Genomic DNA, 115,343 nt, shown 5'->3' on the forward strand with positions numbered 1-115,343 from the left:
AGTAAAATTGATGCAGAAAATTTATTTCGTGTGCTTGACGGTCAAAGTCATATAGGTTATTTATATGTAGATCAAGCTCCAAGTAAAACAGCAAACTTTGATTATATGGTCTTACTTGATGCTAATTTTAAAATTCTACACACTAAGGTTTTGATTTATCGCGAAGAATATGGTGGTGAAATAGGAAGCAAACGCTGGTTGAAACAATTTATCGGCAAGAAACCTGGTGATCGAATAAATCATGAAACTAATATTGATGGTATTGCAGGTGCAACAATTTCTGTTCGCTCAATGACCAATGCAATTGATGACCTTTTGCAAACACTTACTATATTGCAAGAAAATAAAATGTTATAATGGAATTTAATGGTCTTTTACCCAAGCTGCCAAAACCAGTTCGCTTATTTTTAGTGGCTTTTGTAATTGTACTTTCTGTTGGTTATTTTACAGGTTTATTATTTGTCTCAGAGACCAGTACTGCTTCTGTAGATGGTATAGAAGAGAATTACTTGGGTAATGAATCAGATGAAAATGCTGATGTCATGAAGTTTAAAAAGAGCAAACGGCAAATGCTGACTATTATACATACTCATATTCTATCAATGTCTTTTATCTTTTTCTTGTTAGGTATTTTAGTGTGGCTAACTAAACTACCTACAAAACTCAAGGTGTTTTTGACGGTAGAGCCATTCTTATCAGTATTGCTCACCTTTGGCGGAATCTACTTTATTTGGTCTGGTGTAACCTGGTTTAAATATTTAGTAATAGTATCGGGTATTTTAATGACGGCGACATACACGGCATCCGCTATGATTGTGTTGTATCAATTAACATTTTCCAAACAATACGGTAATACTTTTAACCAATAATATTCACTATATTTGCACGCAATTAAATCCTTAATTGCTATGCAAGCCCACCAAAACAAAATTCTAGGAGAAGGTCTAACGTACGACGACGTATTATTAGTACCTGCATATTCTGAAGTGCTTCCAAGAGAAGTCAGTATTCAGACAAAATTCACAAGAAATATTACAATCAATGTACCTATCATATCGGCAGCGATGGATACGGTTACGGAGTCTAGAATGGCAATTGCCATGGCTCAAGAAGGTGGTATTGGCGTGTTGCACAAGAATATGAGTATTGAGCAGCAGGCAATGAAAGTGAGAAAGGTGAAAAGGGCTGAAAGCGGAATGATTTTGGATCCGGTAACACAGCCACTTGATTCGAAAGTGAAAGATGCCAAAGCTAATATGAAAGAGTATAGTATTGGTGGTATTCCTATCGTTGATGCAGATGGTAAACTTTTAGGTATCGTAACCAATAGAGATTTACGTTTCGAAAAAAATAATGAAAGACCAATTTCTGAGGTAATGACTTCTAAGAATTTGGTAACAGCTGCAGAAGGTACTTCACTTTCAGAAGCAGAAGATATTTTACAACAACACAAAATTGAAAAACTTCCTGTAGTAGATAAAAATTACAAGTTGGTGGGTTTAATTACATTTCGTGATATTACAAAACTAACCCAAAAGCCTAGCGCCAATAAAGATCAGTTCGGTAGACTTCGTGTTGCAGCAGCTTTAGGTGTTACAGCCGATGCAGTTGAAAGAGCAGAGGCATTGGTTAATGCAGGCGTAGATGCAGTAGTGATTGATACAGCTCATGGTCATACCAAAGGTGTAGTAGAGGTGTTAAAAGCAGTAAAGAAGAAATTTCCGAGCCTAGATGTTATTGTCGGTAATATTGCTACGGGTGCGGCAGCAAAATATTTGGTAGATGCAGGTGCAGATGCCGTTAAAGTAGGTATTGGTCCGGGTTCAATTTGTACAACTAGAGTTGTTGCAGGTGTTGGTTTTCCTCAGTTCTCTGCGGTATTAGAAGTAGCGGCCGCTATAAAAGGTTCAGGTGTTCCGGTAATTGCAGATGGCGGAATTCGTTATACGGGTGATATCCCTAAAGCGATTGCAGCAGGTGCAGATACAGTAATGTTAGGGTCACTTTTAGCAGGAACAAAAGAATCTCCGGGAGAAACGATTATCTATGAAGGTAGAAAGTTTAAATCTTACCGAGGTATGGGTTCTGTTGAAGCTATGAAGCAAGGTAGCAAGGATCGTTATTTTCAAGATGTTGAAGATGATATTAAAAAATTGGTGCCTGAAGGTATTGTAGGTCGTGTACCTTACAAAGGAGAATTATACGAAAGTATTCATCAGTTTATTGGCGGATTAAAAGCTGGTATGGGATATTGTGGAGCGAAAGATATTGCAACACTACAAGATACTGGTAGGTTCGTTAAAATTACAGCTAGTGGTATTAACGAAAGTCACCCACATGATGTTACTATTACCAAAGAGAGTCCTAATTATAGTAGATAGAAATATAGAAGTATATAAAAAAAGAGGTCTTTTAGACCTCTTTTTTTATGTCTCAATATTATTCTAGTGAAGTGTCCAGTTGTTTTTGCAAAATTTGGACTCTTCTTAAATCGTCTGATGCTTGTAACACTTTTGATTTTAAGGAGGAATTTAAATCAGGATTTTCCTCAAGAAAATGCTGTAAAATTTCATAAGCTTCCGGTGAAGTGTAATTGCCAATAGTACTACTCAGCCATCTTTTTGGGAAAAAGATATCACCTGTTTTTTGTATTTCATCAACTAAGCCTAGACTTGCTCTTAGATACTGAATGGATTCTTTTTGATGTAAAGGGTGATTTAAATTATTCATTGCATTAGCAACCCATGACTCCTTAGCCCTGTTTTCTTCTTGTTTTAATGACTCGAAAAAATCATTTCTAGTCTGCTGATCTTTTGATAAAGATGGAAGTAAGAACTTAAAGCGATTTAATTTATCATTATTGCTAATAGCTTGTTCTGCTGTTTTTAGAATACTTTCACTTTCTTGGTGTCCGTACAGAGCCAAATCCATTGCTAGCTCCGTATAATTGTCGTCGTTAAGCTTTAGATTGTTGATTAGTAATTCTTTGTTCCAAATCTTATATAAATGGTCTAATGAAATATCAGTATATCCAATTGATGTATAGGCGGAGTATAAGGTCTTTTTAATATTAGCAGGTAATTCTTCTTGTAATTTAGACCATACTTGATCGCTAATTTCTTTCTGATAAAATAGGCGTTGTTCTGCGGTAAGGTATTTCCAAAAAATAGAAGTGGAGTATCTAGAAATGAGGTTAATTAATAATTCATTCTTTTCATTAACTAGTCCTTTTGAGTATAGCTTTATGGCTGTAGCGGGAGTAATGCTTCCATTTAGCATATTCTCATACACATTTATGTAGGCGTAACCACGAGCCACTTGGTTATTTATAGTCGGTATATTATCTAGATCTTTTTCTTGAATAGGAAACACTCCGTAACCTTCAGCGTTTGAATTATAAAGTATTGAAGTTGGTCTAGGTAGACCAATAGCGTCTTCCATGTCAAACTCGCTACCAATCATATTAACGGTTAACGTTTTTGCTTTATCAGGATAAACAAACAGCACTTCAAATGTCTGTGGCCACGAATGATTTGACGAATCTTCTGCTTTTTGATATAGTTTAAACGATGTAATTTTATTTTCACCATCATATTCTATAGCATCACTGAAGATGGGTCTACTAGAATTATTAACCCAAACATCGCTCCATGCAACCATATCGGTAGATGTTTTCTTATCTAGAATGGCAATTAGCTCACCCCATACGGCATTCTTGAAAGCGAAGGTTTTTATATATTCTTGAATACCTGTTTGAAATGCCTCTTTTCCTAAAACGGCTTCTAATTGTCGCATCATTATAGGTGCCTTATTGTAAATTATACTACCATAAAGTGAACCTGCATTGTTGAGGTTTTCTAAATCTTGACGAATAGGGTTTGTTCCTAATGTTCTGTCTTCCCCGTATGCATTAGGGTAGTGGGTAATCATAAAAGCTAACTGGTGGTCAATATCTGGGAATGCGGGGTTCATTATTTTATCTGCCAAGAAATTTGCAAATACCTCTTTCATCCAAACATCATTAAACCAATTCATAGTAACTAAATCGCCAAACCACATGTGAGATGTTTCGTGGGCAATAAGTTTTGCACGGCTCAATTTATTATTTGCGGTTGCGCTTTCATCTAAAAAGAGAGAACTCTCTCGGTACTGAATTGCTCCTACATGTTCCATTCCGCCATATTGAAATCCAGGTATTGCAGCGAAATCCATTTTTTGAAAAGGAAAAGGATACGCGGTATACTTCTCTAAAAATGATAGGGATTGCTGATGTAAATCAAAAAATAGAGTCTAAGCTATATTTAATTTTTGTGCTATCTGTTTCTCGGTATAATAGGGTCATATCCATATTAACCGGTTTTTGAGATACAGATTCAAATTTACCTGCTACGAATGAAAATAGATAGGTGCTCATTTGATCAGAAGCTCTAAAATTATGTTGTGTGTATTCCCCTTTCTGAGTTTGCTTTACTTCTTTAGAACCACATAAAACTTTCCAGTCGTTAGGTGCTGTGATATTCAGCGTATAGACTCCTTTTATATTAGGTTGGTCAAAACAAGGGAAAAGTGTTCTTGCTCTGTCTGGGACTAATAAAGTGTATAAATAATCTTCATTTCTATTTAAAGAAAGTTCACCGGCATCGAACTCAATTACAATATTGTTTTTCCCTTTTACCAGAAATTCTTTAGATAAAATAATGTGTTCATTATTATGAAGAATAGTAACGTCAGTTCCATTTATACTTATAGATTTTATTTTTGAGGTATCTTCTTTGAAATCTAGGTAAACAGGCTTTTGAAGTTTTTCTAAATCAAAATCTAATACTAGTTTAGAGGATATAGGAGCTTTCTGTTCATTTGGGATTTCAAAACTTAGATTGTAATGAACATTTGAGATTTGTAAAGCTCTTTGGGTTGCCAGAGTTTCTGATACTCCAGATTCAAGTGGCTTTTCAGTGTCTTTTTCGTTAGTGCACGAAATAAAAAATACAACTAAAAAACTAGCGTAAAATAGGTATTTCATAAGTTAGAATTATACGTTGTTGTGAAAGTACTTTAATGGAAATTGCTTTCCAATTTTTCAACAACGTATAACTCTAAATGAGAATAAATTTATAGATGAGTCATTGCATACCTGTAATGACTTTAGTAGACTGGTGTAAAGTCTGATAATTATTTACCAGCTTCTCCAGTATAGGCTTTCCAGTCTTTTTCTTTGTATATGTCACTACCAAAATAACGCGCTATTTCTAAGAACGGCTCTGGTTTTTGATAACCAGGTATTGGTGAAAGCATATTTAATTCTTCGTCTAAGAAAATAGTAGTTGGGTAACTTAAGCGACCTTGCATTAATGCTGCTGCAAATTCATGATATCCTTTTCTGCCAGATGGAACAAATTTGTAAGTCTTCCCTTTATATTCGATAGGGTCTTTGCCTTCGCCATCAAACTTTACCATATAGTAGTTCTCTGCCATATAAGCAGCTACTTCAGGATTTTGAAAAGTGTCCTTATCCATTTTCTTGCACCATCCACACCAATCTGTGTACACATCAATAAAGACTTTCTTTGGGTTTGTGTCGGTTGCCGTTAATTCGGCAGCCTCTTCCCAAGAAATCCAATTTACCTCTTGTGCATAATTTGCAGCCGAAACCAAGAGTACGGCTAAGAATAAAAATGATTTGGAAAAAGATAAAGAATACGTCTTCATGAGTTTTATTTGAGTGTTTAGTCCAACTATTATACCAAAACTAACGTATATTTAAATGCTTTATTTCACTTTTGCTGTTTCTTTAACAGCGAATAAATCTTTTACATCTACTTGGTTACGAATTAAATCTTCAAAAGTTTCTCTTTCGCGTATAAGAATTGCTTTCCCTTTATGCCAAAGAACTTCTGCTGGTCTAAATCTTGAATTGTAGTTACTTGCCATTGTAAAGCAATACGCACCTGCATTTTTAAAGCAAAGAATATCGCCTTCAGTGATCTCGTTTATTCTTTTATTACTAGCAAAAGTATCGGTCTCACAGATATACCCTACAACAGAATAATAACGCTCTCTGCCTTTTGGGTTAGAAATATTATTGATGGTATGTGTAGCGCCGTAAAGCATTGGTCTAATTAAATGGTTAAAACCTGAATCTACACTTGCAAATACTGTTGATGTCGTCTGTTTAACCACATTTACTTTTGCAAGAAAAACACCTGCTTCACTCACTAAAAACTTACCAGGCTCAAAAGCCAATGTCAAATCTTTACCATATTCTTTACAGAACTCATTGAAACGAGTACTTAATTTTTTACCTAGTTCTTCAACATTGGTTTCAATATCACCTTCTTTATAAGGTACTTTGAAGCCGCTACCGAAATCTATAAAATCAAGATTTTTAAAATTACGAGCAGTGTCAAACAAAATTTCAGAAGCATATAAGAATACGTCGATATCTAAAATGTCACTACCGGTATGCATATGAATACCGTTGATATTCATTTTAGTCAATTCTACAATACGAAGTAAATGTGGAATTTGATGAATACTGATACCGAATTTAGAGTCTATATGACCTACAGAAATATTAGAGTTACCACCCGCCATAACATGCGGATTAATTCTAATACATACAGGTATGTTAGGGTGTTTGCTACCAAACTGTTCTAGAATAGATAGGTTATCTATATTGATACGAACTCCCAATTTGGCAGCTTGTTCAATTTCTTCTAAAGAGACTCCGTTTGGGGTAAATATGATTGATTCTGGTTCAAAACCAGCTAGTAAACCTAATTGAACTTCTTGTATAGAAACGGTATCAAGACCACTACCAAGACTATTCATTAATCTTAAAATAGTAATATTAGAAAGTGCCTTGGCTGCATAATTAAGTTTCAATTTCTTGACAGAGCCAAAAGCTTTTGTTAATCTATTGAACTGTGAAACTATTTTTTCCGAGTCATAAACATACACCGGATCACCATAGGTTTTTGCGATTTGCAATAAATCCTCATTTCTCATACTATCTAATTTTAAGGCGAATTTACTTTTCTAATTTATTAAGAACAAAAATAATAACATAAAATCGCTAAAAATAACAAATTGTGATATTTGTAACATTGTAAGGTTCTATTTATTTTGGCGCTATATAATCTGCTTTGTATTTTTAGCAAATGAAATTACCTTTATTTCCATTACAGTCTATATTCTTTCCTGGGGAGACTGTTCCCCTTCATGTTTTTGAAGATCGCTACAAACAATTAATTCAAGATTGTAGGGAAGAAGCCATCACTTTTGGTATACCTGTTTTCATAAACAATAAGATGGAATACGGTGTTGAGGTACAGTTGGTAGAAGTGGTGACAACGTATGAAACCGGAGAGATGGATGTGGTCTGTGTAGCAAGGCAAGTATTTAAATTACTCGCTTTTGATAATATCATGGAGAATAAACTATATGCCGGCGGTATTGTAAAGTTGTTGGAGTATGACTATGAAGCATCCGAAGAAAAAAAACAAACTATTATTAATGGTATAAAACAATTATATGCTATTATGGATGTGCCATATACCAAACTCAATGTAAAAGAGTTCAATAGTTTTACCCTAGCGCACAAGATTGGATTGTCTTTTGAGCAAGAGTATCAACTATTACAAATACCTAAGGAAAATGACCGACTTAATTTTATAAGTCTGTATTTAACTTCTACAATTACTGTTTTGTCAGAAGTAAATAGAACTAAGAAAACAATCGAACTAAACGGACATTTCAAAAATTTTGATCCGTTAGATTTTAAAGATTTAGAGATTTAGGTGGTTTTTTAGTTACAAAATACAATCACATTCGAAGGAATTTGTGTTTTTATCAGATTAATTATACTAGTTATTCTAATTAATCACCAGTATTTTTAGATTATTACTTCCTGTTTCCTATTTTTGCTTAACAATTAAATTCACCATATATATGAACCTTCACGAATATCAAGGAAAAGAGATATTAGCAAGTTTTGGGGTGCGCATCCAAAGAGGAATAGTTGCCCAAAATGCAAAAGAGGCTGTTGAGGCTGCAAAGCAATTAACTGCTGAAACCGGAACTGGATGGCACGTTATTAAAGCGCAAGTACACGCAGGTGGTCGTGGTAAAGGTGGTGGTGTAAAATTAGCCAAAAACCTTAAAGAAGTAGAAGAGATAGCAAACCAGATTATTGGTATGAACTTAATTACACCGCAAACTTCTGCGGAAGGTAAAAAAGTACACCAGGTATTGGTTGCCGAGGATGTTTACTACCCAGGCGAAAGCGAAACTAGTGAATTCTATATGTCTGTTGTATTAAACAGAGCTACTGGTAAGAATATGATTATGTATTCTACAGAAGGTGGTATGGACATAGAAGAGGTTGCTGAAAGTACTCCGCACTTAATTTTTACAGAGGAAATTGACCCAGCTACAGGATTGTTAGGTTTTCAAGCAAGAAAAATTGCTTTTAACTTAGGTCTTTCAGGTACTGCGTTCAAAGAGATGACAAAATTTGTTGCATCATTATATAAGGCATATGTAGAAAGTGATTCTAATATGTTCGAAATTAACCCAGTATTAAAAACATCTGATGATTTGATCATGGCTGTTGATGCTAAGGTTTCTATTGATGATAATGCACTATACCGTAGAAAGAAGTATGCTGATATGCGTGATCTTAGAGAAGAGAATGCTATTGAAGTTGAAGCAAGAGAGGTTGGTCTTAACTATGTAGATCTTGACGGTAACGTTGGGTGTATGGTTAACGGCGCAGGTCTTGCAATGGCAACTATGGATTTAATTAAAATGGCAGGCGGTGAGCCAGCTAACTTCTTAGATGTTGGTGGTACTGCAGATGCTAAAAGAGTTGAAGAGGCATTTAGAATTATATTAAAAGATCCTAATGTTAAAGCAATTTTGGTTAATATATTCGGTGGTATTGTTCGTTGTGATCGTGTAGCACAAGGTATTGTTGATGCTTACAAGAATATGGGCGATTCAATTAAAGTGCCAATTATTGTAAGATTGCAAGGTACTAATGCTGAAATAGCAAAAGAGATTATTGACAATTCTGGACTTGCAGTACAATCTGCTGTACAGTTTCAAGAGGCTGCAGATAAAGTAAAAGCTGTATTGGCTTAAACAAGTTTGCTTATCATATTATATAAAGACCATTCTTATTGAATGGTCTTTTTTTGTTTAAAAATGTAATGTAATTATTGAAAATGTATTTTAAAGGGTTAAAAATTGCATATTTTATTAATTTAATATTAAATAGATGTTAAAATTATCATATTAATATTTTAAATGCGTTATTTTGTAGTATATGTAATATATACGTATAATTTCAAACCATTAAAATATATAGTATGAAAAAAGTCAAAATTATTTTAATCGCAATGTTAACATTCGGGATTGGAACTGTTACGGCTCATAATACGGAGTCTAATGAGGACAAAGGAACAAAGTGGATAACTGCTCAAATTCATGAGATGTTAGCTGATGAGGATATACCTGATCAAATAAGAGGAGCCAAAGCCGAAATTAAAATTGCCGTTGCAGAAGATGGTATGTACAGATTGTTATCAATTGAATCTACCAATAGTAAATTAAAAGAGTTTTTAAAAAACGGTATTGATTTTAAAAATCTTGAACCGGGCAATTCAGATATAGTTTACGTTATTCCAATAGAAATAGCAGACTAGTAGAATTACCACTTACCATTTTATAAAGAACGCTTATTGAGCGTTCTTTTTTTTGTCAATTAATATAGAAATATCAGTTATTAAGTAGTTATTGTGTTTTCTGTTTTAAGTAATCGTAGTCATAAAAGGAGGAAATCTATATTTTATGTTACCGAAATGAAATAATGGTTAAGACTCTATTATCATGTTTTTTGCATGACTTGTATTTCTAAATTTGGGGTGTATAATTGAGGAATTAGTATTAAAGAGATGTTAAAATGAGATTTAATTGTAACATTCTTATTTTACAATCGTCTTTTTAGTAATTCATCATCAATCAATTATTAATCAAACTTCAGAACAACTGGAGTAAAAAACAAAAAGTCATGAGAAAATTAAGTTTAGTAGTCGTAGCTGCAATGCTACTTGCAACAGGTAATGTAATAGCTAACGATGTAAAAGGTGAAAACCCTACAAGAAATCTTTCAATTCAGATATCAGAAATGTTATCAGAAAATAACTTTTCTGAAGAGCATAACGATCTAACTGCACAGGTACGTTTTACCTTAAATGCAGATGGCGAAATTGTGGTATTATCTGTAAGTACAAAATTTGATAAAATGGAAAGTTTTGTCAAAAGCAAATTAAACTATCAAAAGGTTAATTTGGCAGATGTAGAGGAAGGTAAAGTATATACCATTCCTGTACGAATAGAGGCATAACTCAATATATTATGCCAGTAAAAAATCTTAATACACAGAGGTGTATTAAGATTTTTTCTTGTTTTTATACTTCACAGCGCTAACGGCAGTATCTACCTTATTCATCTGTTTTGTTTTAAAATCTCTTCTTTCACTATTTTTTTGGGCAGTCTTTTGAACCGGTTTTTTGGTACTGGTTGCCATAGCCAAAAGAACTTCTCCGGGTATTTTAGGCTCTTCTTTTGTTCCACGTAGATGAAGAACTAATCCGTTTAAGAAATTACGTAGCACTTGATCTCCGCATTCCATGTAATTAGGGTGGTCCTCGTTTCTAAAGAACGCACCTAATTCACTTTTAGAGATTTTAAAATCTACAAGCTGTAATATCTCTACGATTTCATCATCCCTGAATTTTAATGCAACTCTAAGTTTTTTAAATATATCATTATTAGTCATACAGCAAATTTAAGGACTGCAAGTTATTATAAAAATATGACCTGTTGGTTGGTGTGCCTTAATAATAGGTTGGTTTTATGTGAATGAAGGTTATTTAATTTTATTTTTTAGGCAGATTATCTACATCCTATAATATAGTTCGTTGTTTACATATCTTAAAATTTTTGCAATATGACCATAGGGATTACTCTTGTAAAAGCGAAACTATAGATTAATAAGTGGCTATTTAAATTATTTTTTTTGTTTGGACCAATCTTTAGGAAATCAAAATCCCCTTAAATGAAATAAAACAGCTGACTTTTACGTTAAAAACATGTAGCAGCTGAATATCAATTTGTTACATAAGAATATGCCTACTACTAAAGAAAAGTTGAGTATTTTATCAGAAATGATTTCGTTTGCGAAAGTTAATAACGAGGTGAAAGAATCAGAGTATGATTTTCTTTTTTCGGTTGCCCAGCAATTAGAGGTAAGTAAAAAGACTTTTGATAGCCTCTTTACTTCTAACGTTGAACATGTAATTCCTAAATCACAATCAGAACGGTTATTGCAATTTCATAGGTTGATTTTGCTAATGAATGTCGATGATGATCAAGATGTCAATGAGGTTAAAAGAATTTATGATATCGGTTTAAACATGGGTTTGCCACCGGGTGCAATTCAGCAAGTACTTTCTATAATGCATAAGTACCCGAATAAAATAGTTCCACCAGAGGTATTAATTTCTATTTTCAAAGCACATTATAATTAAGACCAAGATATAAAGTCAGCATCCAATTTACCAAGATCTCTTTTGTTTTCTATATTACTGTTGGCGTCTGCTCTTAGTTCATCTATTTCTTTTTCAATAACTTCTAATTGCTCAGAATTAACCACGTGCGTGGTGAGTGTTTTTAACATGTGCATCAATTTTCTCATTACCGTAATATCATGCTTACAGTAAAGTCTGTACGTAGCCATGACATTAAATAAAACTTCAGAAAATTTTACACATTTAATTCGTGTCCAATTTTCTTTTTCTTCATCGGTAATGTATTCAAAATCTGCCTTTCGCATTAAATTTAAAAAGAGTGACGTTAAATAGTCAATTGTGTTTAAAGCTGTTCCTGGGTCATTAATACCTGGCGACATTGCCTTTACCCCAATTTCAGAAATTTGTCTAAAACCATAGATGTAGTTTTCTCCAATTAGCTCTTCGTTACTAAAAAGTAGTGTGCTGGTTATCTTTTTCTTCAATTCATCATTTAAAGGCTTTTCAGATTTAAAACCAATGGTGCCGTCTAAAATGAATTGTCCTTTATGTAATTGAATGATAACTTTTATTGAGTTCTCTTTGCATAACTCTAGTAAATCATCGTTCAGTACTCCGTAAAAATAACCAGTTTCGGTAATTTCATATGCTTCCCAATGTTCATGATTTGGAAACTCGAAAGTGTTCACCTCTTGTTCTTCTATAATTGATGTTATTTCAGATTTTGTTCTAGAGTGAATTGCTGTTAGAATATTACCAACCTGTATCGCTTGTGAGATATGGTGAATGAAATATATGAAAGCCGCCAAACATACGACTACTAGAATAATGCCCAATAATACCGAAAATCCGGGAGTTTGATAGGTATTTTCAGTAGGCTCAATTGAGATAAGAATGAAGATGTTATAAAGTATAGTAGCAATGTATAGACCTAAAACAATTTGATGCTTCTGGTCAGATATGATGCCTGGTAATACTCTTGGTGAGAAGTTACTAGAAGCTTGATTTAATAACACCATAACCATAGAGAAACTAAATACAGTTAATGAAATTAAACCACCTATAAGGGTGCTTAAAATGGTTTTAGCTGTGTCAGTATTGTCAATTACCAATGCTGGTGCTACCTCATTGAGGTATGCAGAAATATTCTTTTGCTCCAGATAAATCATTAAAAACGCCAAAAGAAATCCTGCTAAAGATATAATAGTAGGGTAAAAAGCAATTCTGGTTCGTATCTGGTGAAAAAAGTTGATTAATCTATCCATGCTATAAATTCTCTTTATAAAATTAGTGAATGAGAGCTCAGATAACTGTCTGATATGCTAAAATTACAGACTCGTATAATTAAAACAGGACAAAATGGCACTATATTAAGTGGTAAACATGTCATTATGGCGTTTTTATTTGGTTGGTATATGATTTGTTCTATTCATATCAACTATTAAATTAATTTATTTAAAATATAATATTATGAGTTTAACAAAGAAAAATGACGTTTTGTTCCCAGCATTAATGAATGAGATTTTTAGACCAGATTGGTTTGGTGGAACTGAGAATTCACGTTCATCTCTGCCTGCAGTAAATATAAAGGAAAATGAAAAAGATTTTGAATTAGAGCTTTTTGTTCCTGGTAGGGTGAAGGATGATTTTAAAATTGAAATTGACGATACCGTATTATCAATTTCAGCAGAAATTAAAGAAGAGAGTACAGAGGTGAAAGAAAATTTTACTCGTAAAGAGTTTAGTATTTCATCTTTTAAAAGAGCATTTACATTACCTGAGACTGTTGCAACAGATAAAATCGAAGCAACTTATGAAGGGGGAATTTTAAAATTTAATATTCCAAAAAAAGAAGAGGCTTTACCAAAGCCAAAAAGATTGATTGAGTTAAAGTAAGTTTTGGTTAGTAAGTTTTTTTAGGTTGGTTTGAGTTGTTTAGTTGGAGTGCTTTGAGAAATCAAAGCACTTTTTTTTGAGCCTATTTTAAGGCTTCTTTCCATTTTTATTATATGTCATATTCTGAATTGAAAATGAACATGAATAATCATTTTAGTAATTATGTAATTAACTCATTTGAGATTATTTCAGCGTAATTTTTTGTGACTTTATTTTTCTCATAATTAGAAATAATTATGTTGAAATTTAGAATATGTTTTTGTAAAATAGAGTAGGAGGTTTGTTGCTTTTTTATGTATTAAAAAGGCGTTCTTGAAGTGTTGTAACTAGATTTTTTGTTTCAGAAATTAACTGTTTTTTGGAGTGTAAAATCGGCAGTTTTATTGTTCGGAAAATTAGCGTAAATTCGTAATAGCTGTTTTCTTGATTCTCTGATATTCAAGAATTGATTCTTGCTTGCGAATTTTATAAAATGATAAACTTAAGATGTTTTGAAATTGAAATGAAATTAGCTTAAAAATATCTTCAAACTCATTTTTTGTAAGAAAGTTATCTTTTTAGTCTTGTCTAAAAATATTATTTAAGTGATTATTATCCAGTATTTTATGTGATTTCATGTAAAGTTTAAATATATCTAACCTCTGTTTTAGTTTAATTTGCCTAAACTTGAGTTATTCTTGCTCTTGTAATGACTTTATTTCATCTCTTAACTTCGCTGCTTGCATAAAATCTAATTCTTTTGCAGCTTTTTCCATAGCCTTTCTTTTGTCTTTTATGAGCTTTTCTATTTGCTCTTTTGTAAGATAATCCATGTCTGGTTCGGCAGCTCTTAACTCCTCTTTTATGAAGTGATATGTAGAGACTGAATTCTTAGAAAGGACACTGTCTAAACTTTTATTCAAAGCCTTAGGTGTTAGGTTGTGATCTGTGTTATATTGTATCTGTTTTTGTCTTCTGTAATTTGTTTCGTCAATGGTTTTTTGCATACTCGCAGTTATCTTATCTGCGTACATAATTGCACGACCATTTAGGTTTCTTGCAGCTCTACCAACCGTCTGTGTTAACGATCTATTGCTACGTAAAAATCCCTCTTTGTCAGCATCTAATATTACCACTAAAGAAACCTCTGGTAAGTCTAATCCTTCACGTAATAAATTGACTCCGATAAGGACATCAAAAATTCCTTTTCGGAGATCTTGCATGATTTCTACGCGCTCTAAAGTGTCAACATCACTATGAATATATCTACATCTAATATTGATTCTGTCCATGTATTTTGCCAACTCTTCTGCCATTCTTTTTGTCAAAGTAGTGACTAAAGTCCGCTCATCTTTTTCAACACGAATTTGAATTTCTTCTACCAAATCATCAATTTGGTTAAGGCTTGGTCTTACTTCAATTATAGGGTCAAGAAGTCCTGTTGGTCTGATCACTTGTTCCACATAAACACCTTGACTCAATTGTAATTCGTAATCTGCGGGTGTTGCACTTACATATAAAACCTGATTTTGTAACGCTTCAAATTCTTCAAATTTTAGAGGTCTATTGTCCATTGCAGCAGGTAAACGAAAACCGTAATCAACCAAGTTTACTTTTCTAGAACGGTCACCGCCATACATGGCATGTACTTGGGGTATGGTAACGTGACTCTCATCTATTACCATTAAATAGTCATCGGGAAAATAATCTAACAAACAGAAAGGTCTGGTACCTGGCTCACGACCGTCTAAATATCTGGAATAGTTTTCAATACCTGAGCAATACCCAAGTTCACGTATCATTTCTAAGTCAAAATTGGTACGTTCTTCTAATCTTTTTGCTTCAAGTGGCTTTCCAATTTCTTTGAAGTAGTCTATCTGTTTAACTAAATCATCTTGTATGTTATGGATTGCATTCTGTAAAACATCTTTAGAGGTCACAAACATATTTGCTGGGTAAATAGTAAGTGTTTCGTAAACTTCTATAATATTATTATTAAATGGGTCAAAAGCTTCTATTTCTTCTATTTCATCGCCAAAAAAGTGAATTCTATATGCATGGTCGGCATAACTAGGAAAAACGTCTACAACGTCACCTTTTACCCTAAAATTACCGTTTTTAAACTCCGCCATAGTTCTAGAATATAGCGATTGTACCAATAGATGCATTAGCTTGGTTCTAGCAATAACTTGATCCTTTTTTATGGAGATGACATTTTTCTGAAATTCAACGGGGTTACCAATACCATATAAACAAGAAACCGAAGCAATAACGATTACATCTCTTCTACCTGACAATAAAGAAGAAGTGGTACTAAGACGTAATTTCTCAATATCTTCATTAATTGAAAGATCCTTTTCAATGTAAACACCACTTGTTGGTATAAATGCTTCTGGCTGGTAATAGTCGTAATACGATACAAAATACTCCACCGCATTATCAGGAAAAAACTGCTTGAATTCTGAATATAACTGGGCTGCCAAGGTTTTGTTATGCGCTAATAATAATGTTGGTTTTTGAACTTCTTCAATTACATTAGCTACCGTAAATGTTTTACCTGAACCTGTTACACCTAATAATGTCTGGTATTTTTCCTTGTCATTTATACCTTTTACCAATTCTTTGATGGCATTTGGTTGATCACCAGTGGGTTTGAAGTCTGATACTACTTTAAATTTCATGCTATAAAATTACGAAAGAAGTGCCATTTAAAAGAGTTCAATAAAAAGAATAGTGACTGCTATCGCTTTAAAGAAAAATGACCGGTAATTACTTCATTATTTTCTGCATTTTCAAATCGATACCAGTAATCTGATGATGGTAAAGGTTTTCCGTTAAATTTGCCGTCCCAAGTGTTATCTAAAGATTTTGTCTGAAATAATAATTGGCCATATCGGTTATGAATACTTAATGTACCAGCAGGAGAACAGACATCAGTAATGGGTACATACCTATCATGTACACCATCATTATTTGGAGTGAAGAAATTAGGGAAATCAATTGTACAAGATATTTCTGGTTCAGGCTCTGGCACAGGTGTTTCTTCACATGATAAAGGATCTATGGTAATAGTAAAACTGTTTTCGTTAGAGCAAGATGCAGAATCATCAAAAATATAAATGGTCTGCGTCGTGTTTATGATATCACCTGCGTAAAGTTCGGTACCTGTGCCGTTTGGTTGAGTAAAGTAGTTACCGCTGTTCAGTACTGGTAATATATGGTTTTCACAAACTTCCATATCTAAAATACTGTCAACAAGTGTAGGGTTTTCTATTTGAATATTAAATTCGTTTTCATCAGAACAACCAGTGGTACCGGCATACATATATAGTGTTTGCGAAGTGGTTATCACATCTCCAGCGTTTAGTTGCGTACCTCCGGCATTGGTCTGTGTATAGTAGAAATTATCTGCAGAAAGTGTAGGTAAGGTGTAACTCAAGCAAGCATTGACATCTGCAGGATCATCAGCGGTCAGAGCTGTTCCTATTTGAATGTCAAATTCGTTTTCATCAGAACAACCATTGGTACCGGCATACACAAAAAGTGTTTGTGAAGTGGTTATCACATCTCCAGCGTTTAGTTGGGTACCTCCAGCATTGATCTGTGTATAGTAGAAATTATCTGCAGAAAGGGCAGGTAGGGTGTAACTCAAGCAAGCATTGACATCTATTGGGGCGTCTGCGGTTGGAGCTGTTCCTATTTGAATGTCAAATTCGTTTTCATCAGAACAACCAGTGGTACCAGCATACACAAAAAGTGTTTGCGAAGTGGTTATCACATCTCCAGCGTTTAGTTGCGTACCACCTGCATTGGTCTGTGTATAGTAGAAATTATCTGCAGAAAGGGCAGGTAAGGTGTAACTCAAGCAAGCATTGACATCTGCTCGGTCATCAGCGGTCGGAGTTGTTTCTATTTGAATGTCAAATTCGTTTTCATCAGAACAACCAGTAGTACCGGCATACACAAAAAGTGTTTGTGAAGTGGTTATCACATCTCCAGCGTTTAGTTGCGTACCTCCAGCATTGGTCTGTGTATAGTAGAAATTATCTGCAGAAAGTGTAGGTAAGGTGTAACTCAAGCAAGCATTGACATCTGTTGGGTCATCAGCGGTTGGAGCTGTTCCTATTAAAATGTCAAATTCGTTTTCATCAGAACAACCTGTAGTACCGGCATACACAAAAAGTGTTTGCGAAGTGGTTATCACATCTCCAGCGTTTAGTTGGGTACCTCCAGCATTGGTCTGTGTATAGTAGAAATTATCTGCGGAAAGTGCAGGTAAGGTGTAACTCAAGCAAGCATTGACATCTACTGGGTCGTCTACGGTTGGTATTACGCAATTAATAATTATAGTTATATCGTTTCTAATCAAAGTAAGATCAGTAACAATATCACTTGTTATTTCTGCATAATAGACTCCTGCATCAGTAGCTTCTATATTGTTTAAAACTAGTGTAGGGCTATCTGGTGCACCTGTAATTGGCATACCATCTTTAAACCATTGATAATGATTTTGCGATCCACTAACCGTTGTAGTTAGGGTAACGTTATCACCAATATTTTCATTTAAAGTTAAAATATCATTAACCTTGGCTTGTGGATTATCACGAAAACCAGAAAAATTTGCGTCGTAAAAAGGGAATTCATTTTCGAAATCACCGAATTGAAAACGATTGTCTGATATAGTAAGATTTTGAGTAAAAGTAGGTATTACAGTAAAATCAGGTACAGTACCTTCCAGTTGGTTATTGTTAACATTAAAATTGGAGAGATTGTTCCACTGGTTATAGGTAGCCGGAATGGTTCCTGAAAAAGAATTATTAAATGCATTAAAGACCTCGAGGTTGGTCCATTGGTTATATGATTGAGGGAAATTCCCGCTTAAATCGTTTCTAGAAACATTGAATGTTTCAAGATTTACCCATTGTGAAAAGTTTGGAGATAATGAACCTGTAAGATTGTTCGTGTCTGCTGAAAAGTTTTCTATTTGCGTGAAACTTGAATAACTATCAGGAATAGTACCTTCTAAATCATTATTATACACTTCAAATCTTATAATGTTGGTCCAACTAGAATAACTTGCCGGTAGCGTCCCTGATATTTGGTTGTTTGCAACACTGAAATATTCCATATTTACCAAGTTGGATAGTGATACTGGTAATGTGCCGGAAAGTGCATTGCCCCAAAGATCTAAAGTTCTTAAGTTTACTAAGTTTCCATAAGAATTTGGAATAGAGCCGGTAAGGCCACCTATAAAGGCATTGGTGTATGACTTTAAACGAAGGATTTGTAGATTTGTTAATTCAGAATACTCCTCAGGTAAATTTCCATCTATTCGTGTGGATTGAATGGATAGTTCTATCAAATTTGTTAAGTTTCTCAATGAGACTGGCAGATTTCCTGTTAGCTGTTGTTGCCCTAAAATAAGACTCCTTAGCTCCACTAAATTTCCTAAGCTTACTGGTATTGTTCCGGTAAGGTCATTATCAGAGAGATTTAGATATGTCAGGTTCACCAAATCACCATATTCAGGATAGATAGTTCCCGTAAAATTATTATCACCTAAATGTAATACCGATAATTGTGTCATATCTGTGACCTCTATAGGAATATTACCAGTTAAATCATTATACCAAACATTTAAGGAAACTAAATTAGGTAGTGTTGTAATACTAACAGGAAGAGTACCGGTAAGGCCACTTGCCGATATATCTATTGTTGTTAAAAATTCTAAATCTGCTAATTCATCTGGAATAAAGCCTGACTGAATATTGCTGGTATTGGCATAGTTAATAGGATTCATATCCATGGCAACTACATGACCTCCAGCAATGGTTAAGCCATACCAAGCGTTTGTGACAGGTCCTGAAAAATCCCAATCGTTACCTGGTATTGCGTCGTTTTCACTAGTCCAAGTTGCACCATTTGTTGCTGTATAAAATGCTTGAAGTGCATTTCTCTCAGCAAGTGTCACTTGGGCAGAAAGCATTCCGAATATTCCAAAAAAACAGATGAAACTTAATACTCTTGTCATTGATTGGTATTTACTTGATCTTAAAAATCTTAAGTTTATTTTTAAGGTAAGCTATGAATATAAAGACTTTACTTGTGAATGTAATATTTTTAGTAAGTTTTTAGATTAACGGGATAACGTAGCTGTTTCCTTACTAGCGGGTGATTATAAATTGACATAATTAATGTCATCTTTAAGACACTTTTGAAATTATTGTGGATGATATAGTTAGAAGTACCTTATATAAAATTGAGATTTCTTATAACATTGAAAAAAGAGGTAAATACTATCTTTTCAAAGTAAAATGACCCATTATGGGTTTCTGATTAAGAAAACTAGCTTTGTACCAATAGTCAGATTGCGGCATTTGTCTATTATTAAAAGTCCCATCCCATCCCATTCTATTTGGGTTAATTTGTTGAATTAAGCTTCCATATTGGTTGAATATATGTATCACCTCTATGACAGCTTCAAAATTTTCTATTGGAGGTATATACTGCCAATGATCATTTATGCCATCGCCATTAGGAGTGAAAAAGGAAGGGAAATCTTTCTGAGAAATGTCTCTGTCAACAGTTCTTTGGGTGATGCCGCATCCATTTTTGTCTCGTACAAAAGCAATATGGTCACCACTTAATATTTCAGTAAATATGGGGGAATCTTGGTAAGGACCGTCACGATTATCTAAAGAATATTCATATTGACCACCACCTGTAGCATTAATATTTATTGTTTTACCCATTGCCGTATTGGTTATGTTTATTGACGTAATCGTAGCTTCTTCCGATGCTACTACATCTATAAGTTTAGAACTTACGCATTCAATATCTCCGGCATCAGTAGTGATTTTGTTATACGCTTCAAACCGATATTTACCTGGTGTAGAAATAGCTACACTTTGTGTTTCTGATAGCAACGTTTCTTCGCTACCGCTATTTGTTAAAAACCATCGAAAACCATCAGCATTATCGTTTGATGAAATGGTATAGGGAAGTTCGTCACTACATATACCTACAATGTTGGGTAAATTAATTATTGGAGCTCTATATATTAACTCGCCAGTAGCTTCAGAAATATAGGGGTCACAAACATAAACCGCAAAACTGGTTGTGAATATTTCTTCTATACAAGATGTTGCAATGCCGATATCATTATAGGGTTCTATTTTTACATAAATATTTGAGTTTTGTGGTAGATCTTCTGGTGGGTCGTAACTTAATTCATTTTTAATGTCAAGGTTATTTACTATTTCATTACCATTTGGCGTAGTACCAATAGATAAATAATATCCAGTCGCTGTCGGTACATATTCCCATTCTATATCTGTGATAATTGTTACGCTACCTGCATTATTATCTGGTGTAATTAAAATGGAGCAAGTAGGGGGTGTGGTAATTTCTACCGTTGTAAATACAAGCTCATCACAGCTAATTGGCGGACCATCATATGGAACTAAACTTAATGTTGCGTACATAGTGATGTTGTCTGGTAAACCTAACGGCGGCGTGTAGAAAGGGTTGGTGCCAATAGGTTTTCTGTCTAAAATGTCTGTGCCTTGTGGTGTGGTGCCAATAGAAAGTATATAGCCGTTGTAGCCCAATACATTTGTCCAAGTTAGTGTAGTGTTTACTTCAATGTTATCTGCACCGTTGTTCGGAAAAGTAAATTCTGTACACTCTTGGCCATAAAAAAATGCACTTGTCAAAAAGAGGCATATCAACCTCAAGAAGAAAGACATTTTTTTAATATTCATTTTGTATAAATTAATTCCCTTATCGTTTCAAACTAAAATGACCTTTGATAATTTTATTATTGGTGGCAATAGCTTTGAACCAGTAATTTGATTCTGGAAGCGCCCTACCATTCAAATTTCCGTTCCATCCATCTGTATTTGGTGCTACTTGGGCTAGTAATGCACCGAATTTATCAAATATATAAATTACCGATACATTGTTTTTATCTGTTCCAACCGGTGGTATAAACTGCCAATAATCATTGATGCCATCTCCATTTGGGGTAAAGAAATTTGGAAAACCGTTTACTGTTAAATCTAATTCAACCAAACGTTCAACTATTCCACACCCGTCCTTATCACGAACATATATTGTATGGTTTTGTAACGAGATATTAGTAAAACGATTAGAGTCTTGGTAGGGTCCGTCTTCATTGTCTATGGCATAGTCATAATTACCATTTATCGCTGTTATTACATCATAATTGACGGAATTGGCTCCAATTTGAACCTTTACATCATCTATATCTGGTTTTTGAGATATTTCTACCCTAAATATTTTTGAAGAAGAACATTCGAATGTTCTGCCCGAATCTTCGATGTTTATATAAGCTTCATAAAGATATTCACCTTCTTCATCTATAGAAACTTCTGCAGTAGTAGATAATAAAGTTTCATTGCCATTATCATCTAATTTATACCATCTATAGCCATCTGCTTCATCGGTCGCGGTTATAACATCTAAATCATTGCCGATGCAGATGGAAACGGAATCCGGAAAGTTTAATTCCGGATTTAAAACTAATAATTCTCCACTTTCCGGGTCAAAATATGGTCCGCAACCTAATAACGTGGAAAAAGTTTCTTGTGTGCAGCCTATAGCTTCACCTGCTTCGTTGAAAGGGTATATGGTAATAAAGAAAGTGCGGTTGGGTTCAAAATTGATAATAAGTGTTGAGGTCTTATAAAATATAGCATCTTCTAAAATATCTTTATTGAAGGGTGATGTGCCTATTGATACTCTATAACCTATGGCATTTGGCACTGCGTTCCATTCTAGAGTCGGACTTAAGGGAACATTCGTTTCTCCATCAAAAGGGGAAATCATACTGGTACAAAGTGGTAATACCGCTGCGGCGGCAGTTGTAAAGACTGAAGAGCTGCAACTATCTGCCAAGCCAATTCTATTGTAGGGTATTACCGTTACGTAAATATCCGTTTCGGCGGGTAGATCTGCAGGCGGATTATAACTTAAAGTATTTTCCACGTCTGTACTTGCAAGAATTTCATCGCCATTTTCTGTGGTGCCAAGTGATATGAAATAACCTGTTGCACTGGGCGCAGCATTCCATGATATGTTGGTGGAGCTATTTATATCTATAGCGTTGTTCGACGGACTAATAGATGAGCTGCAATTTGGTGCTTCGCTTAAAGCTGCCGTTACAAAACTTTGGCTATCACAAATAATATTTGGTTGATTAAAAAAGAATAATGTAATGGTGATAAATATTTCGGTATTCTCTGGTAGCCCTGTAGGTGGAGTGTAACTTTTTGCCGACCCAACATTTTTCTCATTTAAAATATCGTTGCCACCTTCGGTCGTACCCAATGAGATAATATAGCCAGGTACACCTACAACAGCTTCCCAACTAATAGTCGCATCTACCGGTACCAATGTAGTGCCATTTGCAGGATTTATAAGGGCGGGGCATTCTTGTGCAGTTGACTTAAAAATGCCCAATAGCATTGCCATGAAAAACATTGGTGCGACCAATATTTTGGGTATTCTCAAGTCCCATTTATTTTTCATAGCATTTTCGTAAACAATACAATATACTACAAAATGAAAATCTACACTTTTATAGCACTGATAATCAAGATAAATTACTTGTTAGAATAGCTAAATTAAAGGTCTCGTCTTTTCAAAATTGCATAAGACCCATAAATGAAAATGGCTATCCATGCCATTACAATTAAAATTTCATACCAATGTATGTAATAATCTAATGCGAGTTTTTCTCCCATTTGGTTGGCCACAGATTGTACAGCTCCTAATCTTGAGAACGGTTCTTTGATAAGGTTGAACATTGCTTGTAGCGGAAAAAAGCCCATAACGATATCAGTAGTTTCCCCGTCAAAAAATTTCCATCGAATAATACCTCTAAAAATACCTTCAAAAACTTGCCATAAAATTAAAAAGCCAAGTGCAAAAGCTGACCTTTTTACTAAAACACCTAAGAAGAGACAAAAAGAAAAGAAACCTGTTAGTTTAATGAAAAATGCCAAAAGGAACTCTAAATCGCTTAAAATGATAGAAATTTCGGTAAAATCAGAGTAAATAAGCCCTAAAACTAAAGAAACTATAAATACAAAAATAGTAGATACTAACGCGAAAGTTATAACCGTCAAGAATTTTGAAAGTATAAATTCCTTTTTTGAGAGTCCGTCAATTAGATTCTGTTTTATCGTCTTATTACTGTATTCATTAGACATCATTGAAACAATAACGATGGCTAAGAATAGTTTGAAGAACGCTGTGATAAATGTGTTGAAATGCCAGATATAAGGAAAGTTAAAAATACCCTGATCTGCTAAGTGAAACTTTATAGGACCTATATCAAATTTGATGGCTGCTACCAATGCGATAGAGGTCAAAAGCGCGAAATATGAAATAATGAGCACTTTGCTAGCCCTATTGTTCCAAAGTTTTATAAATTCTATTTGAAGTAATCGTATCATGATGGTAGGTTGTTAGGCGTTAGCATTTTTAGTTAAGGCTAGAAATTGCTCTTCTAAACTTTCTTTTCGTTTTACTAAATGAGATACGATAATACCTTTGTCAAAAAGTAATTTATTTAATGACTGTGCATCTAGTTCTGAAGTTAAAATTGCAGTAACCAAACCATTATCTTGTTTTATACTTCCAAAATGCTCGTTGGTATTCAAGTACGATGTTAATTTTTCTAAGTCATCAGATTTTAATTCGAAAAAACCGAAACTTGCTTGTAAGCTGTCTACCCTGCCAGCGTACAGTTTTTCGCCTTTTCTTAAAATGACTACATGTGAACATACTTTTTCTACCTCATCTAATAAATGTGATGCCAATAGAATTGTTGTTCCTTTTGCAGCAATTGTCTTTATGATTTCCCTGATCTGATGAATTCCTTGTGGATCTAGACCATTGGTAGGTTCATCTAAAATTAATATTTCTGGATCGTTCAATAGGGCAGAGGCAATAGCTAAACGCTGTTTCATCCCAAGAGAAAAAGTCCTGAATTTGCTATTTTTTCGATCCAAAAGACCCACTAAATCTAGTTTTTCCTCAATTTTATTTACTGATACATCTTTGATTTTACAAACTAATTTTAAGTTTTGCAAAGCGGTCATGTACGGGTAGAAGTTTGGGCGTTCTATGATTGCGCCCACTTTCTTTAATGCTTCATGGGTTGAGGTATCGCCACCAAACCAAGCGAAGTCTCCGCTGGTTTTATTGACTACGTTTAATACAATGCCCAGGGTAGTTGATTTGCCGCTACCGTTAGGTCCAAGAATACCATAAACATTGCCCTTTTCTATAGTAAACGATAAATCTTTTACTGCAGTTAGGTGCCCGAATTTTTTGGTAAGATGATTGACTGTTAGAATAGTACTCACGTCAAGTTTTTTGATTGGTTACAACTACTTGACGATAAACTTGAAGGTTTGTTACAATAAATATTTAATTTGCTGTTGCCCTGAAGGTGATTCTTCTATTAGTGATTACTGTTTTTGGTGTGTTAAAATTGACAGTTACCGTTTCTGAAGGGTCATCAGTAGTAATATTAGTATCTGTTTGATCTTGAGAATTACTAATGTTATTGGTATATGTTGCAGTTGATGTATTCACATCTGGTAAAGAAACACGCGTTACTAAAGTCAAAGTTTCCAATTCGCCACTATTCATACTACCAACAGACCAGTTGGGGTAAGTAAAACTACCTTTTGAAACTGAAGATGATAATAATGAAATGCCGTCCGGTAAAATATCTGTAATTACAAGATTAGAAATGGAGTTTATACCAAAACTTTCTACGGTAATGGTAAAGGTTACAGTTTCGCCATCGCTAACTGTATTCTGGTCAGCCACTTTTTTTATGACCACATCTGGGTCGCAATAATAGGCCGTTAAAGGTTGAGAATCATAAGTACAACCGCCTTTTGTAACTCTTACATAGTAATCACCAGCTTGTGTTGGTTTATATGTAGCACTATCTGCACCTGCAATTAATACTCCGTTTTCAAACCATTGGTAATCATCAAAATTAGGGTCCACAACTTCTACTTCAGCTGTTGGTAGACAACCACCTCCAGTAACTTGAAGGTCTACTTCTGGTACGGTATCAAAACCTGAAAAGTAACCGGCAATACCTCTTGCGCCACTAAAACCTATAAAACCTACTGCTATAGGACCTGTAGAATTTACAGTAACATCACCTGTTAAATTTGGAACATAGTATGTTTTCCATAAGGTTGTTCCTGCCACTGCAGAAGGCGCTGGTAGGGCTACTGGGCCGCTGCCATCCTCTACTGTTATATTGGCATCGGGTGTTGTAGTAGAAGCTATAAGCGTTACGCCACCGGTCATGGTAACTCCGGCTGCATCTTCTATGTGTGTAATATTATCTACCGTATCTGGTAACAAACAGTTTACGGGAGCAATAAAGTTTAAGCCTTGCGTGTAAATTGCACTTGCACCTGCCATTAATTGATACGCATAGGCATCTTTTGAAGTGGTTACAAACATATTTCCACCTGCTGAAGAAACGGAATAATTACTTTCTGGTATTTCAAAATAATCACCATCGTTTATGGTAGCTATAGCTGTTGTGCTACCATTTACATAAATATTGGTGCCATTTTGTGTTCCGATTATAATAGGTATTTCGGTTTCACTTGTACCATTACCTCTAATAAAAACATACTCTTTTCCTAATTTATTTTGAGGCACTGGCTGATCAATAGCAGCATCTCTACCAGAATATCCTACCCTTACACTAGTGTTAAGACCACCGTTACTTATAACAATGGGGTTGTTGGAAATAACATCTGCACCTAACCAACCATCTGCATTTGCAGGAGTTTCTGCAACATAAGCTTCAAAAACAAAAGATTCATTGGCATCTAAATTTATGGTATAAGAATCGGCTATTATACCATCTCTATCATTACCTAATCTAAACTCACAATCTGGATCATATCCTGAAACCGTTACTGTAGTGCCATCTTCAGTAGCCATTATGCCTAGTGAATTTGTTAAACTAGCTTGAGTACCTTTATTTGGAGTTCCTCCCCACTTAAAATGATTTCCCATCGCCTGCCTTCCTTTACTTGTAAGGGAAGTTGCTTGTGAGCCGGATCTACCTCTATAATTCGCATAGAATTTTTCTCCACCAGGAGCTTCTAAACGTAAACCACCAATGGTTAGAATAATACCAGTATTACCATTACTCATCATTGTAATATCATTGTCGCCATTGGGTAGCGCTATTTCTTGAGGTATAGTTTTAGATAATGTAGTTGTGCTATAAATAGTTGTAGATGTGCCTCGATAAATGTTTACAGTAAACGCTGTGGTTTCTGGAGTTGATAAGTATATACTCTGTTGGGTAACAGCTTGGTTGTTACCACCTTGTTTTAATGGTGGTAAATAGTGAAGGTCGCTCAACTGGGAAAAACCAGCTGTGGTAACCATTATGAATATTATAAATAAAATTAACTTTTGCTTCATTATAAGCTTTTAGGGGGCATTGAGGTAAAGAAACTTAAATCACCTTAAAACCACAATTATTAGTTGTATAATACTAGTATTAAGTGGTTAATATGTAAAAAGGAGAGGTAGCTGAATTAGCTACCTCTATTAATTTACTTATCTATACAATGTGAAGTTTCCTACAAACTCTCTAGTATCTTCAGCACCATTTAATTTAATGACGTACCAGTAATCTCCAGTTGGCAGCTCATTTTCCTGATAGAATCCGTCCCAACCATCTTCATTATCCTTGAAGGTGAAGACAGAACGACCATATCGATCGTAGATGCTGATGAAAATCTCCGGATAAACCTCTATGTTTTCTGGCATCCAAAAATCGTTTTGACCATCGCCATTAGGAGTAAAGAAATTTGGAATTTCTATATCAATGAATTCAATGAAAATACTTTGTGTAACCTCACATCCATTTTCATCAATTACAGTAATGTCATAGGTGTCTGTTTCGGTTATATAGAATATATTTTCTGAACCTTGTTCAACACCATCAATATAGAACGCATAGTTTTCTTTTCCTCCTACAGCAGTTGCGGTAATTTGGTTAATATTACTTTCTACAACCGTAAGCTCTAACGGGTCAAAAGCTTCTATAACGACATCATAAGTAGCAATACATCCATTTGCATGAGAAATACTGATATAATGATTGCCAGGAGTTAAATTACTGAAACTACCATTTAATTGCATTTCTAATGGATCTACGGTGTCCAAACCAAATAGAATATCATTTTCAATACTTGGGTCGTTCAAAGTTATACTTACATAATTACTAGGACTGTTACCATCACATTCATAAACTGGTTCAACAACGGCACTTAAATCAACACCGGCATCTATAGTAACGATTATTGTTTCTTCACAACCTTGTGCATCTTCAATAAATATGATATAATCACCAGCAGCCAAGTTTGTAAAACTTAACCTGTCTTGTATAAAATCAGTTTCGGATTCTAAACGGGTGCTGTATGGAGCAGTACCACCTATTATGGTTAAATCAATTGTGCCATCTTCTTCACCTACACAAATTTCAGGAGTGGTTGCAGTTGTAATTTCTAATACATCTGGCTCTTCAATAGTAGCTTCAACTAGTTCAAAGCAACCGTTAGAATCTTGTGCAATAATAATATAATCACCAGGTGCCAATTCATCGAACGTATTGTCATCACTAAAACGATCTAAGTTTGGTGAAATAGCATATTGATATACACCAGAACCACCAAGCATATTTACCGTAATAACACCATCTTCTTGTCCATGACAAGTGACATCATTAAAAGTAGTATTTGCAGTATCTATTAGCAGTTCATCTGGTTCGGTAATTGAAATCAATAAAGAGGATACTTCACAATCATCGCTCTGAACCCTTACATAATATGGTCCCGCCAATAAATCTGTAAATAGACCTGTTGGTTGATTTGCACGTACTTCATTTGTTAATCCTGCATCAGAGAATAGGGCATATTGATAGTTGCCTAACCCGCCTTGCGCTTCTGCATTTATGACTCCGCTATTATCACCATTACAGCTAATAGTTGGGTTGTCATTATCTAGCGTAATAGTTAACGGTATAATCGGATTAATAGTAACGCTGTTACTTAGTACCGACACACAACCAAAACTATCTTGAATATAGTACTGATATGTATTTGGCAACACACCTGTGAAAAGATGGGTGTTAGGTCCGTTGGTTTCGTTCATAGCATTGAATGCAGATGTACCATCGGTGTTCCACATATATGGACCAGTACCACCAGAAGCAGTTAATAACAGTTGCGCATCATCTAAACATGTTGCTCTTTGCTCAGTTATTAATTGACCTCTAACTTCAACTGGTTCGGCAATTTCAACGATACTGGTTTCATCAGAACAGTTTAAGTCATCTAGAATAGTAACACTGTAATATCCTGATCTTAAATTCATGAATGTTGCTGTGGTCTGAGAACTAGATGTTTGTAAAAGGTTAGCTCCAGGTCCATCACCATCATATGTTTTAAGAATGTATCTGTAATTTGTAGATACTACTCTTGGCGTAAACGCTGCAGTAATAATACCGTCTGTATCACCTTCACATTCTAAACCTACAACAGATTGAATATTAGCAACAATCGGTTCTGGCGGAGTTAAGGTAAACGCATTGGTAAAAGTTTCTGTACAACCTAAATTATCGGTTACTTCTACTGTATATTGACCATCACTTAAACCGGTAAATAAATTACTGTTTACTTGATTTGCTGTATAAGTTGTTGTTGAACTAACATTTGTTAACATTATATTGAATGGAGCTTCACCACCATTAGGAGTGATGTTTGCACTACCCATGTCATTACTACAACCAACATCTTTTGTTTCTATCGTTGCTAAAGTTATTGCAGCACTTGGAGATGTGATCGTAAATGATTTTTCTTGAATACATTCAGGAGTTCCAACTTGTGAAGCTCTTAAAATATAACTACCTGCTGCAACAGGAATAGATGCTGTTGTACCTGTTCCTGTAAAAGTATCTGCATCATCTGTACGTGTAGTAGCTGTTCCATCGGCATTTAAAACTTCCCAATTGAAATCACCTGTGTAGGTAGCGTCGGTAAACGTTACTTCAATAGCCCCATCTGTTCCAAAACATACTACATCTGCAAGTTTATTCACTTCAATACTAAATGTATTTGGGTCTTCTACAATATGGGTTCTTGTTATTTCACAACCTGTAGTTACATTTTTAATACCAATAGTATAAGTGCCAATAGCTAAGTTTGTAAAAGTATTGTCACCAGTCTGGTACGTGGCAGATGGTAATATTCTAAACTCATAATTAGCAAGATTTGCCGTAGTGTTGGTTACAGTACTATTTACATTTATAGTAATATTTTCTCCACTGTTTACACAGTCTAAATCTCTATCTACATTTACTGTTGCGTCAATAAAAGTGTCATAAGGGTCTATGGTAACAATATGTTCTGTAGAACAACCTTCGTCATCGTATACACGAACAATAATATCACCACCGGCCGCATCTGTGTGCGTATAGGTTAAACTACTGCTGTTTTGAAGTACATTCGAAGTTGCATCATCTATAAATTCATAACGATTGTATGTTCCACTACCACCATTAATTGAACTTGCGTCTATTGTTATTGTGGCATTGTCACCATCATTACCTGTGGCACAACCAAATTGGTCAGGAACGGGAGCAGTAAATGTTACAGCTGCATTTTCATCTATAACCACTGTTTTTACTGTGGTACAGTTATTAGGGCCTCTTGCGGTTACATCATATGAGCCACCAGGTAAACCTGTGAAAGATTGGGTGGTTGCATCCCAAATAGCCGTTGCAGGCATAGGGTTTATCGTATATGTTAACGGATTATTTCCATTATTTACTTGAACCAGTTCTATGCTTCCATCTTCCGCACCTGAACAACTAACTTCAATAGGAGTTGCCATGAAATCTGGACGCGTAGCCGCAGGAATAGTTACTGCAAAAGTTCTACTACAATTTGGTGAAGCCGTGCCTATATCATAAACATTGACCGTATAAATTGTATCTACCGTATTATCTGGAACGGTTACTGGAACATTCATAGCACCACCGGGTAACGCCTGTCTTGTTTCAACATCATTAGATGAGCTGTCAAGAATTTCAAATTCATAATTTCCAGAACCTGAAATACCTTCAATAGCTATTTCAGCCTCAAAACCAGCATCACAACCAGGTGCCTTATCTAAATTAGCAGAAGCCTGTAGGGTAGGGTGTACCACTATATTAGTGTCTTCTGTACAACCTGTAGCATCTTTTATGAATATAGTATAACTTCCTGCTGCTACGGTGTTATAAGTTCCACCATTATTTTGGTATGTACTACCGCCATCAATAGAATAAAGAATAGTTCCTGTACCTGTAGCATCTATAGTTACAGATGCATTTGTACCACAATTTGAAATTACTACGTCATCTATTGTTGGTGCAGCCGTAAAGTTCATAGTTACATCGCCTAGGTTATATGAGCAACCATATTGATCTTCTACTGTTACGTTGTAAGTACCTGCAGGTGAGTTTGCCGCAATTGCTATAGGGTTATCGCCAGTTGTTGTAATAGTAGCAAAAGGAGCAGGACCTGTAATGGTATAGAAATAAGTACCTCCACCGCCTTGAACATTGTCTATCTTGATTAGACCAGGATTTTCACACGAAATATCTTGAATAGAATCTGGTGAACCTGTAATTATCTCTAATTCATTTAGAATAGCATTTTCACTGGCACTGATACATTGTTGAGCACCAGCATCGTCTATTTGTGTTACCTGAATATAGTATTCATTAGCGGAAAGGCCACTTACTGTAATAGTATTACTATAGGCCACAAAACCTGCACTTTGATCGATAATGTTATTATCGGTATCAAATAAGGTCCATTCCATTCTATTTTCTGTCAATCCATCTTCATCAACTATTGTGTATGTAATTTCACCGTTGTTTGCTAAATTACAAGAAGGATTAATTTCTGGTGTAATGGTCATTGGTAGACCACCAGCAATTTCATTTACATTAACAGTACTTTGTCTTATACAAGTACTTGGTGTGTTGTTATCCCTAACATAGAATACATAAGTTCTACCTGGTATTAAGTTCGTGAATTGATAGCTACCGTGACCTGCAGTTACTGCGCTGCCATCTAAATGAAGACTACCGCCAGGAAACCATGTAGCAATGCTTTCATCAAAGTTTGATGGGTCGTTAGAGAAAGCATACTCGTAGCCAGGTACACCTTCGCCACCTTGTACCGTTACTTTTAATTCATCACAGTTTTCAACTACTGATGTGGTTGTAATATCTAAATCATCTAATGGATATGGTATTATTTCTCTTGGTAAATCTGTTTGACAAATTAAATTGTTACTGCCATCTTTTGTACGTATTGAAGGAAAAACTTCATCTCCTGAAGTATACCCTCTAAATATTGGTGATGGCTGCCAAGTTGTACCTCCATCAGCACTAAATTCAAGCGTACCCGCAAGACCTGTAGTTACATTGGTAAAGTCAAAACCAAATTCTGTAGCTCCACCTGAACAATCACTAGCATATGCTAAAAGGATATCAGATGTAAGCTCAGCTGGCGCTATAATGGTTACCGTTTCTGTTTCTGAACAACCGGCTTCGTCTGTAATTACAACGTCATATTCACCAGGTGCCAGGTTATAGTATGTTTTTGTAGTACCTACAACATTTGTTTGTATTTGATCAGGTGTACCATTAGTAACATCTACCAATCTGTAATCAAAAGGAGATAGTCCGTCGTTAATAGTAACTTCAATAGTACCAGTGCCATCATGACAATCTGGGTCTGTTGCTACTGCTGATATGTCTAATACTGGGTTGGCCGCAATAGTTTCGGTTACCATTGTTTGGCAAGCATCTGTAGCATTTGCCTTATCTCTTACATAAATTTCATAATTCCCAATATTTGCCAGCGCAATTGTTGTTGAATTACTTGCTGAGAAATCAGCATCAGTAACTGTATTTCCAGAAGGGATAAAAGCATACACGAAATTATTGTCTCCGCCTGAAGCTGTTGCAGTTAAACTACCATCTGCACATAAACTTGCATTTACAGCGACAACACTAAGTGAAATTGTCGGCGCTATTGTTATTGATTGAATAGCTGAAGCACAACCATATTGGTCATTTACTTCAATATCATAGGTTCCTTCAGATAAGTTGCTAAATGTATATGTTACCTCTGTAATAGGAGAAGGTGTTAGCCATGCTCCGCCGTTAATTCTAAATGAATAATTACCATTACCATCAGTTACAGTAGCTGTTACTGTACCGTTGTTTTGACCGTCATAACATTGTGTGGCTGTTAAACCAAAAGCTATGGTATCTGGTTGAATTACGTTTACTGTAGTAGTTGAAATAACTTCACAGTTATTCTGATCTCTAACCCTAACATGATACTCGCCAGCAGGTACGTTCAAGAATTGTGGTGAGGTACTAAAAGTTCTTTCAATAGTATTATCGGTTAATTCTAATTGATACTCATAACCAGGTGTGCCTTCAGTTGCAGATGCTTGTAAAGTAGCACCTGTATTAAAACATGTAAATTCTGCTTTTTGTTGAAGATCAGCGGTTAATGTATTTGGTGATGTCAACGTTGCCGATGTCGCTGAGGTTGCCGTACACGTATTATCGTCTATTTTCTCGACCATAACTGTATACGTACCATCGGCAAGCGCTAAGGGTGTCGTGATTGGAGATGTTGTTTCCGTAGTCCATGTTGTACCACCGTCTAGAGAATATTGATATCCAAAAGTAGGATCGAAATTAGAAACCTCAAAACGAATGCTACCATTGTCACTACCGTTACAAGTAGGATCGGTACTACCTAAAATAGCTACTTCAAAAGTTTTTCCAGTTTCTACTATAACTGATATATCTTGTGTTTTTTCACATATCTCAGGAGTCTGTGAAGCCTGAATATCATCTAATACCAAGAAGTTACCATTATCACTATTTAGATTGGTACGTAATACAACCCCAACTGCAGTATTTGCACCAGGATTAAACGTTACCGTTCTTAAATGCCAGTCGTCTGCATTGTTATTTTGTGGAACAGCTGCCGTTGCTTGGCTACTGATTATAGTACCAGAACCATCAACCAATTCTACCAATATTTCTGGGTCATTACCAGAAGCGTTATCAACTAATATATTGTAAGCGTAGAATGATATGGTGATATCTTGATTGGCAAGTGCTTCTAATCCTGTTCTTGACCATAAAATATTATTGTCACCTGCTGAGGTACTTACCCCAATTGCCATAAATCTACCATCGGTTACACCTGTATGGTCATTAGGACTTCTCCAAGAAGCATTAGGGTTGGTTATTCTGTTTGTAACTGCATATTCAGCATTGACAAGAATTCCTGCAGGACCTAAATTACAGTCCGTATCCGTACCATCTTGTGGTTCGTAGCAATATCCTGCCCCAATTTCCGCAATCTGTGTAGTTACACCAGACCCAAAATCTTCAAGGAATAAAGTACTTTGGTCGGCAGCTATTGAACTTGTATAGCCAACAGTAATTGTTTGTGTGCCTGGAGCAACATTATTGAAAACATTGCTATCTAATGGTGTGTTATCTGTACCGTTTAATTTATAAGTATAGGTAAAGTCTGTTGTGTTAGAAGGGGTGATCGTTACTACGCCGTCCCCATTACATTCATAAGTAATAGCATTCGTGAAAGTAGGGTCTATAGCGGCTGTAGGCACGGTAATTTCTAAAGGAGTTTCACAACCCAAAGCATCTTTTATAGCTAATTGATATGTACCTGGTGTTAAACGTTGCTCGTCAACTACTGTAAACGTACTTCCTCCGTCAAAACTATATTGATACGGAGCTTGACCGCCACTTGCATTTAAAATCTTTACTAAAGCAGTAGGCGTTGCAGCACCAGAAGTATCGCAAGACGCATCTTCTATAATAGAAGGTGATGCCGTTAACGTAAATGGTTGGGTAACTTCATATTCATAAGTCTCTATACAACCATTACCTGCAGTACCACTAGAATCCATAACTGTAATGGTATAATTACCTGCTGAAATATTGTTGAAGAAATTTTCTGTTTGATAAGTAATACCACCATCCAGACTATATTGATATGGAGCATTACCACCCGAAGCAGTAATTGTCAATACAGCTGTAGAAGAATCTGCACACGTAATATCTGTACTTGATGCACCTATTGTTATAGTGCCTAAATCTTCCATTTGTACGATATTCGAAAGTCCATAACATCCGTTATCATCTCTAATTACAAACACATATTCTCCATCTTCATTAGGTACATATGTTGAAGGAGAACCTTCATATCCGAATAAAAATGATGGATTAGATGTGAAATCTGAATCGGGAATAGTAGTTTCGTCAGCGTAAGGAGCAATGCCATCTTTACTATAGATAGCATATTCGTACCCTGTTGTACCACCAGTAGCTGTTAGATTTATTACACCATAAGTACACGTAATATTTTCTTGATTTGTTGCTGTTAACCTAAGTTCAGGAATTTCGTCTACCGTAATAGTACTTTCAATACTACAACCATCTACGGTAGTAGTTACAATAACATAATCATCTGCTGCAAGACCTGTAAATGTATGGGTGTTGTCAGACGATACTAAGTTGTTGGCTACTAAAGCTCCTTTACCACCACTACCGTTATCAAAGTAAAGCTCATAGCTATATTCTGGTGAAACGTTCAATGCTTGTATAGAAATTGTACCAGCATCGTTACAATCGAACGGAGTAGTGCTAGGGGTTACTTCAAAAATTCTTTCAGCAATACCAATTTCTTCGGTTTCGAATACACAACTGTTCTCAATTGGAGCACCTGTTGATGGATTAAGCTGTGTAATCTGTACTATATATGTACCGCTAGTTGCGATGTCGAAATTAGGACCTTGACCAGCACTAAATGGTACTGCGATTGAATTATTCTCAACATCATATAACTGATAACCGTAACCGCTACCTAAATCTATTACTCTAATAGAACCTTCTGTATCACAAATGATATCAGATGAATCTGGCTCAGGAATATCTAAAGTATTTTGGTATGCGTTGAAATAGAATCTACTGAAACATCCACCTTCATATCCTATAACTACTCTGTATTTTCCACTTTCGGTTACCGTAAAGTTGTCTGCAGCTGTTTCTTCGTTCCATGTCCAACCACTAGTTGTATTTGCACAGTTATCACTAACATCTCCACAAGTAGCAACGTTACAACTGGTCTCATCAAGTTTTTCCCATTTAATGCTCAATGCATCGGTTATACCTAATTGAATAAATGCACTATCGGTTTCACCACAAAGAAAAATATGTGGCATATCACTATTATCATTGGAACAAGTAACGGTTTCACCCTGAATATCATTATCAGGATTACTGTCGGTATTTACTTGATTTAAGTAACTAATAATTGGGTTGGTCTGTGTTTGCCCATATCGTTCAACAGTAATCAATTCTGTATGGTTTGCACAACCAGATGTTGATGTTTTTTCAACTATATAGTTACCTACGGTAGTTACTGACAACGTGTTTGAAGTACCGTCATTTAAAATAGTATCTCCAGAATCTATAGATCCATTATTATTAGTATCTATAGCCCAAGTGTAGGTATCAAAACCTAAACCTGCAGAAAGTGTTCCGCTAGCACCACAAAGTTCTACTGAACGTGCAACATTACAATTTAATAATGCATCAGAAACATTGTTAGCCGCAACCTCTAAAGTAGTGGTACAGGCACCTGCTGGGTTACTGCCATCTTCGTCAGAAAAGGTATTGGTATTTAAAGTGCCAGAATATGTTGCATAGGCATGGTTTTCGAGTTGAGAAGCGCAAGCCGCTACGAACTCAGAACAGTCACCGGAAAGAGAAACCGTTATTTTTATTTTATACTCGGGATCATCAATTTGAACTAATGCATCAGGTATCGTAAAAGTTATAGTTCTGGTGCTTTCCTCGTAACTACTAGTTACTCCTGGTGCATCATCAATATTTATATTATCTAAGCTTACATTATCTGGTAATACATTTTTGATCGTAAAACCAGTTGCATGATCATCTCCTGTATTCTGAAATCTTAATACATAGTTGTAAGTATCGCCTAAATCTACATTCTCTCCGTTAATATCTGTACCACCCAATAATTCAGAAGTGTTGCCTAAAACAACTACCGGTGCAAATACTTGAGTGTAAGATGCTGCATTTACGGTACCATCTGTTGGGTCAACTGCAGGAACTCCCGTTCCATATTCACCACCATCACCACCATCAGTTGCATCATCTTTATAAAATTCATTGGCATCACTACACCCATCATCATCACTGTCTAAGTCCAAATGATCAGGATAGCCATCCATATCAGTATCTAGATTGGCACAAAAACCAGAAAATGAAGCTGTATTGTAAGATAAAAAGGCAACATCTGCATTTGAACTAAGTTGTAATCGAAGGTATGCCACGTCAGCTAAATTAGCCGCAGGTATACCAAATTCTGACAATTCTACTGTTGCTAAACGGTAATCTCTAGTGGTATTGTTATAGAAAACACTTCCGTTTGCGTGGTAAATATCTAACCTGTACCTACCGACAACATCAGCAAGTGCTCCTCCGCTGTAAGCCTCTACACGCACTGCATTACCAAGAGGAGCACCTGTTGCATCATAAAGACTTACAACGTGACCGACACCACTTGGGTCTGCTACTTGAGTTAATAATATATCTGGTATACCATCGCCAACGTTAGTTGCTACAATAGGATCTATTTCATAAGTCCATGTATCGCCGATGTTAACAATACCGGTACCAAGATCCAATCCATTTTGCCCGTGGGTCAATAAAGGATTTAATGGGTCAGTGGTAGGGTCATTTATAACGGTTAATCCTAAAGCATTATCATTATTCCCATCATTTAAATTTGCTTCAAAGGTAGCCTCGCTATAAATATTATTTGAAGGGGTCAATGCCATCCAGCTAGATTCTGTGGCCGAAATATCCGAAATTCCATCATTATTGGAGTCTATACCGTCTGATAAACCATTCCCGTTGGAGTCATAAAGATTATCGTCTGCAACCCCAGTGGTAAAAGTGGTTCCTCCGGAGGTAAATGCTAATAATTCGTGTGATAAGTTTGGTAATACTGGATTTATTGAAGTTGTAGAACTTCTCCAAAAACCAGAGAAATTGGAGAAAATTTCTGTTACGGCAGTACCACCTTGTGCAGTGCTTGATGGTGAAGTGAAATTTACATCACTAGAAATGATACACATTTGTTCAACGGAATCATAAATACCATCATTATCGTCATCTAAATCAACGCTATCTACAACACCGTCATTATCAAAATCGTTATGCACTATAATTCGGGCAGAGGGCTCATCTCTTGTAATGTTTGCGTCCGTTTGGTCTTGAGTATTGGTAGCTATATTGACGAGGTTAAGTAAAGGCAAGATGTCTATTTCGTCTGCAGTTACTTCTAATGTTAAGAATGCAACTTCGCCCGGTGCCAATGTGCCTATATTCCAAACATTTCCATTCCATGATCCTGTTATGGTAGAAGCCCCTTTCAAGGTTAACCCTGCAGGAATATTATCGGTTACCTGAAGATTAGTGATTGGTAAATACCATAAGTTCTCTGCTCTGATAGTAAATGTGGCAGTTTCCCCCTCTGTTATCTCAGGTTTGTCAACGGTTTTTATAATTTGAACATCTGGCTCACAGTAGAAAATTTTAATGGTTTGTGAATCGTAGGTACATGGTCCTTTTGTCCCTCTTACATAGTAATCACCAGCAATAGTTGCGGCATAATCATAGGCATTCGCTCCAGGGATGGCAACACCATCAAAAAACCACTGGTAAGCATCGAAATTATCATCAGAAGCTTCAAAAATACTTGAACCAGAAAAACAATCACCTTCAACACCTCCGTTAATTTGTAAAACAACTTCTGGTACGGTATCAAATCCTGAAAAATAACCGGCAACACCACGAGCGCCATGAAAACCAAAAAAACCAATAGCCATTGGTCCAGTAGAGGTCACGTTAATATCTCCGTCAAGATTGGGTATAAAAAATGTTTTCCAATCATCAGAGCCAGCTACCGGGTCTGAAGCTGGTTTGGAAACCTCTACACCATTTTCAAATACCTTAACATTGGCATCTGGAGTGTTTACAGAAGCAATAATCGTTAATCCACCGGTAACATCAGTACCAGCCATGTTTCTAATGTCTGGAATATTGTCCATTACATCTGGTAATAAACAATTTACCGGTGCTACAAAGTTTAGGCCTTGAGTGTAATTTGCAGCTGCTCCAGCTAAACTTTGATACGCATAAACATCTTTAGAGGTTTGTACGAACATATTTGCACCTGCTGAATTATTGGAATAATAAGAACTTGGTATTTTGAAATATTCACCATTGTTAATAGTTGCAATAGCCGTAGTGCCTCCATTTACGAATACTTGTGTGTTGTCTGCCGTAGCTATTACTAAAGGAAACTCCGTAAGTCCGCTAGTAGAACCATTACCTCTAATAAATACATAATCTTTACCTAGTTTATTAATAGGTACTGGTTGATCTATACCGGCATCTCTATGGCTTTGTCCATCTTCACTACCAAAGTTCATGGATCCATTACTTATTACAATATCTTTTGTAGCTACAATAGAAGCCCCGATCCACCCATCTTCATGAGCCTGTGTTGGCGAAGTACCTATATAAGTTTCATACACAAAAGATTCATTTGCATTTAATGTTATGGTGTGGGAATTAGCTGTTATACCGGCTCTGTCATTACCTACTCTAAATTCGCAACCAGGGTCGTAACCAGATAAGACAACTGTTGTGTTGTCTTCTGTTGCCATAATACCTAGGGTATTAGATTTAGATACTTGAGCACCTTTGTTGGGTACACCTCCCCATTTAAAATTGGTACCCATTGCTTGTCTACCCTTTGCTGTCAGTGACGCAGCTTGTGCACCAGAGTTACCTCTGTAGTTAACATAAAATTTTTCTCCACCCGCAGATATAAAACGTAAACCACTATTGGTAAGTACTGTACCAGTGTTAGCATTAGTAACTAGGGTAATATTGTTATCACCATCAGCCAAAGTCCATACACCAGGGTTAAGTCTGTCAATGGTAAATGTACTTACGATAGTATTGGAAGTACCTCGATAGGCGTAAACATTGAAAGGTGTCGTTTCTGGAGTTGATAAATATATCGCTTGGTCTTCTATAGCTTGTTTATTTTGACCTTGTTTCATTGGTGGTAAATAATGAAGGTCGCTCAATTGTGCAAAACCCAAGAATGAGTTAAATGCAATTAGTAAGAACAGAAGAAATTTAATGTTAGTTTTAATGTGCGTATTCATCGGTATGGTTTCAAGTAGTACTAAAACAAATAAAGCAACCTTTTTCCTCTTGGCTAAAAAAATGTTGTATAAGTGCGATTTATGTAACTGTAGGAGTAAATTCTATATGCTTGGTAAAATTTATTTAATTGAATTGATTATTTTGTAAGTAAATTTGAAGCATGTCAGAAGAAAGATTGATGTCAAAAAAGAAACCAGCTTACCCTGTAAGTGAGGCCTTGGATGGCTATTTGGAACACTATAGCAGAAAGATTGAAATACCCATTTTTTACGACGATTTGCTTCGGTTTTCTGGGTCGGTTGTGGTGTATGATAAAAATGATGAAGATACCCTTTGGGTACGTGCGTATTATTCAGAATTTGATAGAAAAGAAATAGATGATAGTTTAAAGAAAGTATATTCTATTTTACATTCTGATGGAAGCGATAATATTCATCAATATTTAAATGTTGATGCTGTTGATTTCTGTACGTTCGGTAACTCTAAACCTTTTAGAATTAAAGTTAGAAATATATTGAATGATAATTTCACCTATTTCTATGTAAAAAAGACGGATGCATCTCGTATTTATGGGTTAGAATTAGAGCATATGCTTTCACCATACAACCTAAACTTTTTGGTGTATAAAGACACCTTAATTGAAGAACATATTGCAGGTATACCCGGGGATGAATTTATCAAACATAATTTGCCCAAATGTACCCCTAGAGAAAAAGCGCAACTGGCAAAAGAATTCGTAAAATTCAATGAACGTTGCATGATTAGATTACTAGGAGATATGAGGTCATATAACTATGTAATAGTGCCTACACATGATTTTGACCATGTAGTGTATAAAATACGTGCCATTGATTTTGATCAACAGTGTTTTGAAGGCAAGTTGAAAGTATATAGACCGCAGTTTTTTAAGGAAAATTACCAAATGGTTGAATTGGTTCGTAAAAAGTTAACCCATGATTCTGTGGATCAATACAAATTAGAAGAGCGTTCTATGGTGGCTAAAAGAATTTTAAGTTCTGGAAACAGAATTAAAAAATTACGAGCTATCTGTAAAACTGATGAAATTTCTACCCCAGAAAATATAGCTATGTTAAGAGAACAGATTGAAGTTCTTACTATGGATATGGACTTTCAGACTTGTAAAACTATGGGTGAGGTACTAGATTTAGCGCTTAATTTTGTTCGTAGAAATTATGAAGACGTAAGTGTAAAACAGATTATAGAACACAATATTAAAATTAATAACTAAAATATTTAAGCAGTTATAATATTTAAAAAGCCGATTATTTTCTTATGAAAATAATCGGCTTTTTGCTTGTTAAAAGCTCAGTAATTTTAAGAACAACTAGCTCTTTTGTTCTTTGTTAAAGTACACTAAGTAATAATACATTTGTCTTTCTTCATCCCAACCTTTTTCAACAAATTTTTCTGCAGATTCTGGGTTAATGAAATCCATTTTAATCTGAATATTGGTATCCAAATTAATAACATTCTTTATCTTTTTACGAGCATCTGAAACTGCCTTGTTGGCAATGTCAAACGTGGAAACATCTTCAATGCTAAACTTAGGGCCTTTCTCTGCTTTGTAATGTTTAAATTCTGGAATCAATTCAGGATTTTCCATCACCTCGTTTAAGAAAGTAGTCTCTTCAAAAGCATCATTTTTTGCAAAGTGGTTTACAGCACGGTTCATGAATAAAACCTCTTGTTGCTTGTCTTCTGCTGGTAAAACAACCTCTTTAGCAAAATCTTGACAAAATTTCAAATAGTTTTTTGTCTTAAAGTTGTCATCTGAAAGTGGTTCAACACCTAAAAAATTTTCTATCCAATACTTTGTGTCGTACTTATTACTATCTACTGAAAGTACCTTGTAACCCTCTTCTTTTTCAACGTTGAAAATTAAACACCCTTTATCTAGTTTATTTATATTGATACCTTGTTGAATTACGATATCTAAATTGCTGTTCTTTTCTTCGAACTGAATAAAATCGTGTTTTAACTCACTTTTAAAGATACCTATGGCATCTACTTTTTTATTGTCTAAAAGCAACCCAGAAAGAAAAGCAACATATACTTCACCACTTTTAATATGTGGGTGGTTAGATTGCTCAAATAATAAAGAGGCTACTTTTTTTGAATTTAAATGTGCTTTTGAAGGGTCTTCAAAAACTTCACTTACTATTTTGTATAATTCGTTGAATTCAACATCAACTTCATTAGCTAGTTTAAAATAGTTCTCTTCTTTTTCTCTAAAAGGCTTAAAAAAATATTCTTTTAACAGCCCTGTAGTTTCGTCATTAAGTCTAAATGGTTCTTCTGAAAGAAAAACACCTTCATTCTTATTTTTGTTACCAACTCTATGTATAGAAATACTTTCAATTTGGGTAGCATATAGGTTAATCATAAAATGTTCTAAATTAAATGGTTAGTAAGCGAAAATATATTTTAACTCGAAATTTAATTCCAATTTTCATCGAAATCTAAATCGTCGTAATTTTCAAAAGTATCATCGAAATCGAAAGCGCTGTTCTCAGCTTCAAAGTTCTTTTCTGGCGGAGTTTCTGGTAGCTCACCAAATGTAAAAAGTACATTAGGGTAAGAGCGACCATCTTCATTTTCTTGAATATCTGCAAGCTCAACGAAAAACGTCCACATGTTCATGAAGTCATAAACATAAATCAGTTTAGGGTTGTTCTCGGTCATAATATCCTCTAAAAAGGTTTCATTCATTAACCGTACATCAGTACCAGATTCACTCATATCAAAAAGTGCAATCTCTTCGTCTTGTTTCCACTCTTCATCACAGGTGTAAAAAGAAGCCATTTCATTACCTAAAAAGCCAAATGCCTGAGTAATGGCATTATGAAATTCTTCTAATGAATTATGGGACTCAATCTCTAAATCTCTGAAAATATCTTCTTCAGCGTCTAGAATTACACGAATTTTATAAATCATACCTTAATTTTTGTGGGAGGGCAAAGTTACGAAGTTTTCGAATCTTTTCTAGGCATTAATGCATCTAAAAGTATGTAGAATTGAACTCCGAATAGAATAGAGGCCAACACAAGATGTAACGGCTGACTAGCAAATGGAAAATCTAAATAGTTCATGGCAATACCCGTAAATATTTCTACCACCAGTAAAAACAAGACCCAGTAAATTTTAAAGTGGCCTAAATCTAACTTTGTAATTCTATATGCTAAGAAAGCGTTTACTAAAATGACAAGGATAGAAAATGAACGGTGTATATAAAATAATAATTCAGGGTTTCTCAACCAATGATCTCTTGCATTATAACCGAAAATGTCTATTTGCTCGTCTATAAATTGTCGAACTTGGGTACCCATGGCAATTTGAATAAGTGTCAATACTATTGCTACAATACTGATATTCAATACTAATTTATCATATTTAATACGTTTATTCTCTTCATTTGCTAAATAGATAACGTAAAGTAATATGGCTACGATTACTAATGCCATAAGCATGTGAACGGTGATTTTTGCGGGCTCTAAAACGGAGTATACAACCGTTGCTCCTAACCAAGCTTGAAAAACCATGCCTGCAACCACTAACCATGATAGTATGGGTATACGCTTTTTCTTCTTCCAAAATTTAATAGACATTATGGCTAACAGAAGGGTGGCAAGACCGGCTAAGGCACCAAAAAGCCTATTTATATATTCTATCCAGGTATGCCAAGGGTTAAATTCTGCATAATCATGTTTAGTGTATAATTCCCAGTTTTCAGAATTGAACGAATTGCTAGTTGTGAAATCTTTTTTAGAAACCTGTAAGGATTCACGATAAATAATCACTTGACCTTTTTCAAACAATCTATCTGGCTGCCATTGTATTTCGGTTACCTCTGTTGGGGGTATATAGTAGCCAAAACATTTGGGCCAATCTGGGCAACCCATGCCACTACCTGTCATTCTAACAACGGCACCTGCGACAATCACTAAATAAACTAATACCAAAGATATTTTGGCAATTTTTCTAAATGTAATATCCATAAATAATATCCATTCTATTTTATACTCTGTAGACCTAATTCAGCACCCTTAAGATACATGAAATCTTGTGCAGCTTTATATTCATTTGGTATTTCTCCTTCTAAAATCGCTTCTTTAATCGCTTCTTTTATAATTCCGATTTCTTTCGATGGTTTTAATGAAAAAGTTTCCATTATTTCTTCTCCACTAATAGGTGGTTGAAAGTTTCTAACATGGTCACGCGCTTCTACTTCTTCAATTTTTTGTCGAACAATCTTAAAATTCTGATGGTATTTACGCTGCTTCTTCGGGTTTTTAGTAGTGATATCTGCTTCGCATAAAGTCATTAAATCTTCTACATTATCACCGGCATCAAAAACCAATCTACGTACAGCTGAATCGGTTACATAATCTTCAGATAGTATAATAGGTCTTGAACTCATTAAAACCATCTTCTGAACGAATTTCATTTTCTCGTTCAATGGCATCCGTAAACGTTTGAATAATTTAAAGACCATCTTGGATCCTACGAATTCATGCCCGTGAAATGTCCATCCAATTTTTTTATGGAATCTTTTGGTCGGTGCTTTACCTATATCATGTAATAAAGCAGCCCAGCGTAACCAAAGGTCATCTGTAGCTTCAGATATATTATCAACTACCTCTAAAGTATGCCAAAAATTGTCCTTATGTTTTTGACCTTCAATTTCTTCTATGCCTTGTAATGCAGTTAGTTCCGGTAGAATTAGCTCTAGTAGTTCTGTTTTATGAAGTAATGAAAAGCCTAAAGAAGGCTTTTTACACAACATTATTTTATGAAGTTCATCTAATATTCGCTCATTAGAAACAATTTTTAGACGGTCTTTATTTTCGGTAATAGCTTGTAAAGAGGGTAGTGCTATCTGAAAATCTAATTGAGTAGCAAAACGAATGGCCCGCATCATACGTAAAGGGTCATCGGAATAGGTAATGCCAGGTTCTAAAGGAGTTTTTATAATCTTGTTCTCTAAATCTGCAATACCACCAAAAGGGTCAAGAAGCTCTCCGTAGTTTGATTTGTTCAATGAAAGGGCCAAAGCGTTTATAGTGAAATCGCGTCTTTTTTGATCATCTTCTAAAGTGCCATCTTCAACGATGGGTTTACGACTATCGCGTTGATAACTTTCTTTACGTGCACCAACAAATTCAAGTTCAATACCATCACTTTTGATCATGGCAGTACCAAAATTCTTAAAAACCGATACTTGAGGTTTACCTTCTAATTTAGAGGCAACTTTTTCGGCAAGTTTAATACCGCTGCCAATGGCAACAACATCTATATCTTTAGGTATGTTACGTTTTAAAAAATAATCTCTTACAAAACCTCCAATTACATAACAGTCTACAGAAAGTTCTTCTGCAGCTTCTGATATAATCTTGAAAATTGGGTTGTTTAAAGCGTCTGTATAGCTCTCTTGCATGTTCTTAATCTCGAATAATCTTCACCGTACCATCATTAGCTAATCTAATAATTGACGAGGCGGAGCTATTCTGTTTCTCACGATGCAAATTTACCACATAGTCTACACCTTTTAAAATGGCTGAATCTATATTTTGGAAAGATTTTGGAGTAGGTTGTCCAGATACGTTGGCAGATGTGGATACAATTGGCTTTTTAAACTTACCTATCAGGTATTGGCAGAATTTATCTGATGCTACTCTTACAGCTAAAGTATTGTCTTTTGCTATTAAGTTTTTAGCCACCCCACGGGGTTTGTCGAATATTATAGTCGTGGGCTTGGTAGCTAGGTCAATAATATCATAAGCAAGATCAGATACCTTTTCAACATGTTTTTCGAGCATGGCATCGTTGGCAACTAAACAGATCAATGCTTTGCTGTCTTCGCGCTGTTTTAGCTTATATACCTTTTCTACCGCTTTTTCATTTGTAGCATCACAACCAATACCCCAAATTGTATCTGTGGGGTAGAGTATGAGTCCGCCATTTTCTAAAACTTCTATGCATTTGTTGATTTCCTCTGTCATTTGTTTTTAGCTTGGATTATAGAAAATTATTGGGCTTAATGTTGAAGTAATTGGTTATTGCTAACCATTGAGTCTTATTCTTATTGCCTCCAATGTTCGATTTTTTAAGAGATTGTTTTTGAGATCCAATTATAGGTATAGGTGTTTTAGCTTTATTTTTTGCATGCATTGACTCGGTTCCTCTTAAAAAAGCCATTGCTTTAAACCATAAATCATCTGCTTTTGGCGCCAATTCTAAAAATAATGCGGTGTCCGTTACTTTTTCTGAAAGAGATTTTGGCGGATATAAAACGCCCTCAGCGCCAATTGGTATTACGGCAGATTCTCTAAATTTTAAGTTTTTATCAAAGACCCAACTCTTATACGATTGTAATTCTCCAAGTTTGTTATATGTAATATATCTGGTCTGATTCGCGATAATTTTGTTAGGATGTGCTTGGTGTTCTTTATGTAATAATCCAAGCCAATTTGGTCTATACATCATATCATCATCACAAGTAACAATTATATCATTAGGGAATAATTCTAGACTATGAATAAGCTTTCTATGTGAACATGTTAAATCTGAATACATGATTTCAAATAAATCATTTTCTAAAGTGGCTAGTTTTTTGGGAATTTCATTTTTTAAAGAATGGTGTAACCATAGAATTATTTTCTTGGGTCGCGCATTTTGGTTTAAGAGGCTTCTTATAGTTAAATGAAGTATACCTAGCCTTGATGGAATGGAGGTTAAAGAAACAATTACTGGTATTTCTTTCTTATCTTCAGTTATCATACTTTTAGACGAAAGGGCTAAAAGTTTAACCGAATTGTAAATTGATACAGGAATTTCTTTTAACTTCATTTTACAATGCTGTAATTTGTCTCTTTATTGAGAGACCTTCTTTTCTAGCTCAAAGATAGATAAGAGTTTTATATTTTTGCAGTAATTTGAAACGTAGCATGGAGATTCCTAAAATAAGTATCATTGTTAGTACATATAATGCCGAAGAGTGGTTGAAGAAGGTACTTTGGGGCTTTGAGCAACAAATATTCAAAGATTTTGAAGTTGTAATTGCTGATGATGGATCAAAGGCACCTACGAAAGAGTTACTTGTAGAAATGGCTGAAAAGGTGCATTACCCAATTGTGCATGTTTGGCAAGAAGATGATGGCTTTCAGAAATCTAGAATATTAAATAAAGCTGTAACCGCCTGTTCTGCAGATTACATTATCATGACTGATGGTGATTGTATACCTCGTGAAGATTTTGTTCAGGTGCACTATATTAATAAAGAACCTGGTTATTTTATTTCTGGTGGGTATTACATGCTTCCCATGAATATTTCTAAACTAATTACTCTAGACGATATAGAAAATCAACGATGCTTTAATATTCAATGGTTGAAGGATAAAGGAATACCACAGACTTTCAAAAATAATAAGCTTACCGCTAAAGGATTTATTTCTAAAATTTTAAATTGGGTAACTCCTACCAATGCAAGTTGGAACGGACATAACTCTTCTGGGTGGAAAAAAGATATTGAAAATGTAAACGGATTTGATGAACGCATGCAATATGGTGGTCAAGATAGAGAGCTAGGTGAGCGTTTGTTCAACTTTGGCTTAAAGTCTAAGCAACTACGTTATAGTGCTGTTTGTGTGCACTTAGATCATAAAAGAGGGTATAAGACACCAGAATCTATTGCAAAGAATGTGGGAATAAGAAATACTACAAAAAAGGAAAAAAGCGTGTGGACGTTCTATGGCATTACTAAGTAATACGCTAATTCATTTTTTTGCTCCAATCTTTTAAGTTCATTATAACGTTCTAAAACACCCAATGAATTTAAGTAGCAAATTGTAAAACCTTTTTTACCATCTAGTATACCTAGACGTAAAAAGTAATGGTTAAAAAACTTCCAACTGGTTTTTAAAAGCATCATTACATAACTAAACTTCTTTTCTTTGTAAAATGATTCAATAGCCTTTAAACGGCCGTATTTCAGCATTTTACCTTTGTAGTCTTCGTAATTTTTATAACAGTAGTGAGTTAGTTTTTCTTCGAGAATACCAGAAGTACCATCAACATCTAATGTTTCATGAACAATTTTGCAGTCTGAAAATACAGCTTTACTTTTTCTAAAAAGTCTGTAGTTTTTATCAGTTTGCCATCCGCTGAAATTCAATTTTTCATTATTAAACATGAACTGACGATAGAACCAAAATGCTGCTATCTCAGTATCACTAGCTACTGTCTCTGAAATTTCATTTTGTAAAGCATCAGAAACAATTTCGTCAGCATCTAAAAATAAAACCCAATCATTTGTGGCTTGTTTTAAGGTAAATGATTTTTGAGCGGTAAAGTTCTCAAACGGATTTTGAATGACTTTTACTTTCGGATGCTCTTTTAAATATTCGTAAGTTCCGTCAGTACTAAAAGAATCAACTACAATAATTTCATCAGCAAAAGAAACTGATTCAATACACTTTTCAATGTACCCAATTTCGTTATACGTAATTACTAATGCGGTAAGTTGCTCTTTTTTGGTAATCATACTTTCCAATTTGATTGGTTTGCTCTAATCGGAGCGAACAAAGTTATAACAAAAAAAGAATTAAAAAATTGTGTTAAGCAGTAAAATTCTTACACAATTGAAATTCAACGTTATAGCTTGGTTCAGTTTATAAGAGGATGTTTTTTTAAATGGTTGCGTTCAATTATCAAAAAACTCCCGTCTTTTATGATAACCATATTAATGGAAGTGTAGATTGCTAAATACTTAGAAATTGTTAAGGTTGGTTGATATATTGATAATCAGTGTGCTCTAAAATATTTGAGATTCCATATATGATATCACCTTATCTTTAAAGAGATCAGAAGTAAATTCTTTGTATAATGATATAACATTTTCTTTTTTTTCTTTCTTAGATTTATTGTTTATTAGTTCAGGTTTAAAATCTTTAAGATGAACAGCCCAATTTTTTGGGTCGCTATGATAGGTAAACCAAGCTTCTTTAGAAATCCAAGGTGAGAAAATTGCAAAATTTGGAACGCCCAAAGCTTTTGACATATTTGATGCTCCACCTTCATTTCCAAAATACCCGTTGCACTGTTTTAATAATGCTAAGAAATCTCTTAATGAATTACAGAAAATATCCTCATGTATGCAATTTTTAGAATTTTCAGAACAATAACTTAATAGCTCTTGAACACTTGATTTTTGATCTGGGGTATAATTCAGAAGTATATTGATACTTTTAAGATTGGTAATTTCATTGATTAATTCAGCGAGATATTTTAAAGGATAGGTTTTGTCATCACTACTACCTTTAATTCCAATCATAAGTATTGGTTCGGATAAATCAATACCTGACTTTATTAAAAGGTCTTTAGCCTTTATTAATTCTTCTTCTCTTAAAAAGATTTTTGGAGCTAAATTTTCTTCCTTTAATTTGTCGATTAAAGGTTTTAATAATAGCAATCTATTTTCAACAGCTAAACCTAATTCAGTATCCGTAGATTTAGAATAGGTAAATAGGTCTGTATATATGAATTTTGAATACCATTTTTCGTATGAAATTTTAGTTTTTGCTTTAGAAAAATAGCTTATTAAATTGCTTTCAGTTTTACAATATACATCAATTACAGCTGTATATTCTTCCTGTTTAAATTCCTTGAGAAACTTATAGAATTTGCTTTTACTTTTTTTATACTCTTTTTTAAAAAGTATAATTTTATCAATAAAAGGATTGCCTTCAACTACAGGCAATGTATGTTCGTAGATTACATAGTGTATAGTGGCATATGGGAAATGAATTTTTAGATGTTCACAGATTAGCGTACTATTTAGTACATCGCCAATCATTTTCTGCTGAATAACTAAGAATTTATTTCCCACCACAATTTTAATTTTAATTAAAAATGGAAATTAAATATAATTATCCATTAAACCGCAACATCATACTCTCTAAGTGCATCGTTCAATGACGTCTTTTTGTTAGTACTTTCCTTTCTTTTTCCTATAATTAAGGCGCATGGCACTTGAAATTCACCAGCAGGGAATTTCTTGGTATAACTACCAGGTATCACTACTGAACGTGCTGGAACAACACCTTTTGTTTCTACGGGAGTTTCACCTGTAACATCAATAATTTTGGTGCTCATTGTTAAAACAACATTCGCTCCAAGTACTGCTTCTTTTTCAACTCTAACACCTTCAACTACAATACAACGCGATCCAATAAATGCACCGTCTTCTATAATAACTGGTGAAGCTTGTAATGGTTCAAGAACCCCGCCAATACCAACACCACCACTTAAGTGTACGTTTTTACCGATCTGTGCACAGCTACCAACAGTAGCCCAAGTATCTACCATGGTACCTTCGTCTACATATGCACCAATATTTACATAACTAGGCATTAAAATAGTACCTGGGGCAATATATGCGCCATGTCTTGCAACGGCATTTGGTACAACACGAATCCCTTTTTCTTTATAGCCTCTTTTCAATGGCATTTTATCGTGGTACTCAAAAATACCAGCTTCTAAGGTTTCCATTTTCTGAATAGGGAAATACATAACTACCGCTTTCTTTACCCATTCATTAATTTGCCATCCGTCTGCAGTTGGCTCGGCGCATCTTAATTTTCCTATATCTAAAAGGTTGATCACCTCTCTTATGCTGTCTTGGGTTGCAGATTCCTTTAAAAGGTCTCTATTGTCCCATGCTTTTTCTATTTGTGCTCTTAACTCTGTCATTTTCATAAAATTTTCTCAAATATAAGTTGAAGTACAGTAATTAGCCATGCGCATGGGCACATATAACAAATTATCCTTTATTTTTGCCAAAAATTAAGTTTGGGAAAAATTCTTGCAATTGATTACGGAGAAAAACGTATTGGCTTAGCTGTTACCGATGATATGAAAATGATAGCATTCGGTTTAACGACTGTTGCCACTGCTGAAATCTTTGAATATTTAGCTGATTATATTTCCAAAGAAAAGGTAGAGACTATTGTGGTAGGCGAGCCAAAACAAATGGATAATACCGCATCTGAATCTGAAGTGCATATTGCTCCGTTTTTGGTAAAGTTGGCAGAGAAATTTCCTTCCATGCCTATTAAAAGACATGATGAGCGTTTTACATCTAAAATGGCTTTTCAGACCATGATAGATAGCGGATTAAAGAAGAAACAAAGAAAAAACAAAGCACTAATCGATGAGATTAGTGCAACTATTATATTACAAGATTTTTTAAAGACATTATAAATGATTTTACCCATTATTGCATACGGTGATCCCGTATTAAGAAAAGTAGCGGATGATATTGATAAAGATTATCCAAAACTGAATGATTTGTTGGCTAACATGTGGGAGACCATGTATAACGCTAGTGGTGTAGGTCTTGCGGCACCGCAAATAGGATTGCCAATTCGTATATTTTTGGTTGATACAACTCCCTTTTCAGGTGATGAAGATTTAACTGAAGAAGAACAAAAACAGTTAGACGGTTTTAAACAAGTATTTATTAATGCTACTATAGAAGAAGAATCTGGTGATGAATGGGCTTTTAATGAAGGTTGCCTTAGTATACCAGATGTTCGTGAAGATGTAAGCAGAAAGGGTACCATTAAAATTACCTATTTAGATGAGAACTTTAAAGAGCATGAAAAAACTTTTGATGGTTTATTGGCTCGTGTAATTCAACATGAATATGACCATATAGAAGGGGTGTTGTTTACAGATAAATTATCGGCTCTAAAAAAGAGAATGTTGAAAGGGAGATTAACCAATATTTCTAAAGGAAAGATTAGTGTAGACTATCGCATGAAATTTCCGGCAATGAAAAAAGGACGTTAAAATGCCTTTATTATTAATAGAAAAGTGTAATATTTGTCCACTTGAAATTTTAAAATAGTTTATGGGGTTAGAGAAAATTTTATCAGTTGCAGGAAAACCAGGTTTATATAAATTGATTACACAAACCAGAACAGGTTTTGTGGCTGAGTCTTTGTTAGATGGAAAAAGAATAACAGTAAGCTTACGTAGTAGCGTTAGTGTATTGTCTGAAATAGCTATTTATACGCTTGAGGAAGAAGTGCCTTTGAGAGATGTATTCAAGAAAATACAAGAGAAGGAAAATGGAGGTAAAACATCTATTGGGCATAAAGAGGAGAAAATAAAGTTAGAAGAATACTTTTTTGAAGTACTACCTGACTATGATGAAGATCGTGTTTATGTAAGTGACATTAAAAAGGTTATTCAATGGTATAATATTTTAACTGAAAATAAGATTACTGACTTTTCTAGTGAAGAGGTAGAAAGTGAAGAAGCTTCTGAGGAAGAATAGTCTTTATGATATAATATGAATAAAAAAAGCCCTTATGGGGCTTTTTTTATGTTTAATACTTAAGGCAATGAGTGTTATTAAACTGTTCATCTATAGTATTTTACCATTCATCTATACCTTTCTTTTATCCATCATATATCAATTGAGATAAGATATTAAATACTGCAAATTTGCGGTATAGCTTAATAGTTGAAACAAAATTTGATTGATATGATAAAAGGTGATTTTGAAATTAATTGTGAATTGAAAAGTGCTTTTTTCAAAAATGCATATTCGCCATTTGTGATTCTAGACAGAGATATGAATTTTGTTGATGTAAATCAGGCTAGTGTTGATACTATTGGAATTGAAAAAGAAAATTTTATAGGTAAAAACATTCTAGATATATTCCCTTATTTAGAGGGAACAGAGCGGTATGATGCCTATAAGAATGTTATAGATACAGGCGTGCCAATAGGTTTTGATGAGTTATTGTTTAAAGGTGAATTTACTGAGGTTACTTTTATGTCTAGGGCATTTAAAATTGGAGATTACTTAGGTATCACAACCCTAGACGTTACTAATGTTATTGATACCGTTCAAAAATTAAAAAGTACTAAGACTTCATTAATAGAAGTCAATGAAAATTTGAAAAAGAAAAATCAAGAGTTAGAAGATTTTTCTTATGTAGCTGCACATGATCTAAGAGCTCCGCTTACCAATTTAAAGAGCCTATTGCGAATGGCTTTAGAATCTAATATTAGCTCTAATGAAGTTATGCCTATCGTTGAAAAAATGAATGTGGTCACCAAAGTAATGTGCGATAAAATTACCGCTTTAAATATGGTGATTGCCATTAAATCTAATTTTGGTGCGCCTAAAATAGAATTAGGTTTTTCTGAAGTTGTAAGTAAATTAAAAGCTAGTTATTCTAAAGAAATAATAGAAGGTAGAACAATAATAAAAGAAGACTACTCTGGCTGTTCTTCAATTAATTATAATAAAGTACAATTAGAGAGTGTACTTCAAGCCCTTATGTCAAATGCTCTTAAGTATAGGCATCCTAAAAGAAAATTAAGCATCAAAATTGAAACAAAACAAGTCGATGGTAAAGTTCAATTGTCGTTCAAAGATAATGGACTAGGCTTTGATCAAGAGTTTTCAGATAAAATTTTCGTCTTATTTAAACGTCTACATACGCATGTAGATGGTTTGGGTGTTGCTTTGTATATAATGAAAACTATCATTAGCGAAAACGGAGGTTCCATTGATGTAAAAAGTCAAGTAAATAAGGGCACAGAGTTTACAGTAATTTTTTAAAATAAATAATCACAAGCATAATTAAAACCACAAAAAAATGATACGAATATTAGTAATTGAAGACGATGATGTAACGAATTTTATAACTAAAACAAATCTTGAAAAATTTGGATATAAAAATATTACTATAGCTTTAAACGGTCAACTAGGACTTGATTATTTAAAAACAAATGCCTGTCCTGATATAATTTTACTGGACATTAATATGCCTGTTTTAGACGGATGGGATTTTCTTGATAAGGTAAACGAATTGAACCTATGCTCAGATATACCAGTTATAATAACAACATCTTCATTTAGAAATGATGATAAATTAAAGGCAGATGGTTATCAAAATATTGTAGAGTATTTAGAAAAACCTATTAATTTTCAGCATTTAAACACTGTAATATCCCAATTGAAATCGAAGAAAATTGAGCTGTAAATAAAAAGCCTTAATTTTTTAATCAAGGCTTTTTATAAAGTAGCGTATTTCGTTAGTCCTTTTTTATGGTTTCGTAAGTGTAGTCGCTTTTCTTCCAATCTATTAATTTAGAAGGGTAGTACTTCACATCCATTCTGTCAAGAAATGGTGCTTGGTCTGCTAATCGTACTTTGTAGTTTTCCCAATCTCTATTTTCTTTAGTGCTCCAGCTTAATTCAGAATAACCAATAATTCTTGGGAAGGCTAAGTATTCAAGCTCATCAATATTGCTTATGGTTTCTGACCAAAGTGGCGCTTCAACACCTAAAATGTTTTCCATTGGTATGCCATATTCTTCGGGGGTCCAAATGTATGCGGTATTTACAGGTATATAAGCAGCCCAGTGTAAGCCAAATTTAGATAGGGTGTCATATTCCATATCTAAATATGCCTTCTTAGCAGGAGAAACAATTATTTGCATTCCCTTATCTACTGCTTTTTTAGCATTCTCTTCGCTTGCCCACCATTGAGAAATTGAAGTGGAATCTACATTTGCAATGGCAACTTCATCCCAGCCGATCATACGCTTACCGTGTTTCTGTACTATTTTCTCAACCTTATTAATGAAGTAGATGTAATCTTTCTTTTTTGTTACATGACTCTCATCTCCACCTACATGAAAATATGGACCTGGAGTGATAGCAGAGATTTCTCTAACCACATCGTCTATAAAAGCATACACAGTATCTTTATGAGTGTCAAAAGTGCTAAAACCAACGCGCATACCTTCATATAGTTTAGGCGTTTTTCCATTTCCATTCAAAAAAGGATAAGATACAGATGCTGCATTGGTATGACCAGGCATATCAATTTCAGGTATAATGGTCATGTATCTTTCGGCAGCGTAGCGTACAATTTCTTTGTAATCTTCTTGTGTATAGAATCCGCCAGATTCACCACCTACTTCTGTACTACCGCCAACCTCTGTAAGTTTGGGCCACGATTTTATTTCAATTCTCCAGCCTTGGTCGTCACTAAGGTGTAAGTGAAGAACATTTATTTTGTAGTAGGATAAAAGGTCAATATATTTTTTAACATCTTCTACACTAAAAAAGTGTCTTGCAACATCTAACATAGAACCTCTATATGCAAAATTAGGGTTGTCAGTAATCTTACCCGATGGTACTGGCCATATTTTCTGCAACGCTAAAGTATCATTGCTTTCTAAAGGTACTAACTGTCTTAAGGTTTGTATGCCTCTAAAAGCACCTTCTGCTGTGTTAGCGTTTATGATGATAGAATCTTGATTTATATATAACTGATAAGCTTCTGGCGCTGCTAAATCTGTACTATCGCTCTGATTAATATAAATTACTCTCTCTACAGTATTAGCACCTTCTGTATTAACTGGTATGTTCAGGTTAATTTTATCTTTTATTTTGTCTGCTAAAAAAGTACCAACTTCTTCAAAACCTGTAGCATCTTTAGAGGTGTAAATTGCTGTAAACTGATCTAATGCAAAAGCAGAGTTTGTAGGTATGGTCTTTAAAGGCTTAGGTATTAAGCTAGCTTTAGATAAATCTGTAGTTGGCATTGTAATACGCTCTTTTTTCTCTTCGCCACAAGCGATTAATAAGAGTGTTAGGCTTGCAAAAAATAGACTTCGAATACAAAAGGTCTTCATTATGTAGTGTAATTAGGGTTGGTTTACTAAATCTTTCATGGCTTCATACCAAATATCGTAACCTTTTTGGTTCATGTGTAGGCCATCTTCAATAAATATATCGGTTTTTAGCTTTCGTTTGTTCAACATAGGTTTCCAAACATCTACGTAATACAATTGTGGGTCGTTTTTAGTAAAACGTTCCATTTTTTTATTCAACCGCTTATACTTTCCTCGAATCTTCCATCTGCTAATACTTGGTTTTGCCGCAATTAAGATAACCTCAGTGGCAGGATTTTTAGATTTTATTCGACGGATGATCTCTGCAGTCGTATCAAGAACATCAGCAGGACTTTTATCTGCCCATAAGTCATTATCACCTTCGTAAATAAATACTTTTTTAGGATTATAGGATAAAATCAATTCGTCCATAAATAACAACAAGTCTGATGCTTGTGAGCCCCCAAAACCACTATTTACAATTTGATGGTTTGGAAATTCTTGTTCTAACTTTCTCCACAATCGTACACTAGAACTGCCAGTGAAAACAATGGTCTCCTTGCTTGAGTCCCAAATGCTGTCGTATTTAACGGTGATATCTTTTACTTCCCTTGTAAATACATTTTCTGTTTGAGCGAAACTCGCAGTTGATAATAAAAAGGTGCAAAATGTAAGAATTGCGATAGAGTTTAAGTTTTTCATTTGTGGTAGTTGATGATGTGTTATTTATTCGCCGCTACTGTAAAATCTTCTGTTAATGCCCATTGGTAAAATTGAGATATCCAATCATCTGAAGCTAAATTTTGAGTTTTCATGCCAAAACCGTGTCCGCCTTTAGAGTACATATGCATCCCGGTTATCTTTCCATTTTTCAACCAAGCCGAATATAAATCTGTACTTGGTTTTGCTAAACCTAATGGGTCATCCGAAGCACATATAACTAACATTGGCGGTGCATCTTCTGGAACGGTATAATCACTTATCACGGTCATCCAAGGGTAAACAGGTACTATGAAATTTGGTTTGTTTGCTGCTGTATAGTTAAACGTTACGCCCATGGTTACTGCGCCACCCGCAGAAAAGCCCATAAATCCAATTTTGTTAGGGTCTAATTTCATTTCAGCTGCATTTTTTCTAACATATGATATAGCTGCAAGACCATCTGCAATAGAAAGTGGTAAAACGGGAGTAACCCTTTCTCCGATTTTCGCTGGGTTATTGACGCTTTCGTTAGATATTTCTTGTATACCGTCAATGCCAGTGGGTACCAATCTATATTTTAAAACAAATGCGGTAATTCCTTTTTTATTCAACCATTTTGCAACATCTCGACCTTCACTATCGATGCTTAATCCGTAAAGTCCGCCGCCAGGGGCAACTATTACACTAGTACCATTTGGTTGGTCTGCTTCAAAAACTTCTAACCTAGGTATAGCTACGTTGGTTATTACATTTGTTTCCCAAATATCTGAGTAGTATTCTTTTTCAGCTGTCGCCCAATTTACATTTGGGTCAGATTCAAACGGTAAGTCTACTTCTTTTTGGGCAAGTATATTCATAGTGGTAAAAATACAAGTAAGTAGAAAAAGATGCTTCATAGTAGTTAATTTTATTAAAGGGTTTCAATGAGCATAAACACTAAGGCAGCTAAAACTCCGCCAATTATTGGTCCCACAATTGGTACCCATGCGTAACCCCAATTACTATTTCCTTTATTTTTGATAGGAAGAATAGAATGAAGTAAACGCGGACCGAAATCACGTGCAGGGTTAATGGCATAACCCGTTGGTCCACCTAATCCAAAGCCAATACCCATTACCAATAATGCAACGGGTAGCGCGTCTAATGATCCTAGTGAAATTGAACTGTCACCCATAGTGCCGCTTGCTATATAAAATACGCCGAATACAAGGGCGAAGGCTCCAATAATTTCAGTCATTAGATTCCAAAATGGACTTTTAATAGCTGGTGAAGTGGAGAAGGTGGCTAAAATTGCATCAGTATCTTCGGTGGCTTCGTATTGTTTTTTATAATTGAGCCATACTAATAGGTTGCCCATCATAGCGCCTAAAATTTGTGCTACTATATACCCAGGTACTGTTGCCCAAGAAAATTTTCCAGCAACAGCTAAAGCAATAGTTACTGCAGGATTTAGGTGAGCACCACTGGCATCGGCAGAAATAAATACTCCGATAAATACGGCAATACCCCATGCAAGAGAAATTCCCGTCCAACCGGCATCGGCTCCTTTTGTTCCTTTTAATACAATGTTGGCAACAATTCCATTTCCTATAAGAATTAACATTGCAGTGCCAATAAATTCAAAAATATACGTAATCATAGTTTGGTTGGATTTTAAGTCGTTTAAGATAATTAAAATCAAGGAATTAATAAGAAATAAAACCTTTTGTTAGGTAATTGATAATTATAACTATGTAATTATATGAATTTCAATATAATGTCTATTGAGCCTATATTCGAGAACTTTAATAAAAATCGAGATTTGAAGATATTTTTCATAATCCAATGTGTTGAGCTAATGACATATAATAGATTGTTTTGCCTACCTTCAATGAAGGATTAATCGATTTTATTATGCTTATGAAAAAATATACCTATTCTCTTTTTACCTGTCTGGTTTTTCTTTTTGTTAGTTGCTTATTTGATGATAGTGATACCAAAACTGACGATAGTGCCTTGGTAATAGGTACATATAGCTTGACCGAAATAAATGTGAATGTAGCTCAAGATGTTAATGAAGATGGTACTGCTTCTAATAATATGTTAGATGAGCTTGACTGTTTAGACGGCACTTTAAAAATTAATGCAGACGGTACATGGGATTTCAATTTGGTAGAGCTTGATATTACCAGTGTAACTGGTGATTTTTATGCAATACGTTGTGGTAGAACCAATAACTTCACTGGTAAGTGGACTTTTCAAAGTAGTGTGCTTGATTTAAACACAACTAATTTTAGTACTATGGTTTTAAATTCATCTGTTTTAACCGAAGGTGTAAATGAAGATTTACCGGGTGTTTTGAATAGAAGATTTACCAAGCAATAAATCTAATATCTAACACCATGTACATTCATTTGCAAAGTATACACCGAGCCCATTGCGGTAATGAATAATACATCTTGATTTTTACCACCAAACGTTACGTTGGCTGTCCAGTTTTCATTGATAGGTATATTCTTTAACCGTTCACCTTTTGAATTGAAAATGGTAACACCTTCACCTGTTAAATAAATATTACCTAGGTTGTCAATTGTCATACCATCTGAACCTATGTCTGTAAAAAGTTTACGGTCACTTAAAGTGCCATCTTTTTGAATGGAGTAGGAGTATGTTTTTTTGTCACCTATATCTGCAACGTAAAGAATTTTTCCGTCTGGAGTGCCAATTATTCCGTTAGGTTGTGTTAGCCCTTTCGCTACTATTGAGATGTTTTTTAAATCTGGTGAAATATAATAGACATTTTTTTCTTTAATGTCAGCTTCGGTCCTTGTCCAATATTCTCTTTGGTAGTAAGGATCTGTAAAATAGATTCCTCCTTTTAAATCAACCCAAAGGTCATTAGGGCCATTCAATTTTCTGCCTTCAAAATCAGCAATCAAGGTATCAATTTCACCTGATTTATGAATTCTCCATAATTCATTTTTATCATCGGCAGCTGCCAATAAATTTTCATTATTGTCAAAATACAATCCATTTGCCCTACCTGATGATTCCATAAAAGTGTTTATAGAATTGTCGGCTTGGTTCCATTTTAGAATCTTATTATTCGGCTGATCGGTAAAATAAACATTACCATTTTTGTCTGATGCCGGCCCTTCCGTGAAGCTGAAATTATTAGCAACCTGTACAAGTTTAGAGCCATCGGTAATCAGTGCCTTCTGTTGAGATTTACAAGAAACTATGGCTGTCAATAGTAGAGAAGTGAAAATTAATCGGTTATAAAATTTCATATATGTGGCTATAAGTTCTTTAAGTAGTTCATGTTATGCATCATGCTATCAAAAGGTGAACTTGCATATTCTTCTTGTTCTATATAAATATATTGAACACCAGATTGTTCTTTCATTTCAAGCATTAATGGAACATCAAGTATACCCTTACCGAATTCTGTACTTACTTTTTCATGCATATCCATATCTTTTAAATGCCAAAGCGGGAATCTGCCTGGGTATTTTTTAAAGTAATGCAACGGGTCCTTTCCAGCAATTACTACCCAGCCCAAGTCCAGTTCCATATGCACTAACTCTTTTTGGGTATTATCCATAAGCACATCATAAAGTACTTCTCCGTTTTCAGACTCAAATTCATACTCATGGTTGTGGTAACCAAATTTTAAACCATGCTTTCTACAAGCATCGCCAGCTATATTAAACTGCTCTGCTACTTTTTTGTAATTATCTACCGTTTGCCCGTCAGATGGCATTGAAGAACATATTAAATATTCTTGATCAGAAGCAACGGCATCTGCCATGGTTTGCTCAAATTTATCATCTAAATGTACATGACCACTGGTGAGTGACATTCCTAGTGCTTTACAGGTTTCACCCATTTGAGCGGGAGTCAACCCATAGTAATACCCTTTAGACGATCCGGCACTTTCAATTTCTTTAAAACCTAGGCTTGCAATTTTCTCTAAAGTTTTAATTGGATCGGCAAGCATGTCATCTCTAAAAGAATATAACTGAACGCCATAACTTGAATTTCTAGTAGTCGCCATTGTTATTTGCGGTAATAATAGTGTGGCTGCACTTAATAGACTAGCATTTTTTATGAATTTTCGTCTTGTGTTCATTGGTGTAGTGTGTAATGTTGTTGTTAGTTGTTTGGATTTTTAAAGCTATCTGAAATCTGCTTGAGTAATGCTGATAGTCTTAAATAATATTGTGATTTTAAATGTACGAAAACTAAACAGCATTTTTAGTGCAGCAATTAGTGGTTGTGTATTTTTGTAAAAAAAATTGGGCATGAATAGTAGGAAAGAACAATTGGAGGCATTAGATAGGCTATTAACCATCATGGACGAGTTGCGTGAGCAATGCCCGTGGGATAAAAAGCAGACCATGCAATCGTTACGACACCTTACCATTGAGGAAACGTATGAGTTAGGCGATGCTATTTTAGATAATGACCTTAATGAAGTTAAGATGGAATTGGGTGATGTGCTTCTGCATATTATTTTCTATTCTAAAATAGGATCAGAAACTAATGATTTTGATATTGCAGATGTAGCAAATGCTATTTGTGACAAGCTAGTAAATAGGCACCCGCATATTTATGGTGATGTTAAAGTAATTGATGCCGAAGATGTAAAAAGAAATTGGGAACAGATAAAGTTAAAAGAAGGTAAGAAGAGTGTTCTTGAGGGCGTTCCAAAAAGTTTACCTGCATTGGTGAAAGCTAATCGTATTCAAGATAAAGTTTCTGGTGTTGGTTTTGATTGGGAAGAACCACAACAAGTTTTTGAAAAGGTACAAGAAGAGCTTGGTGAACTTCAAGTAGAAGTAAAGGCTGGAGATATAGAGAAAATTGAGGCTGAATTTGGAGATGTACTTTTTTCTATGATTAATTATGCTAGATTTTTAGGTGTAAACCCTGAAAATGCACTAGAGCGAACCAATAAAAAATTTATAAAACGTTTTCAATACCTTGAAGCAAAGGCAAAAGAAATTGGTAAAGAAATGAATGATATGTCTTTAGAAGAAATGGATGTATATTGGAATGAAGCAAAAACTAAAGAGTAATTCTATTTCTTTAATTCAACATTCATAATTCTCGCCAAATCTCTATGCTTAATTGGTTTTATAAAATAATCTGTTATTTCTGGATAGGTTTTGGCATGATCAACATCTTCACCATTTATTGAAGATGTTAACATGATAATCTTAATTTTCTTATCAATTTTTGTTGCTACCGTTTGAAAATCCTTAACAAAATCAAAGCCATTTAAAATTGGCATATGTAAATCAAGGAAAATGATATCTGGTAGTTCGTCTAAAGATGCATACTTATCTTGAATCAGTTTTAATGGTTGTACTGAATCTGGAAAATCTACAATTCTAGTAATTGACAATTGATTAAGATATCGTTTCATTACATATTTGGAGATATCGTCATCGTCGATAACCCAAACCAATGGTTCTTGGTTCATAATAATTGTAATTAATGGTACTAGGTGTGTTTGCATTAATAACGGCCGGTTATGGTATAATAGTATTTGTAAAATGTATAGATGATCAATTTACAAGTGTAAATAGGTTACATTTATGTGTATTTCTGTGTTATTTTAATTTATATAGTGTTGATTTTTAATGTTTTAATTTATTATTGTCCTCGTTTTTTATTCAATTTTTTTTCTACAACCTTTTGATTAAATAGGTATACTTTGCTCAAATTACTTTAGTTAAGTTCGTATTTTTTGTATCATATTATTGATTATTTAACCTCTATTTAGCGAATGTAAATTGTTCAATTAACGGTACCTTTGCCAAAAATTTAGTTTAGGTTTTGCTACAGAATTACACCAAAGAATTTCGTTATAATATTAAGCTTTCTGTTCCTGTTATTTTAGGAATGTTGGGGCACACCTTTGTGCAATTGGCAGATAATATTATGGTAGGTCAATTGGGAACGGCAGAACTGGCAGCAGTATCTTTAGGTAACAGTTTTGTTTTCATTGCCATGTCTTTAGGTATTGGTTTTTCTACAGCAATTACGCCTTTGGTTGCCGAGGCTGATGGAGCGGGACTTAAAGAAAATGCTAAAAGTGCTTTAAAGCATGGATTACTATTATGTACCGTTTTAGGGTTATCATTATTCGCACTCATTTTATTGGCGAAACCTATCATGTATGCAATGAAGCAGCCTATTGAGGTAGTTGACTTGGCATTGCCATATTTAGATTTGGTGGCTTTCTCATTAGTACCTTTAATAATTTTTCAAGCATTTAAGCAGTTTTCAGAAGGTTTGTCCCAGACCAAATACCCCATGTATGCAACTATCGTTGCTAACGTCATTAATATTGTTTTAAACTATCTGTTGATTTTTGGTAATTTCGGATTTCCAGAAATGGGTATTGTAGGTGCTGCAGTTGGTACTTTGATCTCTAGAGTTTTTATGGTATTTTATCTTTGGTTTATTTTAAAAACGAAAGAAAAATTTAAGTTTTATGTAACCGGATTCAATTTTGCAAAAATTGAAAAAACGGTGATAAAAAAGATTATAGAATTAGGATTTCCTTCTTCTTTACAGATGTTTTTTGAGGTTGGTATTTTTACATCTGCAGTTTGGTTAAGTGGCGTTCTTGGTAAAAATGCACAAGCAGCCAACCAAATAGCACTTAACTTAAGTAGTATGGCCTTTATGTTTGGTATGGGGCTTGGTATTACTGCAATGATTAGGGTTGGCAATCAAAAAGGATTATCAAACTTTAAAGAATTACGACGAATTGCACAGTCTATATTTCTATTGACTTTCTTACTCGAAATTGTATTTGCCGCGCTTTTCTTAATCGGTAGGCATTGGTTTCCGTCGTTATATTTAGATATTGATGACATGACTAATTTTGCCGATAACACAGAGGTATTAATCATTGCTGCAGAACTATTATTGATTGCAGCTTTCTTTCAAATATCAGACGGTATTCAAGTAGTTGTTTTGGGTGCTTTACGTGGGTTGCAAGATGTAAAAATACCTACCGTAATAACGTTTATTTCATATTGGTTAATTGGCTTTCCTGTTAGTTATTATTTATGTCTTCATACAGATTTAAAGAGCACCGGAATTTGGATTGGTTTACTGACGGGGTTAACGGCATCGGCTATTATGTTGTATCTTCGATTTAATTATTTAACTAAAAAATTAATTGCCGCGTAACAGTCTATTTATGATTGTTGTCAACAAATACATTTCAACTTATAGATTACAATTTTTATGGAATTTCCAAAATTTTTATTGGGTGATAATACAGATTACCCTACAGCAATATTTGTAGTACATACCGAGTTTCCAAGGTTCATAATCAACTTAGAAGATGATGAGGTCGAATGGCTTGAAGAATTCTCAAAGGAAGATGAAAAGGAATTGGAAGAAGAGGCAGAAAACTTGATTAAAGATGCAACTGCATTTTATGATCGAGAAGTATCTAGATACGAAGATTAACGATTATGCTTCAAGAGCTTTTACAGTTAGATAAAGACCTTTTTTTATACCTCAACGGTTTGGGTACGCCCCAATGGGATACTTTTTTTCAGTTCATTACTAATAAACTTAGTGCGGTACCTCTTTATATATTTTTACTGATACTTTCGTTTCAGAAATATGGAGGTAAGAAAACCATGGTACTTTTGGTATCTATAGCTCTTTTAATAACGGTTACAGATCAACTAGGTAATTTTTTTAAGTACGGTGTTGCTAGATTACGACCGTGCCATGATCCAGAAGTTGAACCTTATATGCGTTTGGTGAAAAGTTATTGCGGTGGTAAATTTGGTTATTTTTCGGCCCATGCATCAAACTCATTTGCAATAGCTGTATTTTTTGGTATTATTTTAAAGTCTAGTATTAAATATTTAGGGGTGTTTTTAGTACTGTGGGCAGCCTTGGTAGCATTTAGCCGAGTGTATATTGGAGTGCATTTTCCACTTGATATTATTACTGGTGCTGTAATAGGCTCGCTATTCGGCTGGTTGTTTGTAAAGTTATTTATATTTGCACTTCGCAAATTCTCCCTATGATATCTAATCTAAGGTACTGGTTTTTAATTCTTTTAATTTTCTTGGTATACGTTGCAGGTATGTTTGTAACGTTGTTTGAAAATGATTCTGCACAGTTTTCTGTTATGGCCATGAGAATGGTACAAGAGAATGATTTTTTTAGTCTCTTTAAAGGTCCTGAAGAATATTTAGATAAGCCGCACATGCATTACTGGCTAGCAGCCTTATCGTATAAAATATTCGGTATTCATGATTGGTCTTATCGTATTCCAGGCATATTAGCCACTTTATTAGCAGCTTATAGTTGTTATGGCTTAGGTAGTCTACTTTATAATAAACATGTTGGTAAACTTGCAGCGTTAGTTTTTATGACTGCACAGACTATTGTTTTGGGTGCTATAGATGTTCGTACAGATGCCGTTTTAACAGGCTTCAGTATTTTAGCAATTTGGCAATTGGCAAAATATATTGAGAATGGTAGTGTGTCGGCAATTGCAATTGGTGCTTTTGCAGCAGGTATTGCATTTTCAACCAAAGGGCAAATCGCTCTATTAGTAATAGGATTGCCCATACTCTGTCATTTGTTTTATATAGGTAAATGGAAAGTGTTTTTAAGCTGGAAAGTGCTATTGGCGTTATTGGTATTTGCAGTGACGATTACACCAATGTTATATGCTTATTATTTGCAGTTTGATTTACATCCTGAAAAAGTGATACGTGGTAAAGACCATCGTAGCGGTATATTTTTTATTTTTTGGGAACAAAGCTTTGAACGTTTAAGCGGTGAAGGTATTGGTAAGAATAGTAGTGATTACTTTTTCTTCTTTCATACATTCTTATGGGTTTTTCTTCCTTGGACAATTTTAGGTATTACGGCATTCTATCATAAGATAAAGGTCTTTATCAATCAAAAGTTTAAGTATGTACAGGGGTCTGAATTTTTAACTGTTGGCGGTATTACTTTAATATTTATTATTATCAGTTTTGCCCAGTTCAAATTACCTCATTATTTGAACATTACTATTCCATTATTTGCAGTTATAACCGCTGCCTATATTTATAATTTATATACGGCAAACAAAGAAAAAACGGTGAAGTATTTAATGATAGGGCAATACTTTGTGCTTAGCATAGTATTCATCGCTTCTGCTTTAATATGTTTTTACGTCTTTAAATTAAGAAGTGTAGTGGCATATGTGTTTTTAATTGGAGCGGCAATACTAATCATCTATTATGCTTTAAAAAGGGAAGGAGTATATATGAAATTGGTTACGATTTCAGTTTGTGCATCACTACTTTTAAATGCTGTTTTAAACTTACATTTTTATCCTAATTTATTAGACTACCAAGGTGGGTCTTCAATGTCTAAAGTCATTGCAGAAAAAAATATTCCGGTAGATCGAGTTTATAAAGTAGGTAAAGACTATACGTGGTCTTTAGATTTTTACAATCAATTTCCTGTTCAAATTACAACTGCAGAGGATTTAAAAGACAAAAAAGATATTTGGGTATATGTCAATGATGATGAGATGGCTATGCTTGAAGAAAAAGGCTTTGATTGGGATTCTCAGCTCTCGGTAGATCAATTTAGAATAACACGTTTACAAGCCAAATTCTTAAACCCGAATACACGTAAGAAAGTAACTCGTAAAATGCACTTGTTACATATTTATTAAACCCTACTCGTTGGCTGAATGCTTTGAAGTATGTGCCAATTCTAATTTAATTTTCTTAAAGTGATACCATACACCTATAAACGAAACTATAGCTGTTATTAAGAAGAATAGCACACTTACGCCAACAGATATATTTTGGTCTAGTCCCAATAGTTTTGCGCCGTAGAAGAAGGTTACTTCGCGGCTTCCTATGCCTCCTAAAGTTAACGGTACTACCGCTACAATAGATGAAATCAAGAAAATGATGAGATATGAAATTTGATTCATTTCAATATTCAGGGCAATTAGAATAAACCAAATACAAATTAATTGTGCCAATTGTACCAAAGCAGATAATGCAGTTGTTTTCCAGAATATAGGTAATACATAATTGAAAAATCTTTTATTCAATAGCCAAAATACGATAACTGATATTGGTATAGCTGAAAGGAAGATCCAACGATATCCATCTAAAATTTCAGCAGTATGGAAAGCCAATAGTCCACAGGCATATATAAATAGTAATAATAGACCGCCCAGACGATCTAAGACTAGCACACTCACCATTCTTTTGGTTTTGACATCAAAGGTTTTCTTCAGAATATAGCCTTTGTATGCATCGCCGCCAATACCACCAGGCAAGAATAAGTTGTAGAACATACCTAACAGATACAACTTAAAATTGCTTGTATTTGTTAGCATGATGTTAAGCCTATGAAAATATAGGTTTAAACGTATTGCCCCAATGAATTTAGAAAGTATAAAGAATATGGCTGCTAAGATTAAGTAAAGCGGATTACTCTTCATCAGTATGTCTTTTATCTCACTTACATTTATTTTAGTAAAAATGAAATAAATTAAAACGGCACTGATCAGTACTTTTAATCCGGTGGTTACTTTCTTATTTAACTTCGCCACCTACACTAACTTTTTTAATGCGATATGGTCTTTTGTTCTGAGATTCATAATAAGTACGTATTAATAATTCCATTACAATACCTATTGTAAATAATTGAATACCGGCAAAAATGAACATCATACCCACAGTAAGTAAAGGCCTTGTACCAATATCTTCACCAAAACCGAACTTAACGATCAATAGGTAAATATTGATAAAAATACCTACAAGAATCATTAATGAGCCCGAGATACCGAACAGGTGAATTGGTCGTTGAAAGTATTTACGGATAAAAAGTAAAAGCATCATATCTGCAACTACTTTAAATACACGCTCTAATCCGTATTTAGAAACCCCAGCATGACGAGCATGGTGTTTTACAGGAACTTGCTTTATTTGTCCGCCTTCAAGAAATGCGAGAAGGGTAATAAACCTGTGCATTTCACCATATAGATTTAAGTCTTTGGCTATATCTTTTGTAAAAACTTTTAAGGCACAACCATTATCTTTAATATCTAATTTTGTGACTCGGCGTACCAGAAAATTAGCAATTTTAGAGGGTATTTTTTTAACAAGAGAATCTTTTCGTTTTTGACGAATACCAGTAACTACATCATATTCTCCACTAACGGCATAGGTCAGCATTTGTGGAATATCAGACGGGTCATTTTGTAAATCGCCGTCCATGGTAATAATATACTCTCCTTCGGCATAGTCAAGACCTGCCGCCAAGGCTAAACTCTGACCGTAATTTTTCTTCAACTCAATTAAATGAACCTTATCATCTTTAAGACCTTTGACTACTTTTTTGGTATTGTCCGTAGAGAAATCGTCTATGTAAATAATTTGATAATCGTAGCCAACCAAGCTTTCGTGGATTTTCTGTGTAAGAAGAGCCGCATTGTCTTGTTCGTTATATAAAGGAACAACTACCGAAAGTAGGGAAGTGGTAACAGGTTGCATTGAGTTGTTTTTTGAATAGGTGCAAAGTTATGTTTTTTATCCTTAAGATAATGTACATGAATGTGAGTAACATTCTAAGAGCTTTAGTGCTGTTTTAAAGCCTTTAAGAGCTTTTCTGCAGCTAAAAAAGGAGAGATATTACCGCTAATAACTTCTTTTTTTAATTGCGGTAGCATTTCTTTAGTCTTCGGATGATGGTAGAATTCAGTTAATAGTTCTTGTTCTAGATATTGAATTAACCAATTTTCATTTTGCTGTTGTCTGTTGGCGTTAAAATATCCGGATGCCTTCATGCTTGTGCAATAGGTATCTATTAACTGCCAAATTTCATCTAGACCTCTATTTTCAATTGCAGAACAGGTTAGCACTTCAGGAGTCCAGCCATTTTCCTTAGGCGGAAACATATGTAATGCGCGGGTGAATTCCATCCTTGCAAAATCTGTTCGTTTTATATTATCTCCGTCTGCTTTGGTAATTACAATAGCATCTGCCATTTCAATAATGCCTCTTTTTATACCCTGTAACTCATCACCAGCACCAGCCAATTTTAATAGTAAAAAGAAATCTACCATATCATGAACAGCAGTTTCGCTTTGCCCAACACCAATAGTTTCTATTAGAATACAATTAAAACCTGCCGCTTCTAAAATAAGAATGCTTTCTCTTGTTTTACGGGTTACACCACCTAATGAAGAACCCGAAGCTGAAGGTCTTATATATGCATTGGGGTTTTTAACCAACTCTTCCATACGAGTTTTGTCGCCAAGTATGCTACCTTTTGTTCTACTACTAGAAGGGTCTACGGTAAGTACGGCTACCTTTTTGCCTAAACTGGTTAGTATGCCACCAAATTGTTCTATAAAAGTGCTTTTTCCGGCACCTGGTACTCCAGTAATACCAATTCTTATAGAATCATGCTTTTTTGAAATACAACCGGCAATAATTTCATTAGCGATTATGCGGTGCTCTGGCTTAGTACTTTCTACCATGGTTATAGCCTTGCTTACTATGGCAACATTATTGGCATAGATACCTTCAAGAAATTCTGATGTGGTAAGATGGGCTAAATTCATTGTAACAACTTATATAATTGTAAGTGGCATAAAGGTACTATTTGTAAATAGGAACCATAATTTTGGTAGCGTCCCACTCTAGACTTAAAAAATCTTGAGATGTTTGATTCTCTTCAATATGTTCAAAATTTATAGATAAATCTTCTACGGGTTCCACTAATGTTTTTACTGGCACTTCTACCGTTATATAGTCAAACTTGTCTTCATGGGTGGTTTGGTTGCCATCAACACTGGTAACGCCCCAATCGGGTATTTTTGAATTAAAAATCACTTTCCAACTATCTTTATTAGGTATGGTCCATAAAGAATACTTGCCAGCTGGTAATGTTTTATCTATAATATGAATAGGTTGGGTGGTTGTAAAAGTTGTGGGCTCATTTGCTCCTGTTCGCCAAATTTTGCCATACGGCACTAATGTTCCAAAAACATCCCGTCCTTTTTTTGACGGACTAGAGTAATCTACCTCTAGCTTACTACCTTCTAAATCTAAGAGCGTTGTTTTAGCGGGACTGAATTTCTTGGCTTCGCTGTGTATGTAAGGTATAACTACCAAATAGCCAAGGGCTACCAATACTATTATACCTATAATTATTTTTTTTAATAGCTTCATTCAAGAATAAGATATACCTAAACTATGGTTAGCTAGGAGTGACAATATCAAATTTAAAGATAGATATGTTATTGTAGATATCGCCAGGCCTTAAGAGGCTTTTAGGAAAATCTGGTTGATTTGGTGCATCTGGGTAGTTCTGTGCTTCAAAACAAATTCCTGGAAAATCTGGAGGAGTATATACTACTAAAGCTGGTTGGTTGGTATATACTTTCATGTTAATGCCAGAGGTCTTTGATTGTATTTCTGCAACTTTCTCATTACCAATATCCTTAACAAAAATAGTATCTAGCCTTTGTACGCCTATCTTTCTTGGTAAAAGAAAATCATATTCTGTTTTACGAACTGGTATGATATTGCCTGTAGGTAATAAATTTTCTTTGGTTTCTAATTTGTAAGGGCAATTCAATTGTAATTCGTAATCATCAATGTACGGATTGTTATCTAGTTTAAAATAAGAATGATTGGTAAGGTTAATAACCGTACTTCTATCCGTTATTCCTTCATAAATAATTTGTAATGCGTTATCCATTAATTTATAGGTAACGCTAACAGATAAATTTCCTGGGTAGCCTTCCTCTAAATGTTTACTTATATAGCTCAGTTTTACGAAAGGTTTATCACTTTGGTCTACCTCATCTATAATCCAATATTTTTGATGAAAACCTTCTTTGCCGCCATGTAGGTGAACGCCATCTTCTTGAAACACATCGTACCGAGCTCTATCGATTACAAATCCGCCATTAGAAATTCTTCCTGCATATCGACCAACACTGGCTCCTAAAACATTATCATCTAAACGATATCTACTTGGGTGGTTGTAACCAACTACTACATTGTTGTACTCGCCATCTGCACCTTTTACAAGTAATTTTTGAATGGTAGCGCCATAATCAAGCACCATGAGTGTTAAATAGGCATTGGAAATTGTAACTTGTTTCAAAGGGAATATTTAATAGTGTGGTGTAAAAATAAAAATTTTTGCAACATTCTATTTTTTATATCGTCCTTATTATAGCAACAAACCAAAACCAATTCAATTAATTCATGTTTCAAAGCAGTATTGTAGAGAAATGTAAGGCAAACGACCGTGCGGCACAAATGCAGCTGTATAGTAAGTATTGTGACGGAATGTACATTGTAGCAATGCGTTTTGTGAAAAATGGAGATGATGCAGAAGATGTTTTACAAGAGTCGTTTATTAAGGCTTTTCAAAAAATACATCAGTTTAGTGGCGATGTAACTTTTGGTGCATGGTTAAAACGCATTGTGGTGAATAAGAGTATCGATTTTCTGAAATCAAAAAAGGAAAAAGAGGTTTCGCTAGATGAAGGTTATATGCAGGTTGTTGCAGAAGATGATAATTGGAATGTACCAGCAGCGATTAGTATTGAACAGGTTAAATGTGCAATTGATGAATTACAAGATAAATATAAATACGTAGTGCTTATGTTCTTGGTTGAAGGATATGATCATCAAGAAATAGCAGAGGTATTAGATATTTCAGAATCTGCCTGTAGAACAAGATTATCGCGTGGTAAAGGTCATTTAAAAGAACTATTAAAAGGAGAAAAATATGGAGCAGGATCTTAGGGAAATGTTCAATAAGGATAGAAAAGAGCAGAAACATACTATTAAACATGGTCATGAAGAGCGTTTTTTAAAGAGGTTAGAAGAATCTACACCAGCACAAAAGAAAACTGATAAAGCTTGGTTGAAAATTGCGGCATCTGTTGTGGTAATCATAAGTCTAGGTTTAGGGTTTTTGTATTTCAATGAAAATGCTGATAACACGTCAATTCTGGTTGATAATACTACTACAGAAGAACAAAAATCTGAATTCACTTTTGGGGATCTTTCTCCGGATTTGAAGAAGGTAGAAAGCTATTATGTTGCCAATATCAATATGGAACTAGCAAAATTAGAAGTATCACCAGATACTAAAGAGTTGATTGATAGTTTTATGGAACAGCTCAATAATTTAAACTTAGAATATAAAACCTTAAATAATGAACTGAAAGAACTGGGACCTAATGACCAAACGATAATAGCACTGATAGAGAATTTACAATTACGATTACAATTATTACAAAAATTAAAAAGAAAGTTAACCGAATTAAAATTATCAAAAAATGAACAGATCATTGACAACAGTATCTAAGCAACTCATCATTGCATTTGCACTTTTAACTTCAAACGCTTTTTTGGCGCAAGAAGAACGTAAAACATTTCAAGAAAGATTTATTGTGGCAGAAGATGCTGTAGTAAACATCAATACCAGTTATGCCGATATTGAATTTGAAACTTGGGATAAGGATGAGGTGGCTATTACAGCCACCATCACCCTTGAGGGAGCTACAAAAGAAGAAGCTGAGAACTATTTTAAGAATAGCCCTATTGAAATATTAGGTAATAGTAAAGAGATTAAAATATCTTCAAAATCTAAGAACAATGACTTTTTCACAAGTTTTGATTCTGAAAATATCTTTAACCATGGTGGTATGCGTATAGCCGTTCCAGAGATTGCATCGTTCGTAGTAAGTGTACCTCAGATAGCTCCTTTTCCAGAAATGCCGCCATTACCATTAACCGAAGCCTATACATTTGATTATGAGGAATATCAAAAGGATGGTGACAAGTACATGAAAAAATGGCAAAAGAATTTTGAAAAGAGTTTTGATAAAAAACATCAAAAACGATTGGAAGAATGGGCTGAGCGTATGGAAGAACAAGCAGAGGAGATGGAAATAAGAATGGAAGAGCACAATGCAAAAAGAGCTGAGTTAATGGAAGAACGTCATGAAGCTTTGCAGCAAAGACTTGAAGAACGAGAGGAAAAACGTGCCCATTTACAATCAGATAAAGATGAGCATAGAGCGTTTATCCATACTTCTAGAAACAGCTCTGGTGAAGCCCCAAATATTTTCTATTATTCTTCTGAAGGGGAACAAAAGAATTTTAAAATTAAAAAAACTATAAAAATAAGCTTACCAAAGTCAACTAGAATTAAAATGGATGTACGCCATGGTGAGGTTAAATTAGCTGAAAATACCAAAAACTTGAATGCGAAACTTTCGCATTCAAGCCTTTGGGCAGTTACTATCGATGGCGAAGAAACTTCTGTTTCTGCCTCATATTCTCCAGTTACCGTGCAGAAATGGAATTACGGACAATTAAGTACATCATATTCAGAAGATATATCATTGTCAGAGGTAGTTCAATTGCAATTACAGGCTACCTCGTCTGAGGTTACTATAGATAAGTTATTCAAAAATGCCTTTGTAAAGAATGATTTTGGCGCGGTGCACATTCTTGAAATGGGTAATGACTTTGAAGAATTGGATATTAGCGTAAGAAATGGAGAGTTAACGGTAACAATGCCAAAGGTGGCTACCAACGTTTATGTTAAAGGCAATTCATCGACATTGAAATTACCAACAGATTTACAGATTGTAGAAACTAAAAACGGAACAACCACTATTCATAAAGGGTATCACTTAAAAAATAATAGTAATCGATCTATTGTAATTACATCAGATTATAGTGAAGTAGTGCTGCACTAGTTATTTTACCAATTGTAATGTGCCAAACACATTGGCATCTATCCATCCTTTATTTTTATTCTCACCTGCTACAAATACAGAGCCTATTAAGTTCTCGCGCTCTTCGCTATTATCATTATCTGCATAAGCTAGAGCAAAACCAATTTTCTTATTTTCGGTAAGTACAACAGGCTTTATATTGGGGTCATCATTATATATACCAGGGTACACTTTTACAAACATTTCCCAATATGTTGTATTGCCTTCTGTTTGATGTTTAGATGTAATATGATCATTGTATAATGTCGGCTTTTTATCAACACCTAAGTCAACAACATTACCATCTAAGGCTACATGATAGGTAAAAGCATTATGGTTAAATCGGTGTTGCCCTCCAGAATTATCTTCATCTACATAAACGATTACACAATCATCGTTCCACCAAAGTTTTAAGGGGTCTTCAGTTTTATCTAAAATAGTATTATCAACAATCTCTAGTAGAAGGTAGAGTCCGTCTTCGTTCCAAGCAATTTTATATCTACCATTATAATCATCATGATCGAAAGGACCACCGATCCAATTTTGATCAATAGGTTTCCAATCTAATAAATTCCAATAGTTTTCTATAGCTCTGCCATCTAGGGTAGGGGCATCTTTAATATAAGAAACTGGGGATGCTTGAGAATTTTTCTTGTTCTTAACTTCTGCACATGAAAATACGCCTAAAAGAAGTAAAAGGTAAATAGTCCATTTCATAATACTGGTTTGGAATCTATGGTTCAAAAATACCATTTTCTTAAGTTATGTAAGATTAATAGTACTTAATTAAGTGGCGACAAGATATAATAAAATAAAAAGAACCTACTTATTCTTAGGTTAACTGATGTGCTTTGTAATTATTGTACAGTCTGTTGCACAAAAAAAGCATCCCGAATGGAATGCTTTCATATGAAAATTTTTGGGAGATCTTTTAATGGGCACTCTTCTTCAGATAATCTCCAAAGTTCTCTTTAAATCTATTCAATCTTGGTATAGAAACGTTTCTTATATATGAGTTGTTAGGATTGTTCTTTTCATAATCTTGATGATATGACTCTGCCTTGTAAAATATAGTATAAGGTACGACTTCTGTGGTAATTGGATCATTATCATACACTTTATTATCTGTAAGTGCTTGAATATAACTTTCAATAATATTCTTTTGCTCATCGTTCTTATAAAAAGCGATTGAGCGATATTGTCTACCACGATCCGGACCTTGTCTATTTAATTGAGTGGGGTCATGAGAACCAAAGAATACTTGTACCAATTGGGTAAATGAAATTTCATTTGGGTCGTAATATACTTCTACAGCCTCTGCATGGTCGGTTTTACCGTAACCTACTTCTTCGTATGTAGGGTTTTTTTGTTCGCCGCCTGCATAGCCAGAGACAACTTCTTTTACACCTTTAACACTTTCAAAAATAGCCTCTACACACCAAAAGCATCCGCTGGCAAAATAAGCGGTTTCGTATTTACTTAATTGTTGCGGACTCAATTTTACCTCTTCCTCTATTTCTTCGTGTTCGGTTTCTGCAATTTCAGTGTTTTCAGAAATGGTATTTTTCTTGACTTTAGATTGGCAACTGGTGGCAATTAAGGTTGCGCAGGCCAATAAAGTAATTTGTAATAATTTCATAACAATTTTCTTTTAGCAATTTGTAGGTAATTTACAAAGACCTTACGAGGAAAAGGGTTAAAAAATGTTAAGGAGAGTAAAGGATATTATATTTTTGAGAAATGAATACTTTACTTCAAGCCCTTGAAACTTACACTATAAAAACCATCTGTATTTTAGATGCCACTATTTCCCCTGACGTTTATGTGCCATTAGATCTTTCTAAAAGCAATGAAGATTTGATTGATATAGATATTACGGATCATGCTGTTTGTCAAGATTATATAGATGATGTGCTTAAAAGTAAACAAGGTATTATCGCCTATGGCGGATATTTAGAACAAAGAAACTTATATAATGATAAGGAAGGATTTACCTCTACCAGTAAACCTGTTCGAAATATTCATTTAGGAATTGACTTTTGGTGTGATGCCTGTACTAAAGTCATTGTGCCGTTAAATGGAAAGGTTCATAGCTTTAAAAACAATAATACTATTGGTGATTACGGACCAACCATAATCCTTGAACACGTTTTAAATGATATTACCTTCTATACTTTATATGGTCATCTAGCTATAAATTCATTATCAGGTCTTTATGTTGGTAAGATCTTTAAAGCAGGAGATGTACTCGCAACTTTAGGTACACCCGATATTAATGTAAACTACGCACCACACCTTCATTTTCAAATTATACACGATTTAGAAAGTAATGAAGGAGATTACCCAGGTGTATGTGCTGAAGGACAACTATCCTTTTATAAAGAGAACTGCCCTGATCCGAATGTGCTATTAAAGTTAGGAGTTGTTTGATGAGATGAGGTAATGTACTGAGTAAAGAGTATTAAGTAAAAAGTACGAAGTATTAAGTATTTACTCTGAAATTGAAATTAGAAAATAGAGTATAGATTTTTATCGGTACCGTTGTTGAGTTTTAATTTAGCGAAGCTAAATTTATGTTTCCAACAACCAACAACTGAAATTTATATTCCTTTCAATCTTTTCTGTTTTTTGAACTAGAACTTGAATTTGAACTTGAACTTGATTTTTCATTTGTCGTTTAACGACACCAATTAACGGTAAGGTGTTTTTAGGGGTGTTGTCGTTTATCGATACCATTTTACACTTAATCTGAAGTTGTGTCAAGTAACGAGAATTAGGGGTTTTTCAGCGATTCATCACCTAGTAAAACAAGGCCTGCGGCGTTCTATTATTGTAACAAACGCAAGTCATGAAAACAATAATAGCAACAATCTTCATCATCTTTTTAAGCTTCACCGCTCAAGCACAGAACTCTACTGAAGAAGTAAAAGTTGAAACTATTGAGATGAGCATCGTTACTGAAACAACATATGAAGTAGAAGCTAATACTACTTTAGAAGTAGCTAGATTATACAAATTCAAAAACTCTAGAATCAAAAGAGACTTAAACTTCTTAACTAAAGCAAACAAGCCTAAGATGGCTTAGTTTTTTAGTATTATGTAAAGAGCATTAAGTACATAGTGTATATCGATTGTTAGAAAATAGACTTCATAATAAATTTTAAGAGTGGATTTAGTAAAGCTATACTGATTTTGTGTTTAACAACGAACAACGAACAACGAACAACGAACAACCAAAATCTAATTTCTCAATTCTTTTCTCTCACCTCTAACTTCTCAATTCTCATTTTTAAACTTCCCTCTTGTAGTCCTTCTATCTTGCATAAAGAATATTTTGTAAGAAAAAACATATTAAATCGATGAACTACATAAATACGGGGTCTAGTGGAAGATTTTTTTGTAGGAAAAAGGACTACAAAAAGAAGTAATACATCGAAAAGCAAACTTTTCATCGTAAAAACCGTACCTCTTGTCGAATTCGAAATACGTTTACTTACAAATAGATGGTTATCTATAAACCAAATTTACCTACTTTATTATGCGTACAATTATTTTTTTATTCCTTGTTATCTGTTTGGGAACCCAGTCCCAAGCACAATCGAAGTCACCAGACATCAAAGTACAGACTATTGTTATGCCCATGGCAGATGTAACAATAAAATCTGACGTAAACGCTCAGGGTTTTCAAACAGCTGCAAGGTTTTACAAAGTCAAAAATGCAAGAGTTAAACGAGCCTTACTTTTTAGAACAAGAATACGAACAGTATCTCTCGCCTAGTTTAATTCTTCTACAAATTCCTCGGTTACCTCTGTTCCCCCTTGAGGTAATACAATAGTTTTTAAAATTTCCCAAACATTTTCGGTTACTATTCGCTGCCCTTCTGCAGTTGGGTGAATTCCATCTTCTAAATTCAATTTCGGAATACCGGCAACACCTTCCAATAAAAACGGAATCAACATTATATCATTAGATTTGGCCAAGGCAGGATACATCATCTTAAATTGAGATGCATAATCTGCACCCATATTTGGTGGTATTTGCATACCTGCCAATATTATTTGAGTTTCAGAATTTTTATCCTTTACCATATCTATCATCTGTTGCAAATTATTCATAGACTCAGTAATGGGTATTCCTCGCAATCCGTCATTGGCACCCAATTCCAAAACAAAAATATCTACCGGCTGATTTAGCACCCAGTCTAATCTATTTAATCCGCCAGAGGTAGTTTCTCCGCTCAATCCAGAGTTAATTACTTTATAATCCAAACCTAAAGAATCTAAGCGTTGTTGAATTCTATTAGGGAAACCTTCTTTCGTATCTAAGCCATACGCAGCGGTAAGGCTGTTTCCATAGAATAATATCACGTTTTCATTCGCAGAAATATCTTCCTTTTCAACACTACTTACAGCTTCTGTTTGGGTGTCAGATGGTTTCTTTTCTGTAGTTTCTCCACATCCAACGAATAACAACGCCAACAAAAAATAACGAAACTTTAATACTTTCAACATAGTCTTACCTTATTAGATTCCAAATCATTTGTTTATTTTGTTGTCTTGTATCAAAATGATTTATGACAAAGATATTAAACGTACGTAATCTAAAGAAAACGTATTCAAGCGGATCTAAAAATTTGACAGTAATTGATGATATTACTTTTTCTATTGAAGAAGGCGACACTTTTGCTATTGTTGGTCCGTCAGGTAGCGGTAAAACCACATTATTAGGACTCTGTGCCGGATTAGATGAAATCAGTGAGGGAGTAATAGAACTTTGTGGGGAAGATTTAAGCGCATTGAACGAAGATCAACGTGCATTGCTTAGAAATGAAAAAGTAGGATTTATTTTTCAAGATTTTCAATTACTGCCCACATTAACGGCTTTAGAGAATGTAAGTGTACCTTTAGAATTACAGGGTGCTGCCAATGCATCTAAAGATGCTATGGAACTTTTAAACAAAGTTGGTTTGGGGGATCGTCATGATCATTATCCATCTCAATTATCTGGTGGTGAACAACAACGGGTTGCTTTGGCAAGAGCATTTTCTAATAAGCCTTCTATACTTTTTGCTGATGAACCTACGGGTAATTTAGACGAGGAAACTGGCGAAAAGGTCATTAAATTATTATTTGACCTTAATAAAGAAATGGGTACTACATTGGTAATTGTTACCCATGATCTAGAATTGGCTAACCTGAATAAACATGTATTACGACTTAAGGGTGGTAAAATAGTAATCAATGAAACCACTTCTATATCTTGAATCAAACACAAAGAACACCAAAAGCCAGATTTAATTGGTTGTTGAAAATGGCTTGGCGAGATGGCAAAGCTAGCGGTAAACGACTGTTATTGTTCATGGCATCTATTATTTTAGGTATCGCAGCAGTGGTGTCAATTCAATCTTTTAGTGATAATCTTAAAGATAATATTGGTTTACAGTCAAAAGCCCTCATGGGTGCTGATTTTCTTATTGATAGCAATCAGCCGGCCAATGAAAGGGTAACAGAATTGATGGATTCTTTAGGTGGTTATGATGCTAGAGAGGTCAATTTTGCATCGATGGCAGCGTTCCCTAAAAGTCTAGCTACAAAATTGGTACAGGTACGCGCTATTGAAGGTAATTTTCCCTTTTATGGCGAGTTGGAAACTGAACCTGCCTCAGCTGCAAAAGAATATTTAGAAAAAGGTGGTGCATTGGTTGATGCCACTGCAATGCTTCAATATAATTTAAAACCAGGCGATAGTGTTAAGTTGGGTACAACCACTTTTGCTATTGTTGGGTCTTTGATTACGGCACCTGGTAGTACAGGTATTGGTGCGACAGCTGCACCACCCATTATTGTGCCATTTCGTTTTATGGAAGAAAGCGGACTCTTGCAACGTGGTAGCCGTTTGGGGTACAATTACTATTTTAATAATGATAAGGCAGATTTAGAAGCACTGAGTAAAAAAGTAGATCCATTATTAGATGCTGAAAATGCAGACATGGATACTCATACAGATACTAGCGAACGATTAGGTCGCAGATATGAAAATGTAGGTCGGTTCTTGAATTTGGTAGCCTTTATTGCACTTCTTTTGGGGTGTGTAGGTATTGCCAGCTCTGTGCATATCTATATAAAAGAGAAACTAAAAGCAGTAGCGGTTCTTAAATGTTTAGGGGCTACACGAAAGCAAACGTTTTTAATTTATCTGATCCAAATTGCAGGAATGGGTTTGTTAGGCGGACTCATAGGTACGGTAATAGGTTTGTTGTTACAACAGACATTTCCACTTATACTGCAAGAGTTTTTACCCTTTCAGGTAGAAATATCCACTTCTTTTCAAGCAATATTCGTTGGCTTATTGTTGGGTGTATGCATGTCGGTTTTATTTGCCTTGTCGCCATTAATAAATACATGGTTTGTTTCGCCCTTACAGGTGTTACGTGTGCAAGAAAATACGAGTAAAAAGGCTAGACCTTATCAAGTTTGGGTTGTCGTTGCCATCGTTCTTTTTGTACTATTATTCGCTTATTATTTATTGGGTAGGTGGACCTTCGCGTTAAGTTTCGTAGCAGGAATTATGGTGACATTTTCTATTTTAGCGGGAGTGTCAATTCTTTTTATGCGATTGATTAAACGTTATTTTCCAAAGTCATGGAGCTTTGCAGCCAGACAAAGCTTATTGAATTTATTCCGTCCAAATAATCAAACTGTAGTATTGGTTTTGGCTATTGGGATTGGTACATTTTTAATTAGCACATTATATTTTACAAAGGATTTTCTACTTGCCAAAACCTCCTTCGAAGCTAGTGCAGAGAGTCCAAATTTAATATTATTTGATGTCCAGACGGATCAAAGGGATGCTGTAGCGAACACCATTACTCCGAAAGGATTGCCTGTCATAGATAACATACCGATTGTTACCATGCGTTTAGAGCGTATAAAAGATCGAGACGTTAAAGATATTCGATTAGATACTACCACCCGAGTAAATAAGTGGATTCTTAACCATGAGTTTAGAACCACGTATAGAGACTCTATGATTGGTTCTGAAAAGTTGCTGGAAGGGGATTGGATACCTTCTGTAGACCCAAATGCCAAAGTGATTCCTATTTCATTGGCAGATAATGTAGCTAAGGATGCTTTAGTAACTGTTGGTGATACCCTATTATTTAATGTTCAGGGAAAATTAATGACCACTGTTGTGGGTAATATTCGCCAAGTAGATTGGGCACGTATGCAACTTAACTTCTCTATAGTATTTCCAAAGGGAGTGTTAGAGAATGCACCACAGTTTCATGTGGTAACTACCAATGCACCAGATAAAGCCTCATCTGCAGGTTTACAACGAGAGTTGGTAAAAAAATTTCCCAACGTATCCATCATCGATTTAAGACAAGTAGTAACCTTGGTTGAAGATATTTTAGATAAGATTTCATGGGTCATATCTTTTATGGCTTTCTTTAGTATTCTTACCGGTATCATTGTGTTGATAGGATCTGTTAGAAATAGTAAATACCAACGAATTCGTGAAAGTGTTTTACTAAGAACACTTGGTGCTCAGAGTATACAAATATTAAAGATAAATGCTTTAGAGTATTTTTTTCTTGGTGTTTTGGGCAGCGGAGTAGGAGTATTACTTTCTTTACTAAGTAGCTTTTTACTGGCGTATTTTATTTTTGACACACCATTTGTTCCTTCATGGATACCATTTTTAGTGGTGTTGCCGGGTATTACACTATTGGTTCTTGCCATCGGTTTAATGAATAGTAGAGGAGTATTAAATAGTCCGCCATTACAGGTATTGAGAAAAGAAGGTAATTAAGAAGGTATTTTTAACGTAAATTCTAACAATTACATTCTTACTTTTCTACCTTTAATAGCATGAAAAAGCAACTATTCTTTTTATTGGTAACTACGTTATTTGTATGCTCTTGTAGTACTGATAGTGTAAAAGCAGATTTGATAATAACCAATGCCAATATTTGGACAGGTAATACTGATTCTCCAAAAGCCGAGGCTATGGCTGTAAAGGCAGATACTATTTTGGCTATTGGCTCTTTAGATGATATTCATAAGTTGAAAGGCTCAGATACTGAGATAAAGGATGTAGGAGGAAAATTCATCACACCAGGATTTATAGATACTCATGTGCATTTATTAATGGGAGGTAATAGCCTTTTAAGTGTGCAATTAAGAGATGCTAACACAAAGCAGGAATTTATCGATAGAATTTCTGGGTTTACTAATATGATAAAACCTGGTCAGTGGATTGTTGAAGGTAATTGGGATCATACCCTCTGGGGAGGAGAACTACCTAATAAAGATTGGATTGATGAATTTACGGGTGATAATCCGGTTGCTATTTATAGAATGGATGGTCACATGATTTTAGCTAATTCTGCAGCACTCAAAATTGCAGGCATAGATAAAAATAGTGCCGATGTAGAAAATGGAGAAATTGTTAAAAATGCTGATGGAACGCCAACCGGTATTCTTAAGAGTGAAGCTATGTATTTAGTTTTGAATAAAATACCAAAGCTTACAGATTCTGAAAAGGAAGAAGCATTAAATGCGGCGCAAGATTATTTAGTGTCTCAGGGCGTAACCACCGTACATGATGTAGATAGTTTAGGTGGTTACAAGATTTTAGATAAGATGAATTCTAATAAACAACTGAAGGTGAGAGTTTATGCTGCTGATCCTCTGAAGTATTGGAAAACAGTATCTAAGGATACAAAAGATATAAAATGGTTGAAAAATGGACTCATGAAAGGTTTTGTAGATGGGTCTCTGGGATCACATACGGCAGCTTTTGATGAGCCGTATTCAGATAAGCAAGATGATAATGGTCTGTTTATTGTCGATGTAGATAGTTTAAATAGTTGGATCTCTAGTGCCGATAAAAAGCAATTACAAATTACCGTTCATGCTATAGGTGATCGAGCAAACAGTACTATTTTAAATATATATGATAGTGTAGTTCAAAATAATGGCAAGCATGACCGACGATTAAGAATAGAACATGCGCAACATTTAAATATAGAAGATATCAATAGATTCTCTAAACTAGATGTAATAACAAGTATGCAGCCATATCATGCTATTGATGATGGTAGATGGGCAGAAGAACTTATTGGTCCAGAACGTATAAAAACCACCTATGCTTTTAAATCTCTATTAGATGCAAATACGACAATGGTATTTGGTAGCGATTGGCCAGTAGCACCTGCTTCTCCGTTATATGGCATGTACGCAGCGGTTACCAGACGCACATTAGATGGAAATAATAGTGATGGTTGGGTTCCTGAACAGAAAATTAATGTGGAACAAGCATTAACTGCGTATACCAAAGATGCTGCTTACAGCTCATTTGATGAAGACATAAAAGGAACATTAGAACCAGGCAAGTTGGCAGATTTTGTTATTCTGAGCGAAAATTTGCTTCAAGTTGAACCAACGACATTAAAAGATGTGAAGGTTTTGGAGACATACGTTGGAGGTAAAAGGATGTTCTCATCTAATTTAGATATTAATAAATAAGTCATATTTGACATAATTGCCGATAAATCTCTCACTTTATGTGATTTGTCAACTAATCGGCATAGCTTTGCGCTTTAATTACAAAAGTGATTGTTATGGCGTTGTTTACCGATTTAAAGATTTCTAGAAATTTAGAGAAAGCTCTGGCTGATTTAGGTTTCGAAAATACAACCCCAATTCAAGAGAAAGCTTTCCCTATTGTAATGAGTGGTAGCGATGTTGTTGGTATAGCCCAGACGGGTACAGGTAAAACATTTGCTTACCTACTTCCTATTTTAAATACGCTGAGTTTTTCTAAAGAAATTCATCCTAAGGTAATTATTCTAGTACCCACGCGTGAACTTGTGGTACAAGTTGTAGAAGAAGCAGAAAAACTAGCTAAATATGCAGGCATTCGTGTTCTTGGTGTATTTGGTGGTAAAAGTATGTTGCGCCAAAAAGAGGCTTTGGCATTAGGTACAGATGTTCTTGTAGCAACACCTGCAAGATTGTATGATTTGATTCTAACAAAGGCCGTTCAGTTAAAACAAGTAAAGAAACTTGTTATTGATGAGGTCGATGTAATGCTAGATTTAGGCTTTAGGTTTCAGCTCGTAAATATTTTTGAGCTTTTACCACAGAAGAGACAGAATATTATGTTTTCGGCCACGATGACTGATGATATCGAGTTGTTTATTACTGATTTTTTTACCGGTGTTCAGAAAATTGCGATTGCCGTTAGTGGAACTCCGCTAGAGAATATTACCCAATACGGTTACGCCACACCTAACTTTTATACGAAAGTAAATTTGTTGGTCAGTTTATTGCAAAATGAAGAAACGTACCACAAGGTGTTAGTATTTGTATCAAGCAAGCGTAGTGCCGATTTACTCTTTAAAGAATTGGCAGAATTTTTTAGTGAAGAAATATGTATTATACATTCCAACAAAACACAGAATTACAGACTACGATCTATTAATCAGTTTGATGAAGGTAAGAACCGTATTTTGGTTACTACCGATGTTATGGCTCGTGGATTGGATTTACAAGAGATATCTCACGTTATAAATTTTGATACGCCTAAATTTCCGGAAAACTATATGCACCGAATCGGTAGAACGGGTAGGGCAGAGAAAGAAGGTACTTCTATATTATTATATACAGAGCAAGAAGAAGAAGCTAAAGATGCCATTGAAGATTTAATGTCGCATAAAGTTAATTTATTGCCACTACCTAATGATGTTGAAATTGCAACTCAACTTACTTTTGACGAGCAACCTAAACATAGAGAGCACGAGAATCCTTTAAATATTAATGAAGACGAACGTGGAGCTAGTTTTCATGAAAAGTCTGACAAGAATAAAAAGGAAAATCAAGGTGGTTCGTATAAGCGTATTATTAAAAAGAAATACACGAAATCTAAAACTCGTGGCGATAAGAATTACGGTAAGCGCGGAAGACACAAATTTTAAACCCACTTATTTCTTTATTTTGAAGCTTTGTTTTGGTAGCAAAGCTGTCTGATATTGCTCAGTTTTGAGCTAACGACCATTCAGGTCCAAACTTAAATTACCGATGAAATACACACCAAGTCGGTGTGGTGTTTTTTGATCAAAAACCGTTCGTCGACACTTTTTGTCGATTCATCATAGATTTTTACACTAGCCGAAAATTATAGCAGTTTAGCGAGGTCAAGATGCTTAATAGTAGACCTCAAAGTACTTTTACATTGTTCAACATTACGATATGAAAGCACTTGTAACCTTACTAATAATAATTTTCGCTGGCGCATTAGCATTAGCACAAACTCCCCAAACAGATGATAAAGTTAACGCTACTGAAGTGGGTATTGATTTGGTTGATAGCCATGACGATATTAGCAACGAGAAAACGATTACAATTACTGATGAAACGTCAATAGCACGTTTATACAGATACAAAAATGCTAGAGTTAATAAAGAATTAGCATTTGCTACAAAGAAGTCATACGGTAAGTTGGCATAGTCTTTGCTCTATATAATAAGGTGCAATTAAGCACTTTATAAATTTTTGATTATGATGTTACTTTCTATTATAATACCAGCACTTATTGTTATTGCAACTATTGCTTTTACTTCAAAAAACGAAAAAAAAGTGCGTCCAATTAAAGTGCCGGTAAACAAACGTAAGTTTTAGTTCTTTATACCAGGCTGCTTAATAGTATAGTTACTTTTAGCTTTAGCCTCATCTACTTGTCTTTTTACATCTGCCAATAATGCCTTAGAATCATAAACGATTCCATCTTTGACGGTATATTTTACGCCACCCACACGAACCACCTCATTATCATCGGTCAGTTTTATAGCTCCAGTGCCATATAGTACTTTGAAGTTTTGAAGCGGATTTTCCTCAACAATGACAAAGTCTGCCAATTTGCCGATTGTCACAGAACCTAATTTGTCATCCAGACCTAATGCTTCAGCTCCATTTAATGTTGCCGATTGTATAATTTCTAAAGGATGAAAACCTGCTTCACGCATAAGTTCCAATTCTCGTATATACGCAAAACCGTATAGTTGGAAAATGAATCCAGAATCTGATCCCGTTGTTACTCTACCACCTCTGTTTTTATATTCATTGATAAAGGTCATCCACAGTTTATAATTGTTTCTCCAAGCAACTTCTTGCTCTGTACCCCAATCATGCCAATAAGAACCATGAGATACCTTACTGGGCTGATAGAATTCCCATAAAGAAGGCAATGTATAATCTTCATGCCATTCTGCTCTTCTAGCGCGCTGTAAATCTCTACTAGCTTCATAAATATTGAAAGTTGGATCCATGGTGAAATCCAGGGCCAATAATTCATTCATTACATTATTCCAATGCTCAGAATAAGGTTCTGCAGCTTGCTCCCATAATTTTCCTGCATTTTCAAAGCGATCTTGTTCGTTTTGATAGTTATAGTCTAACGGAAAATCTTGTACGGTTCTGTCATCGAACAGAGCTTCAGGTAAACCGTACCAATGCTCCATTGAGGTTAGACCTGCTCTGGCAGAATGTAGTACATTCCATCTTGCAACACTCATTTGTGCATGGTGGCATGCTGATCCTAATCCTAATTTTTTATTTTCATCAAGTGCTGCCGCCATAATTGCAGGCTCAGCTCCGAAGAACTTTATACCATCAGCTCCTTTTTTAGCATTAGCGCGTACCCATTCTCTTGCCTGTTCTGCAGTAGAAATAGGAATATCGTTTAACGGATTGAATGATTGGCTTGTTTGCCCGAAAGCAGTATATGAGATAATACGCGGAGCTATGATTTCATTTTTCTCACTTTTGCGTTTTAAATCTAAAGCAATATCAATACCTCTTCCTGCTACTTCACGTACGGTAGTTACACCATGGGCCATCCAAAGTTTAAATACATAATCTGGGTCTGCACCTTGGGCGTCGCCGCCAATATGGGTGTGCATATCTATAAAGCCTGGCATAAGATACATTCCTGTACAATCTAATTCTTTACCACCTGCTTTTAGTTGTGGTCTTTTAGCGTCATCAATAGCTACACCAGGGTAACCAACAACTTTTACTTCTTTAATGATATTGTTCTCTACTACAATGTCTATCGGTCCTTGTGGTGGCGCTCCATTACCGTTAATGAGCATTACACCTCTAATTATCAATTGAGAATGTGGACCATCGCCTTCTAATGATTGTGCGTATATGGGTGTTGTCATTAAAAAGACAAAAACCAATAGTACTAGTGCTTTTATTTTTATCACTTTGCTGTATGAATTAATTATTAGTGAATTGATGTTAATCTTCAGAAGGTACTTTTATCTTGTCTCCAAGAAAAAGTGCATTTAAAAACAATCTATTGGTACCATACCATGATCCTCTAAAATTGGGATTGTCTGCAAAAAGAACTACTCTACCACTGCCTAATTTACTAACAATAAGAGATGCTGAGTTTAATATTTTTTCTTGCATATTCTTCTCAGTAATAAACCCATCTATATGTGGTTTTTTAGAATATTTAGCAACTGTAGCATACGAGTTTTTACTAGGGGATAGCCAAACCGAGTTGTTTTTATAAACAGGAATGCTGCTATCTCTATACCCATAAGCTAATGGGTGGGTAATATCTAAATCAACGTTTAAAATGACCCCGCCAAGACTTTCTTTGCCAATATTTTCACGGGCATCTACATATGGTTTTCTTACAGCGAGTTCAGTTGAATCTTTTTCCGTTTTGGTAAGTTTTTCTTTTACTAATTTTTTCTCAATTACCCATTTACTAGCTGAGCCAATAGTTATAAGGGTATTTCCCTTACTGGTCCAATCTTTAATTTTGGACATTTGTTTCTCAGTAAGGTTATATTTTCCAGAAACCATAACCATGGTATTGTACTTGTCTAAACTTATCTTGTTGAAATTGCGCATTGGTATTTTAGTAATAGGCATGTGAACACGAGTATCTAGCAAATGCCAAACTTCCCCTGCTTCATAAGAACTTACGCCATCTCCAATCAACATTACAGCCCTTGTTTTTTTAATTGGCGAAATATTGCCGCTTCCTAAATCTACACCTTCTAAACTAAGACCAGAATCTACTGCGTAAATAGGCACTTCGAATTTTTCTTGTGCTTCCTCAATACTTTTGTACACTGCAGCTGCATCTTCTTTTTGTAGACTAACAGGAACTAAGACAGCACCATAATTAAACTTTTTAGTATCGGTTTTAGTTTTTATGCTAAATAGCTTAGCTGCAGAAGAAGCTACAATACCTTTTTTCTGTAAATAGACAAGTGCGGCAGGTGCATTGTAATCATCCCAGTCCATTACATACGCATAGTCAGATTTTTGAACAGGACTTATAGAAATCAAGTTTTTTGTTTCAGTAATTTTATCGCCAAGGTTAAGTGTGTTTACCGACTTGTATTTCATATTATAGAAGTTAGCAACCGACCATGCAGAGGCATCATAATAAACACTATCTCTGTACTTCTCATACGTTTCAAACATGGTTTGTACCATTCTGTACTGCGGCTGCTGTGTAGGTACCGTAAATGAATCTCCAGAACGATAAACGTCTATTTTATGTAGCAATAACTTATCTATAAATGCTTTTGTTCTGTTTTTGTCATGGACATCACCAAAAGTATAGCCCTTAACTTTACTTTTAGCAGCGTTGGTTAAGGCACTTTTAAAGAATTTTTGCTGATACTTACGCATGTATTCTTTGTTGTTAACTGCTGTTTTTACCGTTGTTATTCCAGAAACGTATTGGTTTCTAATAGTAAAAGCGAACGTTATTTCTCCAAATGCTGTAGTTTGTCTATGACCCCTAGAACTTGCTTGCTCAAATAATAAACCAAGACCACCTTGTAGGTCAGGGTATGAGGATCCATAACCAGGGTAGGTGCCATCAAAAACTTCTTTGGTGAAGTAAAGAGATCCTATGCTATCTAAACTTTTAGAAAATGCATTACCAAAAAGAGTGTTTAAATCTTCATAATTCTCTTTAGGCATTATAGGGTCATATGAGGCATTTGTTTTCATTGGTTCAAAGAAATAGGTACTTTGCGTACCCATTTCATGAAAATCTGTAACAACATTTGGGTACCACTGGTGGTACCAATTTAACTTACCTCTACTTTCTGGATTTATTGCTAGTAACCAATCTCTGTTAAGATCAAACCAATAGTGGTTTGTTCTTCCCATTGGCCAATACTCATTATGTTCAACATCTTGTGGGTCTGCTACTTCAGGACTTCCTTGGTATGTGTTTGCCCATTGTGTGTGCCTGTCCCGACCATCAGGATTAATGGTTGGGTCAATAAAGATAACAGCATTCTTTAAGTAGTTTAATATCTCAGGATTTTCTGAAGCAGCAAATGTATAAGCTGTAAGTAATGCCGCTTCTGAACTTGAAGGTTCATTACCATGTACATTGTATGCTAGATTAATGAAGATTGGAACGTCGCCATAATTGGAAACTGATTTTTTAGGGTCTGTAAAAGCTAAATGTTCCTCTTTTAGTTGATCTAGGTTGCTTAGATTTTCTGGAGCGGTAATGGTTAGCATAACTAATTTACGTCCCTCATGTGTTCTGCCATACTCTGCTATTGATGCCCTGTCTGAGACTTCAGCTAGTTTTTCAAGATAAGCCACAATAAGATCGTGTCTTGTATGGTGTTCACCTATACCGTAACCTAAAAATGCTTCAGGAGATGGTATTTCAGAATTGAAAGGTTGGAATTTTTGGTAGAAATAATCTTGTGCCGAAATGGTACTCCCATAAAGGAATACCAATAGTAGTAATTTTTTGATCATTAAGCGTGGTTTGAACGTTAGTCGCTTAAATATAGGTATTACTATAAAGATTAGCTAGCATTTCCATGCTTCGCATTTATTATTATGATAGTGATAAAAATTGATTAATTAATTTACGCTGTTGGAGATAATTGTTGCTTTATTTCTTGAAACTGTATAATGTAGTTAGTCCCTTTCTTGGCTTCATCACGTTGTATAGTTCCTCTTAATTGTCGCGTAAGATTGTGTATTAATTTTAAACCTAAAGATTTAGTGTTTTTATAATTAATGGTTTCTGGAAAGCCAATGCCATTATCACCAATCTCTAGAATATAACAATTTTCTTGAGCAGCATCTTTCTGTAGCTTAATACTGATAGCCCCTTCTTTATCGCTTTCAATACCATATTTTAAGGCATTAGTCAACGTTTCATTAATTAAGAGACCTAATGGGATTGCGGTGTCAATACCTAATTTTATATCAGGAATATCAATTATTAAATCTACATTATTATCATTTCCTTTTATCGAGCGAATTAAATATTCGCTTAATTCTTGTACGTAAGATTTGTATTCAATGTGGCTTATGTCATTACGCATATATAGCATTTCATGTACCATAGCCATGGCAATTACTCTATTCTGAGTACTCTTTAAAAGCCCTTTCATTGGTCCTGCTTCAATATTTCTAGATTGTAGGCTTAATAAACTAGAAACGGTCTGTAAATTGTTCTTAACTCTATGGTGTACTTCTTTTAATAGATTCTGTTTTTCATGTACTTGATTTGACAATTCCTTTTTTGAACTATACATGGAATTATACGTTTTTAGAAGAGTTTTGCCTAAGGTGTTTCCTAAAATAAATACAGCAAAAAGTATAGATACAAGACTAAATATTGAGCTTGATTCTTCTGGAACTAAATTTTCTGTAATACGTAATTCAGGTATGGACTGTGTAAAAACTAGAAGAATCAGTACAATTATGATATTAAAATACACCCTACCGTACCTAGTACTATTTATGAATCCGCCAAATGCGATTAACGGAATCATGAATATAAACGGGCTATTAATTCCGCCACTATAAACGGTTACTACTACAGCGGTAATTAAACCTATAATAGATGAAAAATTAAAAGTAGGTACTATGTTTTTATGAACTTTGAAATATAAAATGTTTATAATATTCAATATTGCAAAGCCAACAAGTAAAAAAGGTATTACTTGGGTTATGTTCAAAATGAAATAACATAAAGCTCCAAAAAGGATGGAGATAATGCTAGTGGCATAATTTACCCTTAAAAAAAGTTTGGTTTTATCCTGAAGACGTTCCTTGTCAATGGTAAATCCGGGCATAGATATTATTTAGGTACTATAAAATATACGAATTACGTAATGTAAATCTAATTATGTTTTTATCATTATGCTAGTATTTTCTGCTTTAGTATGATAAAAACGAGTATTATTTTTCTGAATTATATATTTTTTTTGCCTAAATATTGGTTAAAATATTAAATGAACTGTTAAATGGGCAATTCAGTAAATAATCTTGAAAAAGGATTCAATTATTAATGGTTTTCTATTTCGTTTAGTTATAGCTGTTTAGAAACAGTAAACAAAAAAGGCATCCAATCGGATGCCTTTTTAATTCTGATATTAATGTATAATTTAATCTTGAGTTAACACCCATGAACCGTTTTGTAAAAGTGGTTCAGCTTGTTTGAACTTTACCGTTTTACTTTCACCGCTCATAACATTTTTAATCGTTACGCGCTCGTTTCTTCCAATTTTTGGTTGTTCTCTAGTAATGGTTTCAGTAACTGAAGGACGTTCAGCCTGATTTTGACTTACTGCTCTACTGCGTGCAGCTAACTCATCACTATTAGGAATTTCCTCTTTTGACGTCTGTAAGTTTTCTTTAGGTTGAACGTTTCTTTCCTCTTGAATCGCATTAGGGTTTTCAGAAGGTAATTCTCCTTTGAATAAGAAAGACACAACATCTTTATTTACTTGTTCGATCATCGATTTAAAAAGTTCAAATGCTTCGAACTTATAAATTAATAAAGGATCTTTTTGCTCGTGAACCGCTAATTGTACCGATTGCTTTAACTCATCCATTTTACGAAGATGTGTTTTCCACGAATCATCTATAATAGCCAATGAGATATTTTTCTCAAAGTCAGTAACCAATTGTTTACCGTTACTATCATATGCTTCTTGAAGATTCGTTACTACATTCAAGCTTTTAATGCCGTCAGTAAAAGGAACTACAATACGCTCAAAGTTATTGGCATTATCTTCATGTACCTTTTTGATTACAGGGAAAGCTGCTGCTGCATTACGTTCCATCTTATCATTATAATACGTGTAAGCTGCCTTATAAATTTTTCCGGTAATTTCTTGAGCGGTCATTTTACCAAATTCAGCTTCATCTACAGGCGATGTAATAGAAAAGTATTTGATCAATTCAAATTCTAAATTCTTAAAATCACTTGCAGCTTTATTGCTTTCTACGATTACCTCACAGGTGTCATAGACCATATTGGCAATATCTAGCTTTAAACGCTCGCCTTGTAAAGCATGACGTCTTCTTTTGTATACAACTTCACGTTGCGCGTTCATAACATCATCATATTCTAAAAGACGCTTACGTACACCAAAGTTGTTCTCTTCTACTTTTTTCTGAGCACGCTCAATAGATTTGGTCATCATGCTATGCTGAATAACCTCGCCATCTTCCAAGCCCATTTTATCCATCATCTTAGCAACCCTGTCAGAACCGAATAAACGCATTAGGTTATCTTCTAACGAAACGTAGAATTGAGAGCTTCCTGGATCACCTTGACGTCCAGAACGACCTCTTAACTGTCTATCTACACGACGAGAATCATGCCTTTCTGTACCTATGATTGCTAGTCCGCCTGCTTTCTTAACTGCATCAGACAACTTAATATCGGTACCACGACCAGCCATGTTGGTTGCAATAGTTACAATACCTGCATTACCAGCTTCAGCAACTACATCTGCTTCTTTCTTATGAAGTTTCGCATTCAATACATTATGAGGTACTTTACGAACACTTAATAATTTAGAAAGCAATTCTGAGATTTCAACAGAGGTTGTACCGATCAATACAGGTCTGCCTGATTGACTTATTTTGGTTACTTCCTCAATAATGGCATTGTATTTTTCTCTTTTAGTTTTGTAGATAAGATCATTTTTATCTTCTCTAGCAATAGGTCTGTTAGTTGGGATTTCCATTACATCTAACTTGTAGATTTCCCAGAATTCGCCAGCTTCAGTTACAGCAGTACCTGTCATACCAGCAAGTTTGCTGTACATTCTAAAGTAGTTCTGTAATGTAACCGTTGCAAAAGTTTGAGTTAATGCTTCGATCTTTACATTCTCTTTTGCTTCAATTGCTTGGTGTAAACCGTCAGAGTATCTACGACCGTCCATAATACGACCGGTCTGCTCATCAACAATCATTACCTTATTTTCCATTACCACATATTCCGTATCCTTTTCGAATAGGGTGTAAGCCTTTAATAATTGGCTCATGGTATGTATACGTTCACTTTTAATAGTAAAATCTTTAAAAAGCTCTTCTTTAAGTTCAGCTTCTTTTTCAATTTCAAGATTTTGATTTTCAATCTTGGCAATTTCTCCACCAATATCTGGCATTACGAAGAAATCTTTATCGTTTTCTCCAGAAATATAATTAACCCCTTTATCGGTCAATTCTATTTGATTGTTCTTTTCATCGATTACAAACAACAAATCTTCATCAACAACTGGCATTTCCCTATTGTTGTCTTGCATGTAATAATTCTCAGTTTTTTGAAGCAATTGTTTTACTCCCTCTTCACTTAAGAATTTTATTAAGGCTTTATTTTTAGGTAACCCACGATATACGCGTAGCAAAAGAAAACCACCTTCTTTAGTATCGCCTTCTGCTATTAATTTTTTAGCTTCTGCTAATACACCCGTTAAATGCTGACGTTGCTTTCTTACAATTTCATCAACCTTTGGTTTTAGTTCATTAAATTCATGACGATCACCTTCTGGTACCGGACCAGAAATAATTAATGGTGTACGAGCATCATCGACCAAAACTGAATCTACCTCATCTACCATTGCATAATTATGTGGGCGTTGTACCAAATCTTTTGGTGTATGCGCCATATTATCTCTCAGGTAATCAAATCCGAACTCATTATTAGTACCATAAGTAATATCTGCATTGTACGCTGCACGTCTGCCATCAGAATTTGGTCTGTGGTAATCTATACAATCTACAGATAGTCCATGAAATTGAAAAATAGGTGCCATCCAAGCACTATCTCTTTTTGCTAAGTAATCATTAACGGTTACTAAATGAGCACCATTACCACTTAAAGCATTTAAATATAACGGAAGGGTAGCAACAAGGGTTTTACCTTCACCAGTTTGCATCTCTGCAATTTTACCTTGGTGCATGGCAATACCACCAATAAGTTGTACATCATAATGTACCATATCCCAAGTAACTTCTTTACCTGCGGCATCCCAAGAATTTTTCCAAATAGCATTGCTGCCTTCAAGAGTGACATATTCTTTTGAACCTGACAAAGTTCTGTCATATTCAGAAGCTGTCACTTCTAAAGTTTCATTATTTGCAAAACGCTTGGCAGTTTCCTTCACAACAGCAAAAGCTTCAGGAAGTATTTTATTTAAGGTCTCTTCAGAAATGGTATAAGATTCTTCTTTTAATCTATCTATTTCTGTGTAAAGTTCCTCGTTTTTGTCAATATCAGTAGAGTTTTTAACCTCTTCTTCTAAAGCACTAATTTGATCTGTTTTCTCTTTAATAGATTCTTGAATAGCCTTCTTGAACTCTATTGTTTTCTGCCTAAGTTCATCATGACTAAGGGATTCTAACTTCGATTCAAATGACTTTATTTGGTCTACTAAAGGCTGTAATTCCTTTACATCTTTTTGTGATTTATCACCAACGAATGCCTTTAGGATGGAATTAATGAAACTCATATATTTTAAACTATTAGAATTGAAGCTTTTCTGACTATTATTCTAGCAAGAATAGCTTTCAAAATATTTTATATTCGACAATTATAATCGATGCTGTTTAAGAGCAAAAGGTATTCCAGTCTTGATATTTGGACAGTTTAACCTAATAACCTGCCAAAATTACATAAAAAAAAAGCCTCCGAAGAGACTTTTTTGTAGTTATTATGATATCGAATATTAATATTCGTCCTCGTTCCAGAGGTAGTCTTCTTCCGTTGGATAGTCAGGCCAGATCTCTTCGATAGATTCATATATTTCGCCACCTTCTTCTTCCATAGATTGTAAATTTTCTACGACTTCAAGAGGGGCTCCAGTTCTGATGGAGTAATCTATTAACTCATCTTTACTTGCCGGCCAAGGTGCATCACTTAAATAAGATGCTAATTCTAATGTCCAATACATAGTAATTATTTAATTTTAATTTTTTGCAAAAGTAATTTTTAAATTGAGACAGCAAAGAAATTAATAATAAATTTCATATTTATCTCGTACTTTTTTTGCATTTGTTTATTGATAACGAATAAATTACAGAATTATTAGTCCTTTTTTTTAGGAATCCATTTTATTTCATCCGCCTGTAAATCATAAGACAATTTTCGTGCCAATACAAAAAGATAATCTGAAAGCCTATTGATAAAAGATAGTACATTTTTATCAAATGGCTCTGTTTGAAATAATAAAGTTGAAATTCGTTCGGCTCTTCTGCAAACCGTACGGGCAATATGACAGTATGACACTGTTGTATGACCACCCGGAAGAATAAAATGAGTCATAGGCGGTAATTCGCTATCCATTTCATCTATGACTTGTTCTAAAAAATTGATTTCAGTAGTGCCTACCTTTGTTATTTTCAATCGTTCTTGACCATTTTTGAGTATTTCTTTTTCTGGATCCGTAGCTAAAATAGCCCCTACAGCAAATAAATGCTCTTGAATAGAGGTTAGTTGTTGTTGATAAATAGGGGAGATGTCTTGATCACGAATAAGACCTAGCCAAGAATTCAATTCATCTACCGTACCATAACTATCTATACGAATATGATGTTTAGGTACACGGGTGCCTCCAAAAAGTCCGGTAGTGCCGTAATCTCCTGTTTTGGTATATATTTTCATTTTATAAATTGTAGAAAGTAGAGGTGTAGTTTATTTAATATAAATAGTGAGAATTATTGTGATATAAGATCTGAATAATTAATTCTCCTTCTTGTCCTTGCGTTCGTAATCTCCCATGAACTTTTTTGATTTTCGCTCGCTAGATTTACCTTTACTGGTAATGCGTATGGCTAAGTAAATAGCGAAAACGACACCCAGGGTAATATAAATAGTATTACTGCTCATTAAAAATTTGCTTTAGCCTAAAATTACTGGTTTATATCCGTATTTTAAAATGTTCCTTTACTTGTTCTTTTCTGAAAAATAGAGCTCCGCAATAAAACATATCTATAGAAACGCGAACATGCTTTAATTCTGTAAGTTGTGTCCAGGTTTTAAAATTTTTACTATTGGTATGTATATTATCTAAGAGTAGCATGCAATCATTTGATAAATTGTTGATATCTAAATTAGTATCGCTAAGGTCAGATATGCTACAAACAATAATGTCGGCATTATTTTCTATTATTGAAATAGTTGTAAAGTGTTGTTTTAAAATTTCTTCGGATGTTTTATAATCTCCTATTAGACGTATGGAATCATATTTAAAATAGGCAATACTTTTAATAAGCACCTTTAAGGTTGCCGGAAGCTTTAATTCCTTTTTCTGATAAAGGCACTTGGTAATATAATCATACACGAAAGGGGAATGAATTCCGTGCTGATTGTTAGAAGTAAGAAGAAATTTAATATGAGATATAAAACGAAACACTAGTTACTTTTTCAAATTTTGGCAAAAGTAAAGATTGTCATTGAACTTGAGTTTGATTTTTGAGTTTGTATTTGATTCTTGAACCTTTAAAGTAGGTTTTGGTAAGAAATGGGTTAGGTATAGATTTGTGGTGAGAAGAATATATATAATTGTATTAAGAAAGTTTAGCGCTATTTAATTTTGTAGAGAATTTTAAAGCCTTAATTACTCTGTTGTTTTTGTTCTTGTATAATCTAGCAACTTCAATTGTGTTTTTAGTTTCGATAGTTGGTACAGTAATATCATTACTTTCAATTGTTTGAACCATCTCTACTTGTACAGTTTCAATCTCTAAAGAAACATTCTCGTTATTAGCTTGCGCTTGTACTAAGAAAGTAGAGAAGAAAAGAGCGGTTAAAAGAATAATTGATTTCATAATATTTGTTTTACACTGCTAAAGTACAGGGATGAACAAACATATTTTACCGGTTGTAGTTGGGCAGCATTTAACTGTAGACGAATGGTAATTTTGGTTCGGTTATTAAATTTATAGAAGGATAAATAGGAGATAGAACGGGGGATTTGATAGTACGCTCAATTACCGTAAGTATTGATGTTATTTGCTTTGCTGTTTATACAGTAGCTACCAATTGGACAAAAGTATAGTGCGTGGTTGAAAATTTGTTTGAATTTGATTTGTGAACTTGAACTTGAGTTGAATTTGATTTTTGAACTCGTAAGTAAAAAGTAGGTTTTGGTAAGAAATGGGGTAGGTATAGATTTGGGGCGAAAAGGATATTTAAAAATTGTATTAAGAAAGTTTAGCTCTATTTAATTTTGTTGAGAATTTTAAAGCCTTAATTACTCTGTTGTTTTTGTTCTTGTATAATCTAGCTACTTCAATTGTGTTTTTAGTTTCGATTGTTGGAACGGTAATATCATTACTTTCAATTGTTTGAACCATCTCTACTTGTACAGTTTCTATTTCTAAAGAAACATTCTCGTTGTTAGCTTGCGCTTGTACTAAGAAAGTAGAGAAGAAAAGAGCGGTTAAAAGAATAATTGATTTCATAATATTTGTTTTACACTGCTAAAGTACAGGGATGAACAAACATATTTTACCGGTTGTAGTTGGGCAGCATTTAACTATAGACGAATGGTAATTTTGGTTCGGTTATTAAATTTATAGAAGGATAAATAGGAGATAGAACGGGGGATTTGATAGTACGCTCAATTACCGTAAGTATTGATGTTATTTGCTTTGCTGTTTATACAGTAGCTACCAATTGGACAAAAGTATAGTGCGTGGTTGAAAATTTGTTTGAATTTGATTTGTGAACTTGAACTTGAGTTGAATTTGATTTTTGAACTCGTAAGTAAAAAGTAGGTTTTGGTAAGAAATGGGTTAGGTATAGATTTGTGGTGAGAAGAATATATATAATTGTATTAAGAAAGTTTAGCGCTATTTAATTTTGTAGAGAATTTTAAAGCCTTAATTACTCTGTTGTTTTTGTTCTTGTATAATCTAGCAACTTCAATTGTATTTTTAGTTTCGATTGTTGGAACGGTAATATCATTACTTTCAATTGTTTGAACCATCTCTACTTGTACAGTTTCGATCTCTAAAGAAACATTCTCGTTATTAGCTTGCGCTTGTACTAAGAAAGTAGAGAAGAAAAGAGCGGTTAAAAGAATAATTGATTTCATAATATTTGTTTTACACTGCTAAAGTACAGGGATGAACAAACATATTTTACCGCTCATAGTTGGGCAACATTTAACTGTAGACGAATGGTAAAAATCATTCGTCTACGGTTAATGTAGTTTTAAAATGTATTCGAAAATTAATGTGTTAATGGGGTCTAACCTTCCATTAGTGCTGAAAGCTCAAACCAACGCTCAGTCTTACTCTCAATCGTATCGGTTACTTCTTTAAGTTCTATACCTAAGTCTTTAATTTCATCACCACTTAATGTGCCATCGGTAAACTTTTCTTGTAGCGTAACCTTCTTTTTTTCTAATTTTTGAATTTCGCGTTCTAGTTTTTTGAACTCCTGTTGGTCTGCATAAGATATTTTAGGTGAAGCATCTGGTTCTTTCCAGCTAGTTTTAGGAGCACTTTGAACTTCTTTTTGCTCACGTTTCTCTAGTACCTGACTGTCTTCGTATGCTCTGTAATCTGAATAGTTACCTGGAAAATCTTCTACAACAGCATCACCTCTAAATACAAATAGGTGATCTACAATTTTATCCATAAAGTAACGGTCGTGAGATACTACCATTAAGCATCCTTGGAAATCCATTAAGAAGCTTTCCAATACATTTAGCGTTACAATATCTAAATCGTTGGTAGGTTCATCTAATATCAAGAAATTCGGATTCTGAATCAAAATAGTACATAAGTATAGTCGCTTACGCTCACCACCACTTAGTTTGTCAACGAAATCATATTGCTTTTTTCTGTCGAATAGAAAACGTTCCAATAACTGCTGTGCAGAAATCTGTCTGCCTTTCATTAAAGGTATGTAATCACCAAACTCGCGAATAACATCAATTACTTTCTGACCTTCTTTTATTTCAATTCCTTTTTGAGTGTAGTAACCGAACTTGATTGTTTCACCTACAATTACTTTTCCGCTGTCCGGCTGGTCGCGTCCACTTAAAATATTTAAGAAGGTAGATTTACCGGTACCATTCTTACCAATGATACCAATACGTTCTCCTTTTTGAAAAACATATTCAAACTTATCTAGAATTGGCTTACCAGGGAAGGATTTAGAAATCTTATGAAGTTCAAGAATTTTACTGCCCACACGTTCCATATTCAACTCTAGCTGAACTTGATGGTCTTTTCTACGTTGGCTAGCTTTGTCTTTAATTACGGCAAAATCATCTATTCTAGATTTAGATTTTGTAGTACGCGCTTTTGGTTGCCTACGCATCCAATCCAACTCCTTTTTAAATAGTAATTCTGTTTTATGTTGCTCTGTGGCTTCTTGCTCAATACGGGCTTCTTTCTTTTCTAAGTAGTAAGAATAGTTTCCTTTATACGGATAAAGCTTTCCGTTTTCAAGCTCAATAATTTCATTACAAACGCGCTCTAGAAAGTAACGGTCGTGCGTTACCATAAATAGTGTCATGTTTTCTTTAGCGAAGAATTCTTCTAACCATTCAATCATTTCTAGGTCTAAATGGTTGGTAGGTTCATCTAATACTAAAAGATCTGGTTTATTGATTAGCGCATTGGCAAGTGCCAAACGTTTCTTTTGTCCACCAGAGAGTTTATCAACCTTTGCATCTAAGTCATCTAGTTTTAGTTTCGAAAGAATCTGTTTGTATTGGGTTTCAAAATCCCAAGCTTCAAAACGATCCATAGCATCAAATGCTTTTTGATAAGCATCTGCATCTTCAGGGTTTAGTAATGCCTTTTCGTAATTAGCCAATACCGTCAGTACCTCATTGTCTGAAGCGAAAATGGTTTCCTCTACGGTTAAGTTTGGATCCATTACCGGCTCTTGAGCCAAAAAGGAAACGCGTGTAGACTTACGGTAGTTCACCTGACCAGAATCGGGAGTGTCAGCTCCTGACAATATATTAAGTATAGAAGTTTTTCCTGTACCGTTTTTAGCGATTAAAGCAATTTTTTGGTCTTTATTGATCCCAAAAGATAGGTTCTCAAAAAGAACATTTTCGCCATAGGATTTCGAAATATTTTCAACGGTAAGTAGATTCATGTAAAGTAACTTGATTTTTATTTTTTTGCTAAATATGTACTCTTAAAATAATAGATGAGATATAAATAACGGATAGCTAATGTTAATAATACGATGATTAGTAATATGGAAAACACTTGAATTTTAAATACCCACAGCATACACGTAATGCCTAATAATATGGTTAAAAATATGATGTAAGTGATCATCCATGACGGAATCTGCTTTTTAATCATCATAAATGCGATTACTATATTCGGTGCAAATGCCCACAACGAATTAAAATTTGCCTTCGTTGCCAAATGGTCTGTACCAAACCAAAGGAATAAAATTAGAACGCCTGCTAACCCAGTAACTGCGAATAATCCAAAATCTAACCATTTATTTCTCCGTAAGTTTTTATAATCGGTATAGGTGATATAACTAACCAATGCCAGTAAAACACTAAGCCAAAATAAAGGAGTTAAAAATATAAGAGAGTGGTATTCTTGTTCAGGAATATCTAAAATGACAGACTCACTTTTAACTATAGGCTTGCCATTTAGCGTGGTATGTTTCATTTGCTCGTACACATAAATTGGTAAGAACAAATGTTCGTATGGCGTTGCTTCTCTATCAATTACGGAACCTAACGCAAGGTCAATACCGAAATTGGACCACGAATTCGGATTCAACTTTAAACGGATTAACTCGCGAAATGTCAGTTGATCTTCTAAATAATTATAATCAAAATTAAATGTGCTCCCTAAAGTTTTTTCAAATACCATAGGTATTCTAGTGGCACAGTTATCAAACAAAAAGTCGTACTTATATTTCTTGTTTTCCGGCAGTAAGTTGTGTTCTAGAAAAGTGACAATCTGGTTGCGTTGTTCTAAGTCTACATCTAAAACTTGTTCTCTAATCCACCGTTTTTCTTGTTGGTAAGAATAATCGAAGTACTTAAACGGAATTCTAGAAATGGTGTATGATAACTTACCTCTGGTGAAATTTAAATAGAAATTTGGGTCTTCAAAATCATACGTACCGTAACCGTAAACTTCATCTATACCTAAAGTTGGGTCTTGTAGTCTAATAGCGCTATGCCCGAATTTGGCAGCTAAGTCTTCGCCAGTACCTACGGTTAACAAGCTAATTTTTGATAATGGAGATAGTTGTGCATTTTGAGAATATCCCCAAAATGCAGTAAAAAGTAGAATTAAAAACGTGATTTTTCTGAACATACTTTTACTCGCGCATAGCAGCTGCAAAGATGCGAATAATAACAGACTTCATAGATATTGCTTTTTTATAATTTTATGACAATTAACTATTTCTGTAAAGAGCTGTTTTATAGAAATATAAAAGCCACCTCTAGAGGTGGCTTTTTAAATAGATTACTTACATTTTAATTGCTATTCAATAGTTACAATTAAATCGTCTTGTTTTACCATACTACCTTCTTTTAGACTCACAGAAGTAACCGTTCCTGCTTTAAAAGAAGTTACGGTAGTCTCCATTTTCATGGCTTCAATTACAAATAAAGGATCGTTCTCTTTTATGGTTTGACCTTTTTTGATCAATACCTTATATAAAGAACCTTGTAGCGGAGCACCAATTTGGTTAGGGTTTTCTAAATCTATTTTTTCATTCGATTCGATCTTAAGATTTAAAGAAGTATCTAGAACATCAACAAATCTATTCTCTCCGTTTACTTGAAAGAATACAGTTCTCATACCTTGTTCATTAGGTATACCGACAGAAAGTAGCCTAACAATTACCGTTTTACCCGGTTCTAATTCAATTAAGGTTTCTTCACGAAGTTTCATACCGTAGAAGAAATGCTTTGTTTGTACGAGCGCTAAATTGCCATAAAGCTTATAGTTTTCATGTGCTTTTTCAAACACTTTTGGGTATAAGGTGTACGAAAGAAAATCTTCTATTTCAATAGCACGTGTAAAGCCTTTTTGAAACTTCTTTTTAAAGGCTTTAAATTCCTTGTCAAAATCAGTTGGTGCTAAATGTGCATTTGGTCTGTTCGTATATGGTTTTTTGTTCTTTAGAATGATTTTCTGAAGTTTTTTAGGGAATCCGCCAACGGGCTGACCTAAATCTCCCATAAAGAAACTGATTACAGAATCTGGGAATGATATTTCCTCACCACGTGTCATTACATCTTCAGTAGTCAAATCATTAGTCACCATGAAAATTGCCATGTCACCAACCACTTTTGAACTCGGTGTTACTTTAATAAGGTTACCAAAGAGTTTATTTACCTCTGCATACATTATTTTTACTTCTTCAAATCGGTCTCCCAATCCTAAAGCAGTTGCTTGCGGACGTAAATTAGAATACTGTCCACCAGGTATTTCATGTGAATAAACCTCTGCTGTACCCGCTTTTAAGCCAGATTCAAAAGGGTAGTACAATTCTCTTGTATCTTCCCAGAAGTTAGAAAACTGATTCAGTTTCGGCATATCAAACGCATGTTCCCGTGGCTGACCTTTCATCATCTCTACTACAGAGTTAAAGTTAGGCTGAGAAGTTAATCCAGATAATCCGCCTAAAGCAACATCAACAACATCAACACCAGCTTCAATTGCTTTCAAATATGTAGTCGTCTGTAAAGATGATGTATCATGCGTATGTAAATGTATAGGCACTTTTACTGTGTCTTTCAACGCTAAAACCAATTCAGTAGCAGCATAAGGCTTAAGTAGGCCTGCCATATCTTTTATTGCAATCATATGTGCACCTGCATTTTCTAAATCTTTCGCAAGCTGTGTATAGTATTTTAGATTGTATTTGGTTTCGTTAACATCTAATATATCGCCAGTATAACTTAAGGCAGCTTCTGCAATACCACCTGTTTTATTACGTACATAATTAATACTTGGTTCCATGGCCTTTACCCAGTTCAAGGAATCGAAAATTCTAAAAATATCCACTCCGTTCTCCCAAGACTTCTCAACGAATTTTTCAATTAAATTATCAGGGTATGCTTTGTATCCAACCCCGTTAGAACCCCTAAGCAGCATTTGAAATAATATATTCGGCACTGCTTTACGTAATTCGCGTAAACGTGTCCATGGACTCTCATGTAAGAAGCGCATACAAACATCGAATGTTGCACCACCCCAAACTTCCATACTAAAGGTATTTGGGTGATTTTTTGCATAACTTTCAGCAACACGCAACATATCATAGGTACGCATTCTCGTTGCCAATAATGATTGGTGCGCATCACGCATGGTGGTATCGGTAAAATGAATTTTCTTTTCGTCCATTAACCATGCACAGAATTTCTCCGGACCCATTTCGGTCAACATATCTTTTGTTCCCTTCGGATGTGCTTCTAATGCATTAAATTTTGGAACTTTTGGATTTCTGAAAACTTTATTCTGATCAATGTACTTGACATCAGAATTACCGTTCACAATTACTTCTGCCAAAAAGTTCACCACTTTAGATGTTCTATCTTGTGGTAATTTTATTTTGAATAGGGCAGGGGTGTTCTGTATGAAATTGACAGTTACTTTCCCGTCTTTAAACGTAGGATGCTGAATTACATTCTGAAGAAAATGGATATTTGTTTTAACTCCTCTAATTCTAAACTCCTTTAATGCACGTACCATTTTTCTTGTAGCGCCATCTAAGGTTCTGCCGTGAGATGAAACTTTTACTAACATAGAATCAAAGAATGGACTAACTTGATACCCTTGGTAAATACTACCGGCATCTAAACGAATTCCCATACCAGAGGCACTTCTGTAAGTAGTTACCGTGCCGTAATCTGGAGTAAAATTGTTGCTAGGGTCTTCTGTTGTTAATCTACATTGTAGTGCAAAGCCATATGTTGCAATAGTATCTTGACCGTAAATTTTAATTTGCTGACTGTCTAACTTATAATTTCCGGCAACGAAAATTTGAGTTTTGACCAAGTCAATGCCTGTAACCATTTCGGTAACGGTATGCTCTACTTGTATTCTAGGGTTTACTTCAATGAAATAAATATTATCATCTAAATCTACTAAAAATTCTACTGTACCAATATTGTTGTAATTGACTTCTTTGGCAATATTTACAGCATATTTATAGAGATTTTGTTTTACTTCTTCACTCACATTATGAGAAGGAGCAATCTCTACCACTTTTTGGTGACGACGTTGAACTGAACAATCGCGCTCATGTAAATGACGAATGTTTCCGTGGTTATCTGCTACAATTTGTACTTCTATATGTTTAGGGTCTTCAACATACTTTTCTAGAAACATGGTGTCATCGCCAAAAGCGTTTAATGCTTCATTTCTGGCAGAATCGAAATTCATTTCTAAATCTTCGTCTTTTCTAATAATACGCATACCACGACCACCACCACCAGAAGCAGCTTTTAACATTAGCGGATAACCAATTGTAGCAGCTTCAGATAAAGCTACCTTAAGATTGGTCAATTGCTTTTTGTTGCTTTCTATAATAGGAACATTACATTTTACAGCAACTTTCTTTGCGGTAATTTTATCACCAAGGGCATCCATTACTTTTGGATCCGGGCCTATGAAAATAATGTCGTTTGCAGCACATTGTCTTGCAAATTCTGAGTTTTCAGAGAGAAATCCGTAACCTGGGTGTATAGCATCTACATTTTTAGCCTTTGCCAAAGCTATAATTTGAGGAATGTCTAAGTAAGGTTTTAAAGGCTGATTGTCTTCACCAATTTGGTAAGATTCATCGGCTTTATTTCGGTGTTGCGAATAGCGGTCTTCATACGTGTAAATGGCAACTGTTTTAATGTTTAGCTCAGAACAGGCACGCAATACACGAATTGCAATTTCACTTCGATTGGCTACTAAAACCTTTTTAATCTTCATTTTTTGGCAATGTATTTAATGGTTAGTGTTTATATGTATTTGTTATAAAACTTCATTTTTTTTATGAAATTGTTACATAGGCTATAATTTAATTCTAAAATTTCAACTAAACAATACTATGCATGCATAATATTTTTCATTTCTGAATTAATTTGTGATATCCTGCAATAGAAGGTAGTTTATATTTTGGAGCAATATGTTTAAGTGGTTGTAAATTTGTTCATTAGACTGCTTTTATTTTTTATAAAATCAATTTCAAACGCTTTTATAAATTACACTACTATTCCTTTTTACGGTTCAATGTCAATACCACCATATAATTATATTAATTTAGAGCAATAATTTAGCAGGGGCATTTTGCCTCAATGAATATTTTGACATTACCACAACCATCATGAAAAAGCATATTCCTAATTTTATTACCTTATTAAATGTTTTCTGTGGCTGTGTGGCTACTATGTTCGCTGTCATGAATAGATTAGAACTTGCTGCAATTTTTGTTGCCCTAGGTATTTTCTTTGATTTTTTTGACGGATTAGCGGCTCGTGTTTTAGATGTAAAAAGCGAATTAGGCTTACAGTTAGATTCTTTGGCAGATATGATTACTAGCGGACTAGTACCTGGTATTGTAATGTTTCAATTATTGGCAATGTCACAAACCAGCGGATGGGGAGATGGTTCTCACTTTTTTATGGAAGCCGGTAAATTTCAATACATACACTTAATACCCTTTTTAGGTTTTATCATTACCATGGCATCGGGTTACCGATTGGCAAAATTCAATATAGATGAAAACCAGACGTCTTCGTTTATTGGGTTGCCAACTCCTGCAAATGCACTTTTAATTTTATCATTGCCGTTGATTCTTTTATATCAGAACAATGATTTTTTAAATAGTATCATTCTTAATCAATGGTTCTTAATCATTTTAACACTGGTAAGTGCATATCTGCTAAATGCTAATTTGCCGCTCTTTGCTTTAAAATTCAAGAATACAAGCTTCAAGGATAATGCTATGCGTTATATCTTTCTTATCATTAGTCTTGTGCTAATCGTTACCATGAAATTCATGGCTATTCCCTTAATTATTCTGTTTTATGTAGTAAGTTCTGTCATACAAGAGAGACTTTAAACTTAGATTTAATTAGGAAAACGATTATGGATAATGATGAATATGAGTTTTGGTTAAGCGGACCTATACAAGGTGTGCCAGATTTATTACAACCTGCCGCGCATGCATTATTGCAGTCTGAACATGAATTGAAAAAATACACATCAGATTTCCCTAAAGAGTTATTATGGGCAAAAACTACAGGCAGAGCTTCCGTTGGTTTCCACATGAATCATATTACGGGAGTTTTAGATAGAATGTTGACCTACGCAAAAGGAGAATCGCTAACCGATGTGCAATTTCAATTTTTAAAGAAAGAAGGTGCCTTTAATTTAACTACCGAAGTTGTTGATTTACAAGAGCAATTTTCAACTAAAGTTGAAGAAGCGCTAGCATACTTCAAAACGATACCAGAACAAACACTCACAGAAAAAAGAACTGTTGGTGGAAAGAAGCTGCCCTCTACTGTAGTCGGACTCTTATTTCATGCTGCAGAGCACAGTCAAAGACATATTGGTCAGTTGCTGGTGACAGCCAGTGTATTGCAGTCAAAGATTTGATAATACATTTAAATCAGAATAACTTAATAGCATGAATACATCGGTAGTAGTTATCGGCGCAGGATTAACGGGTTTGTTAACTGCATATCGTTTGCAAGAACTTGGTTTTGATGTTGCAGTTCTGGAGGCTCGCGATAGAATTGGGGGTAGAATACATACGCTTGAATCTGGGAACGCTAAAGTTGAAATGGGTGCTACTTGGTTTAATGAAAGTCACTACCATTTATTAGATGTTATTGAAGAATTCAAGGTTCCGTACTTTGAACAATTTATGACCGGTAAATCTTATTTTCAAACGTTTTCTAATGTGCCACCGCAAGAAATAGCAGTACCAAATGATAGCCCTAGTTATCGTTTTAAAAATGGAACTATTCACTTGTTGAATTCCATAGTTGTTAAACTCAAACCAAATACCATCTTTTTAAATGATGTGGTTAATGAGGTCAATGTGCTTGATGGCGATATTGAGGTAAGTACCAATTCTAGAACTTTAAAAGCAGATGCAGTTATTACAACCTTGCCACCAGCAGCATTAATAGATCAGATAGTATTTTCTCCTGCTTTACCAAAAGATGTAATGTCATTGGCAGAACAAACCCACACGTGGATGCAAGATGCTATTAAAGTTGCATTGACTTATAAAAAACCATTTTGGCGAGAACAAGGTAAATCAGGCACTATATTTAGTAATGTTGGTCCGCTTACCGAATTCTATGACCAATCTAATTTGGAAAATAAATCTTATGCACTAGTAGGTTTTGCGTCTGGTAGCTGTGCTCGTTTTACAAAAGAACAACGTGTAGAGAAAATAGAAGCACAATTGAAAATGGTTTTTGGCGAAGATGCGTTACAGTATGAGTCTTACCATGAAACTCAGTGGTATCAAGAAGAGTTTACAAAATCTAACAGACAGGAAGACAATTTATTTCCACATCAAAACGGCGGACATGCACTGTATCATGAACCTTTATTTGATGATAAATTATTTATTTCTGGTGCAGAAACATCAAAACATCACTCTGGTTACATGGAAGGCGCTATTTTTGCAGCTGAATCTGTTGTTGCTAAACTGAAAAGTTTGCACCTAACGCAGTAATACATACATGTCAGTTACCTTATTATCATCCCCGTTACAGGGTTTTACCGATTTTAGATTCCGCAATGCGTTCCATAAATATTTTGGAGGTATTGATACCTTTTATGCACCATACATTCGTTTGAATGGTAAAATGGTGATTAAAAACTCATATCAGAAAGATTTACAGCCAGAGAATAATACTACCCTAGAAGTTATTCCGCAGGTAATGACCGGTGATGCCGATGAGTTTTTGTTCGTTATAAAATACATTCAAAGTTTAGGGTACAAAGAACTCAATTGGAATTTAGGTTGCCCTTACCCTATGGTTACAAAGCAGGGCATGGGTAGCGGACTCATTTGTAATCCCGAAAAAATAGATCATATTTTAAAACGCGCTCATGAAGAAACTGATGTTGTAGTTTCTATGAAAATGAGAATGGGGTATGAAAATGCAGAAGAGATTCTAGATGTTTTTCCTATTCTAGATAAATACCCACTGCGTAATATTGCTATTCACGCCCGTATTGGTAAACAATTGTATAAAGGCGGAGTTGATCTTGATGCTTTTCAGAAGTGTGCTGAAAGCACCAAACATACCTTATACTATAACGGCGATATAACTACGGTAGCAAAGTTTCAAGAAATGAAAGAACGCTTCCCTTCAATTGACCACTTTATGATGGGAAGAGGACTAATTGCAGACCCATTTCTGCCTAGTATGATTAAGAATAATACCACTAAATACCCAAAGGATCGTTGGAAGATTTTTTCTGAGTTTCATGATACCATCTATCGTCAATATGATGAGGCATTATCTGGACCAACGCCCATAAAAATGAAAATGCGAGGTTTTTGGGAGTATTTTGCACTGTCAACTTCCAATCCGCATAAAGCTTTCAAAAAAATAAAGAAAGCTAACAATCCTAGAGCTTATCAACAAGCGGTGCGTGAGATATTGAATAATGAATAATTTTTCTTTATATTGGTGTAAATCATTTAATTAGTGTTCTATTATGCAAAACAAAACCACCAAGTTTTTATTAAAAATGCTTATGTTTTTTCCATTTTGCTTAGCTTTTGGAATCTTAAGTAGACAATTTAACTTCGATGATTGGATTTTTTTCCTGATTGTAGGATTTGTGGGAGCATTCGGTATTACTTTCTGGCAACTTTTTGACTACGAAAAGTTTAATGAGATTGCTTATGAAGATTTTTTAGAATCTAAGCACAGTTTGAAATTAGAGAACACTAAAGAAAATTGGGACCAATTTTATGAAATGATTAAAAACCCATTATTAGATTTAGAAATCATTGAGAATACAGAGAATAAATTGAAGGTTCAATTTGAACGGAAATTTTCAGATTCTATTCTGACAATGAATAAAACACCCGATGCTATTATAGTGAGTATTGAAAAAAAGTTCTTTTCCTTTTTGCCAGATCGTGCAGAAAATTACCGCACTATACAGAAGTTTGCAAAAAGTGCTCAGAAATCAACTAACATAGCAACAAGCGGTGTGTGAGATATTGAGTAATGAATAAAGTAACGGTTATCTTTGCAGCATTGTTCTAAAATAACTTTGTGAGAGACCTTCTTTTAATAACACCACCTTTTACCCAATTAAATACTCCGTACCCAGCAACGGCATACATTAAAGGGTTTTTGAATACAAAGGGTATTTCTTCTTTTCAGTCCGATTTAGGGATTGAAGTTATTTTATCACTATTCAATAAGAATACATTTCAGCAGCTTTTTGATATGGCTTTTTCATCAGATGCTATTCTGTCTGAAAATTGCCAAAGAATATATGCGCTTCGCAATGATTATTTGAAAACACTAGATGCCGTTATTCTTTTTTTACAAGGTAAAAATGACACCTTGGCTAGACAATTATGTACCGATAATTTTTTACCACAAGCTTCTCGTTTTGAACAGTTAGATGATTTGGAATGGGCTTTTGGGAATATGGGTATGCAAGATAAAGCCAAACATTTGGCAACTTTATATCTTGAAGATTTATCAGATTTTATAGTAGAATGTATTGACCCAAATTTTGGGTTCAGTAGATATGCCGAACGACTTGGTCGTAGTGCCAATTCGTTCGATGAGCTTTATAATCACCTAAATGATACACCTACTTTTATTGATGAATTAACACTGAAATTATTAGCAGAACAAGTAGAAAAGGTTCAGCCTAAACTAGTATGCTTTTCGGTACCTTTTCCGGGTAATTTATATAGTGCTTTTCGCTGTGCCCAATTTATAAAAGCAAATTATCCTGATGTGAAAATTGCCATGGGTGGCGGATTCCCAAATACAGAATTACGCAGCCTTACCGATGTTCGTGTGTTTGAGTTTTTTGATTTTATTACGTTAGATGACGGTGAGCTTCCATTAGAATTAGTGCATCAGTATGTTATAAATGGAGCAGGGGAGTTAAAAAGAGCATTCATTTTAGAAGGTAATAAAGTCGTTTACAAGAATGATAGTCTTAGACAAGATTATAAACAAATAGATGTTGGCACACCAGATTATGGTGACCTACAATTAAGCAATTACATTTCGGTCATTGAAATTGCGAACCCTATGCATAGTTTATGGAGCGATGGTCGTTGGAATAAATTGACCATGGCGCATGGTTGTTATTGGGGGAAATGTACTTTCTGCGATATCTCTTTAGATTATATAAAAATATATGAACCTGTTGCGGCAAGTCTTTTGGCTGACCGCGTAGAAACATTAATAGAACAAACAGGGGAATCAGGTTTCCACTTTGTAGATGAAGCAGCACCGCCATCATTAATGAAAGCTTTTGCTTTAGAGATTTTAAAAAGAAATCTGACCATTACCTGGTGGACGAATATTCGTTTCGAGAAAAACTTCACCCAAGATTTATGTTTTTTGCTAAAAGCATCTGGTTGTATTGCGGTTTCTGGTGGATTGGAAGTGGCATCTGATCGATTACTAAAATTGATAGATAAAGGTGTAACGGTAGAACAAGTAGCGCAAGTAACGCGAAATTTCACCGAAGCGAATATTATGGTACATTCCTATTTAATGTACGGCTACCCAACACAGACTATTCAAGAAACTGTTGATAGTTTAGAAATGGTTCGTCAGTTGTTTGAATTGGGTATTATTCAATCTGGTTTTTGGCATCAGTTTGCATTAACGGCTCATAGTCCGGTTGGTTTACATCCTGAGGAATATGGAGTTATGCCAGATTTGAAATCCATCACCTTTGCTAATAACGACATCGACTTTAAAGATAAAACAGGAGTAGATCATAGTAAGTTCAGCTTCGGATTAAAGAAATCGCTTTTCAATTTTATGCACGGTATTGGTTTTGATATGAGCTTGCAAGATTGGTTCGATTTTGAGATTCCGCCTTCAACGATTTCCGCAGATTATATTTACAATTGTCTGCAACAAGAACTTGTTCTGAATACAAAATCTACGGCTAAAATAGCATGGATAGGACCAATGCCTATTGCCAATGAACGTGTGAAGAAGAAAAAAGGCATGACTTGGCAGCAATTGGAATTGGGTTTTCATACTAAGTCAGATATGTATGAAATAATAGTAGATAAGGATAAAGGAGGATGGTTGCTTGCTACTCTAGAACAATTGAAACCTGAGAATAAGCCTTTAAGTTATGGTCAGTTGAAAAAAGATTACGAATCTCAATTAGAAGATTTTGAGTTGTTTTGGTATTCAAAGCAAATTATTGGGCTTCGTGAACATGGTCTTCTAGTGCTATAAAAAAAGCCGCATTGCAAATGCAATACGACTTTAATTTATTAATGATTGGTGAGGTTTAAGAGTATGTAAGCGTATAACCTGTTTCTGTGGTATACGATTCCGATAAAAGTGTGTCAACGAATATCCATTCAGATGTAACATCACTAGTTGTGAATGTTGTCATCATATATCCTCTTTTTGAGGCATCAAAATAATTTAATCCATCTATTAAAGCTATCAACGCTTCTTGAAAACCAGCAATTAATTCTGGCGAAGAGTTAGCGCCAAGATAGGTTTCAAAGCCTGGCGAACTAATAGAAGATGTGGCTAGTTCAATACCTACTTCTGTTCCGTTTTGTGCCTTTAAGGTGTTTTGCCAAGCATTATGTGTATCACCTGCGAAAGTGACTATTTTTTTACCGTTTAATCCTGCATAAATAATTTCACGGTCTATTGGGTATCCGTCCCAAGCATCAAGATTGTAGGGTATAGCGGTAGTTACCCTTGCTATTTCCTCGTTGGTCAGTGTTGGGTCGTTATTAAGCAATCTTAGTTTTATAGTCACCAACTCTGTCAATATAGTACCGAATTCAGGTAAGCCAAATGAGGTCAATAATTCTATAGGTATATACATTTGACCCATTAATACCTGTTGACCTAATACTTGCCATTTTGCCGCACTACTGTTTAATTCAGATAGTACCCAATCTCTTTGTGTTACTCCTAAAATAGAGCGTGAAGGGTCTGTCAATGCTGTTTGAAATGCTGCTGTATCAAAACCTGTAGCGGTTACATAATCTGTAATGTTTAATTGTTTGTCTCTGCCAATTAAACGGGTGTCCATTAAGATTAGGTTAACCAAGTTCCCAATATTTACTGAACGATAAATAATGCTATTATCATCTGCTGATATTCTTGAGAAAGGTAAAAACTCGCTATATGCCTGTAAAGCATTTTGTTTTCTTACTTCAAAACTACCTTCTGTGGCTTCATCATGGTTTTCTGCTCCTTCTTTATAAGTGTCATTGGCAATTTCATGATCGTCCCAAACACAAATGAACGGTTTCTTTTGGTGGGCTAATTGTAAAGCAGCATCTGATCTATATTGCTTGTATCTTGTTCTATAATCTTCTAAAGAAATAATTTCTCCTGCAGGTTCATGAAGACGGTTCAAGAAAGCGTTCTCTGCTGTAGATCCGTATCCGCCAGCGCCATATTCGTAGAAATAATCACCTAAATGTACAATGATATCTGCATCTGAATTTGCCATGGCATCGTACACATTAAAAAGACCTGCTTGGTAATTTGAACACGAACATACGGCTAATTTCGCCTGTGTAGCATCCGTAGGTAGTGTAATGGTTTCTCCCACAACAGAAATTGAGTTGTCGGTTGTACTAATAAATCTATAGTATAGTTTTTGGTCTGCATCTAGCTCTGTTAATTCAATTGACAAGGTGTTGTCCCTAGAACCTTCAGTTGTTATTTTGCCAGTGCGTAGAATACTGCTAAAACTACTCTCGGTAGCAACTTCCCAAATAATTTCAACATTTACGGTATTAAAACGAGTCCATATAATAACTCCAGAGCTACTTGGGTCAAAACTGGCCACGCCATAATTGAAATTTTGTACGGTAAGTAAAGCTTCATCATAGGCCACTTGTAAATCATCATCATCGCTACAGCTAATAAAATTCGGAGCTAGAATTAACCCTCCAGAAGCCATTAAAGTTTTTTGAATAAAATTTCTTCTTGTGTTTTTCGTCGTTTTCATCTGGTAATTTAGTTTCCTCAAAATTGTTTAAATTCTGAAGAATCAACGTTAGTTGAACTTTATGTTTATGTTATTGAAACTATAGGTGATTACAAGTCTGCTATTTTTCGAGATTTTAAATGAATTGGTTATGTTTGATTATTATACTAGGGTAGATGGAAGCTAGAATTGTAAATAGTAAAGAACGAAAATTGATTGGGCTTTCTCAAGAAATGAGTTTGGTCGATAATAGAACTTTTGAGCTTTGGAAGAATTTCAGAGCCCATAGTAAGAAAGTTTTAAATAGGTCGTCTAATGATTTTATCTCGTTACAAGAGTACCCTATAGACTATTTTCAAGTATTTTCTCCAGCTAAAAAGTTTGTAAAATGGGCTTGTGTTGAGGTTGTGAATTTTGATTCTGTTCCTGAAGAAATGAATAGGCTTGTTTTAGAGGCTGGCTTATATGCAGTATTCAGTTATAAAGGGACCGCGCAAAACGCGCAGGCATTTTTTCAATATATTTATGGGGAATGGATTCCTAAGTCTAAGTATAATTTAGATGACCGTCCACATTTTGAAGTGCTGGGTGCCAAGTACAAAAACAACGATCCAGATTCAGAAGAAGAAGTTTGGATTCCTATAAAAGCAAAATGAAAGACCCCGAAAAAGCGCCTTGGTATTATTTGTTGTTATTAATTTTAGCAGGGGAAAGTGTCTTTATTTTGCCCTTTGTTTTACAACGTGTTTTTAGACCTACGGTATTAAAAGTATTTGAACTTGATAATGTTTCGCTTGGGCTATGCTTTTCTGTGTATGGCTTTGTTGCCTTGGTTTCGTATTTACTAGGCGGGCCTATAGCTGATAAATTTCAACCCAGAAAATTAATAGCCATTGCTCTTTGGATGACTGCTTTAGGCGGTTTGGTTTTTGCCACATTCCCAGATTATTTAACCTTGCAGATTTTATATGGCTTCTGGGGTTTTACAACTATTTTCTTGTTTTGGTCACCTATGATAAAAGCTACACGAGTATGGGGCGGTAGTGGTTCTCAAGGTAAAGCTTTTGGTTTTTTAGATGGCGGCAGGGGATTGGTAGGTGCTCTTTTTGGCACTCTGGGTGTTCTTGTCTTTTCTCATTTTATGTCGGCAGATTTAGAAGTAGCTACGCTGCAAGAAAGTAGGTTTGCGTTTCGGTATGTAATTTTAACTTCTTCAGCTATAGTTTCTATCGTTGGTGTTCTGGTCTGGTTTTTTATGCGATTACCGGCAAGTCTTGAAAACGAAATCGTCGTAGAAAGAATCACCGTTTCTCAAATTAAAGATGTACTAGGTTTGCCTTCTGTTTTACTTTTAATGATTATAATTCTTTGTGCTTACGTAGGTTATAAAATTACCGATATTTTTTCTCTTTATGCACAAGATGTTATGTTGTACAATGAGGTAGAATCTGCAGAAGTAGGTACCTTTTTATTATTTGCAAGACCTATAGTAGGTATTTTTATTGGAGTGATAGCAGACCGCTCTAGACCAAGTCTGTTTTTATTATTAGGTTTTGTAGTAGCGCTTATTGGTTCTTTACTATTTGCATCAGGCATGGTTGCCGATGTTTCTTACTTCATGTTCTTATTCTCTATCATGATAGTGGCACTAGGGGTGTATGCCATTCGTTCTTTATATTTTGCGGTAATGCAGAGTGGTAAAATTCCTTTGGTGCTTACTGGTACTGCGGTAGGATTAATTTCATTGATAGGGTATACACCCGATATTTTTGCTGGTCCGGCAATGGGTTATTTATTAGATGCATCACCAGGTTTAACGGGGCATCAACATGTTTTCTGGATGTTAGCGGTATTTTCTTTTATAGGAGGAATAGCGGCATTTAGATATTTTCAACTTTATGGCAAACCATTCAATGATGAATCAAAAAAACCTTAACTTATTATTATCAGGAATTATAGTTATCATCGCCGGTATAGTCTATGGTGGTTACCCAACGTACATTATGCCCCAACTATTGGGTTTTGAAGTGGTTGATTTAGAGCTAAAAAATATGTTACGTGCAGTAATGGGTATTTATATGGGTGTAGGTCTATTCTGGGTAATAGGCTCTTTTAAAGCAAAACTTTGGTATGGAGCTACAGTCTGTAATGTTTTGTTTATGGGCGGAATTTCATTTGGTAGAATAGTAAGTACAGTTTTTGATGGTATATCGCCACTATTCACTCCTGCCTTATTTTTAGAACTATTGTTCTTTGGCTGGGGATTATATAATCTTAAAAAGTATACGAAAATAGAGTAGGTGTGGTGCTTTTTAGAAATCTAACTTTTTCTTACGAAGTTCAAAGTTCTGACCTAGATATACTTTACGTACCATTTCATCGGCAGCCAATTCTTCTGGTTCACCTGATTTTAAAATACCACCTTCAAACATTAGGTAAGAACGCTCTGTAATAGCAAGTGTTTCTTGTACGTTGTGGTCGGTAATAAGTATGCCAATGTTTTTATCTTTTAACTGCGCTACAATGCGCTGTATGTCCTCTACGGCAACGGGATCGACACCAGCAAAAGGCTCATCCAATAAAATAAATTTTGGATCGGTAGCCAAAGCCCTAGCGATTTCAGTTCTTCTTCGCTCACCACCAG

95 protein-coding genes and 1 pseudogene (2 of these 96 running past the window's edge) are annotated in these 115,343 nt (G+C 34.8%); 42 read left to right on the top strand and 54 right to left on the bottom strand.

The features are described 5' to 3' along the window. The 3 genes in view from BUC31_RS09295 to guaB are tightly spaced (at most 39 nt apart) and all read left to right on the top strand, a layout consistent with a single transcriptional unit that may run on beyond the window. On the top strand, positions 1-357 hold the 3' portion of the coding sequence (locus BUC31_RS09295; RefSeq protein WP_073243308.1) for an FMN-binding protein. It extends 180 nt beyond the left edge of the window; only the last 357 of its 537 coding nucleotides appear in the window; its start codon lies off the left edge, out of view; its stop codon occupies positions 355-357. Beyond that, the gene (locus tag BUC31_RS09300; protein WP_073243310.1) at positions 357-869 is read left to right on the top strand and encodes a hypothetical protein; all 513 of its coding nucleotides are present in this window, start codon (positions 357-359) and stop codon (positions 867-869) included. The genes BUC31_RS09295 and BUC31_RS09300 overlap by 1 nt, the downstream gene beginning before the upstream one ends. A 39-nt stretch (positions 870-908) precedes the next feature. Beyond that, positions 909-2,381, top strand: a complete 1,473-nt coding sequence (gene guaB, locus BUC31_RS09305; protein WP_073243312.1) for an IMP dehydrogenase — start codon at positions 909-911, stop codon at positions 2,379-2,381. A 58-nt stretch (positions 2,382-2,439) separates the two neighbouring features. Here guaB and BUC31_RS09310 read toward each other — a convergent pair. The 4 genes and pseudogenes from BUC31_RS09310 to lysA all read right to left on the bottom strand — a co-directional run. Beyond that, a pseudogene (locus tag BUC31_RS09310) lies at positions 2,440-4,218 on the bottom strand (M1 family aminopeptidase); the annotation flags it as partial. 58 nt (positions 4,219-4,276) lie between these two features. Next, positions 4,277-5,023, bottom strand: coding sequence for a gluzincin family metallopeptidase (locus tag BUC31_RS20535; protein WP_244534028.1), 747 nt, complete (start codon positions 5,021-5,023; stop codon positions 4,277-4,279). 149 nt (positions 5,024-5,172) lie between these two features. Further along, positions 5,173-5,709, bottom strand: a complete 537-nt coding sequence (locus BUC31_RS09315) for a thioredoxin family protein (protein WP_073243314.1) — start codon at positions 5,707-5,709, stop codon at positions 5,173-5,175. A 60-nt stretch (positions 5,710-5,769) separates the two neighbouring features. Continuing rightward, positions 5,770-7,008 (bottom strand): diaminopimelate decarboxylase, encoded by a 1,239-nt coding sequence (lysA, locus tag BUC31_RS09320; protein WP_073243316.1) that lies wholly within the window; start codon positions 7,006-7,008, stop codon positions 5,770-5,772. A 152-nt stretch (positions 7,009-7,160) separates the two neighbouring features. Between lysA and BUC31_RS09325 the strand changes: the two genes are divergently transcribed. The 4 genes from BUC31_RS09325 to BUC31_RS09340 all read left to right on the top strand — a co-directional run bounded on the left by BUC31_RS09325 (position 7,161) and on the right by BUC31_RS09340 (position 10,408). Further along, positions 7,161-7,799 (top strand): LON peptidase substrate-binding domain-containing protein, encoded by a 639-nt coding sequence (locus BUC31_RS09325; RefSeq protein WP_073243317.1) that lies wholly within the window; start codon positions 7,161-7,163, stop codon positions 7,797-7,799. 151 nt (positions 7,800-7,950) lie between these two features. Further along, complete coding sequence (sucC, locus tag BUC31_RS09330) at positions 7,951-9,144, top strand: ADP-forming succinate--CoA ligase subunit beta (RefSeq protein WP_073243319.1); 1,194 nt, start codon at positions 7,951-7,953, stop codon at positions 9,142-9,144. Positions 9,145-9,371: 227 nt separating this feature from the next. Next, a complete protein-coding gene (locus BUC31_RS09335; RefSeq protein ID WP_073243320.1) occupies positions 9,372-9,707 on the top strand; it encodes a hypothetical protein in 336 nt (111 codons plus the stop codon). Positions 9,708-10,072: 365 nt separating this feature from the next. Beyond that, positions 10,073-10,408: a hypothetical protein gene (locus BUC31_RS09340; protein WP_073243322.1), complete on the top strand. Its 336-nt coding sequence runs from the start codon at positions 10,073-10,075 to the stop codon at positions 10,406-10,408. 45 nt (positions 10,409-10,453) lie between these two features. On the opposite strand, the gene BUC31_RS09345 is transcribed toward BUC31_RS09340, so the two are convergent. Next, positions 10,454-10,843 carry a DUF1456 family protein gene (locus BUC31_RS09345; protein WP_073243324.1) on the bottom strand — a complete coding sequence of 130 codons (390 nt, stop codon included), beginning with the start codon at positions 10,841-10,843 and terminating at the stop codon, positions 10,454-10,456. Between the two features lie 349 nt (positions 10,844-11,192). Between BUC31_RS09345 and BUC31_RS09350 the strand changes: the two genes are divergently transcribed. Then, positions 11,193-11,594, top strand: a complete 402-nt coding sequence (locus BUC31_RS09350) for a hypothetical protein (protein ID WP_073243326.1) — start codon at positions 11,193-11,195, stop codon at positions 11,592-11,594. Here the strand turns inward: BUC31_RS09350 and BUC31_RS09355 are convergent. Then, positions 11,591-12,859 (bottom strand): DUF2254 domain-containing protein, encoded by a 1,269-nt coding sequence (locus BUC31_RS09355; protein ID WP_244534029.1) that lies wholly within the window; start codon positions 12,857-12,859, stop codon positions 11,591-11,593. The two genes, BUC31_RS09350 and BUC31_RS09355, sit on opposite strands and share 4 nt — an antisense overlap. Positions 12,860-13,064: 205 nt before the next feature. On the opposite strand from BUC31_RS09355, the gene BUC31_RS09360 reads away from it, so the two are divergent. Next, positions 13,065-13,490, top strand: a complete 426-nt coding sequence (locus BUC31_RS09360; RefSeq protein ID WP_073243329.1) for an Hsp20/alpha crystallin family protein — start codon at positions 13,065-13,067, stop codon at positions 13,488-13,490. A 671-nt stretch (positions 13,491-14,161) separates the two neighbouring features. On the opposite strand, the gene uvrB is transcribed toward BUC31_RS09360, so the two are convergent. The 8 genes from uvrB to BUC31_RS09400 all read right to left on the bottom strand — a co-directional run bounded on the left by uvrB (position 14,162) and on the right by BUC31_RS09400 (position 39,947). Then, a complete protein-coding gene (uvrB, locus tag BUC31_RS09365; RefSeq protein ID WP_073243331.1) occupies positions 14,162-16,150 on the bottom strand; it encodes an excinuclease ABC subunit UvrB in 1,989 nt (662 codons plus the stop codon). Between the two features lie 59 nt (positions 16,151-16,209). Continuing rightward, on the bottom strand, positions 16,210-19,500 hold the full coding sequence (locus tag BUC31_RS09370) for a T9SS type B sorting domain-containing protein (protein WP_084134982.1): 3,291 nt from the start codon (positions 19,498-19,500) through the stop codon (positions 16,210-16,212). Positions 19,501-19,765: 265 nt separating this feature from the next. Then, positions 19,766-21,232, bottom strand: a complete 1,467-nt coding sequence (locus BUC31_RS09375; protein ID WP_084134983.1) for a T9SS type B sorting domain-containing protein — start codon at positions 21,230-21,232, stop codon at positions 19,766-19,768. Positions 21,233-21,251: 19 nt separating this feature from the next. Continuing rightward, a complete protein-coding gene (locus tag BUC31_RS09380) occupies positions 21,252-23,021 on the bottom strand; it encodes a T9SS type B sorting domain-containing protein (RefSeq protein ID WP_073243337.1) in 1,770 nt (589 codons plus the stop codon). A gap of 95 nt (positions 23,022-23,116) precedes the next feature. After that, positions 23,117-23,950 carry an ABC transporter permease gene (locus BUC31_RS09385; protein WP_073243339.1) on the bottom strand — a complete coding sequence of 278 codons (834 nt, stop codon included), beginning with the start codon at positions 23,948-23,950 and terminating at the stop codon, positions 23,117-23,119. 12 nt (positions 23,951-23,962) lie between these two features. Then, entirely contained in the window at positions 23,963-24,865 is a 903-nt protein-coding gene (locus tag BUC31_RS09390) for an ABC transporter ATP-binding protein (protein WP_073243341.1), read from the bottom strand. A gap of 64 nt (positions 24,866-24,929) precedes the next feature. After that, positions 24,930-26,978 (bottom strand): DUF11 domain-containing protein, encoded by a 2,049-nt coding sequence (locus BUC31_RS09395; RefSeq protein WP_073243342.1) that lies wholly within the window; start codon positions 26,976-26,978, stop codon positions 24,930-24,932. Between the two features lie 138 nt (positions 26,979-27,116). Continuing rightward, positions 27,117-39,947, bottom strand: a complete 12,831-nt coding sequence (locus BUC31_RS09400; RefSeq protein WP_073243344.1) for a T9SS type B sorting domain-containing protein — start codon at positions 39,945-39,947, stop codon at positions 27,117-27,119. Positions 39,948-40,108: 161 nt separating this feature from the next. Between BUC31_RS09400 and BUC31_RS09405 the strand changes: the two genes are divergently transcribed. Then, entirely contained in the window at positions 40,109-41,197 is a 1,089-nt protein-coding gene (locus BUC31_RS09405; protein ID WP_073243346.1) for a hypothetical protein, read from the top strand. A 96-nt stretch (positions 41,198-41,293) separates the two neighbouring features. Here BUC31_RS09405 and BUC31_RS09410 read toward each other — a convergent pair whose 3' ends face one another. From BUC31_RS09410 to BUC31_RS09435, 6 genes are read right to left on the bottom strand one after another with little or no spacing between them, the layout of a single operon-like run. Further along, positions 41,294-42,352 carry a nucleoid-associated protein gene (locus BUC31_RS09410; RefSeq protein WP_073243348.1) on the bottom strand — a complete coding sequence of 353 codons (1,059 nt, stop codon included), beginning with the start codon at positions 42,350-42,352 and terminating at the stop codon, positions 41,294-41,296. Positions 42,353-42,405: 53 nt separating this feature from the next. Further along, entirely contained in the window at positions 42,406-42,903 is a 498-nt protein-coding gene (locus tag BUC31_RS09415; protein WP_073243350.1) for an IS1096 element passenger TnpR family protein, read from the bottom strand. A gap of 26 nt (positions 42,904-42,929) precedes the next feature. Then, positions 42,930-43,964, bottom strand: a complete 1,035-nt coding sequence (locus tag BUC31_RS09420) for a COX15/CtaA family protein (protein ID WP_073243351.1) — start codon at positions 43,962-43,964, stop codon at positions 42,930-42,932. A gap of 14 nt (positions 43,965-43,978) precedes the next feature. Continuing rightward, positions 43,979-45,403 (bottom strand): CCA tRNA nucleotidyltransferase, encoded by a 1,425-nt coding sequence (locus BUC31_RS09425; protein ID WP_073243353.1) that lies wholly within the window; start codon positions 45,401-45,403, stop codon positions 43,979-43,981. Between the two features lie 4 nt (positions 45,404-45,407). Then, entirely contained in the window at positions 45,408-45,968 is a 561-nt protein-coding gene (locus BUC31_RS09430; protein WP_073243355.1) for an L-threonylcarbamoyladenylate synthase, read from the bottom strand. Between the two features lie 16 nt (positions 45,969-45,984). Continuing rightward, a complete protein-coding gene (locus BUC31_RS09435; protein ID WP_073243357.1) occupies positions 45,985-46,815 on the bottom strand; it encodes a glycosyltransferase family protein in 831 nt (276 codons plus the stop codon). Positions 46,816-46,913: 98 nt separating this feature from the next. Here BUC31_RS09435 and BUC31_RS09440 point away from each other — a divergent pair, with 98 nt between their 5' ends. Further along, a complete protein-coding gene (locus BUC31_RS09440; protein WP_073243359.1) occupies positions 46,914-47,732 on the top strand; it encodes a glycosyltransferase family 2 protein in 819 nt (272 codons plus the stop codon). Here BUC31_RS09440 and BUC31_RS09445 read toward each other — a convergent pair. From BUC31_RS09445 to BUC31_RS09455, 3 genes are all read right to left on the bottom strand, one after another. Beyond that, positions 47,714-48,508: a glycosyltransferase family 2 protein gene (locus BUC31_RS09445; RefSeq protein WP_073243361.1), complete on the bottom strand. Its 795-nt coding sequence runs from the start codon at positions 48,506-48,508 to the stop codon at positions 47,714-47,716. The two genes, BUC31_RS09440 and BUC31_RS09445, sit on opposite strands and share 19 nt — an antisense overlap. 270 nt (positions 48,509-48,778) lie before the next feature. Further along, positions 48,779-49,852 (bottom strand): glycosyltransferase family 9 protein, encoded by a 1,074-nt coding sequence (locus BUC31_RS09450; RefSeq protein WP_139251917.1) that lies wholly within the window; start codon positions 49,850-49,852, stop codon positions 48,779-48,781. 47 nt (positions 49,853-49,899) lie between these two features. Next, a complete protein-coding gene (locus BUC31_RS09455) occupies positions 49,900-50,715 on the bottom strand; it encodes a 2,3,4,5-tetrahydropyridine-2,6-dicarboxylate N-succinyltransferase (RefSeq protein ID WP_073243365.1) in 816 nt (271 codons plus the stop codon). A gap of 99 nt (positions 50,716-50,814) precedes the next feature. Here BUC31_RS09455 and ruvX point away from each other — a divergent pair, with 99 nt between their 5' ends. From ruvX to BUC31_RS09480, 5 genes are all read left to right on the top strand, one after another. Further along, on the top strand, positions 50,815-51,225 hold the full coding sequence (ruvX, locus tag BUC31_RS09460; protein WP_073243367.1) for a Holliday junction resolvase RuvX: 411 nt from the start codon (positions 50,815-50,817) through the stop codon (positions 51,223-51,225). Continuing rightward, entirely contained in the window at positions 51,226-51,816 is a 591-nt protein-coding gene (gene def, locus BUC31_RS09465) for a peptide deformylase (RefSeq protein ID WP_073243369.1), read from the top strand. A 61-nt stretch (positions 51,817-51,877) separates the two neighbouring features. Continuing rightward, positions 51,878-52,306 carry a DUF5606 family protein gene (locus tag BUC31_RS09470; protein ID WP_073243370.1) on the top strand — a complete coding sequence of 143 codons (429 nt, stop codon included), beginning with the start codon at positions 51,878-51,880 and terminating at the stop codon, positions 52,304-52,306. A gap of 210 nt (positions 52,307-52,516) precedes the next feature. Further along, complete coding sequence (locus BUC31_RS09475; RefSeq protein WP_073243857.1) at positions 52,517-53,605, top strand: sensor histidine kinase; 1,089 nt, start codon at positions 52,517-52,519, stop codon at positions 53,603-53,605. Positions 53,606-53,642: 37 nt separating this feature from the next. Then, entirely contained in the window at positions 53,643-54,029 is a 387-nt protein-coding gene (locus BUC31_RS09480; RefSeq protein WP_073243372.1) for a response regulator, read from the top strand. A 52-nt stretch (positions 54,030-54,081) separates the two neighbouring features. Here BUC31_RS09480 and BUC31_RS09485 read toward each other — a convergent pair whose 3' ends face one another. From BUC31_RS09485 to BUC31_RS09500, 4 genes are read right to left on the bottom strand one after another with little or no spacing between them, the layout of a single operon-like run. Continuing rightward, a complete protein-coding gene (locus BUC31_RS09485) occupies positions 54,082-55,692 on the bottom strand; it encodes a family 20 glycosylhydrolase (protein ID WP_073243374.1) in 1,611 nt (536 codons plus the stop codon). 12 nt (positions 55,693-55,704) lie between these two features. Then, the gene (locus tag BUC31_RS09490; RefSeq protein WP_073243376.1) at positions 55,705-56,373 is read right to left on the bottom strand and encodes an SGNH/GDSL hydrolase family protein; all 669 of its coding nucleotides are present in this window, start codon (positions 56,371-56,373) and stop codon (positions 55,705-55,707) included. 20 nt (positions 56,374-56,393) lie between these two features. Then, positions 56,394-57,269 carry an alpha/beta hydrolase gene (locus BUC31_RS09495; protein WP_073243377.1) on the bottom strand — a complete coding sequence of 292 codons (876 nt, stop codon included), beginning with the start codon at positions 57,267-57,269 and terminating at the stop codon, positions 56,394-56,396. 14 nt (positions 57,270-57,283) lie between these two features. After that, positions 57,284-58,042 (bottom strand): MIP/aquaporin family protein, encoded by a 759-nt coding sequence (locus BUC31_RS09500; protein ID WP_262987448.1) that lies wholly within the window; start codon positions 58,040-58,042, stop codon positions 57,284-57,286. A 224-nt stretch (positions 58,043-58,266) separates the two neighbouring features. Between BUC31_RS09500 and BUC31_RS09505 the strand changes: the two genes are divergently transcribed. Continuing rightward, complete coding sequence (locus BUC31_RS09505; RefSeq protein WP_073243380.1) at positions 58,267-58,737, top strand: hypothetical protein; 471 nt, start codon at positions 58,267-58,269, stop codon at positions 58,735-58,737. Positions 58,738-58,739: 2 nt separating this feature from the next. On the opposite strand, the gene BUC31_RS09510 is transcribed toward BUC31_RS09505, so the two are convergent. Then, positions 58,740-59,642 (bottom strand): SMP-30/gluconolactonase/LRE family protein, encoded by a 903-nt coding sequence (locus BUC31_RS09510; RefSeq protein WP_073243382.1) that lies wholly within the window; start codon positions 59,640-59,642, stop codon positions 58,740-58,742. An 8-nt stretch (positions 59,643-59,650) separates the two neighbouring features. Continuing rightward, entirely contained in the window at positions 59,651-60,484 is an 834-nt protein-coding gene (locus BUC31_RS09515; RefSeq protein ID WP_073243384.1) for a sugar phosphate isomerase/epimerase family protein, read from the bottom strand. Between the two features lie 172 nt (positions 60,485-60,656). Here BUC31_RS09515 and mazG point away from each other — a divergent pair, with 172 nt between their 5' ends. Then, positions 60,657-61,433, top strand: coding sequence for a nucleoside triphosphate pyrophosphohydrolase (gene mazG, locus BUC31_RS09520; RefSeq protein ID WP_073243386.1), 777 nt, complete (start codon positions 60,657-60,659; stop codon positions 61,431-61,433). A 2-nt stretch (positions 61,434-61,435) separates the two neighbouring features. Here the strand turns inward: mazG and BUC31_RS09525 are convergent, their stop codons facing one another. Next, complete coding sequence (locus BUC31_RS09525; protein ID WP_073243859.1) at positions 61,436-61,840, bottom strand: response regulator; 405 nt, start codon at positions 61,838-61,840, stop codon at positions 61,436-61,438. A 356-nt stretch (positions 61,841-62,196) separates the two neighbouring features. Between BUC31_RS09525 and BUC31_RS09530 the strand changes: the two genes are divergently transcribed. Genes BUC31_RS09530 through BUC31_RS09545 form a run of 4 tightly spaced genes read left to right on the top strand, consistent with a single transcriptional unit; the run spans position 62,197 to position 66,079 of the window. After that, a complete protein-coding gene (locus BUC31_RS09530; protein ID WP_073243388.1) occupies positions 62,197-63,564 on the top strand; it encodes an MATE family efflux transporter in 1,368 nt (455 codons plus the stop codon). A 57-nt stretch (positions 63,565-63,621) separates the two neighbouring features. Beyond that, positions 63,622-63,849 (top strand): hypothetical protein, encoded by a 228-nt coding sequence (locus tag BUC31_RS09535; protein ID WP_073243390.1) that lies wholly within the window; start codon positions 63,622-63,624, stop codon positions 63,847-63,849. Positions 63,850-63,854: 5 nt separating this feature from the next. Then, a complete protein-coding gene (locus BUC31_RS09540; protein WP_073243392.1) occupies positions 63,855-64,424 on the top strand; it encodes a phosphatase PAP2 family protein in 570 nt (189 codons plus the stop codon). After that, complete coding sequence (locus tag BUC31_RS09545) at positions 64,421-66,079, top strand: ArnT family glycosyltransferase (RefSeq protein ID WP_073243394.1); 1,659 nt, start codon at positions 64,421-64,423, stop codon at positions 66,077-66,079. The genes BUC31_RS09540 and BUC31_RS09545 overlap by 4 nt, the downstream gene beginning before the upstream one ends. A 3-nt stretch (positions 66,080-66,082) precedes the next feature. On the opposite strand, the gene BUC31_RS09550 is transcribed toward BUC31_RS09545, so the two are convergent. The 5 genes from BUC31_RS09550 to BUC31_RS09570 form a co-directional block, all read right to left on the bottom strand. Continuing rightward, a complete protein-coding gene (locus BUC31_RS09550; RefSeq protein ID WP_073243397.1) occupies positions 66,083-66,976 on the bottom strand; it encodes a lysylphosphatidylglycerol synthase transmembrane domain-containing protein in 894 nt (297 codons plus the stop codon). Then, on the bottom strand, positions 66,960-67,919 hold the full coding sequence (locus tag BUC31_RS09555) for a glycosyltransferase family 2 protein (protein WP_073243399.1): 960 nt from the start codon (positions 67,917-67,919) through the stop codon (positions 66,960-66,962). Before BUC31_RS09555 ends, BUC31_RS09550 begins: the two co-directional genes overlap by 17 nt. A gap of 83 nt (positions 67,920-68,002) precedes the next feature. Continuing rightward, complete coding sequence (gene meaB, locus BUC31_RS09560; RefSeq protein WP_073243401.1) at positions 68,003-68,992, bottom strand: methylmalonyl Co-A mutase-associated GTPase MeaB; 990 nt, start codon at positions 68,990-68,992, stop codon at positions 68,003-68,005. A gap of 37 nt (positions 68,993-69,029) precedes the next feature. After that, entirely contained in the window at positions 69,030-69,602 is a 573-nt protein-coding gene (locus BUC31_RS09565; protein WP_073243403.1) for a DUF2911 domain-containing protein, read from the bottom strand. 28 nt (positions 69,603-69,630) lie between these two features. Next, the gene (locus BUC31_RS09570) at positions 69,631-70,545 is read right to left on the bottom strand and encodes an aldose epimerase family protein (protein ID WP_073243405.1); all 915 of its coding nucleotides are present in this window, start codon (positions 70,543-70,545) and stop codon (positions 69,631-69,633) included. A gap of 104 nt (positions 70,546-70,649) precedes the next feature. Here BUC31_RS09570 and BUC31_RS09575 point away from each other — a divergent pair, with 104 nt between their 5' ends. From BUC31_RS09575 to BUC31_RS09585, 3 genes are read left to right on the top strand one after another with little or no spacing between them, the layout of a single operon-like run. Next, a complete protein-coding gene (locus tag BUC31_RS09575) occupies positions 70,650-71,195 on the top strand; it encodes an RNA polymerase sigma factor (RefSeq protein ID WP_073243406.1) in 546 nt (181 codons plus the stop codon). Beyond that, on the top strand, positions 71,179-71,763 hold the full coding sequence (locus tag BUC31_RS09580) for a hypothetical protein (RefSeq protein ID WP_073243408.1): 585 nt from the start codon (positions 71,179-71,181) through the stop codon (positions 71,761-71,763). The genes BUC31_RS09575 and BUC31_RS09580 overlap by 17 nt, the downstream gene beginning before the upstream one ends. Continuing rightward, positions 71,735-73,165, top strand: a complete 1,431-nt coding sequence (locus BUC31_RS09585) for a hypothetical protein (protein WP_073243409.1) — start codon at positions 71,735-71,737, stop codon at positions 73,163-73,165. Before BUC31_RS09580 ends, BUC31_RS09585 begins: the two co-directional genes overlap by 29 nt. On the opposite strand, the gene BUC31_RS09590 is transcribed toward BUC31_RS09585, so the two are convergent. Beyond that, entirely contained in the window at positions 73,166-73,900 is a 735-nt protein-coding gene (locus BUC31_RS09590) for a sugar-binding protein (RefSeq protein ID WP_073243411.1), read from the bottom strand. Positions 73,901-74,114: 214 nt separating this feature from the next. Continuing rightward, positions 74,115-74,822 carry a peptide-methionine (S)-S-oxide reductase MsrA gene (gene msrA / locus BUC31_RS09595; RefSeq protein ID WP_073243413.1) on the bottom strand — a complete coding sequence of 236 codons (708 nt, stop codon included), beginning with the start codon at positions 74,820-74,822 and terminating at the stop codon, positions 74,115-74,117. Between the two features lie 101 nt (positions 74,823-74,923). On the opposite strand from msrA, the gene BUC31_RS09600 reads away from it, so the two are divergent. From BUC31_RS09600 to BUC31_RS09615, 3 genes are all read left to right on the top strand, one after another. Continuing rightward, a complete protein-coding gene (locus BUC31_RS09600) occupies positions 74,924-75,613 on the top strand; it encodes a peptidoglycan DD-metalloendopeptidase family protein (protein ID WP_073243415.1) in 690 nt (229 codons plus the stop codon). Between the two features lie 418 nt (positions 75,614-76,031). Beyond that, complete coding sequence (locus tag BUC31_RS09605; RefSeq protein ID WP_073243417.1) at positions 76,032-76,268, top strand: hypothetical protein; 237 nt, start codon at positions 76,032-76,034, stop codon at positions 76,266-76,268. 453 nt (positions 76,269-76,721) lie between these two features. Further along, a complete protein-coding gene (locus tag BUC31_RS09615) occupies positions 76,722-76,961 on the top strand; it encodes a hypothetical protein (RefSeq protein WP_073243421.1) in 240 nt (79 codons plus the stop codon). Here BUC31_RS09615 and BUC31_RS09620 read toward each other — a convergent pair. Further along, positions 76,958-77,695 (bottom strand): arylesterase, encoded by a 738-nt coding sequence (locus BUC31_RS09620; RefSeq protein WP_073243423.1) that lies wholly within the window; start codon positions 77,693-77,695, stop codon positions 76,958-76,960. The two genes, BUC31_RS09615 and BUC31_RS09620, sit on opposite strands and share 4 nt — an antisense overlap. Before the next feature lie 62 nt (positions 77,696-77,757). Here BUC31_RS09620 and BUC31_RS09625 point away from each other — a divergent pair, with 62 nt between their 5' ends. From BUC31_RS09625 to BUC31_RS09645, 5 genes are all read left to right on the top strand, one after another. Then, complete coding sequence (locus tag BUC31_RS09625; RefSeq protein ID WP_073243425.1) at positions 77,758-78,447, top strand: ABC transporter ATP-binding protein; 690 nt, start codon at positions 77,758-77,760, stop codon at positions 78,445-78,447. Positions 78,448-78,494: 47 nt separating this feature from the next. After that, positions 78,495-80,996, top strand: a complete 2,502-nt coding sequence (locus BUC31_RS09630) for an ABC transporter permease (protein ID WP_073243861.1) — start codon at positions 78,495-78,497, stop codon at positions 80,994-80,996. A gap of 59 nt (positions 80,997-81,055) precedes the next feature. Further along, a complete protein-coding gene (locus tag BUC31_RS09635; protein WP_073243427.1) occupies positions 81,056-82,714 on the top strand; it encodes an amidohydrolase in 1,659 nt (552 codons plus the stop codon). 95 nt (positions 82,715-82,809) lie between these two features. Next, positions 82,810-84,165 (top strand): DEAD/DEAH box helicase, encoded by a 1,356-nt coding sequence (locus BUC31_RS09640; RefSeq protein WP_073243429.1) that lies wholly within the window; start codon positions 82,810-82,812, stop codon positions 84,163-84,165. Between the two features lie 274 nt (positions 84,166-84,439). Continuing rightward, entirely contained in the window at positions 84,440-84,697 is a 258-nt protein-coding gene (locus BUC31_RS09645) for a hypothetical protein (protein ID WP_073243431.1), read from the top strand. Positions 84,698-84,864: 167 nt separating this feature from the next. Here the strand turns inward: BUC31_RS09645 and BUC31_RS09650 are convergent, their stop codons facing one another. The 14 genes from BUC31_RS09650 to BUC31_RS09710 form a co-directional block, all read right to left on the bottom strand. Then, positions 84,865-86,412 carry an amidohydrolase family protein gene (locus tag BUC31_RS09650; protein WP_073243433.1) on the bottom strand — a complete coding sequence of 516 codons (1,548 nt, stop codon included), beginning with the start codon at positions 86,410-86,412 and terminating at the stop codon, positions 84,865-84,867. A 79-nt stretch (positions 86,413-86,491) separates the two neighbouring features. Continuing rightward, positions 86,492-89,011: a M14 metallopeptidase family protein gene (locus BUC31_RS09655; protein ID WP_073243434.1), complete on the bottom strand. Its 2,520-nt coding sequence runs from the start codon at positions 89,009-89,011 to the stop codon at positions 86,492-86,494. Between the two features lie 113 nt (positions 89,012-89,124). Further along, positions 89,125-90,345 carry a sensor histidine kinase gene (locus tag BUC31_RS09660; RefSeq protein WP_073243436.1) on the bottom strand — a complete coding sequence of 407 codons (1,221 nt, stop codon included), beginning with the start codon at positions 90,343-90,345 and terminating at the stop codon, positions 89,125-89,127. Between the two features lie 312 nt (positions 90,346-90,657). After that, positions 90,658-94,017 (bottom strand): preprotein translocase subunit SecA, encoded by a 3,360-nt coding sequence (secA, locus tag BUC31_RS09665; protein WP_073243438.1) that lies wholly within the window; start codon positions 94,015-94,017, stop codon positions 90,658-90,660. Positions 94,018-94,233: 216 nt separating this feature from the next. After that, positions 94,234-94,458, bottom strand: a complete 225-nt coding sequence (locus tag BUC31_RS09670) for a DUF2795 domain-containing protein (RefSeq protein WP_027064442.1) — start codon at positions 94,456-94,458, stop codon at positions 94,234-94,236. 134 nt (positions 94,459-94,592) lie between these two features. Beyond that, positions 94,593-95,168: a cob(I)yrinic acid a,c-diamide adenosyltransferase gene (locus BUC31_RS09675; RefSeq protein WP_073243440.1), complete on the bottom strand. Its 576-nt coding sequence runs from the start codon at positions 95,166-95,168 to the stop codon at positions 94,593-94,595. 78 nt (positions 95,169-95,246) lie between these two features. Next, the gene (locus BUC31_RS20300; protein WP_170861941.1) at positions 95,247-95,393 is read right to left on the bottom strand and encodes a hypothetical protein; all 147 of its coding nucleotides are present in this window, start codon (positions 95,391-95,393) and stop codon (positions 95,247-95,249) included. Between the two features lie 31 nt (positions 95,394-95,424). Continuing rightward, positions 95,425-95,919 (bottom strand): hypothetical protein, encoded by a 495-nt coding sequence (locus BUC31_RS09680; RefSeq protein WP_073243442.1) that lies wholly within the window; start codon positions 95,917-95,919, stop codon positions 95,425-95,427. A 154-nt stretch (positions 95,920-96,073) separates the two neighbouring features. Continuing rightward, positions 96,074-96,334, bottom strand: a complete 261-nt coding sequence (locus BUC31_RS09685; RefSeq protein ID WP_073243444.1) for a hypothetical protein — start codon at positions 96,332-96,334, stop codon at positions 96,074-96,076. A 375-nt stretch (positions 96,335-96,709) separates the two neighbouring features. Next, positions 96,710-96,970, bottom strand: coding sequence for a hypothetical protein (locus tag BUC31_RS09690; protein WP_073243446.1), 261 nt, complete (start codon positions 96,968-96,970; stop codon positions 96,710-96,712). A gap of 374 nt (positions 96,971-97,344) precedes the next feature. Continuing rightward, positions 97,345-97,605: a hypothetical protein gene (locus BUC31_RS09695; protein ID WP_073243444.1), complete on the bottom strand. Its 261-nt coding sequence runs from the start codon at positions 97,603-97,605 to the stop codon at positions 97,345-97,347. A gap of 155 nt (positions 97,606-97,760) precedes the next feature. Then, positions 97,761-99,632: an ABC-F family ATP-binding cassette domain-containing protein gene (locus BUC31_RS09700; RefSeq protein WP_073243448.1), complete on the bottom strand. Its 1,872-nt coding sequence runs from the start codon at positions 99,630-99,632 to the stop codon at positions 97,761-97,763. Between the two features lie 17 nt (positions 99,633-99,649). After that, entirely contained in the window at positions 99,650-100,831 is a 1,182-nt protein-coding gene (locus tag BUC31_RS09705; protein ID WP_073243450.1) for a lipoprotein N-acyltransferase Lnb domain-containing protein, read from the bottom strand. Positions 100,832-101,002: 171 nt separating this feature from the next. Continuing rightward, on the bottom strand, positions 101,003-104,455 hold the full coding sequence (locus BUC31_RS09710; RefSeq protein WP_073243452.1) for a pyruvate carboxylase: 3,453 nt from the start codon (positions 104,453-104,455) through the stop codon (positions 101,003-101,005). A 394-nt stretch (positions 104,456-104,849) separates the two neighbouring features. Here BUC31_RS09710 and BUC31_RS09715 point away from each other — a divergent pair, with 394 nt between their 5' ends. The 6 genes from BUC31_RS09715 to BUC31_RS09740 all read left to right on the top strand — a co-directional run bounded on the left by BUC31_RS09715 (position 104,850) and on the right by BUC31_RS09740 (position 110,967). Further along, a complete protein-coding gene (locus BUC31_RS09715) occupies positions 104,850-105,587 on the top strand; it encodes a CDP-alcohol phosphatidyltransferase family protein (RefSeq protein ID WP_073243454.1) in 738 nt (245 codons plus the stop codon). 26 nt (positions 105,588-105,613) lie between these two features. Further along, positions 105,614-106,126: a DinB family protein gene (locus BUC31_RS09720; RefSeq protein WP_073243456.1), complete on the top strand. Its 513-nt coding sequence runs from the start codon at positions 105,614-105,616 to the stop codon at positions 106,124-106,126. Positions 106,127-106,157: 31 nt separating this feature from the next. After that, positions 106,158-107,222, top strand: a complete 1,065-nt coding sequence (locus tag BUC31_RS09725; RefSeq protein ID WP_073243458.1) for a flavin monoamine oxidase family protein — start codon at positions 106,158-106,160, stop codon at positions 107,220-107,222. 7 nt (positions 107,223-107,229) lie between these two features. Continuing rightward, on the top strand, positions 107,230-108,174 hold the full coding sequence (locus BUC31_RS09730) for a tRNA dihydrouridine synthase (RefSeq protein WP_073243460.1): 945 nt from the start codon (positions 107,230-107,232) through the stop codon (positions 108,172-108,174). Positions 108,175-108,256: 82 nt separating this feature from the next. Continuing rightward, positions 108,257-108,727 carry a hypothetical protein gene (locus BUC31_RS09735; RefSeq protein WP_139251918.1) on the top strand — a complete coding sequence of 157 codons (471 nt, stop codon included), beginning with the start codon at positions 108,257-108,259 and terminating at the stop codon, positions 108,725-108,727. 59 nt (positions 108,728-108,786) lie between these two features. Further along, positions 108,787-110,967, top strand: a complete 2,181-nt coding sequence (locus BUC31_RS09740) for a B12-binding domain-containing radical SAM protein (protein WP_073243464.1) — start codon at positions 108,787-108,789, stop codon at positions 110,965-110,967. A gap of 55 nt (positions 110,968-111,022) precedes the next feature. Here BUC31_RS09740 and BUC31_RS09745 read toward each other — a convergent pair whose 3' ends face one another. After that, positions 111,023-112,720 (bottom strand): alkaline phosphatase D family protein, encoded by a 1,698-nt coding sequence (locus tag BUC31_RS09745; protein WP_073243466.1) that lies wholly within the window; start codon positions 112,718-112,720, stop codon positions 111,023-111,025. A 155-nt stretch (positions 112,721-112,875) separates the two neighbouring features. Between BUC31_RS09745 and BUC31_RS09750 the strand changes: the two genes are divergently transcribed. From BUC31_RS09750 to BUC31_RS09760, 3 genes are read left to right on the top strand one after another with little or no spacing between them, the layout of a single operon-like run. Then, the gene (locus BUC31_RS09750) at positions 112,876-113,355 is read left to right on the top strand and encodes a GyrI-like domain-containing protein (RefSeq protein ID WP_073243467.1); all 480 of its coding nucleotides are present in this window, start codon (positions 112,876-112,878) and stop codon (positions 113,353-113,355) included. Continuing rightward, positions 113,352-114,635, top strand: coding sequence for an MFS transporter (locus BUC31_RS09755; protein WP_073243469.1), 1,284 nt, complete (start codon positions 113,352-113,354; stop codon positions 114,633-114,635). Before BUC31_RS09750 ends, BUC31_RS09755 begins: the two co-directional genes overlap by 4 nt. Next, positions 114,616-114,999 carry a DUF4345 domain-containing protein gene (locus BUC31_RS09760; RefSeq protein WP_073243471.1) on the top strand — a complete coding sequence of 128 codons (384 nt, stop codon included), beginning with the start codon at positions 114,616-114,618 and terminating at the stop codon, positions 114,997-114,999. The genes BUC31_RS09755 and BUC31_RS09760 overlap by 20 nt, the downstream gene beginning before the upstream one ends. Before the next feature lie 12 nt (positions 115,000-115,011). Here the strand turns inward: BUC31_RS09760 and lptB are convergent, their stop codons facing one another. Further along, positions 115,012-115,343, bottom strand: the 3' portion of a protein-coding gene (gene lptB / locus BUC31_RS09765; RefSeq protein WP_027064458.1) for an LPS export ABC transporter ATP-binding protein. The gene runs 409 nt beyond the window's last position; the window shows 332 of its 741 coding nt (coding positions 410-741); its start codon lies beyond the right edge, outside the window; it ends in the stop codon at positions 115,012-115,014.

This window comes from Maribacter aquivivus (genome assembly GCF_900142175.1).
In the GTDB taxonomy this organism is placed as follows: domain Bacteria; phylum Bacteroidota; class Bacteroidia; order Flavobacteriales; family Flavobacteriaceae; genus Maribacter; species Maribacter aquivivus.

Bases quoted from the DNA above. Each gene is read 5' to 3' on its own strand.
- BUC31_RS09300 (WP_073243310.1), top strand. From the start codon at position 357: ATGGAATTTAATGGTCTTTTACCCAAGCTGCCAAAACCAGTTCGCTTA.
- guaB (WP_073243312.1), top strand. From the start codon at position 909: ATGCAAGCCCACCAAAACAAAATTCTAGGAGAAGGTCTAACGTACGAC.
- BUC31_RS20535 (WP_244534028.1), bottom strand. From the start codon at position 5,023: ATGAAATACCTATTTTACGCTAGTTTTTTAGTTGTATTTTTTATTTCG.
- BUC31_RS09315 (WP_073243314.1), bottom strand. From the start codon at position 5,709: ATGAAGACGTATTCTTTATCTTTTTCCAAATCATTTTTATTCTTAGCC.
- lysA (WP_073243316.1), bottom strand. From the start codon at position 7,008: ATGAGAAATGAGGATTTATTGCAAATCGCAAAAACCTATGGTGATCCG.
- BUC31_RS09325 (WP_073243317.1), top strand. From the start codon at position 7,161: ATGAAATTACCTTTATTTCCATTACAGTCTATATTCTTTCCTGGGGAG.
- sucC (WP_073243319.1), top strand. From the start codon at position 7,951: ATGAACCTTCACGAATATCAAGGAAAAGAGATATTAGCAAGTTTTGGG.
- BUC31_RS09335 (WP_073243320.1), top strand. From the start codon at position 9,372: ATGAAAAAAGTCAAAATTATTTTAATCGCAATGTTAACATTCGGGATT.
- BUC31_RS09340 (WP_073243322.1), top strand. From the start codon at position 10,073: ATGAGAAAATTAAGTTTAGTAGTCGTAGCTGCAATGCTACTTGCAACA.
- BUC31_RS09345 (WP_073243324.1), bottom strand. From the start codon at position 10,843: ATGACTAATAATGATATATTTAAAAAACTTAGAGTTGCATTAAAATTC.
- BUC31_RS09350 (WP_073243326.1), top strand. From the start codon at position 11,193: ATGCCTACTACTAAAGAAAAGTTGAGTATTTTATCAGAAATGATTTCG.
- BUC31_RS09355 (WP_244534029.1), bottom strand. From the start codon at position 12,859: ATGGATAGATTAATCAACTTTTTTCACCAGATACGAACCAGAATTGCT.
- BUC31_RS09360 (WP_073243329.1), top strand. From the start codon at position 13,065: ATGAGTTTAACAAAGAAAAATGACGTTTTGTTCCCAGCATTAATGAAT.
- uvrB (WP_073243331.1), bottom strand. From the start codon at position 16,150: ATGAAATTTAAAGTAGTATCAGACTTCAAACCCACTGGTGATCAACCA.
- BUC31_RS09370 (WP_084134982.1), bottom strand. From the start codon at position 19,500: ATGACAAGAGTATTAAGTTTCATCTGTTTTTTTGGAATATTCGGAATG.
- BUC31_RS09375 (WP_084134983.1), bottom strand. From the start codon at position 21,232: ATGAATATTAAAAAAATGTCTTTCTTCTTGAGGTTGATATGCCTCTTT.
- BUC31_RS09380 (WP_073243337.1), bottom strand. From the start codon at position 23,021: ATGAAAAATAAATGGGACTTGAGAATACCCAAAATATTGGTCGCACCA.
- BUC31_RS09385 (WP_073243339.1), bottom strand. From the start codon at position 23,950: ATGATACGATTACTTCAAATAGAATTTATAAAACTTTGGAACAATAGG.
- BUC31_RS09395 (WP_073243342.1), bottom strand. From the start codon at position 26,978: ATGAAGCAAAAGTTAATTTTATTTATAATATTCATAATGGTTACCACA.
- BUC31_RS09400 (WP_073243344.1), bottom strand. From the start codon at position 39,947: ATGAATACGCACATTAAAACTAACATTAAATTTCTTCTGTTCTTACTA.
- BUC31_RS09405 (WP_073243346.1), top strand. From the start codon at position 40,109: ATGTCAGAAGAAAGATTGATGTCAAAAAAGAAACCAGCTTACCCTGTA.
- BUC31_RS09410 (WP_073243348.1), bottom strand. From the start codon at position 42,352: ATGATTAACCTATATGCTACCCAAATTGAAAGTATTTCTATACATAGA.
- BUC31_RS09415 (WP_073243350.1), bottom strand. From the start codon at position 42,903: ATGATTTATAAAATTCGTGTAATTCTAGACGCTGAAGAAGATATTTTC.
- BUC31_RS09420 (WP_073243351.1), bottom strand. From the start codon at position 43,964: ATGGATATTACATTTAGAAAAATTGCCAAAATATCTTTGGTATTAGTT.
- BUC31_RS09425 (WP_073243353.1), bottom strand. From the start codon at position 45,403: ATGCAAGAGAGCTATACAGACGCTTTAAACAACCCAATTTTCAAGATT.
- BUC31_RS09430 (WP_073243355.1), bottom strand. From the start codon at position 45,968: ATGACAGAGGAAATCAACAAATGCATAGAAGTTTTAGAAAATGGCGGA.
- BUC31_RS09435 (WP_073243357.1), bottom strand. From the start codon at position 46,815: ATGAAGTTAAAAGAAATTCCTGTATCAATTTACAATTCGGTTAAACTT.
- BUC31_RS09440 (WP_073243359.1), top strand. From the start codon at position 46,914: ATGGAGATTCCTAAAATAAGTATCATTGTTAGTACATATAATGCCGAA.
- BUC31_RS09445 (WP_073243361.1), bottom strand. From the start codon at position 48,508: ATGATTACCAAAAAAGAGCAACTTACCGCATTAGTAATTACGTATAAC.
- BUC31_RS09455 (WP_073243365.1), bottom strand. From the start codon at position 50,715: ATGACAGAGTTAAGAGCACAAATAGAAAAAGCATGGGACAATAGAGAC.
- def (WP_073243369.1), top strand. From the start codon at position 51,226: ATGATTTTACCCATTATTGCATACGGTGATCCCGTATTAAGAAAAGTA.
- BUC31_RS09470 (WP_073243370.1), top strand. From the start codon at position 51,878: ATGGGGTTAGAGAAAATTTTATCAGTTGCAGGAAAACCAGGTTTATAT.
- BUC31_RS09475 (WP_073243857.1), top strand. From the start codon at position 52,517: ATGATAAAAGGTGATTTTGAAATTAATTGTGAATTGAAAAGTGCTTTT.
- BUC31_RS09480 (WP_073243372.1), top strand. From the start codon at position 53,643: ATGATACGAATATTAGTAATTGAAGACGATGATGTAACGAATTTTATA.
- BUC31_RS09485 (WP_073243374.1), bottom strand. From the start codon at position 55,692: ATGAAGACCTTTTGTATTCGAAGTCTATTTTTTGCAAGCCTAACACTC.
- BUC31_RS09490 (WP_073243376.1), bottom strand. From the start codon at position 56,373: ATGAAAAACTTAAACTCTATCGCAATTCTTACATTTTGCACCTTTTTA.
- BUC31_RS09495 (WP_073243377.1), bottom strand. From the start codon at position 57,269: ATGAAGCATCTTTTTCTACTTACTTGTATTTTTACCACTATGAATATA.
- BUC31_RS09505 (WP_073243380.1), top strand. From the start codon at position 58,267: ATGCTTATGAAAAAATATACCTATTCTCTTTTTACCTGTCTGGTTTTT.
- BUC31_RS09510 (WP_073243382.1), bottom strand. From the start codon at position 59,642: ATGAAATTTTATAACCGATTAATTTTCACTTCTCTACTATTGACAGCC.
- BUC31_RS09515 (WP_073243384.1), bottom strand. From the start codon at position 60,484: ATGAACACAAGACGAAAATTCATAAAAAATGCTAGTCTATTAAGTGCA.
- mazG (WP_073243386.1), top strand. From the start codon at position 60,657: ATGAATAGTAGGAAAGAACAATTGGAGGCATTAGATAGGCTATTAACC.
- BUC31_RS09525 (WP_073243859.1), bottom strand. From the start codon at position 61,840: ATGAACCAAGAACCATTGGTTTGGGTTATCGACGATGACGATATCTCC.
- BUC31_RS09535 (WP_073243390.1), top strand. From the start codon at position 63,622: ATGGAATTTCCAAAATTTTTATTGGGTGATAATACAGATTACCCTACA.
- BUC31_RS09540 (WP_073243392.1), top strand. From the start codon at position 63,855: ATGCTTCAAGAGCTTTTACAGTTAGATAAAGACCTTTTTTTATACCTC.
- BUC31_RS09545 (WP_073243394.1), top strand. From the start codon at position 64,421: ATGATATCTAATCTAAGGTACTGGTTTTTAATTCTTTTAATTTTCTTG.
- BUC31_RS09555 (WP_073243399.1), bottom strand. From the start codon at position 67,919: ATGCAACCTGTTACCACTTCCCTACTTTCGGTAGTTGTTCCTTTATAT.
- meaB (WP_073243401.1), bottom strand. From the start codon at position 68,992: ATGAATTTAGCCCATCTTACCACATCAGAATTTCTTGAAGGTATCTAT.
- BUC31_RS09565 (WP_073243403.1), bottom strand. From the start codon at position 69,602: ATGAAGCTATTAAAAAAAATAATTATAGGTATAATAGTATTGGTAGCC.
- BUC31_RS09575 (WP_073243406.1), top strand. From the start codon at position 70,650: ATGTTTCAAAGCAGTATTGTAGAGAAATGTAAGGCAAACGACCGTGCG.
- BUC31_RS09580 (WP_073243408.1), top strand. From the start codon at position 71,179: ATGGAGCAGGATCTTAGGGAAATGTTCAATAAGGATAGAAAAGAGCAG.
- BUC31_RS09585 (WP_073243409.1), top strand. From the start codon at position 71,735: ATGAACAGATCATTGACAACAGTATCTAAGCAACTCATCATTGCATTT.
- BUC31_RS09590 (WP_073243411.1), bottom strand. From the start codon at position 73,900: ATGAAATGGACTATTTACCTTTTACTTCTTTTAGGCGTATTTTCATGT.
- msrA (WP_073243413.1), bottom strand. From the start codon at position 74,822: ATGAAATTATTACAAATTACTTTATTGGCCTGCGCAACCTTAATTGCC.
- BUC31_RS09600 (WP_073243415.1), top strand. From the start codon at position 74,924: ATGAATACTTTACTTCAAGCCCTTGAAACTTACACTATAAAAACCATC.
- BUC31_RS09605 (WP_073243417.1), top strand. From the start codon at position 76,032: ATGAAAACAATAATAGCAACAATCTTCATCATCTTTTTAAGCTTCACC.
- BUC31_RS09615 (WP_073243421.1), top strand. From the start codon at position 76,722: ATGCGTACAATTATTTTTTTATTCCTTGTTATCTGTTTGGGAACCCAG.
- BUC31_RS09620 (WP_073243423.1), bottom strand. From the start codon at position 77,695: ATGTTGAAAGTATTAAAGTTTCGTTATTTTTTGTTGGCGTTGTTATTC.
- BUC31_RS09625 (WP_073243425.1), top strand. From the start codon at position 77,758: ATGACAAAGATATTAAACGTACGTAATCTAAAGAAAACGTATTCAAGC.
- BUC31_RS09630 (WP_073243861.1), top strand. From the start codon at position 78,495: ATGGCTTGGCGAGATGGCAAAGCTAGCGGTAAACGACTGTTATTGTTC.
- BUC31_RS09635 (WP_073243427.1), top strand. From the start codon at position 81,056: ATGAAAAAGCAACTATTCTTTTTATTGGTAACTACGTTATTTGTATGC.
- BUC31_RS09640 (WP_073243429.1), top strand. From the start codon at position 82,810: ATGGCGTTGTTTACCGATTTAAAGATTTCTAGAAATTTAGAGAAAGCT.
- BUC31_RS09645 (WP_073243431.1), top strand. From the start codon at position 84,440: ATGAAAGCACTTGTAACCTTACTAATAATAATTTTCGCTGGCGCATTA.
- BUC31_RS09650 (WP_073243433.1), bottom strand. From the start codon at position 86,412: ATGACAACACCCATATACGCACAATCATTAGAAGGCGATGGTCCACAT.
- BUC31_RS09655 (WP_073243434.1), bottom strand. From the start codon at position 89,011: ATGATCAAAAAATTACTACTATTGGTATTCCTTTATGGGAGTACCATT.
- BUC31_RS09660 (WP_073243436.1), bottom strand. From the start codon at position 90,345: ATGCCCGGATTTACCATTGACAAGGAACGTCTTCAGGATAAAACCAAA.
- secA (WP_073243438.1), bottom strand. From the start codon at position 94,017: ATGAGTTTCATTAATTCCATCCTAAAGGCATTCGTTGGTGATAAATCA.
- BUC31_RS09670 (WP_027064442.1), bottom strand. From the start codon at position 94,458: ATGTATTGGACATTAGAATTAGCATCTTATTTAAGTGATGCACCTTGG.
- BUC31_RS09675 (WP_073243440.1), bottom strand. From the start codon at position 95,168: ATGAAAATATATACCAAAACAGGAGATTACGGCACTACCGGACTTTTT.
- BUC31_RS20300 (WP_170861941.1), bottom strand. From the start codon at position 95,393: ATGAGCAGTAATACTATTTATATTACCCTGGGTGTCGTTTTCGCTATT.
- BUC31_RS09685 (WP_073243444.1), bottom strand. From the start codon at position 96,334: ATGAAATCAATTATTCTTTTAACCGCTCTTTTCTTCTCTACTTTCTTA.
- BUC31_RS09690 (WP_073243446.1), bottom strand. From the start codon at position 96,970: ATGAAATCAATTATTCTTTTAACCGCTCTTTTCTTCTCTACTTTCTTA.
- BUC31_RS09695 (WP_073243444.1), bottom strand. From the start codon at position 97,605: ATGAAATCAATTATTCTTTTAACCGCTCTTTTCTTCTCTACTTTCTTA.
- BUC31_RS09700 (WP_073243448.1), bottom strand. From the start codon at position 99,632: ATGAATCTACTTACCGTTGAAAATATTTCGAAATCCTATGGCGAAAAT.
- BUC31_RS09705 (WP_073243450.1), bottom strand. From the start codon at position 100,831: ATGTTCAGAAAAATCACGTTTTTAATTCTACTTTTTACTGCATTTTGG.
- BUC31_RS09710 (WP_073243452.1), bottom strand. From the start codon at position 104,455: ATGAAGATTAAAAAGGTTTTAGTAGCCAATCGAAGTGAAATTGCAATT.
- BUC31_RS09715 (WP_073243454.1), top strand. From the start codon at position 104,850: ATGAAAAAGCATATTCCTAATTTTATTACCTTATTAAATGTTTTCTGT.
- BUC31_RS09720 (WP_073243456.1), top strand. From the start codon at position 105,614: ATGGATAATGATGAATATGAGTTTTGGTTAAGCGGACCTATACAAGGT.
- BUC31_RS09725 (WP_073243458.1), top strand. From the start codon at position 106,158: ATGAATACATCGGTAGTAGTTATCGGCGCAGGATTAACGGGTTTGTTA.
- BUC31_RS09730 (WP_073243460.1), top strand. From the start codon at position 107,230: ATGTCAGTTACCTTATTATCATCCCCGTTACAGGGTTTTACCGATTTT.
- BUC31_RS09735 (WP_139251918.1), top strand. From the start codon at position 108,257: ATGTTTTTTCCATTTTGCTTAGCTTTTGGAATCTTAAGTAGACAATTT.
- BUC31_RS09745 (WP_073243466.1), bottom strand. From the start codon at position 112,720: ATGAAAACGACGAAAAACACAAGAAGAAATTTTATTCAAAAAACTTTA.
- BUC31_RS09750 (WP_073243467.1), top strand. From the start codon at position 112,876: ATGGAAGCTAGAATTGTAAATAGTAAAGAACGAAAATTGATTGGGCTT.
- BUC31_RS09755 (WP_073243469.1), top strand. From the start codon at position 113,352: ATGAAAGACCCCGAAAAAGCGCCTTGGTATTATTTGTTGTTATTAATT.
- BUC31_RS09760 (WP_073243471.1), top strand. From the start codon at position 114,616: ATGAATCAAAAAAACCTTAACTTATTATTATCAGGAATTATAGTTATC.